This window comes from Anaerolineaceae bacterium oral taxon 439 (assembly GCA_001717545.1).
Lineage (GTDB): Bacteria > Chloroflexota > Anaerolineae > Anaerolineales > Anaerolineaceae > Flexilinea.
The window spans coordinates 2,246,662-2,362,004 of sequence record CP017039.1; the positions used below are offsets into that span (position 1 = coordinate 2,246,662).

The following is a 115,343-nucleotide window of genomic DNA, read 5'->3' on the forward strand; positions in this document are numbered from 1 at the left end:
TGCGTTTCAAATTTCAATGTGAGTTGTCAAGGGTCACATACCCTTGTCATAAAATCCTGCGGCAGAGCGCGAAATCGCCGCCGTCCTACAGTAAAGTTAACACATGGACCAACGCGAAGCCTCAGCGATCAACATTACGAAAACGGCGAACGGCATGACTCGCCGCACTTGCGTTTTAACCTCCTGAGGCGTTCGCAAACTTAATCCTGGATCGGAAAAAGTTGAAACTGCCTCTCGGGGCAGTTTTTCTTTGAGCGGTTCGAATCCCGAATACTCTATCGTTGAAAGGAAACATCACACATGCAGTCTCAGTCTATCCACAAAATCCCTGTCGCTGTCCTGGCCGCAACCGGTTCCGTCGGTCAGCGTTTTATCAGCCTGTTAGCGAATCATCCCTGGTTCGAAGTCGCGGAAATTACGGCTTCGGACCGTTCCGTCGGCCAACGCTACGAAGACGCCTGCCATTGGCTGCTGCCTGAACCGATGCCCGAGAGGGTCGGAAAGATGGTCCTGCTCCCAACGGAAGCTTCCGCGCTGACGCGGTCAAAAATCGCGTTTTCCGCGCTTCCCGCCGACGTCGCGAAAACGGTCGAATCCGACGCCGCGAAAGCCGGCCTGTACGTCTGCTCCAATGCGTCCGCGTACCGGAAGGATCCGCTCGTTCCGATCCTCGTTCCGGAAGCGAACCCGGATCATATCGGTATTCTCAACGTTCAGCAGAAAGAATACGGCTGGAGCGGCGGGATCCTGACGAATCCAAACTGCACGACGACCGGGTTCGTCGTCCCGCTGACAGCGATCGATCGAAAATTCGGACTGGAACGCGCGATCGTTTTTTCGATGCAGGCGATTTCAGGCGCGGGCTATCCCGGCATCCCATCCATGGATATCCTCGGCAACGTCATTCCGTATATCGGCGGCGAGGAAGAAAAACTCGAATATGAACCGGCGAAGATTATGGGCACGTTCGACGGAGCGCAGATTCATCAGCATCCCTTTAAAGTCTCGGCGCATACCAACCGGGTCGCCGTCGTCGACGCGCATACAATCTGCATTTCGTTCGAACTGCGCGAAAAAGCGTCGGTACCGGCGCTGATCGAGGCGCTCGAAAGCTTCGAATACAGCCCGCTTCTTCAGGGACTCCCCTCGCTGCCTGAGAAGGCGATCGTCTATCATCGCGAACCCAACCGGCCGCAGCCGCGCCTCGACCGCGGGCTCTACGGCGGGATGGCGTCGCATGCCGGACGGCTGCGCCCCTGTTCCATTTTCGACTATCGCATGGTAACCTTATCTCATAACACAATCAAAGGGGCGGCTGGCGGGTCGATCGTCAACGCCGAACTGTTAGCCCGGACAAAATTTGGAATGTAAAGGAAGAAACGAATGAAAAATGTAAGAATCGGTATGATCGGTTTCGGGAACGTCGGCCAGGGCTTCGTTCAGGTCATTGCGCAGAAACGCGAACTGTTGCGCGGCGAGTATGGGATTAATCCCCTGATTACCGCGATTTCGGATAAAGTCAAAGGATCGCTCCGGAACGACGACGGCCTCGATCTCGGCCTCCTCCAAAAGGTTCCGGTCAGCTTCGCGGATTTCGAAACGAACGAAATCGTCGGCTGGGATGCGCCCGAGATGATCGCCGAATCGCGATCGGACGTCATTCTCGAACTATCGATCGCGAATTATGAAACGGGCGAACCGGCGCTCTCATACATGACGCAGGCGCTCAACGCCGGGAAATCCGTCATCACCAGCAACAAAGGACCGATTGCCTTAAGCTATCGATCGCTGAACGGTCTTGCGCAGAAAAACGGCGTCGGGCTGGGGATCGAAGGAACCGTCATGAGCGGGACGCCGGCGATCCGCGTCGGGAAAGAGCTCCTCTATTCGGCCGGGATAACCGCCGTGCGCGGTATCTTTAACGGAACCTGCAACTATATTCTCAGCGAAATGAAGAGCGGACGCTCCTTCGAAGAAGCCTTATCCCTGGCGCAGAAGCTCGGTTTTGCAGAGGCCGACCCGACGCTCGATATCAGCGGCATGGATACCGCGATGAAAATCGCGATCCTATCCGAAGTTCTTTTCGGCGAACGGATCGTCCCAACGGAGATCCCCGTTACCGGAATTTCCGACCTGACGACCGAAGATATCCGCGAAGCCGCCGACCAGAAATGCGTTCGGAAGCTGATCGGAACGATCCAAACAACGAACGACCGTCCGGAACTTTCGGTTAAACCGGTCTTGCTTCCGTTTAACGATCCGCTGGCGCAAATCAACGGCGCGATGAACGCAATTCAATTTGAAACCGACTTCCTCGGACAGGTCACGTTGATCGGTCCGGGGGCGGGCCGGCTGGAAACCGCCGACGGCCTGATCCAGGATCTGATCAGCCTCTTCCGGGAAAAATAACCGGGGAGCCAGATAAAATCATCATCGAGGACGGATACCCCTCCGTCCTCTTTTTCCATCCTGAAAACTCAAAGTCCCGCTCCGGTCAGCGCCGGAAGCCAGCGGGCGCGATCGAAAACGATCGGACAGGCGGCGAAGACGGACGCTGAAACCGACGCCATCCCGAAACCGAGGGCCAGCCCAAGCGCAAAGCCCGCCAACACGTCAGAAACATAATGCACCCCCGTGACGACCCGCGACAGGGTCATCAGCAGCGCCCAAATCCAGACCAGAACCGCCGCCCACCCGGGTAAGAACCCGCTCGCCAGCGCCGCGATCAAACCGCCGCGAACCGCATGCCCCGAAGGGAAAGCGTAGGGATCGAAACGACGGTAGACCGCGCCCCAGTCCCCCTTCGGCCGGGAACGCCCGATCAGCGCTTTCAGCCCCAGGACGAGAAACGCCGTGATCGCGGTCGACAACCCCAGATAAGCGAAATTGCGCTGCGCCGCGCCCCGGGAAAAGATCCAGCCGATCAGCAACAGCCCGCAAACCGTCCACGAATCGCCGCTCTGCGCCAGGAGCGCGGCGAAACGGAAGCTCATCGGCGCCGAGGCGAAACGGCGAAACCACGCCGCCAGCCGCGTATCGAGCGCCGATAACCTTTCTTTTACCGTCCGCAGCGGCAGCAGCATCAATTATTTACCATTGCAGGTTTAATACGCTCGACGCCAACGTCCATCCCTGACAGCCGGTCTTCGTCGAAACGCGGATCCAGAACGTGTAATCCCGCTCAATCGGTCCTTCGTAAACCGTCAGGATCGAACCATTCGCCGCGATGCATTCAAGCGTCTGATCCACGCCGGGATTTTTCAAAATGAAGATGCCTTCCCGCTGACCGGACTGAACGAAGCCATAAGACTGATCCGGGGACTCGGTCGGGACGAAAAGTCCGTCATACGGCGTCGCCGCCTGAGTGTCCATCGCGCAGCGGAATCCGATCATCGGACTGCTCTCCGTCGGCGAAAGATGTCCCCGGTTGGTAAGATGCTCCTGCGCATAGTTCGAAGCGAACGACGCGCCGCGGACGACTTTCTCGGTCCCATCCGCCGGTCCAACCGGATCCTTCTTCTCGCTGACGGCATAATACCCGGGATCATACCAATCCGATACCCATTCCGCAACGTTGCCCATCATGTCAACCACGCCGGAACTGCTCGCGCCCGAAGGATACCCGCTCCCAATCTCCGTATCGCCGGGAACACCGCTGGTATTCGCCTGATACGGGCGCGGAAGAAAATCGCCCCACGGGAATTTCCGGTATCCGTCGATCCCCATTCCGGCGCGTTCCCATTCCGCTTCGGTCGGAAGCCGCTTGCCGACGAATTCACAATAATTCTTCGCATCCTCCCAGGTCACGTTCACGACAGGATAGGCGCCATACGCATCGGAATAATAATTCTTCCGCGTCTGCGAACTCAACGACGTCGGCTCCGCGCATACCCCTGCCTCGACGCATTTTTTATACGCGCGGATCGTAACCTCATACTTATCAATCGAATATGCACTTAATTCAACCAGGTGAAGCGGCTTCGATTCCTCTCTCGCGTAATAATCAGCGTCCGGCGCGCCGATCGAATACTTCCCGGCCGGCATCTTCGCCATATTTTCCATCAACGCCGGATTGCCGGCCGCCGCGCCCTGCGCCATGACCGCCGTCGTCAGTATTAAAGCGCAGAGAACGCCTATCAAAGCCCATCCGTATCTATTTTCTTTATTCGTCATATTATTTATTTTCCTCCAACAAATGAATCCCAGCCAGCTTCTCGATTACGCGAAAAACCGCCGAATTGTCCAAAGCTCCGTCGCCGCACTGAATCATCGATTCGTACAGCTGCGCATCCAGCGCCGCCGAAGGAATCGGGATTCCATATTCCCGCGCTGTCTCGACAACAATTGTCAAATCCTTCGACATCATCTCGGACTTGAACCCGGGAGCCAATTCGCCGTTAAAAATCCGCTCCGGCTTCGTATCCAGCGTCCAGCACTGCGCAGCGCCGGCGCAAATTGCCTGTGTAACTTTCTCGGGATCAGCGCCGGCCTTCTTCGCGAACAGGAGCAGCTCGCCCATCGCGACCATCTGCGCAGCGACCATGATCTGATTCGCGCATTTGGCAATCTGACCGCAGCCGCTCCCTCCAATATAGGTTACTTTCTTCGCGAACGCGTTCAGCGCCGGAAACGCCGTTTCCAAAGCGTCCGGATCGCCGCCAACCATGACGGTTAACGTCCTGTTAATCGCGCCGAGCTGCCCGCCGCTGACCGGCGCGTCCAACGCCATGACCCCAACTTCAGCCAGTTCCGCGGCGACCTTTCGCGCGGAGCCCGGCTTGATCGTCGAGTTATCGATAAAAATCAACCCCGGATGCGCCCCTGCAAGGATCCCATCCGCGCCGAGGACGACCTCTTCAACCGTATCCGAATTCGGGACGTTGGTAAAAACGATATCAACGCGGCGCGCAACTTCCGCGGGACTGAACGCCTCCCCGGCCCCCTCCCGGACCAACTCACGAACCGCCTCGCGGCTGCGATTATGGACGATAACCGGGAAGCCGGCTTTCAGGAGATTCCGCGCCATCGCCTTCCCCATCAGCCCCAACCCGATATACCCGATTTTCATCGCCGTCATTCCAAATCCCTCAGCTTTCTTCATGTACGATCAGAAACGCAGGACGGTTCCGCCCCGCAAGTTGAACTTTCTCAAGCATTATTATAGGTCAACTTTCGCGATTCGGACCCAATCTTAACCTTAAGTTCCGCAGAATGCGCCGAAACGGACTGCCTCGGACGGAACCGGCTATCACGAATCGCCGATTTTACAGAATGGTTTCAAATTCCTTACACTATAATAGCATCAGCAAACCAGAACCAAAGAAACCGGGAGAACGCCATGGGATTTCATATCGTAACCGACAGCAACGCGGATTTATCCGCCGCGGACCGGGAAAGTTTTTCGGATTTCAGCTATCTTCACGTCCCTTATTTTATCAACGACGTCGAAGGCGACCCAGGAATCACGGGGCATGAATTTTTCGAAGCCATGCGCAACGGCGCGAACACCCGCACCGCGCAAATCAACCCGCCGACCTTCATCGCGCTCTATGAGGAACTGATCGCGGAAGGGAAACGCGAGTTCCTCAGTATAACGCTGTCCTCGAAGCTGTCCGGACTCTACGAATCCGCAGTGAACGCCGCGAATACCGTCATGAAAAAGCATCCTGACACAACGATTCTCGTCACAGATACAATCTCCGCGTCGATCGGCATGGGGCATCTCGTCAAATCAGCCGTCGAGGCGCGCGATCAGGGAAAATCGCTCAGCGAAACCCGCGACCTGATCGAAGCCCGGAAACACCGCATCTGCCACTGGTTTACCGTCGGAGACCTGACTTACCTGAAACGCAGCGGGCGCCTTTCCGCGGGCGCGGCATGGTTCGGAATGGCGCTCAACATCAAACCCGTCCTGCATATCGACTCAAGCGGGAAACTCGTCCCTGTCGAAAAGAAAATCGGCCGCGCCAAAGCCATCCAGCGCCTCATCGATCACTACAGCGAGACCGCTCTCAACCGGGAAAAGGGGATCGTTTACGTCCTGCATGCCGATATCCCCGAAGAAGCGAACAGCGTCAAAACGGCGATCGAAGCTCAAACCGGCACAAAAAACGTCATCCTGACGGAAATGGGGCCCGTTATCGGGTCTCACGTTGGTCCCGGGACGCTCGCGGTCATATTTTCAGGCACGGAACGGTAAGGAATCCTGCCCGGCGGACATGCAGGCAAGAATTATAAAGTACAATTATTGACAATATTAAACGTTTGGCGATTTTATCAGGAAAACGAAGAACCCCGCCAAATGAACCATAGTAGGAAAGGAAACCGACATGTCTTTCTATATCCTCGCTGACAACTGCAGCGATTTACCCGCATCGCGAAACACGACCTGTAAAGATTTTCAAATCCTGAATTTGAGCTTCTTTCTCGATAACGCGCCGGGAGACCCGACGATCCGCAGCGCAGACTTTTATAATAAGTTGCGCGCAGGTTCGATGTCACGGACGAGCCAGATCAACCCGCCTGAATTCGAAGATGTCTTCCGGAGAATCATCGCGCAGGGATATCACGAAATCCTCTACCTCGCGTTCAGCTCCGGACTCAGCGGAACGTATCATTCCAGTACCGTCGCGGCGCAGAATATCATGAAGGAGAATCCGAACGTCCGGATCCTGACCGTCGACACGCTCGCCGCCGCGCTCGGCGAAGGGCTGATCGTCGATAAGGCGGTCGAGGTCCGCGATCAGGGGAAGACAATCGACGAAGTCGCGCAATGGGTCGAAGAGAATAAGCTGAAAACCGCGCATTGGTTCACTGTCGACGATCTGAACTTCCTGAAACGCGGCGGACGGATTTCCGCCAGCGCCGCCTGGTTCGGGAGCGCGCTGAAAATCAAGCCCGTCCTGCATGTCGACAACAACGGCAAGCTCATCCCCATGGAGAAGAAGATCGGGCGGAAGAAATCGCTGGCGCGGATCGCCGAAATCGTCCGTGAAACCGCCGTCAACCCGGAAGATCAGACAATCTACATCGCTCACGGAGACTGCATCGACGATGTTGAGGAGACGAAAGAGATGATCCGAAAAGAAGCTGGAACGACGAAATTCTTCGTGAACGACCTCGGGCCTGTTATCGGGTCGCATTCAGGCCCCGGGACGCTCGCCGTTTTCTTCTTTGCGAAAGGCCGGTAAAGATTAAGATGGAGTCTGGTCCCGAGTGGGGCCAGACTTCGATTTGCTGTGATTTACCCCTATTTACTTCCACTAATGGAAAAATTCGTGTTTCTTCCTTTTAACACCGAAATAAAAGATATAGAAAGACTGGCTAATGTTATTTATTAAGTCTCTTAGATCAGGAAATGGATAAAAGTTGGCTATTTGTATATGAAGTCGTTCCTGTTGACAAACTTAGAGATGAATGGAAAAACATGAAAAAATTCGGTGTCTCTTTTATCAACAAAGAATTATCTGATAGGCTATTCCTCTGAATTCTCTTATCGACAATTTCAAGTTATTTATTTAAAAAAACACCGGCGCCTTCCGCTGAAGACGCCGGGCTCCCCCCTACCCCTCCGCACGCTCGCGTATCATCTCCCGCGCAGCGGCCATCGCAGCGTCCGCCTTCGACACGTCCTTCCCGCCGCCCTGAGCCATCGTCGGCCGGCCGCCGCCCTTCCCGCCGACCAGCGCCGTCATCCTCCGGATCAGCTCGTTCGCGCTCAGCCCGCGCTTCGCCAGCGCCTCGGAAACCGACGCGATAAATTGCACCTGCCCACCGAGTACCGTTCCCAATACCGTCACCGCGTTCTCATGCTCCGACTTGAAGCGGTCCGAAAGCTGCCGCAGGGCATCCATCTCCATCCCCGGAACCAGCATCATCAGCGTCGGGATCCCATGAATCTCCTCCGAACGCCCCTTCAGGTCCCCCAGCTTCTGAATCAGCGCGCTCCGCTTCACTGCGTCCAGCTCCTTCGCCAGCTCCTTCAGGTTCTGACGCGTCTCGACTGCGTGTTTGAGAAGATCCTCGCGGCTGACGTTAAACACGCGCGTCATCTCGTGGACCAACAGGTTCTGGACCCGGATAAACTCGATCGCGGCACGGCGCGTAATCGCCTCGATCCGACGGATCCCGGTCGCGACGCTGCCCTCGCTGAGAAGAATAAACGGCCCGATCTCCGCCGTATTGGAAACGTGCGTCCCGCCGCAGAGCTCCGCCGAAACCGGCGTCTCCCCGTCGAGAATCCGCAGCACGCGGACCCGATCGCCATATTTTTCGTTGAAAATCGCCATGACCCCTTCGTTCATCGCGTCGTCCAGATTCTCGATCGTCGTCATGACCGGATATCCGGCGAGGATATCCTGATTAACGATCCGTTCGATCTCCGAAAGCTCCTCCGCCGTCAGCGCGCGATTCGAATTAAAGTCAAAGCGGAGCCGGTCGGGCGCAACGAGCGAACCCGCCTGACGCGCCTGATCGCCGATAACCCGATGAAGCGCCGCGTGAAGAAGATGCGTCGCGGTATGATTCGCCTGAATATCGCGCCGCCGCTCCAGGTCGATTTCGACGACGGCCGCCTTCCCAGCCTCGACCGTCCCGGAAACGACCGTCCCGGAATGCAGTATCAGCCCGTTCAGCGGCCTTCGGACATCCTTCACCTCAAAGACGAACGACCCGTCCGCCGCCCGGATCGTCCCGGTATCGCTGACCTGCCCGCCCATCTCCAGATACAGATTCGTCGCGCCGACGATCAGCTCCGCATCCTCGCCCTCGCCAATCGCCGCATACGGCGCCCCGTCGGACAGCGCCAACAGCAGCGTCGTTTCCACCGGCTCGCGCTGATACGGATCATAGCGGACCCCCTCCGCCGGAAGCTTCCCGCCGGAAATCAGCTCATTCAGGTATACGCCGTACCGCTCGGCCTCCTCGCCGGTCATCTTCCCAATCGCCTTTCCCGCGCCGGAAGCGATCCGATGCGCCTCGGCGGCGGCCCGATAACCCTCGCGATCGACGTCGAACCCCTGATCGCGGACGAGATCGTAGGTAATCTCAATCGGAAGCCCATGCGTCGAGTACAGGTCAAAGCAGACCGCCCCGTCGATAACCGTCTTCCCCACGGCGCGCATCCCCGCCAGGATCTCGTTCAGCTGATGAATCCCGGCGTCGAGCGTCTTATTAAACCGCTCCTCTTCCGCGATCAGCCCTGAAAGAATCGCGTCACGCGACCGCCGCAGCTCCGGATAAGCGTCCTGATACGTTTCGATCATCGCTTCCGCGACCTTGTGCATGAACGGTTCGGTCAGGCCCAGCTGATGACCGAAGCGGACCGCGCGCCGGATAATCATGCGGCAGATATAATTTCGCCCGATATTCCCCGGAACGACCCCGTCGGCGATCAGGAACGACGCCGCCCGCGCATGGTCGCAGATCACGCGGTAAGGAGTGAAATTCGCCGCCATCTCCGCGTCGTCCGTCCCGGTCAGCCGCTGAATCGTTTCCAGCGCAGCTCTGAACAGGTCGGTCCGATAATTGGAATCGACGCCCTGAAGGATCGAGACGATCCGCTCGAACCCCATCCCCGTGTCGACGAACTTCTGCGTCAATGGGAGAAGCTCGTTCGGACCGACGCGGTTATACTGAATGAAAACCAGGTTCCAGAGCTCCAGAAACCGCGAACAATCGCCATTCACGGAACAGACGTGCCCGGGGATGTCCCGCTTATCGCAGTGATCCGGCCCCAGGTCGATATGAATCTCGGAACAGGGACCGCAGGGCCCCGTATCCGCCATCTCCCAGAAATTTTCCTTGCGCCCGAAATAGCGGACATGATCCGGATTCATCCCCGGCTGACGCTTCCAGATTTCGAACGCCTCCGCGTCGGCCTCGATCTCCCCGCGCTCGTCCTTGAAACAGGTCGCCCAAAGCTTGCTCCTGTCCAGCCCCCAGACCTCGGTCAGCAGCGTCCAGGCCCATTCGATCGCTTCCTTCTTGTAATAATCGCCGAAGGACCAGTTCCCCAGCATCTCGAAAAACGTATGGTGCGTATCGTCCCGGCCGACCTCGTCGAGATCATTATGCTTTCCCGCTACACGCATGCATTTCTGGCTGTCAGCGGCGCGTTTATACTCCCGCTTATCCGTTCCCAGAAAAACGTCCTTGAACTGAACCATGCCGGCGTTGGTAAACAGGATCGTCTGGTCGCCGACCGGAACGAGGGAGGAGGAGCGAACGGCGGTATGGCCCCGTTCGACGAAAAAATCAATGAATTGTTTTCGAATATCGTTGCCGGAAAGAATCGGATGCTTCATGTGTTGTATCGCCTCTTCATAAAGATGAACTATCCGATAAATTATACTTGACCGGCGCGAAAACTGACCCTTCGCCGCGAATAATTAAGAACGGGCCGGGCCTGAAACAAACGAATACGATGGAAAAACCCACGCGGCGGGGACACGTGAAGAGGAAAGAAAAACCGGTAAAACCTGCTACTTGCCGGCGAGTTCCTCGATCGCGAACGTCGGCTTATCGATCCGAATCGGCTTCATATTGTCGATGCCGGCGACATACTGAAACGCGTAAATCGGATCGTCGGGTCCAAAAACGCCGAAATTCATCAGCCCGAAGATCTCGCTGTCCACGACCTCCCCCGTTTCCAGATCATATCGATGCAGCGACTGCCCCTGCAAGGTCCGAACGCCGGCATAAAAATACAGCGCCTCGCCGTCGCTCTGGAACCGGGAATTGTAAACCCGCTCCGCTATCAGCCGCGATTCGCCGCTGGCCCGGTCCAGCTCATACAGGTTTTCATCATCCAAAACGGACGTATAGTAAAGCTTATCGCGCGTCAGGAAAAACCTCGTCGCCCGAACCTCGGAATAGATCGCCTCGCTCCGTCCCGTCGAAAAATCGAACCGATAAAGCCGGTATGCGGCGTCGCTATAATAAATCGATTCGCCGTCATACGAAACCCGGTAGGGGTCAACGTTCGTCAGAAAAACCGTCGGATCGCAGCTCATCGGGTCAATCACATCAATCGTATGCGCCTTCAGCAGGTAAATCTTACGGTCATGAATAAAATACATCAACTCGCTGACAATATCTGAATAGTCGAGTTCCACCCGGCAAATCTCCATGTCGACGTAGTCCCTGAGTCCCTGCCTGCGAAAAACGTTCGCGATCCCGTGCTGCGTATCCTCCTGAAACGCGTAATACAGCCAATCCGGATCAACATAAATTGCAGCCGAATGGAAATCGCCGCTGAGCTGCGTAAAAAACGGATCGCGGACCGCGTCGCGAAATTCGAGCGCCGAAGGATCCGGAATCGTCCGGATACCGTATTCCGCCGAGTAAAAAGCCCCGTCGACGATCGCCATGGAATTTCCCGGCGAACTGTTGAAAATTTCCGGAAGCTCCGACGCGGCAATCCGGTTCGCGGAAGCCAGGATCGCGGCCGCGGCGGCGATCGTCGCGATAAAGACTTTATCCAACCCCGCGCGCTGAACCTTCCGCATGAAATCGCCGTTCAGCCGGTAAATCGCCCGGATCATCCCCGCGAGCAGCAGCCCCGCGATCAGCAGCGAAACCGCCTGCGCCATGGGCGAGATCGTCGAAAACTCCGGAATGGCCTGGACCCCGCCGCCGTCGGCCAACCCGAGGACGAAATCGCCGGGGCGGATATACCCCTGCCCGATCATGAACCCCAACGGCGAAGGGAAGAAATACTTATAAACCGCGTTTCCCGGGAGATAATAAGGCACGGCCAGCAGGCAGACGCTCATGAACGCGCCGTTCAGCGACGAACGGGTCAGAGAGACGAAGAACTGCACGCACGCGCTGAACAGAACCGCGCCGATCAGCCGGTAACCGGAAACGATCCCCCAGGCCGCCCAGAAAGACACGTGAAGCGGCGAAGCCTGAAAATAACGCAAACTTTGAAGCGGGTAATTTCCGTTCAGCAGGCCGAATTTGAAATGAATCAGAAACGTTTCCACCAGAATCGAAATCAGGGTCAGCCCCACCGCGATCCAGACCGACAGCGACAGCTTGACACGCGTCAGGCGGTCGCCGCCGCCCGGAAACGTCAGCAGCAACGGGAACATCCCGCAGTCAAATTCGACGCTGAAAAGCGGGAGCAGGAACGCCAGCATCACAAAAATCATCAACCAGTCCATCCGCTCTTCCGTCAGCAGCGCAGTCCACCCGTTCCCGTCGAGCAGGTACCGTTCATCCGGCTTCTCGCGCGCGTACAGGTATTGATCGTACATGCGCAGGAACAACGTCTCCTCGTCCCGGAACCCCGTCTCCGCGTCGAACGCCGCGAGGACCTCCGCACGGTCGATTTCACCGCTCCGATACCGGACGAGCCATTCTTCAGCCTGGCTGTACGTCCGCGTGTACCGTTCCGCGAGCGCGTCGAGCGTCTCCGCCGTCGCATCGGTAACCCTTCCGCGAAACGGTTCAAGAAGCGCCCGGTACGCGCCGGCGTTCGCGGCCGTGTAGCTGTCGACACGGTAATGTGAAACATTGAGGATGATAATTTTCAACGCGACCCATCCGCAGACGATCAGAAGGTACGCGAAAACCGGGATCCCCTTCCGGATTTCGGTCAGCGAACGATTCATCCTCCCTCCATTCCTGAGCGGGAAACCGCCGTAAAAAAGAAGAAAACGCCTGTCAGCAAAAAGGTTAACGAAACCAGCAGCACAACAGAATAAACGGGAAACCCGAAGACGTTCGCGACGTCAAACCTCGAAAACAACGCGGAAAAATCGAGAAGCGTCGTCGGGATCAGCCAACGCGCGAAAGCAAACGGCGTCGGAACGGACAGGTCCCCCAGCGCATAAATCCCCACCCCCAAAGCGAAGCTGATCAGGAACGACAGGAACGGCTTCCCGACCCGCCGCGACACCAGCAAAACGATACCGCCGACAAAGAGAAGCCAGAGAAGCTCCAGGAGCGTCTTGATCCCGACCGCTTCTCCGATCGTCCCCGAGAAAAACGACAGCGCGAAATCCGCACGGAAATACGACAGATCCACCACGCCGTACAGCGGATAAGCCGCGCCATGCAGCCCGAAAAAGAGCGCGGTCGCGCCGAGCCGGACCAGCGAAAAAACGATCTCCGTCGCGAGAATCCAGCCCACAGCCAGAAGCAGCTTGCTTCGGACCGTCGCCGCCCGCCCCCGCTCAACCGTCTTTAAGATCAGCGCCATCCCCGTCGTCGTTTCAATTGAAAAAAGCGGCGCTAACGAAAAAACGACGAACAGCATCATCAGCAGCGCGCAGCTCCGATCCAGGAGCAGCTCGCGGAACCCGGCCGTATCGTAAAACGCCGTCAGCTCCCGACCGCCGTACGCGCCGGCGATCAGGCGGTTCCGGCGCGATTGATAAACGTCGCCGATCGCCTCGAAAAAAGCGATATTCTCCGCCGCCCGCTCGACAATCGGGTCATTCTTCCGTTTATACGCGAACGCCCAGCGCATTGGATTATAAAAACCTTCCTTAAATAAGTAGTAGTCCGCGCGTTCGTACCCGGTATACATCGCCGGATCGTACACAATCGAATACGATCCGGCCAAGGCAATCTTCGCCAGACGGTTGAACTCCGAAATCACGAAATCCGACTTATCCGGCGTAATCTCGCCTTCGCCGATCTCGCGATAGAGCGCCCGATACGCCGGACGCATGAATCTGTCGGACTGCGGGAAATTCCCATAATTCCGGTCCAGCTGCCAGACGAATCCAACTTCGATCAGGGTCAGCAGCAGCAAAGCGATCCAGACCGATTTCCGGCTCAGAATCTTCTTAAATTCAGCGCTGATCAGTCCCATCGCCGTCCGCTCCGCAGAAATACAGAAACGCGTCTTCGAGCGTCGCCGGGACCGAAACGCAGCCCGGATCCGGCGCCGTATCGCCGACGATCCGCGCGGTCACCCGGTCCCCCTCCCGGTACATATTCCCGACGCGATACGTCTTTAAGACCGAATCGATCATCGTTTCCGGAACCGTCCATTCCCAGACCTTCCCCTCAACCTCGGTCAGGAGCGATTTCGTCGAACCGTCGCGCGCGATCCGCCCGTCTCGAAGCAGGATCACCTCATTCGCAATCAGCTCGATATCGGAAACAATATGCGTCGCGAGAATCACGATCCGCCCGGCCGACAAGCTCGAAATCACGTTCCGAAAGCGCGCCCGCTCGATCGGGTCCAGTCCGGCCGTCGGCTCGTCGAGAATCAGGACCGGCGGATACCCGATCAGCGCCTGCGCAACGCCCAACCGCTGGCGCATCCCGCCCGAATACGCCCCGATCTTTTTATCCGCCGCGTTCGTCAGGTTGACCAGCTCCAGCGTCTCGGCAACCTGACGTTCCCGCTCGTCCCGGGGAACGTCCTTCAATTCGCAGATATATTCCAGAAACGCCCGCGCGCTGAAGTCGCGGTAAAACTGGTTATCCTGCGGAAGGTAGCCGACCGCGGTCCGGAAACCGCTTCCCTTTTCCCCCGTCGGAACCCCGTTCCAGAGCGCGTTCCCCGCCGTCGCGGGGATCAGCGCCAGAATCAGCCGGATCAGCGTCGTCTTCCCCGCTCCGTTCGGGCCCAAAATCCCGTAAATTCCCTCGCGGAAAACGCAGCTGAAATCGTCCAGCGCCGTTTCCGCTCCATACCGCTTCGTCAGTCCAACCGCCCGCAGCTCCAATCCGCCTCCGATCTTCTACTCCTCAGCCAGATCGTTGATCAGCAGCAACCGTTCCGATTGCATAAAAGACGCTTCGCCCATTCGAATCCGGGTCAGATCGCCGACCGGAACCGTTACCGCGTACAGCGTATTTCGCCGCGGGTATGAGGAGACGTCCAGCGTAATCGGAACCGACGTTTCCATTCCATATTCCGCGTCGAAGACGAAATCCGGATGACCGTCGACCGCGATCGGCTCATGGTTCACAAAAACCGTCGTCCGGTAGGAAAAGCTCGTCCCGCCCGTCCGCAGCAGCTGAAATTGAACCGTCCCGTTTTCGGCTTCGATATACGCGATCGGGACCTGCGGCTCTCCGATCGGGCGCAGGTAATTCGTCCACATCCGCAGGCTTTCTTCAGCCCGCTCCTCGAACGTCCCGCCCGGCCGCCATTGATTTTCCGGAATCGGCTGCGTAACCGCCGGAATCCGGTATGCGGCCGCCAGCGCGTCTTCCGCGCTCTCGCCCCTGGAATCCGCTTCCATAATCAGCCGGGTCGGATTGGAGGTGGCAAGTTCGCTGAAATGACCGTAGCCGGGATGCTCCTTATCGGGTGGGACGTACAACGGTCCAATAACGACCGCGAAATACAGCCCGACGGTATCCCCCTTTTTCCCCACAACCGGATCGAACAGGATCGTAATCTCGCGCGTCTCGTTCTTTTTAAGCCGGAAAAAATGGACCGGCGCGTCGATCCCTTCCGCTTCGTCCGCCGGATCGGCCAACCGGTACGGCTGAACGATTCCGTCCGCGAACAGGATATACGCCGCGTTCGCGTCGCCGTCCGGCGCAACCAGCTCATAAGCCAATTCCACCGGTTCGCCGACGTACCGGATCCGCGTATCCAGCGGATCGTCGTCGTCCCAGGTCTTCGTTTTCGGATACATCCAGATTTGCGGAATCGTCTGCGCCAGAATGTCCTCGGCCTGCGCGTCGTTCTCGGCAAACGGATCCGTTTCCGCGAAACAGATCCCAAACGTTCCCAGCAATGCTGCGATCACTATTGTAAATACTGTTAGCCCACGCATTAATTGTTCATTTTTCATCGCCATATTCATCCATACAAAGTGCGATGGACTCGCCTTCACGAAGCTGTGAGGGCAAGTCCATCATATTGTTAATTCGGACAAATCAAATTTAACTGAAGTGTAATCGGTATCGTGGCAGCACTTGCATCGTGTGTTGTATAAACCATTGCTGATTCAGCAATAAATGCAGCCGAAATAGAGGCAGAACTACCTCCAGGCGCTGATTCAGCTTTTTTTCTCCCCCGAGAAGGCCTTGACCCGTTTTCCGATCCTTAACATCCAACTTAGCAGTCAAAATAATACCGCAACAGCCACCGTCCTCGATACGCGTTGTTGAGGAAGCTGACCCAGATTGGGTGGTATTACTGGTAGAAAGGATCCCATGTATTTGCTTATGAACAGATGGGATATCCGCATATCCGTCTTTATACCCCCTTTCATCCGCAGCAACCGCATAAAACGAGCTCAGCGACAAGTCCTGATCAACAATACGGCAATCATTAACTTTCTCATTTTACTCTCCTTCGATAGCGCTTCTCTTCTGATGAACCTCCATGCCATCTATTATGCCATCACTCAACTTATATTAGTTCAAATTCTTTTTGAGTGTCAAGGATTAAAGTCATAAAAAAAGCCTGAGCTTTTTCCTGTCCAATTTTTATATATGCGAAAGACGCCCTTGCTCCCCGCCAGATATGACAAAAAATACGCGCTGGAACCACGATTCTTTCCAGGTGTCAGGGGTTAAAAAAACGCCGGTTCATCGTCATCTCCACGCGATATTCCCAGCTATACTTAACTGCATGGAAAAAACCCTCCGCCTCTTTATCGCCGTCCCGCTCCCCGACAGCGTCAAAGCGCAGATTTGCGCCGGGCCGCTTTCAAGCGCGGCGCTGAACCGGCCCGGAATCCGGCCCGTCCCCGCGAACAACCTGCATCTTACGCTGCGCTTCCTCGGGGACACCGCCGAATCGGAGCTGCCCGCGATCCGCGAAGCGATCGAGACCGCCGCGGCCGGTCTCCGCCCCTTCCGCGCGGAAATCCAGAGCTGCGGCGTCTTCCCGAACCCGGCGGCGGCGCGCGTCTTCTGGCTCGGCTTCGATCCGCGAGGCGCGGCGCGGCTCCGCGATGTCGCGAAATCGGTCGCCGGTCAACTCGCCCGGGCCGGGATCGACGGCGACCGGAAGCCCTTCCGGCCGCACATGACTCTCGCCCGCGTCAACGCCGGAACGCTCAGCGAACGCGAAACCGCCGCGATCGTGACGACGCTGCGCGAGGTTTGCTTCGACCCTGTCCCGGTCCGCGAAATCTGCTGTTTCAGCTCTGACCTGAGCGGGCACGTTCCCGTTTATAAAAAACGCTTTTCGGCTGCGTTTGAGCGTTAACACCGGTTATAATTTCAAATATATTTTTTATGTGAAGGATACAGGATGAATCAAGACACCCCCACCGCAGCCATTGCCCGACGCATCGTCGAAATTCTCGAAGAACATAAAGGCGAAGATATCCTTTTCCTCGACGTCTCCGAACAGGTCGACTTTACCGACTATTTCATCATCGTCAGCGCCACCTCCGACCGCATGATCCAGGCGCTCGCCGACGCCGTTCAGGATAAAATCCGCGACGAATTCAAGCTTCACAGCAAGCTTCAGGGCGTCAGCGGCGGCGGATGGACGCTGATCGATCTGGGCGATATCGTCGTGCATATCTTTTCGCCGGAACGGCGCGAGTTCTACGATCTCGAATCGCTTTGGAAGGAAGCGAAAACGCTCCTGCGAATTCAGTAAGCCGGACGATTTTTTCGCGGTTTCAAACTAAACGAATCGCTTTGTTCAGCATTGTTTAGTTCTGAAATTGTCGGACAAATTCCAAGGAGATCGCTGAATCTTTCAAATTCCGTTTCAAAATTACTCCGTACAATTCGTCCGTCTTAATCAAACCTTAATTCAACACAACGGTTTTATATTGCTATTTTTTTTATTTTACTGTAAAATTGGAAAGTAACATATTGGAGATTGGGCCAACCACCAAATCCCCCGGGCTCAATCAGAAAGAATCGGAGAAATTGTCTATGTTAAAGGTAAGCAGAAAGTTGAATTATGGTTTGCAGTTAATGGTTGCGCTGGCGTTCAATAAGGACAATCAATCGATTGCCACGTCGAAGTACGCGGAACAGCTCGAAATTCCGCTCCCGTTCCTGCATCAGATCGCGCACGCTTTGCAGTTGAACGGCCTGATCAAGGCGACGCCAGGACCCAAAGGCGGGTTGCGCCTCGGAAATAAGGGATTGGAAACTTCCCTGTTCGATATTATCCATGCCCTCGAGGGTCGGTTCTCCGTCCCCGTCGTCGAAGGCGATTCAACGATTGCCGAAAACGAAATCGCGCTGGGCGTCTGGAAGGAAGTCGGTTCGCGAATGAACGAAATCATGAAAGATTATACGTTAGCCGAACTGATCAATAATCCTGAAGGTTCCGAAAAGTAAATTCGTTCTTTTGAAGCGAATTTCAGGTTTTTTTCCAGAAAAAAGATCCGGCGAATTTTGCAAACCGGATCTTTTTTGTACGTTCAATTCTGAAAGCGCCGTCTTTACATCCTGAAACCGCTGAAGAAGAATCCGCGTCGGTTCCGGAATGAATCGCGGCCTTCCGCCCTGTCCGAACTAAACAAAGCGGATTCAACACCTGATTTGTTTAGTTTCTACGGCGCGGGCGGCGTCGCTGCCTGCTGTGCGTCGAACGCTTCTTTTGTCTGCGTATACTCGATCGGATCGCGCGTCGGCGACGGGAGCGACCAGGTCATCGTGTCTTCGGAAACGCTCCCCTCCTGCCAGGGGAGAAGCTGGAAAAAGTCGCCGTAAGAAACGCCCTTATTAATCTCGTACCGCCCCAGCATGAACAGGATATTCTTCGTCTGGTGAATCGTCTGCTGCTTCGTGAACGCGATTTTATACAACGCGCTGCTCACGCGGGAAACCATCTCCCCGTTCGCGTCCATAATCCCGCCGGAATAAGCGAACGCCTCGATCGGCAGCCCGAACATCTCTTCCAAATCCACCTTGGACATCCCGATTTCACGGCCGTAATGCGCCGGATCCGGAGAACCGTCGTAGCCGCAGGAACCGATTTCCCATCCCGCCGCCATCATCTCGCGCACCTCGTCCGCCGAGATACTGTTCTTCTGGTCGACCTGCTGCGAATAGAGGAAAAGATTCCCAACCATGCCGTACTTCTGCAAAATCGGATAAGCGTTAACGTATTGGCCGCGCTTCGAAGAATCGAACGTGAACATCACCGGACGCGGCGGAAGTTCCCCGCCTTCATATAATATCCGGATCAGCTGCGAAAGCGTGATACTCGTATACCCCAGTTCGTAAAGCGTCCGGACCTGCTGTTCAAATTCAAGCGTCGTCACGTTATACGGACTTTCCCATTGATAATACGGATCCTCGTCCGCGTTATTGGCGATATCATGATAATAAAGGACGAAGACGTCCGCCTCTCCGGCGGGATACATGATCCACGTCGGCGTTGGAACCAACGTCGCCGTTCCCGTCGCTGTAGGCGTCGGCGTGACGGTCGGAGTCGGGGTCTCGGTAAACGTCGGCGTCGGGGGCGTCAGCGACGCCAGGCGATTCTGTTCCGCGGTAAACGTCTCGGCCTCAACGGTATATAAAAAACCTTTCGGCGTGTTCTGATCCGGAATATTGCATGCCGCAAGGAGCAGGACCGCCAGACCGGCAAAGATACGCTCGATGAATTTCCTCATATGCCTCCAAATAATCCTATTTTATCATGACCGCTTCGCAGCGCGCCACGATAAAACGTCTACGCGAAAATCCATCCCGTAATCGTTTCAACGTACAGGATAAACAACAGCGCGCCCATCCCAAGCCCGCCGATCAGTTTACGATGGTAGCGTTCGCCGCGCCTGACCCGCTCGACCAGGAGAATCCCCGCCGTAAACAGCGGCAACCCGAAAATCATCGGAGAAACCAGCCGCCAGGGAACGCCGGATAAATTCAACGCAACGATCGACACGTATCCCAACGCCGCCGTCAGCGCGTATCCGCGAAAGAACCCGCGCCGAATCATCGTCGGAAACAACCCCGGCTGAAACGTCGTCCCGAGATCAGCATCCGCCATCGCTTTTAAAAAGCGATAACCGAAATAGAAAAAAAGATTCGGCACCAGGAAAGCTAAAATCGAAAGCCGGGCCTGAGCCACGTCCTGAAGCGCGACGGTCAGCAGCGCCGGCAGCGCGAAAATTTCCAATCCTTCGAAAAGCTCCGCCGTCCAATCCCGTGACACGCTCGCGATCCGGTTCAAATCGACAACCGCAAAAAGAACCGTCAGCCCAAGCCAAAGCAGGAGCGGCCCGCGGTCAACCGCGGCGATAAAGAGCGGGAAAAAACCCGATAGCCCCGCGCAGCAGAAAACCAGCGCCAGAACCGACGCGTTCGTCAGCAACGTCTCAGCCGTATCCTCCCGGACCGCCCCGACCGCCGTCGTCAGCCGCCGGACCGTCCGGCGCGAAGCGAAATTTCCGCCTCGGATCAGCGCCGCCGTCCTGAAAATCAGCGCTGCGCCCGAGAAACCGACCGATGCCAGCGCAATCCCAATCAGTTCGATCCAACCAAACGTCGCGCCCCAGAAGAAAAGAACGCCGAGCGTCGCCGCCAGTCCCAGCAGGATCAGCAGGATTTCCCAAAACGGAACCAGCGCTACCGCCGCCGCAGGATTAAATTCGCGCAATTTCATTCCCCATTCGCCTTTCCTGCCGCCGGTTCGTCCGCTCCACGCCGGAACCGGTAGCCGCCGTCGACGATCAGCTCCGTCCCGGTCACGTATGCCGCGCCGATCAGGTACCGGACCGCCTGAAGAAGGTCGTCGATCTCTCCCGGACGTTCGAGAAGCGTCCGCCGCGACAGCGCGCTCCAACGGTCGCCGTCAGCGCTATCCTTCAGGATCAGGCCCGGAGAAATCGCGTTGACGCGAACACGCGGCGCGAACGTCTTCGCCATCAAGCGCGTCAATCCCAAAATCGCCTGCTTCGTCAGGACATACCCGCCGAACGATGTCCAGTCCTGACGCGCCCCGGAATCGGAAAACAGGATGATCCACCCGCCGTGCGCGTCCTCGGAAATCACGGCGCCCGCCGTTCGGGCCGTCAGCCACGCGCCGCGCAAATTAACCGAAAACAGCTCGTCCCAATCCGCCGTCGTCAGCGTATCCAGCCTGGACGGGAAGAAAACCGCGGCGCAATGGATCAATCCAATCAGACGGCCTGAAGCGCGGATCCGCGTGAACATGCGCTCGATCCCGGCCCCGTCGCGTAAATCGGCGCAAACGGCTTCAGCCGCGCCGCCCCGCCGGCGAATCTCGTCGCAGGTCCGTTCCGCGCCCTCCGCGTTCGAATAATAATGAACCCAGATTCGCAATCCCGGACGCGCCAGACCGAGCGCAAGCGCGGCGCCGATCCGCGATCCCGCGCCGGTTATCAACAGGTTTTCATTCGCCGCATGTTCGTTGATAGGACGATAACTCCGCTTCGCGCTGCCTCAGCCCGGTCTATAACGACGCCCGCAGCATCGCCGCCAGATCGTCGCGGCCGATCGGATATCGATCGCGGACCAGCGCGCCGCCGCCGATTATCAGCGTACTTTCAATCAGCCCCGGAATATCCGCCTCGTTGAAGCCATGATCCGACAGGCGCAGCCGATCCACGCCGCAGGCAATCTTCAACTCCTCCAACGCGTCAAGGAACCGGGCCGCGTTCCGTTCATCGCTCTCGCCCGGGACCGCGACGCCGATCGCGTCCGCGATCAGCGCGTAACGCTCCGGAATCCGACGCGCCCCGAACGCATGAAACGCCCGCGAAATCAGGATCAGCCCTTCGCCATGCGGAAGGGAAGGAACTTTACCGGAAAGACTGTGCTCGATCGTATGCGCCCCGGTGCAGCTCGAAATACAGATGACCATCCCGGCCAGCATCGACGCGAAAGAAACGGCGGTCCGCGCTTCTAAGTTCCGTCCGTCCTGAACCGCCGCGGGAAGGTACGAAAAGATATTGCGGATCCCTTCGATCGCCCAGACGTCGGACACCGGCGTCGACCGGACCGAAAGATATCCTTCTAAACTATGGAATAACGCGTCGAAACCCTGAAACGCGGTATACGACGGAACGATCCCGAGCGTCAGTTCCGGATCGACGATCGACTTGACCGGGAATTCGCAAACCATGCCAACCTTTTCGCCGCTCTCCGTCTTTGTCAGGACCCCGACCGGATTACCCTCCGTCCCGGTCCCCGCCGTCGTCGGAATCGCAACGAGCGGAAGCCCCCTGACCGGGAAAGCCTTCCTTCCGCCGCTGCCGACCTGAACGTAGTCCCAGATATCGCCGGGATTCGTCGTCATCATCGCAATCGCTTTCGCGGCGTCGATCGCCGAACCGCCGCCCAGCCCGATCACGAAATCGCAGCGCTCCGCTTTGGCGATTTCCGCCCCCGACATGACCGTTTCCCTGACCGGGTTCGGGGTCACGCGATCGAAAAGAACCGTCCGGATCGATCGGCCGGCTAAAATCGTCAGCACGCGGTCGAGGATCCCATGCTTCCGGATCGAATTCCCGCCGGTAACGACGAGCGCTTTTTCGCCCGGAAGCGGTTCGGTCTTCAGCTTCTCCAGCGCGCCGATCCCATAAAATAATTCCGTCGGAATTGAAAATCGATAAGTCTGCATGACATCCTCCTTTGTCGTCATCGTCAAAACATAGGGCAAAGCCCAATCTTCAGTCTATCCCTGCGCCCGGAGCTCCCGCGCGGCGCGTTGAATCCGACGCAGCGTCAGCTCTTTTCCCAGAATTTCCATCGATTCGAAAAGCGGCGGACTGACCCGCTGACCCGTAACGGCGACACGAAGGACGCCGAAAACCTGCGCCGGCTTGAGCCCCATCTCCGCGACCAGCTCGCGCATCTCCGGCTCGCCGATCCTCGGACTGATCTCCGGGAGCGCCGTTAAGACGTCGTAGCTTCTCTCCGCGATCTCGGCGCACTGCGCGGCGGTCAGTCCTTTCTGGATCAGGTCCGCCGTCGCCGGCACAACCTCGGCGCGGAAGAAAAAACCGGCTAACGCGACCGATTCGTCGAGCGTGACCATGCGCTCCCGGATAATCGGCGCAATTTTCAGCAGCGTCGCGTCGTCGGCATCGATCCCTTCTTTAAGGAAGAAAGGCTTGATCCGGGCCGCTAAATCCTCGATCGTCAACATACGGATATGGGTTCCATTAAAATGGTCCAGCTTGGTAAAATTGATCGCCGCCGGGGACGGAGTCAGGTGCTCCAGCGAAAAATCGCGAACAAGCGCGTCCATCGTGAAAATCTCGGTATGATCGTCGAAGCTCCAGCCCATCAACGCGATCCAGTTCACGACCGCCTCCGGAAGGTACCCCAAATCGATCAGGTCGGTCAGGAAGAGCGAATATCCGTCCTTTATAAAATCGGCGGAGTCCCGTTTCGAAACCTTTCCCTTCCCATCCGGCTTCAGGAAAAGCGAAAGATGAATCCATTCCGGCTCGTCCCACCCAAACGCACGGATAATCAGGTGATGCAGCGGGAGCGTCGGGATCCATTCCGACCCGCGGATCACGTGCGAAATTTTCATGAGATGATCGTCGACCATCGCCGCCAGGTGATACAGCGCCCAACCGTCCGACTTGACGATAATATAATCGTCGATCGTCCGGTTCTCGACCGTAATCTCCCCGCGGATCAGGTCCCGAACCGTCGTTACGCCTTCCTTCGGCGTCTTAAAGCGGATCACGTGCGGCTCGCCGGCCGCGACGCGCTTCCGCGCTTCATCCAACGGAATCTCACGGCAGCAGCCGTCGTAATGCGGAAATTCTTTGCGCTGCTGCTGCTCCTGCTTCATGCGCGACAGCCGCTCCGAAGAGCAGAAGCAATAATACGCATCGCCCTGCTCGACGAGCCGCTCGGCGTATTGACGGTAGAGCGCTTTCTTATCCGCCTGCCGATACGGTCCGTACTCGCCGCCGACGTCAGGTCCCTCCTGCCAGTCGATTCCGAGCCAACGCAGCCCGTCGATAATCTCTCTTTCCGCGCCTTCGACGTAACGCTTCTTATCGGTATCCTCGATCCTCAGGATAAAAGTACCGCCCGTTTTTTTCGCTAAAAGATAATTGTAAAGCGCCGTTCGCCCGCCGCCGAGATGAAGCCGCCCGGTCGGAGAGGGCGCGAATCGAACGCGTACCGGCTTTTGATCTGTCATTTTATTTTTACCCGCCTCTTCTTCGTTTATGATACGTTTAGATTCTAACGCTTTTCTCTTCGGAAAAGCGCAGTTCGCAGCAAAGCTGAGATTCTCCGGCGCTATCGGAGCTCTTCCTGTTTGACCTGCCGCGCGGCGACGCTCTCGACCAGCCCGATCATGACCGCCAGCGCCAATGTCGACGATCCACCGTAACTTACGAACGGAAGCGTCAGCCCAGTCACCGGCAGGACCTGCAGATTAACGCCGATATTAACCGATGTCTGGAAAAAAAGAAGCGCCCCAACCCCATAGCAGATCAACGCGCCGAACAGGTCGGGCGCCTGCATCGCGTTTCGGAAACAGCGCCAGATCATGAACATAATCAGGATAATAATCGACATCGTTCCAACAAAGCCAAACTCCTGCCCCAGCGCCGAAAAAATAAAGTCGGTATGCCGGACTTTCAGGAACCGGAGCTGAACCTGCGTTCCATTGCCGTACCCCTGTCCGGTCAGCTGACCCGAACCAAGCGAAATAACCGCCTGGTCAACGTTATAGTTATCGCCATATCGCGCGTTCGGATCCGGAGCGATAAACGTCCGAACCCGGTTCAGCTGGTATTCCTGAACGAAGGGAACCGTATCCGGCGAAAGCAGGATCCAGATCAGCATCCCGGTAATAAAGAAAAAGCCAAAAAGCCCCAGAATAACCAGATATTTCGTCGGCACCTTACTCACCCAAAGCATTGAAAACCAGATCACCATCATAACGATCGACGTACTCATGTTCGGCTGAAGCAGAATAAATAAAACGATTCCAAACGTAAGCCCGAAGCTGGTCAGGATCCAGCGCATATCATGCGGATCGTACCAGCGATCGGAAAAATACTTCGCCAGCCGGATAATCAGGACCGCCTTCGCGAATTCCGACGGCTGAAGCTGGAACGGACCGATCCGAAGCCAGCGCGCCGCGCCGAACTGCGCCTGGCCGAAGATATTGAGCGCAAAGAGCAGCACGATGATCCCGAAATATAAAAGCCCGGACATCGCGTCCAGATAATGATAATCGAAGATCGTCAGCCCGATAATCATGAACAAGCCGATCACCACGTACTGAACCTGACTGTTGACGCTGACTTCAAGATTTCCCGCCAGCGCCGACGTAATCATGACGATTCCGAAAACGCAAAGCACCAGCACAACCGCGAACAGCCAATAATCAAAACTGCGCCAGATTTCCCGTTTCATGGATTCCCTTACTCCGACTCGTCATACGTCGTTTCCTCCAGCGCGTCGGGCGGCGCCGCGAACCGGACAATCTCGCCGTTCTTCTCCGCGTCCATCTCTTTCATCAGGAAGAAATTATCGATAATCCGCCGGACGGTATATCCCGCCGTCGACGAACCTTCCTTTCCGTTATAAATAAAGACGACGACGACGATTTCCGGCTTTTCGTAAGGAGCGTAACCGGCGGTCCAGCCATGCGCCGGCCATTTTCCGAAGTCGCAAAGCCCTTTCTCACGCGCAATATCGTCGCAGTATTCCGCCGTTCCGGTTTTCGCCGACGATTCGTAAATATCGCCCTCGAACGGAGCTTCCCCTGTTCCGCCCGGCTGCGGAACGCGACGGAGCCCTTCGCGCGTGACCTCGACGACCCAGGGCTCAACCGCCTTATATGTCCCCAGTTCGACCCCGTCCTTGTCATACTCCATAATCTTCGGGTCCTTCGTAATATCCCAAAGCATCCGCGGCGTAAACGGCAGCACGGTATTCCCGCGCTCGTCCAGGACCTCGCGGATCAGCGTCGGACGCGGCATCACCCCGTAAGCCGCAACCGTCGCAAACGACATCATGACCTGAAGCGGGGATGCGGTAATATACCCCTGCCCCATTGACGCCAGGTACGTGTCGCCGGTCGCCCAGGATTCGCCCATGTTAACTCGTTTCCAGGTCCGCGTCGGGATCATCCCGGTTTCTTCACCGGTCAGCTCGATCCCCGTCCGCTCGCCGTACCCTAACGCGTGCGCGTATTGCCCGAGCCGGTCAATCCCCAACCCGACCGGGACCTCGTCCTCATACCCGCCGCCCACCTTGTTAAAATAAATGTTGCAGCTCCATGCCAGCGCCGAACGGTAATCGACGTATCCATGTCCCGTTTTAAGATGGCAGACGTACTCCTGAACTGAACCAGGATCGTTCGGCGAATACGAATTCTGCATTCGAATCGAACCCGGATCGAAAATCTGGTCTTCCGGATCGAGAACATGCTCGTTCATGACGCCGATCCCGGTCACAATCTTAAACACGGACCCCGGCGGCTGCGCCACCTGCGTAATATGGTTCAGGAGCGGTTTCGACTGGCTGAGGCTGAGCTGCTCATAGTAGTAAGCCGGAATATAGCGCGTCATGCGGTTGTTCTCAAACGTCGGCTCGGAAACCAGGCCCAGAATTTCGCCCGTATACGGATCCATCGCTACCGCCGCCCCGTCATGCGTCAACGTACCGGACAGCGAAACCCGATTATAGAAGTCCATTGTATCCAGAAGCGCCGCGCGCATGACGTTTTGAAGCCGGACGTCGATCGTCAGCTTCACGTTATATCCCGGGACCGCCGCCTTGGGCGGCTCTAAATCGCGCATCTCCAATCCCGCGACGTCGACCTCGACCACCCTGCGGCCGTTCTTCCCGGAAAGCAGGTCCTGAAGCGAGGACTCAACGCCGCCGTATCCGAACCGATCTTTATTTAATAGGAAACCGCGTTCTTCCATCTCGTCCGCAACATATTCCGGGATCGGCCCCAGAAAGCCGACGATCTCCGACGTACTATAACCCGTCGGATATTCGCGAATCGAATTCACGCGGACCCCCACCCCGGGCATCGTCGCCGAAAGCTCCTTGATCCGCCGGGCCAGCTCCTCCGGCACGTCGCAGAGAATCCCCGTTTCTGAATACGGCGACAGCGACGAAGCGATGTAGACGATTTGCGTCAGTCCGAAATCGGACGTGCATTCGCCATACAGCCGGACCGTATCGTCGTTTAACTCGCCGTTATTGACGGGAATATCGACAAGGCCGGAAAGCGTCCGGAAAATCCGCTGCCGGTCGCCTTCGTCTTCGGGAAGCTCCGCTGGAACGATAACGATATCGTACGTCGGGATATTCTTCGCCAGAACGACCCCGTTCCGATCGTAAATAACGCCGCGTTTCGTCTGGTCGCGGACGACGGTAATCCGATTTTCGTCCGCGCTCGCTAAATAAGCTTCTCCGTCAAGGATCTGAATTTCAAATAAGCGCGTCACGTAAAAAATAATAATGACCGCCATGACGACGTACGCAATCAAAAGGCGTCGATTTTTTAAATCCAGTTTTTCATTTTTAAAGTTATCCTGCATCATTTTGCTGCATCCACTCGATAAATCCAATTCGCGTAATCGTTCAGGAAACTATACGTCGGAAAGGCCAGTAATAAGTTTAACGTCATCGACGGCAGGAAGATCTGCGTAATAACGAACGACAGCTCGTAGCGGACATCTTCGAGAAAAAGAAGGCCAAACGAAACCGCGACCGAAATCAGCGTCGCCGCGATCGTTACGAAAACCAATAAAATCAACGGCATCTGCCAGACCCAGCGCTTCAGGATCTGGATCATCAGCCAGACCGCCAGATAAATTATAAAATACCCGTACATCGGCAGCGCGGAATAAAAGGACATCATGAACCCCGCCAGCAACGCCATCACAATCGTGAACCGTGTCTCCGAATTCAGCGTCCAGACGATCAGCGCGACCATGACCAGATCGGCCGTTCCGTAAAGAATCTGAAGCCGGCTGAAAACGCCGACTTCGAGCGTTCCGGCGAGAAACAGGATCACAAGAATCGAAACAACTTCGACCATCAGGCTGGCTTACTCCGCTTTTTTTTCAAGCGGGCTGATATTCGACGGACGGAAGTTCGCGACGACGAGGACCGCCTGAAGCGAGGAAAAGTCTTCCGCCGGCTGAATCGACGCCGACTGGAAAAGCTCGTTTTCGAGCCGGTTGACGTTCAGGATTTCCCCGATCATGATCTCCGACGGGAATTTTCCGCCCAGACCTGACGTTTGAATCGTCTGACCGAATTCGAGCGTGATATCCTGCGAAACGAGTTCGATCGTCAGGTCGGACGTTACCGACCCGCGAACGACGCCGTCGCTGTCAGCTTCGACAATATACGCGTTAACCAGCGACGCCGGATCGGTAATCAGCTGGACCCGGGCGGCCGACGCCGTAACCGCGTCGACCCGGCCGACGAGCCCCTTCTCCGTCACGACCGGCATGTCGAAGGTAATCCCGTCGTCCGAGCCCTTGTCGATCAGGACATACTGTAAAAACGGCGACGGATCTTTACCGATAACTTTCGCCGCGATATACGTTTCCTGCGGCCTGCCGCGGGCAAAGCCCAGAAGCGAATACAGGATCGCCGCCTCGCGAAGATCCTGTTCCAGCTGAATAATCTCCGTCCTGAGGAGCGCGACTTCGGCTTTAAGCGACTGATTTTCCGCCTGAAGCTCGGTAACCTCGCGCGGGATGGTAAAAAACTGCATTGCGTTCGAAAATCGTTCCGAAACCATCGACTGAACCTGAACGAACGGATCCATGACGCCGCGAAGCAGCGTCGTTAAATAACCGCTGAACGCCAAAAGAATAAACCCGAGCGTCAACAATACGCCGACAACCTGACGCCAATTTTTTCTAAATCGATTCATGCTGTTAAAATTATAAGGTCATTTTACGCGCAGCTTCCCGCCGCAAAAAACTTAACTCCGATTTAATCAGCGCCGTGCGAAACGATCGAGGCTGACCGCGAACTGATCGATCGTCGCGCTGTTTTCAAGAACGTACCCCGCCCCGCGCGCGACGCAGGTCAACGGATCCTCCGCCACCCAGACCCGGATATTCAGCTCTTCGTTGAGCCGATCCGCCAAGCCTAAAATCTGCGACCCGCCCCCGGATAAGCAGATTCCAGTCTCAATCAGGTCGGCGACAATTTCCGGCGGCGCTTCGTCGATCGCGTCCTTGACCGTATCGACGATCACCTGAATCGAACCGGAAATCGCGTCGCGAATCTCGACCGAAGAAACTTCGATCGCCTCCGGAAGTCCGGTTACCAGGTTCCGTCCGCGCGTGACCATCGTCCTCTCCATCGGAAGCGGATGCGCCGAGGCGATCGAAATCTTGATCTGCTCCGCCATACGCTCGCCGATATACAGGTTGTAGCGGTTGCGGACGTAATTTAAAATATCCTGATCCAGTTCATCTCCGGCTACGCGAAGCGAACGGGAGACCACGATTTCGTTCATCGAGAGAATCGCGACCTCGGTCGTTCCGCCGCCAATATCGACGACCATCGTCCCGCGAATTTCATTAATCGGGAGCCCAATCCCGATCGCCGTCGCGACCGGCTCCTCGATCAGGTATATTTCGCGCGCGCCTGCCGCCATCCCGGCGTCGTAAACCGCGCGCCGCTCGACGTCGGTCGAACCGCAGGGGATCCCGATCACGATCCGGGGCCGCGGGAACGGCGCGATCGTTTGCTGATGCGCCCTGCCGATAAAATAACTCAGCATCGCCTGCGTAATTTCAAACTCGGATATGACCCCGTCGCGCATCGGTCGAATCACGCTCAGGTTCGCCGGCGTCCGCCCCACCATTTCTTTCGCCTGCGCGCCGATCGCGACCGGCTGCCGGGTGCGCTTTTCGACCGCAACCCAAGACGGCTCGTTAATAACGATCCCCTTGCCGCGGACGTAAACAAGCGTGTTGGCGGTTCCAAGGTCGATCCCAATATCTAACGAGAACAACCCCATGAACCAGTTAAGCGGATTAAATGCCAATCGGTCTCTCCAATGAAAGATAAGATATCACAAAAAACGTTTCGAAAACGAAACGATTTAATTCCGCTTTAGATTATACCAAAGTTATAGAACCTTTCCGATCTTTCGTCGTTCAGCGCGGCGCGGCAGGATGAATCGGAATACGTGTTGTCAAAGTAAATGCAGCCAGACCCAGAGCCGGTTCCTGAATCTTTTAGGCTGATATCACAATCTGGAAGGCTTTTAAATTAGTATAGAGACTATATCTTTTGTAAAAGCATGGTGATAGTATTAGAAAATAACGACAGTGTTTTCACAAGGAGGAATTTTGATTATAAACGGTTCTGCTTCTTGGGATAGTCATGTCGTAGAAAATTTGGAAAAAAGTTTTCTTGATGGTCAAAAAGTTGACTTTTTTATTGGTTCTCCAAAATCCTTATATGATTGCGCCCATGAAAGCGCTGAAAATAACCCCGACAAGATATTTCTTATCGACGAAACTGACGCCAGCTATACGTTTCTGCAAACATTCTCCGATGCTACCCGTTACGCATACTTTTTGAAGAAAACATATGGGATTCGGAAAGGCGATCGGATTGGATTACTGCTGGATACAAGTTATACAAGCCTTGCCATGATCTTAGCTATAAATGCGCTGGGGGCAATTTCTGTCATGCTCCCAACAAAATACAAAATAAATGAAATTGCATTGCTTGTCGAAAAAACCACGCCGAAATTAATAATATATGGGGATAAGTTCAGCTTATTACCAGATTTCGAGGTCCCGAATTTAAAATTATTCAAAATCTCAAAAGGCGCGCTTGATCTAACGGAAGAAGCTTATAAGGAAAATCTTTCCTGCCTGGAAACAAATCTTGAAGACCCTGCGATCATTATTTTTACATCGGGGACCACATCGCAAGCAAAAGGAGTTATCTTAAAAAACTATAACGTTATTCATGCCATTGTTTCTTATGCGCGAATATTAGGTTTTTCTGGAGACGACAGTTCTGTCCTTTGTACACCTATGTACTATGTTACGGGATTAATTGCGATTTTTGGGCTGTTGTTGTTTTTAGGCGGAACAATTTATATTCATTCAAAATTCAACGCAGTTCGAGTTCTTGAGACGGTTCGTCGTCACAAAATTACTTTTCTTCACGGGTCTCCTACGGTATTCTATTTGCTTTTAAATGAGCAGGGAAGTTTTCCCGTTTTACCTTCGCTAAAAAAAATAATTTGCGGCAGCAGCAATCTTCCGAAAGATCGAATTTCGGATATTTATAGATGGCTGCCGGAAGTTGATATCCGTACCGTATATGGATTGACAGAAACATCCTCTCCCGGCACAATCATGCCGCATAACACAGCAACAAGTTCCGCAATAGGATCTTCCGGGAAACCAATTCCGGGATTTTCAGTTAAGATCGTCGATAATACAGGAAATACATTAGGGCAAAATCAACACGGCGAAATCTTAGTCAAAGGTACAAACGTATTCAATCATTACTATGGAATTGACGACAGCCCGCTTATTAATGGATGGTTCCCAACCGGAGATATCGGTTATATAAACTCTCTCAACTATTTATTTATCGTTGATCGCAAGAAAAATATGATAAACCGTGGCGGAGAAAAGATCTGGAGTTATGACATCGAAAATGAGCTTTGTAATATTCCGGGAATTATTGACGCAGCAGTAGTGGCAATTCCCGACGAGAAATATGGTGAAATCCCTGCCGCTGCTGTCGTCCAAAACCATGAAAATAAGCGGACGAAATCTGAAATTATCAATCACTTAAAAACCAGATTGGCGAATTTTCAAATTCCTGAACGTATTTTATTTTTACGAGAAATTCCACAAACTGCAAATTTAAAACAAGACAAAAAAAAGATTGTCAATTTATTCTTATCAAGGGAGAAAGAAGAATGAGAAAACCGGTTTTCATGTCGGGAAAAGACGCCGCAGAATTGATCCAAGACGGCTCGACCGTCTGCACTATTGGAATGACACTCGTATCGGCAGCAGAGACAGTTCTTAAAGCGATCGAAGAGCGGTTTCTAACAACGGGACATCCAAATCATCTAACATTATTGCATTCCTGCGGACAAAGTAACAAGGATCGGGGAATTCAACACTTTGCACACGAAGGATTATTATCGCGGATTATTGGCGGTCATTGGGGTCTGCAACCCAAAATGATGCAGCTCATTTCGGACAATAAGATACTTGCATACAATTTACCTCAAGGGCAATTAGCTCAGCTATTTCGTTCAATGGCAGGCGGAGAACCGGGCAAAATAACAAAGGTTGGTCTCGGAACATACATTGATCCTCGTCTCGGCGGCGGAAAAATGAATGAGAAAACTCAATCGATGCCCGATATCGTTGAAGTGATCAACATTGACAATGACGAATTTATGCGATATTTGCCGGTTCCAATCGATATTTGTATCATTCGTGGCACATATATTGACGAAAACGGAAATCTAAGCACAGACGAAGAAGCAATGATGCTTGAAGTTTTTCCTGCTGTTTTAGCATGCAAAAAATTTGGTGGAAAAGTCATCGCACAGGCCAAATATAAGGTAAAAAGCGGGAGTTTACATTGCAAGCGTGTCACAATCCCAGGCGTCTTTATCGATGCCGCCGTAATTTGCCCGAATATTGACGAGGACCACCGTCAAACACATAGTTTCGTTATGAATCCCGCTTATTGCGGTGATATAAAAACTCCGGATGAAAAGACCGATATTTTGCCCATGTCAGTCCGAAAAGTTATCGGAAGACGCGCTCTGATGGAACTGAAAGCGGATGATATCTTAAATGTCGGGACCGGTATTCCAAGTGATGTAATCGGGCCAATTATGGCGGAAGAAGGAATTGAAAATCTCTGTACTGTAACGGTTGAATCCGGAATTTACGGAGGAACCCCCATGGGAGGGATTGATTTTGGTATTGCAAAAAACAACTTCGCTTTAGTTCGGCATGATGATCAGTTTGATTTTTATAACGGTGCAGGTGTCGACGTTACGTTTATGGGCGCCGGCGAAATGGATCAGTTTGGAAACGTTAATGCAACAAAATTAGGATCCAAACCAACCGGAGCAGGCGGATTTATTGATATTACAACAAACGCCAAGCATGTAGTATTCTGTTCAACGTTTACAGGGAAAGGGTTGGAATGCAACTTTGAAAACGATCAGCTCAATATTACACAAGAAGGGAAAATTATCAAGTTCGTTAAATCCGTTCAGCAGATTTCATATAACGGTGATATTTCGAGAAATAAAGGACAAAAAATGCATTATGTAACTGAACGTGCAGTTTTTGAACTCCGTCCTGAAGGCCTGGTTCTTATCGAAATCGCACCTGGGATAGATTTAAAAACGCAGATTTTAGACCTGATGGAATTTAGCCCCGTAATTGCCAACGACATTAAATTAATGCCAAAAGCGATATTTTATGGAAACAGGCCCTATGGTCTCTGCGAATATTTACTTAGCAAATCGTAAAAGGAGAAGATATGAGATTAAAAGATAAAGTTTCAATTGTCACAGGCGCAAGTCGCGGCTTAGGAAAAGGCATCGCGATCAAGTTAGCCGAAGAAGGTTCGAAAGTTATTTTGGTAGACATAACGGCTGCAACAGATACCTTCGAAGAAATCAAAGCTAAGGATGGAACTGCCTTTATTTACACAATGGACATCACAGATGAAGGCGAGGTCGAAAAAATGATTGAATTCACAATCGAGAAGTGCGGAACATTAGATATCTTGGTGAACAATGCCGGCATCAATCGAGATGGAATTCTCCATAAGATGACGAAAAATAATTGGAATGATGTTATCAACGTCAACCTGACCGGTACTTTTCTCTGCACCAGAGAAGCGTTGAAATATATGCGTTCTAAAAATTATGGGCGTGTTATCAATATTTCTTCCGGCAGCTGGTTGGGGAATATAGGACAAGCCAATTATGCAGCTTCAAAAGCTGGGGTTGTCGGATTGACAAAAACAGCTGCAAGAGAAAATGCTAAAAAAGGTATTACATGTAATGTCATCTGTCCCGGTTTCATTGAAACAGATATGACGCTTCGCCTTAAAGATGTTAATGATGGGGCAGCGTGGGATAGCATGATGTCGAGAATTCCAATGGGATATGCAGGGAAACCAACTGATGTAGCTAACCTGGTTGCATTTCTTGCATCGGACGAGGCTTCATATATCACTGCCGAAGTTATTAATGTCGGCGGGGGAATGATTGTATAAAGGAAAAAAATATGAATCTAAAGGAATGTGTAATCGTCAGCGCCGCCAGAACTCCCGTAGGAAATTTTGGTGGAAGCTTAAAAGATATCAGTGCAATAGAATTAGGTGCGATGGTCGTTAAGGAAGCTGTTCGCCGCGCAGGCATACCAACAAACCTTATCGACGAAGTCATCGTCGGTCAAGTCGGACAAATCGCTGAGTGCGGTTTTATTGCAAGAGCAATTAGTTTAAAAGCCAATTTTCCAGAAACAACGACCGCGTTTTCCGTGAACCGTCAATGTGGATCCGGACTTCAAGCAATTGCGAACGCAGTCATGGAAATTCAAACAGGATTTGCAAATATCGTCGTTGCGGCCGGAACCGAAAACCTTTCTCAGCTTCCATATTATGTTCGCGATGCCCGCTGGGGCGCCAGAATGGGGCATAAAGTTTTCGAAGATGGCGTCATTGATATTCTTACTTGGCCCCTTTCAAACAGCCATAATGGAATTTCCGCAGAAAATGTTGCAAGACAATACAACGTATCTCGGGAGGAACAAGACAATTTTGCATTAGAAAGCCATCGCAAAGCTGTCGCTGCAATCAAGGATGGAAAGTTTAAAGACGAGATACTGCCGGTTGAATTAGTAGACAGAAAAGGACGAGTCACTATTTTCGACAAAGACGAAGGTCCGCGAGAAAATCAGACAATTGAACAGCTCGCGAAATTAAAACCATGTTTTGTAAATGATGGGAAAGGAACGGTCACAGCCGGAAATTCTTCGAGTCTGAATGATGGAGCGGCAGCTATCGTGATTATGTCACGAGAAATGGCTCAAAAACTCAAGATAAAGCCCCTAATGACGATACGCGGATTTTCTGTCGCGGGGAATAGTCCCGATCTAATGGGTTATGCCCCGAAATTTTCCAGCGAGAAGCTTGCCCAAAAGCTTGGTATTGATTTGAAAAAAATTGATATGTTTGAAATTAATGAAGCTTTCGCAAGTCAAGCGTTCGCCGTTAGGCGGGATTTAGGTTTAGATATGGATAGAGTCAATATCTATGGCGGCGGGATCTCAATCGGGCACCCGATCGGTGCGACCGGTTGTATTCTTGTAACGAAAGTTTTATACGAGCTTCAAAGATCCGATAAAAAAGACGCTATGGTAAGCATGTGTATTGGCGGCGGGCAGGGAATCAGTATGTACTTTGCAAAAGATTAGCATTCAAAAAAACACAAAATTCCAGAGGGTGCTTATTAGTTTTACGACTCTAATAAACACCCTCTTTTGATTACTTCATCTGCAAGAGAAAGAATTTTCCTTCGAAATCATTATTGATTTATTCATATGCCGCGGGATAAATAACTTCAGCTTGGGCAGCATCTTCAGGATATACAGCGACAAGATTACCGCCTTGGAACTGCCCAATGGTTAATTTCCCAGCTAAATTCGTATGCAGATATTCGTAACTGCCAATCGTCGTACCGTCACAAAACTCGATTACGTTGTAAGGCATAATTATTTCAGTGCCGTCATAGAATTTATCCTTGATCGAAATCTTAATTAGTTCATCTCTGATATTGTCATGGGTCAATTCACCGCCGGCATCTAGAATATTCTTTGCTGCTTCAGCAATTACGTAAACAACTGTGAACGCTTCGGCAGAATGACCATTCATAGCTTCTTTCGAAAATTCCTTGAAAGCATCAGAAATCTTAACACCCTTCGCTCCTTCGATAAATTCTGTTGCAACGGATATACCGTTGGCGCCATTCCCAATCGCTTTAGCATAAGAGGCCTCAGTATAACCATTACCTTTACAAATCATTATCGCAGGTTTGTACCCTTGTTCAGCCATGGTGTTTGTCAGCAGAATCGCGTCGGACACGTACTGATCCGCAATCAGGACATCAGCATTGGCATCCTTTAATTGCAAAACTTCAGATGTCAAGTCAGCAGCGCCAGAAGAATAAGTCACGATACTTACAACAGTAAAATCGTTTTCGTCCGCAAAATGCTTAGCCCATTCAATCGTCTGTTGTCCGACCTCTGAGTTGTCGGCACAAATCGCCATTGTCTTCAGATCGAGGCTGTTCGCGTCGCTATAAGATCGACCGAATGCGACCATGTCCCGCATAAACATCATATTTGTCGGTGCAAGCCGGAAAAAGTACTGATACCCATTCGCAGTCAAAGCATCAGATGTCGCATTTGCAGTAATAAAAGGAACGCCGTATTGTTCGCCTATCTGCGATGCGGTCAAAGTTACGCTGGATTGATAAGCGCCCATAATAATGTCAACTTTTTCCTCATTAATCAATCGTTCAGCTTCAACCATTCCGACAGCACTGTCCCCTTGCGAATCGCCCCAAACAACTTTAAGCTGATATCCGTTGATTCCTCCGCTTGCATTAATTCTATCAATCGCGAAATTAATTCCGAACTGCATTGTCTTTCCGGAATCCGCCATTGAACCACTTAAAGGATAAAGACCACCGATCAAAATGGTTTTATCCTCATCTGTCTGCGATCCGGAAGACTTTTTATCGCATCCTGAAAAAGCCATCGTTATAACCAGCAGACATAAAACAACAGCATAAAACGTTTTTCTATTTTTCATTTTTTTCTCCTTTTATAAATTTACGAAAACATATGTTGTTTTCGTTAGAAACCAAGATATGCTTTTTTGATATCAGGATTTAGCAGCAATTCTTCAGCTTTTCCTTCAATCGAAATTCGGCCGTTCTCAATTACATACCCCCTGTCGGCTAATTTCAGAGCTTTTCTTACGTCCTGCTCAACAAGTATGATCGCAATGCCTGATTCGCTCGCTATTTGCCGGGATATATCAAAAATATTATCCACAATATTCGGAGCAAGTCCCAATGATGGCTCGTCAATAAGCAGCAGCTTCGGCAACCCCATCACACCCCTGGAAAAAGCGACCATCTGTTGTTCTCCTCCTGATAAAGAACTGGCTAATTGATTCGCACGTTCTTTTAACTTAGGGAACCAGGAAAATACCTTCTCCAGCGATTCCTTCTTCCTGCGTCTCGATTCAGAGCTGCTGCATCCTAATTCAAGATTTTCATAAACCGACATTTCCGGGAATAGCTGCCGTCCTTCAGGAATAAGGATGATACCGTGATCAATATATTCACGCGCCGTTCGCCCAGCCAAATCGATATCCTTATAACGAATCGATCCACCGCAAGGATTTATCATCCCGCTGCAAGCATTAACTGTCGTACTTTTACCCGCGCCATTACTCCCGACAATCGCAACAATTTCTCCTTCATTAATATATATCGACTCTTTCCAAATCACTTGTATATCGCCATATTTAACTTCAAGGTTTTCTACTTCAAAAAGTCTATCGCCCGACATATTTAATGGTCTCCTTTCCCCAAATAAATTTCAATTACTAATGGGTTATTCATAACCTGTTCGGGTGAACCCTCAGCTACCTTTTCTCCGTGATGCATTACGATCACCTCCTCGCAAAGATTCGTAACCGCATGCATAACATGTTCGATCAATAAGATCGTCGTCCCGTTTTCATTAATCTTGCGAAAAAGGTCAATAGCTTCACCAATTTCAGTCGTGTTTAATCCGGCCATTACCTCATCCAATAGCAGGAGATCAGGATCGGTTGCTAAAGCTCTTGCGACTTCAAGCCTTTTTCTATAAGGCGTTCCCATTTCTCCAGGCAGCCAACTACGACGTTCAAAAAGACCGGTAAATTGAAGAATCTCCTCAGCAAAACTTTTAGCAGCGCTCGCAGACCTGAATTTTTTCCGACCAAATAAGGCGCCAGAAATAACGTTATCCAATACCGACATATGCCGCAGCGGTTTCATAATTTGAAAAGTCCGCGCAATTCCCATATCTGAATAACTATGAGAGGGCATTCCGGTGATATCTTTCCCTTTGTAAAAAATTTTGCCGGAAGTAGGAACGAAAACACCGCTAATCATATTAAAAACCGTCGTTTTTCCTGCGCCATTTGAACCGATAATGCCGGTAATCGAACCTTCTTCAACCGTAAAACTAACGTCTGAAACTGCCCGTAAACCGCGAAAATTCTTAGTCAAGCGCTCAATTTTAAGCATTTCAGAGATATCGCTCATTGTTCAACTCCTTCCGCATCAAGAAGCGGACCTCGTTCAAGCGTGAGTTTCTTTTTTTGCTGCATTGAATTCCACCAGCCAAATAACCCAGATGGTTGGAATAAAACGACCGCTATCAAAATAATAGAATAGACGACTAAGTTTGAACCAGGGAGCTGGCTTCCAAGCGTTGAATTCAGATATTGTGATAGAGGGACAATAATCAACGATCCTAAAAGCGGTCCTTCCACCGTGCTGATTCCGCCGATAACAGCAGGCAATACGAATTCCAATGATTTATTCTGCATCATCAATTCTGGACTAATATACCGGACATAGCAGGCATAGAACACACCCATTATCCCGGTCAGACCACAGCTTATAAAAGCTGCGATCATTTTATATTTTTGTGGCTCAATACCTATCGCGCTCGCCGTTCCTTCATCTTCACGAATTGTTTTAAATGCGTATCCAAGTTTAGATTCACTAATATACCTTACGATAAGATAAAGAATAAAGAGTAGAAATAATCCAACATAGAAGTAGTGGGTTTTGTTCCTGAAAGCCAGCATCCAAAACGATTCTTCTCTCACAATTTTAAGGATCATGCCTTGTCCGGAACCGACAAATTCCCAATTTATAAAAATATTCCGAAACGCCTCGCCAAAGGCAATTGTTGCAAGTGAAAAGTATGCCCCTTTCAATCCGAAACACGGACTCAGCAATAAGGTCATTACAATTCCTACAACAAAGAAAGCAATTATCATCGAAATCCATGGGGAAATATCCAAAAAACTATATAATACTGCGCCAATGTAGGCTCCCAAAGCGGCAAACGCACCATGGCCAAGCGAAATTTGTCCGATCATCCCACCTAAAATACTCCACGCAAGAGAACAACCTGCGATATAGACCGTCATGATAAGAATGGCCAGTATGTATGGCTTCTGAAATACAATAGGAAGTGTAGCCGAAACAAGAAAACAGCAAACAATAACTATGATTGACTTATTTTTAGAAAAGAATTCCCTTGCTTCCATTTGTTAAGCCCTTCTTTTTGCCTGGATTCGATGTTTTATAATCAGGATCACTACAAAGCACAAATAAACTAAGGTTTCTTTATAAGCAGAGCCGACAACAACGGCGCCAACCGTCTCAAGACAACCAAGAACCAGGCCTCCAAAGAACCCACCTACAATATTCCCCAACGTTCCAATTGTCACCACAATAAAAGATCTGGTTCCATACGTAACTCCCACTGTGGGAAAAACATAGTAATAAGACATCAGACAAGCCCCGGCTATGCCCGCAATCGCGGCGCCCAACCCATAAGTACACGCATAAACAATTTTTGAATTTATCCCGCAGACATCGGCGCCAAGTCTATTTTGTGAAGTTGCGCGGATTTGTTTTCCGATAGTTGTTTTTTTAAGGAACAAGAATAATAACACAGTGATAATTATCAATATTCCGAAGCTGATTAATTTATTTGCGCTGATCAGTGCGCCGCCGATCGAAATTGTTGTATTACCAAGATGGCTCGGCACCGTTTTGTAATTCGTACCAAAGATTAGTTGCATGCTGCTGCTAAATAAAATACCAAAACCCGCGGTAAGAAATAACACATTTGTATCATCATCGTCGATCCGAATTGATCTCGTAATTAATGTCGCTTGCAGAAGAACGCCGAAAATGAACATTGCAATCACAACGATCGGAATTGATTCGAACGGGCCCAGACCGATCATCTCATATAAGACATAGGAACAGTACATTCCTAACATCAGTAATTCGCCCTGACAAAAGTTAATCACTTTCATAACGCCGAAAATAATCGTTAAGCTCATCCCAATCAGAGAATAAATCCCTCCAATCATGATCCCATTGAGCAAAGCTTGGAACAGTGTATTTAAATTCATATCTTTTCCTCCTTTTACTTGCCAAGGTAACCGCCATCAACCGGGATAACCGCTCCGGAGATGTATTCTGAAAGATCCGAAGCAAGAAATGCAGCTAAACCCTGAATATCTTCAACCTTTCCCCAACGTCCCATTGGAATCCTCGATGTAATTTCTTGATAAAAAGAGGGGCTGTTGCTCCTTATATCTTCTGTTAACTCGGTTTCGATATATCCGGGAGCAATCGCGTTAACCCTAATTCCTTTCTGAGCCCATTCATTTGACAATGCTTTTGTTAATTGTGCGACACCTCCTTTACTGGCCGAATATGCAGGGATGAAAACACTACCGAAAAAAGAGCACATCGACGCAATATTGATGATGGTGCCTTTTCCTTGTTGGCACATTAATTTAGCCACTTTCTGTGAAACAAAAAAGACAGCATTTAAGTTTATTTCCAATATTTCACGCCATTTTTCTTCGGGATAATCCAATGCCGAACTTCGAAATTGAGCCCCTGCGGAATTCACTAAAATATCAATTTTTCCGCCCAAATAATCTCTGGTAATTTCTATACACTTATCGAAATTATCAGTTTTCATCAGATCAACAGGAACAAAATTTACTTTTGCATCTTCTGTAGACAAACTTTTAGCAACTTCTTTACCCGATTCACTTCTGCCCCAAATGACAACTTCGGCGTTCAATTGATGGTAAGCTTTCGCAATACTCAGGCCTATACCCCTTGTGCCGCCGACAACAAGAGCTTTCTTATTTAGTAAATTAAGTTCGCCAATACCTAACATTCTTTTTCCTTAAGTTGAATTCCAACGTTAATCGCTCTCATTACGCGTTCTGATGCATTCTCCAAATATTTTCCGGCATGAACACAAGCCTCCTCAATTGTCATAGGTTTACAGACAGATGGTTCAAGCGTCGAAATTCCCGATTTATATAATGGCTCAACCCCATCAGAAATTGAACCGCCAAGCGCAATAACGGGCTTGTTATATTTTGTTGATCTCGACCTGATTCCCGCAATCACTTTCCCAAAAACTGATTGTTCATCAATTTTCCCCTCGCCGGTCACAACTAAATCCGCCCATTCGATTAATTTGTCAATTTCCAACATATCCATGACGAATTCAACGCCGCTTAGAAGTTCCGCGTCTAAAAAACCTAATAAAGCAAATCCGACCCCACCAGCAGCCCCGACGCCAGGGATTTGCCTGATTTTTTTATGAATTGATTTCTCAACAATATCTGCGTAGTGACTTAAATTTTCATCGAGGATCAAGACCTGGTCTTCATTTGCGCCTTTTTGCGGTCCATAAATAAATGAAGCTCCATTTTTACCGATCAACGGATTATTAACATCGCATAAAACTTTTAATTTTGATTCGCGTAATCTTCTATCAAGACCTTCAGTATCAATTATAGATACCAAGCCTAATGATCCGCCCCCAAAGGAAATTTCATTGCCAGAATTATCTTTGAACGAAACACCCAAAGCTTGAAGCATACCTACGCCACCGTCATTTGTAGCAGATCCGCCTATACATAGAAAAATCTCTCGGCAACCTAAATCTAATGCGCTCTTTATTAGCTCGCCAAAGCCAAAGGAAGTCGCGTTCATAATATCCAGTTTATCCATATCGATCAATGTCAACCCTGAAGATTCAGCCATTTCGATAATAGCGCTCCCATTTTTTAATTCGCCAAACCTTGCAAAGATAAGATCACCGTTAGGGTTACGAACTTGAACCTCGTGATATTTGCCCCCTAAAGACTGTACCAACGAGTCCATCGTTCCTTCCCCGCCATCTCCTATCGGAGCGCAGACAATATTCGATTCAAGAAAAACCCTACGAATGCCAGATTCAATTCTTGCCGAAGCCTCAAGACTGGAAAGACTTCCTTTAAATGAATCAGGCGCAATAAGAATATTCATACAATAGAACCCTTGTATTTTTATCAAAAGTCTGTTATTAATTGAGCCGTGAATTTTTCGTTCACTGTAAGAACGATGATAAGTTGGCTACCCTTTTTTGGCAATGTTATGAGAAATAATTTTGATACCGTCAAATTTGGTTCGAGGAATAATTCACGAATTGTTAAACCCATTAATTTCAGAGAAATACAGTGCTAATAGCAATGGCCCAATCTCACTGATTTTACGCGGGTTATATCCTGTAACAAGCCTGATTTTTTCTAACCTGTACTGTAACGTATTTTTGTGAATATAGAGTTTCGCAGAAGCTTTTGATAAAGACCCATCGTATGTAACATAATAATGCAAACATTCCATCATTCGTGAAATATCTTCGTCTGAGCACCCTGAAAATATACTCCTGATAAATTTCTTACGAGTATCAGCCTGTATATCATTTAAAATCATGTAGATATTCTTGCTGTTATACATCAATATTTTTTCATGATTAGCTAATGTGCGAGATATTTGACATGCCATTTCAGCTTCTCTGAATGAACGCCTTACATCATCAATGACCTCATTTGCCAAAGTGCCAATACCGGTAACCAAACGGCAGTTGAATGCTTCTTCAACCTCAGTTGAAAGTCTTTCAAGAAAAGAAAAGACACTATTCTGATCCTTAGAAACAAAGAAGCAGACTAACTTCATTCCCATAACGAAAAGAAGTTGTTGTGAATTCCTCTCAATGGAATTCCTGAAAATGTCGGAAATCTGCCGGAATTTTTTCCGGATTTCGGTTTCATCCGGATTTTCCACCTCATCAAAATCGACTTGGGTTACAGAAATAATTCGAGGCAAGTCTAATTGAATACCCAAAATATTCGCGTTTTTTGATAGAGTGCCGCTATCCTGATTATATAACCATTCTAAAGCAAAATTATTCCTGGCGTCAATCATAACTTGCTTTTGATTTTCGCGAATCGCCTCCGATATGAGGATTTCTGTCATTTTTTTGATTACCGACCCTAATGCGCCCACTTCTTCGACAGAACCGGTAATCCCGACAACGCCTACGCATTGTTCATTAATAAATAGAGGCAAATTAATTCCGTTTTTTGCACCGATAAAATTATCCGAAGAATCGACCGTCAATTGTGTAAGTTTCTCTTCAATGATTCTTCTCGCCCCGCCATGGAGCGTTCCAATCCGACTGATATCTGTGCTCGCAATAATTACACCCAATTCATCCATAATATTTATATGTTTGTTGATTACATCGCCAATCTCGTCCGCTATCCGCTGCATTTTTGTTTTCGAAATTATCATAAGATCCTCTTTCCTATCCAAAGACGAACTGAATAATTCATGATAAGCACACCAATTCGTACAATATCTCCCCTTGTAACCAGAAAGTATTTATCAATAATTATCTGACATCAATTTTTGGAGACTCATTTTTTTAATGGATTATATTCGACTCTATAAGAGAAAACGATAGAGCGTATTATTTGACCCATCTTCCATCCCCACGCAATTCCGAAGCCAATTGTATTAAAATTACAGGTATGAAGAAAAACTGCCAGCCAACCCTGATCGAAGCCGTTCCCAATTTCTCCGATGGGCGTAATCCCGAAACGATCGAAGCGCTCCGGAACGCCGTCCGCCTGACCCCGTCCGTCCGTCTCGTCAACGTTCATCAGGACGCCGACCACAACCGCTCCGTGTTCACGCTGATCGGGGAAGGCGAACCGCTGCGCGAATGCGCGCTGAACCTCGTCGGCGTCGCCGCCGAACGGATCGATCTCGAAACCCAGCGCGGCGTTCATCCGCGAATCGGCGCAACCGACGTCGTCCCGTTCGTTCCGCTGCGGAACGCGTCGATGGACGACTGCGTCCGCTTAGCGCGCGAGGCAGCGCGCCAAATTTCCGAACGCTATCCGATCCCGACGTATCTTTACGCGCTGGCGTCGATCCGCCCGGATCGAACGAAACTGTCTGAGCTGCGCCGGGGAAATTATGAGCGACTGAAAACGGCGATCGGGAACGATCCATATTTCGAACCGGATTTCGGCCCGAAACGGCTGGCCTCCGCCGGGGCGACCGCCGTCGGCGCGCGCCCGATCCTGATCGCGTACAACGTTTTTCTCGTTTCGAACCGGGTCGACCATGCGAAAGAAATCGCAAAAAAAATCCGCGAATCGAGCGGCGGACTTCCGGGCGTTCAAGCGCTCGGGCTTCCCGTCGGCGGTCGGGCGCAGGTCTCAACCAACCTCCTCGATTACCGGAAAACGCCGCTGAATACGCTCTTCGCCGCCGTCAGGACCGAAGCTGAGAAACTTGGCGAATCGGTCGAGCGCGCCGAGCTGATCGGCTGCCTTCCCGCCGCCGCGCTCGAAGGCGTGACACCGGAAGAAATCGGCCTGTTCGACTGGGACGAGAGTCGGTTGCTCGACCGCAGCGTCGGATAACTTCAGCGCGGCCCTTTTGACATTATTTTTAAGGAATAAGATCATGCCAGCTTCAAAAAAAAACCGGGACGCGTCCCGCGCGCTCCTTTCCGTTTTGAAAACCGAAAAAACCGCCCGACTGAACGGCGGTATTTATCATAAGGTCCAGATCGAACTGACCTATAATTCAAACCATATCGAGGGCAGCCGTCTGACAGAAGAACAAACCCGATCCATTTTCGATATCCACGCAATCGAATCAGATCAAAGTCCGGTTAACGTCGATGATATTGTCGAAACCGCGAATCATTTCCGCTGTGTCGATCGGATCATCGACCTTGCAAGATATCCGTTAACGGCCGCGCTGATCAAAAAGCTGCACGGAATCTTAAAGAATGGAACGAGCGACAGCCGTCTCGGATGGTTCGCTGTGGGCGATTATAAGCGTCTCCCAAACGAAATCGCCGGAAAAGCGACGACCGCCCCGGAAGACGTTCCCAACGCAATGAAACGGCTGATCGCCGATTACGAAGGGAGCAAAACGAAAACGCTCGACGACCTGCTTGGTTTTCACTATGAATTTGAATCGATCCATCCTTTCCAGGACGGGAACGGACGTATCGGGCGGCTGATCTTGTTTAAGGAGTGCTTACGGTGGAAAATCGTTCCATTTATTATCAGCGACGAACTGAAATTCTTTTATTATCGGGGGCTGCGCGAATGGAAGTCCGAACGAGGATACCTTCGCGATACCTGCCTCACGGCGCAGGACACTTTCAAAAAAAAGCTCGACTACTTCGAGATCGTTTATGACGACTGATTCACGCTTTTTTCCGCGTGAAAATATACTATAATCAATCGCATGGAAAAAGAAACTCTAACTGAACAAAGATTACCCTCTTACGGAGGTCAGGCGCTCATGGAAGGCGTTCTCATGCGCGGCATGCGCCACGCCGTCGCCGCCATGCGGACGCCGAAAGGAACGATCGAAGTCGTTCACGAAGAATTAAAAGGGATTTATAAAACCCGCCTTCGCGATATTCCTTTCCTGCGCGGACTCGTTATCCTCTGGGATTCGCTCGGACTGGGGATGAAATTCCTGATCGTCTCCGCGAACCTGCAAACCGATGAAAACGAAAAAATCGAAGGACCGGAAGTCGTTCTCTCGATACTCTTCGCCTTAGTCGTATCGATCGCGCTCTTCTTCCTTGCGCCCGCCGGGGTTGCGCTGCTGCTGGAACGATTCCTGAGCGTCCCCAACTGGCTTGGAAACGTCGTTGAAGGCATCCTGCGATTGGCGATCGTCCTCGGCTACATGGGCTCCGTTTCGAAAATCGAAGAGATCAAGCGCGTTTTCCGGTACCATGGCGCGGAGCATAAAACGATTAACTGCTTCGACGCCGGCGAAGAGGTCACGCTCGAAAACGTCCGGAAACAGTCGCGCCTGCACCCGCGCTGCGGAACGGCGTTCATGGTTACCGTCGTCGTTATCTCAATCGTCATCTTCCTGATCATCGGTCCGTTCACGCAGTCGATCGCCACCCGTTTACTGAGCAGAGTCCTTCTCGTCCCCGTGATCGCCGGCGTTTCTTACGAATATATCCGCTGGAACGCGAAGCACATGAACAGCCCGATCGTCAGAGCTCTCTATCGTCCGAATCTCGCAGTTCAATATCTCACCACCGCCGACCCGGACGACAGCATGCTCGAAGTAGCGATTCAGTCGTTCCTGACCATGCTCGCGTTCGAAAACGGGGAACAGCCTGTCGGCGTAACCGAAACCGCGGAGCTCAATTCAGCCAAGGCGAAAACGCCGGCAGCCTGACGGGACGCAATGAAATTCTTCCGCGGAATCGTTATCGGGGTCGTCGTCGGATTCGCCATCTCCGGCCTGATCCTGATCCTCGTCACGGGAGAAAAAGAAGAAACGCTGACGCTGGCCCCACGTCCAACGACGCGGCCGCTGACCGTCGAAATCTACGGCGCGGTGAACCGTCCCGGCGTTTATGAATTCAACGCGCCCCTTACGGTGAACGATCTTGCCGATGCTGCCGGCGGACTGACCGGGGAAGCGGACCGGGAACGAAGCCGGCTGGCGACGCGCGTCCGCGACGGCGATCTGATCTGGATCCCGACCCGGGTTTCCGAGACTATAACGCTGACCCCTTTTCTTAATTCGCCGGCTTCGAGTAAAATCAACATTAACACCGCCGGTAGCGAAGAGCTCCAGACGCTGCCCGGAATCGGCGCGAAGAAAGCCGCCGATATTATCGCTTATCGGGAAGCGAACGGCGGGTTCAGCGAAATCAGCGACCTGCTGAACGTCGAAGGGCTCGGCGAAAAAACGATCGAGCGTTTTTATGACCTGGCAACGGTCGAATAGGATAGAAAAGGATCGGGAAAGATGACGGTAAAAGACCAACTCAACGAAGCCTTAAAAAACGCCATGAAGGATCATGACGAAGAGAAAAAACTGACCTATCGGATGGCGCTGGCGGCGATTAAATTCGCGGAAAAAGAGGGACAAAAGGAAGTAAGCGACGAGGAGGCTTTAGAATTGGTTCAGCGCGAAATTAAAATCCGCCGCGAACAGATCGCAGACGCGGAAAAATCGGCGCGATTCGATTCGATTCCCGCGATCCAGAACGAAATCGCCTGGCTCGAAGCCTTCCTCCCCAGGCAGCTCAGCGAAGCCGAGCTCCAGGTTATCATCGAAGCGACAGCCGCCGAAATCGGCGTTTCCGGGCCGAAAGATATGGGCGGACTGATGAAAGCCGTACTCCCGAAAGTCAGGGGCGTCGCCGCCAATAACGTCGTCAGTCAGCAGGTCAGGAAATACTTAGACGCAAAATGATTGAGACGGATCAGAGCGCGCTCCACCCTGCCGAAACCGATACCATTCCCGCACGCCGCAGGAAAGGAATAATTTTTGTCGCTGCTGCGCTGATCTCTTTTTCGATATTGGTTTTTCAGGTCTCAATTCGACAGACCAGCTACACGCTCCGCGAAGGCGACCTCGCAACGCAGGACATCCTCGCGCCGCGGAAAATAACGTACGAAAGTAAAATCCTCACGGAACAGGCGCAGGCCGACGCTGAGCGAATGGTCGGGAAGGTCTATCTTCCGGCCGATCCGACGATCTCCCGGAACCAGGTCCAATTCATGCGCTACTCGTTTCAATTTATATCTGCCGTCCGCGCTGATAAATACGCGAACGAAAGCCAGAAAATCGACGACATCCGCAAATTAGCCTACGCGCAGCTCGAAGAAACCGTTATCAAAGAGCTGCTTGAGCTGAGCGAGGACGATTGGAACTCGGTCCAGACCGAAAGCCAGCGCATCCTGGAGCAGATCATGCAAAATTCGATCCGCGAAGATCAGCTCCAGTCCGAAATCATGAATATTCCGACCATGATCAACTATTATATACGCTCGGACCTGTCGCTCCTGATCGACAACCTGACGCGCCGCTTTATTACGCCCAATTCGCTCTACTCCGAAGAACTGACCGAAAAAAGCAAGGCCGAAGCCCGCGCCGCCGTCCAGCCCCGCGAACGAACGTACGTCACTAATCAGACAATCGTGTCCAGAGGGCAGATTATTACCGACCTGATCTACGAAGCGCTCGAAAAACTCGGCCTCGTCCATACGAAGAATACATCCGAACGACTGATATCCGCGGGACTTATGGTCCTGGGGCTATCGTTATTTGCGCTGACCTATTTCGTCAGCGAAAGCCGATGGAACCGGATCGGGTTGCAGGAGTCGATCCTTATCGCTTCCATTTATATTGTCTTCCTGATTTCGGCCCGGCTCCTGATCCCGAATCGGACGATCGTACCGTTCCTTTTCCCGATGACCGCGGCGGGAATGACGATCGCCTGTCTCTCCGGAAGCATGTATGGAATTATCATCTCGCTGGTCCTTGGCATGCTCGTTCCGTTCGATTTTACAAACGCGTTTGGCTATGCGATGTATTATATTATTTCATCGCTGACTGGGATTATTGTTTTAGGAAAGGGCCGCAAGATTGCCGATCTCGTTATCGGCGGGGCGGTTTCCGGACTGGTTGGGATTCCGATTATCCTTTTCTTCCAGCTGACCAAAGGAAACTACGCCGACGCGACCGGGCTGATAACGTTGTCGGCCTCCTCCCTCCTGAGCGGGATTTTGTCCACCGGAATCGCGCTCATCCTCCAATACTCGCTCGCTGGAATTATCGGCGTCGCGACGCCGATGCAGCTGCTTGAGATTATCCGTCCCGATTCCCCGCTGCTGCAATTCATTTTGACCAACGCGCCGGGAACCTACCAGCATTCGCTCCAGGTCGCGAACCTCGCCGAACAGGCATCAAAAGCGGTCGGCGCCGATTCGCTCCTGATCCGCGCCGGAACAATGTATCACGACGCGGGAAAAGCGCTGAATCCCGAGTTTTTTATCGAAAATCAGGTCGGCGATACGATCAATACGCATGAGGATTTATCGCCCGTCGAAAGCGCTCAACTCATCATCCGCCATGTTCCGGACGGCGTAAAACTGATCCGGCAGTACCGCCTCCCCGCAATTCTGGAAAGCTTTGTCCTGGAACATCACGGAACCAACGTCACCCGCTACCAATATAATCAGGCGCTGAACCAGGCGCCCGAAGGCGTCGAAGTCGACATCCGCGATTTCACTTACCCCGGCCCATCGCCCCGTTCGAAAGAAACCGCGATCCTGATGCTCGCCGATACGACCGAAGCCCGGGCACGCGCCGAAAAACCGAAAAATATCGATGAAATTAACGCGATGATCAAGAGCGTCTTCGATTATTACACGACCAACGGCCAGCTTGACCACGCGCCGCTGACGCTCAGCGATATCACCAAAATCCGGGAGGCCTTCGCAGCCGTGCTAATCAACATCTATCATCCGCGCGTCAAGTATCCGGAAATCAAGCGCCAGCGAGCCAGTCATAACCGCGCTAAAACCGCCGAACCCGCGGAAGCGGACGCCCCAAAGTAAGCCACATCAAAAAAGGAGACGCCCCGATCCGTCGTCGGCAAAACGAAAATTGGAATTTCAAAACCGAACCGAGTCCGAAACGCTCCCGATTGACACCGCGAAAATCAGCGCGCTGACGGAAAATCTTCTCCGGGATTTTTACGAACCCGGAGAGACGTTGCCGCTCTGGACCTTTTCCCTCGTTGAACCCGACGAAATCCGTGAGCTGAACCGCCGGTTCCGCGACGTCGACGAGGTAACCGACGTCCTTTCCTTTCCCGCGGATTTTGAAATTGACCCGGAGAGCGGGCGGGAATATCTCGGCGACCTGATCGTCTGCGTCGAACGCGCGAGGGACCAGGCGGTCGACGGCGGTCATAGCCTTCAGGACGAAATTTCGCTCCTGACGATTCATGGCCTGCTCCACCTGTTAGGCTACGATCATGGGACGCCGACGGAGAAGGCGGAAATGTGGGAGATTCAAGACGAATACATCGCCCGGAACGGGCTGAAATTAGGAAAGATTTCCGGCGATGAACCGTTTGAGGAGGGGTAACAACTCACACAACCACACGACAATATCACAAACTAACCACAATCCTTGACGATTTTTTTCCACTGTGCTAAAATTCTGTTCGTTGAGTTCAGGAAGCGTCCGCTATAGTGTGGATAAAAGGGACCTGAGAGTCAATGGGGGCGTGGTGTAGCGGCTAACATGCGGCCCTGTCAAGGCCGAGATCGCGGGTTCGAACCCCGTCGCTCCCGCAATAAAAAACTTTCGCTTGGAAGTTTTTTATTTTAATATACTATCCTTATACGTTCCCTTCTTCAAGGAAGATTCTCTCGATACATCGACGGCGTTTTACCGGTCTTCTTTTTGAAACACGCGCTGAAATAGTATGGATTCTTAAATCCGACCTTTTCACTGATAACTTTTATCGGCAAAGCCGAATTGATCAGCAGATTTTCCGCTATTTCAATTCGCAAATCAGATATCGCAACCGATAACCCGATCCCATTAATCTTTTTATACAGTGCGCTGAGATACGACGGACTGATATTCACGTGCGCCGCAATACTCGTCAGACCTAAATCGTTGTCTTCAATATGCGATTTGATATATTCCTGAATTCGCTCGTTCAGCTGCGCATGGTAGCTGTTCGCCGACTGCTCCAACAGCCGGCAAACCTTTACGCAGATAAGATAAATCTGTTCGGTTAAATCCTGTATACTCTGATAACCTGAGAGACGTTCCTGAAACGCTCGAATCTCCAGCTGGATTTCATTTACATTGATATTCATATCGGCGAGAAATCGCATTGACTTCGTCATAATATCATAGGCAAACAAATAGATATTGTTTGCATCGGGGAAATTATGGGCTAACTTTTCTGAGAGGCTGGTCAGAAAAACCTTGATACCCGAAAGATCTTTACTCGATAAAAGTCGGAGCAGCTCCGTCTCCTGAAGCGAAGTCAGAAACAAAGGATTCTGCGCCATGCCCTTATAGTCGCGAATATCAAAAATACATTTCTGCGGAAGAAAGAAATGATATTTGAGCGCTTGCTTTGCGTCGCTATACGACAAACTCAAGTTCCATATCGAACTTTGAACGCTCCCAATTCCAATATTAAAACACCAATTGCTGTCGCTCTCCGCATGGAGGAGGCGGTCGAATTTTCGATTTGCGTCGAGAAGCAGTGCCGCCGCCGATTGATTCGTCCCAAGAACGAAAACGAATTGATTCCGATTCCCGATTACGTACAAGAAATCAAACTGGGAAAGCTCCTTTGTAAATTTCTCCTGAATTGAAATAAGTTGCAAATGATAATGATCGATTCCCATTTCTTTTCGCAAACTCACGTCATTCGCAATTTTCACCACGATACATACATAGCTGGAGAGCGAAGCCGGAATCGACAGGTACGCAACCGAATCAAGTAAAAAATAACGACTCTCCTCAGAATTACAGCGCAGCAAATCATGAAAAAAATTCGCCCTCATTGCAGGAACCGATCGCTCAAGAAGCGCTCGCGCGCTTTCGTCCCTCCGAATTGAATCCACAGCCCGGATAATCACGTTCGTCAGATAATCGTAATCGATCGGCTTCTCAACATAATCAAACGCCCCTAATCGGACCGCCTCTTTCGCATACATAAAATTATCATAACCACTGATAAAAATGACCTTTATCAACGGCTTGATTTTTCGGATTTCCCGATAAAGCTCCAGCCCGCTCAACCCCGGCATATTAATATCTGTAATAATCAGGTTGATGTTCCGAACTTCCAGAAAAGCTTTGGCCTCAAAAACGTCTATGAATGTCGCGATCAGATTAACACCTGACGCTCCCCAGTCAACCGCAGCTTTGATCCCCTCCAACGCATGCGGATTATCATCAATCAGAATCGCGTTTATTTCCATACTTCAAACTCGCCTTCTGAATCCGACAAAACCGGCTCGATTCGAATCGTCACGGTCGTTCCAATACCCGATTCGCTTTCGACAGAGACAGGATGAAAATCCGATCCGCCACTATTAATCAGAGAAAGCCTCGCGCTCAGGCTTTTCAATCCAAAATGAGTCGTCGTCACGACCGATCGATCCGCGAGGTCCCGCCTGACCTTCCATAGCTCAGCGTCCGGAATCCCAACGCCGTCATCCGAAATCGCAATACAGATAAAATCCTCATCGTATGAAACTCTGATTATAATATTCAATTCGCATCCAGATCCTCTTAACCCATGCTGAACGCAGTTTTCGACGACCGGCTGCACTGTGAACGGTGGAATCATACAACCGCCTAAGCCGTCCTCCATCTCGATTTTCAAGCGGATACGTCCGGTCCGGCAATGATTCTCAATTTCAAGATATTCCGATACGCTCTCGAGTTCCGACGCGAGAGGGATAAGATCCGTACTGCTGTTGAGCTGTTTCCGATAAAATCGCGCCAATTTCGTAATGATCAAATTTGCAGTTTCAATATTACCGAAAGATTGACAGGTTTTGATCGAATCGAGGATATTATACAAAAAATGAGGATTGATCTTCGCCTGAAGAAGCCGATAATTCAGCTTCTCTTCCTCTATCTTTGCGTTTAATAACTCCTGATAGTTTGCTTCCAGCCGCTCGGCCATTTCGACAAAATCTACGGTGATTTCGTCTAATTCATCCCGCTTCTCCGCCGGTCGCCGAACGAACTTTAAGATTTCCGTTAAAGCGGTATTTTCCTTTGAGATTTTATATGTTCGCATGGCGCTCGCCAGCAAATCTATTTTTCGCGTCAGATTACTGGACAAAATTGCAATCGCAATAACCAATGCCACGAAAATAAACAAAATAGTCAAGATATAAATATTTACCAGGGCCCTTGTTTTGCTTCGAATATACGCATCGTCAATCGTCGTAATCAAACGCCAGTTATTCGCCGAGATCAAATACTCGAATAAAGACCCGCCCGAATATGGAAGCGACGTCTCCTCATGAACCGCAGAGCTCAGCGAAATCGCCTCCCGAATATCAGCCGGAATATCCTCCGCTCCGGAAGACGCAATAACAACGCCTGCGTCATCGATCAAAAAGCGATTGATTCCATCCTCCAGGTTCCCCTGAAGCAGCCGAGTCATCTCGGAGACCTGAAGATTAACGAAATAAACGTAATCTAACCTATCCCGAGTCATATTAAATTTTCCCCAATAGCAGCTGATCAGCGTTTCCCGCTTCCCAGGCTGAATCGGAACCCGAAGAACAGGAACATCATAAAGCACCGTCCAGTTTCTCCGGTTCCCGTCGATCTTCCGCAGCAGATCTGCTTCCGTAAATCCGTAAATCTCTGAATTTTTAATAGGGGAAAACATGATCCCATCCTGCGTCAGAATCCCTTCGCCGTTAACGAACACATTCACACTGTATAAGCGCGAAGCTGTGACCAATGATGAGATATTGTTCCTGATTTCAACATATTTGTCTAAAAAACCGGTAAACGGATGATCCGCCGTAGTATTCAGCTGATACAGAAGATATTGCGTCGCGTCCGCGACCTGCGTCATCTGGCTCATTCGTGCGGAAATCAGCTGCCCAACCTGCCTTGACGTATACATGGCGGAGCGATAAATACTGTCCTTCGCAATCGTCAAAGAGCGATTATACGAAAAGAAACCTAACAACGCTAAAGGAACCAGCGAACAGATAATAAAAGCGAGAAGAATTTTATTGCGAAACGTATTATACGCTTTAGGTTTAGAACTGATCGAACGCTTCATAGTCAAATTATCACATGGATTATAAAAAAAGCCCGATCCAAAAAGGCAGAGACATAAAAAAATATAAGATTTTCGAAAAAAAATGTATTCACATGGCCGAAATCAATTGATAACATCATCATACACTGAACCGATCCTATAAATCGGTGTCATCAAATTAAAGGAGAACATCATGAAAAAAAACCAGTCCCTCACCTTATTGCTTCTTTCCGTCTTTTCTCTGTTGCTATTATCAGCGTGCACGCCGAAAGGCCAGGAACCGGGAACGACGTCCGATAATTCCGCGCCAGGAGTTGTCCAGGCTGCAAAAAAAATTATCCTCATGACGAATGATACAACCTTTCCCGGCTTTGAGGAATATCGAAAAGCCGCGGAAGCCGCAACTGGCCTGACGATTGAGACGATTACCTCTCCAAGCAATTCAACGGATCGTCTCTCTAAAATTACGACGATCCTTTCATCGGGAGACGACAGCGTTGACATTATCGCGATCGACGATGAAATGATGAGCCAGTATAAATCCGCCGGTTTTCTCGAACCGCTTCAGGAAACCGTCATGACGCCAGACATCTTCTCGAATTTCCAGACTGAATACATGAAAGCACGCACAATGGTTGGAGAAAATATCTACTCCGTTCCGATGTACACGGAAATCCTTGCTTACTGGATCGACGAAGCGAAGGTCAAAAGCGCCGGGCTCGAAGCTTCTCCAAAAAATCTCGACGAATTCATGCAGTTCGTCAGCGCCAACAGCGGGGACCAGAAATTTGGATACGGAGGCGCCTGGGAGAAAACCTATGTATTCAACGAGATCGGAACGTTCGTTAATCTATTCGGAGGAGATTACTTGGATTGGACAAATCCGAATTCGCGGAAAGCTGTCGAATTCATGTATGACCTGCTGAAAGACGGATACACGGCCAAAGCGCAGCTGGCAGATCAATATGACCCCATGATGCAGAAAATGTTTGACGGTACATATGCGTCGCTTTTTATGTACACCGGCGCGCTGCAAACGTTTATCGATTCCGGAAAGTATGGTCCGGACGGAATTCATATGGCCCCGATGCCAACCTTTGAGCGCAATACCGCCTACATGGCAAGCTGGCACTACGTCCTGAATAAAGAGTCGAAAAACAAAGAGGCCGCCATCGAGTTCCTGAAGTGGGCCGCGTCCCCGGATGGAGAAAAAGCCTATTTCGCGATGTGCTCGCGCATGCCGGCGAGGAAAGACGTCGTATTAGACCCGACGTTCGAAGCGACCGGCGTCGAAGACTTCCGGCAGTATCTGGAAAATACGACGCTGCTTGCCCGCGACATGGCGCCGCAGGCGATGGAATTTATCAGCGCGATCGGATCGCTTTTCCAGCAGTACGTATCGGACGAAATTACGTTGGACGCTTTCTGTGAACAGGCGCAAAAGGAAGTCGAAACTTATATGCCGAAAGAATAACCTCGCGGCGAATACCATTCTCAGCAGTTCAGGCAAACGCGCGCGCCGCCGGATTTTGCAGCGCGCGCGTTCAACGAAATAACCCAAATCGAAGGCAGGAAGAGCCAATGACACAAAAGAGAAATAAACTTTGGGCCGCCTGGGTCCTTATTCTACCTGCAATCCTGATAAGAGCTTTTACAACCCTATACCCGGTAGCCATAACGCTGTATAACAGCCTGTTCGAAATAAACGGATTTAAAGGCGGAATTCCAATTTTCGTCGGACTCGGAAATTTCTGCCGTGCGTTCTCAGATCCAAAACTGATTACGTCGATCTCGTTTACATTAATCTTCACCTTCTTCTCAATCCTGGGACATCTCATTTTAGGAATGATTCTCGCGCTTGTGCTGAATTATAAATTCCGGGGGCAGCAGTTATTGAGGACCATCGTTCTTATCCCATGGGCTATGCCGATGGTTGTCGCCGGAATCGCCGCGCGTTGGGCGTTTAACGATCAGTTCGGCCTCATCAACGACCTGATTCGAAGATTTTTCCCAAATTTTCATTACGATTGGCTGGTCAATACAGGCTCAGCGCGCGCTGCGGTCATCCTGGTCGACATGTGGAAGGACATACCATTTTTCGCGATCCTGATTTTAGCCGCGCTCCAATTCATCCCGGGAGAAATATACGAAGCGGCGAAAATTGACGGTTCAGGCCCGATCCGAACCTTTTTCAGCGTTACGCTGCCGAATATTGCGAAAACGCTCCTCTCGCAGTGCATCTTCTTCATTCTCTGGCGAATAACGAGTTTCGACCTTGTTTACGCGATGACCTCCGGAGGGCCAGGCGATTCAACCACGCTCCTGAGCTATCGGATCATGCTCGAAGCGTTTAATAACCTGAATCCCGGGTACGCGTCCGCAATCTCGGTCATTCTTTTTATCCTGATGGCGATTGTCGCCGGAATCAACCTGACCGCGCTGAAAAAAATCGGAAACAAATAGAGAATATAATATGAAACCAATGCCATTCCTTAAATTCAGACGTTCTTATATTTGGATTCTCGCGATCCTGATCGCAATCATCATCCTGTTTCCAATTGCCTGGGTTTTTACGTCATCCATAACGCCCGCCGGCGAACTCTTCACAACGCCCATCCATTACATCCCGCTGAACCCGACGCTGGCAAATTATCAGCGGCTCTTCGAAACATTAAAAATAGGCGAAAAGATCAGAAATACCCTGATCATCACCTTCTCCTCGCTCATTCTCTCAACGATCGTCTGCACGTTTGCAGCCTACGCGTTCAACAGGTATACGTCCAAAGGGCTGACCGTCGTATTCGGCTGTCTATTAGCGACATCGCTCATTCCGCCGATCGTAACCGCCAGGCCATTGTACGATTTTATTCGCAGCGCCGGCCTGATCGACACGTTTCCAGGATTAATCCTCCTTTACACGAGTGCACTGATCCCCTTCAGCGTCGTTATCCTGACCGGCTTTTTCAATGAAATCCCTGTAACGATCGAGGAAGCCGCGGAAGTAGACGGCTGCAGCTTCTTCCAGAAGTTTTTCTATATTATTTTACCGGTTCTCAGGCCCGGCCTCGCTACAATCAGCATCATCAATTTCATTTCATGTCTCAACGATCTTTTTACGCCGCTCTTCTTCGCGTCCAAGATCGAGGTCCTCAGCGTCGCGATTACGACGATTCCAAGAAATAACGCGTACAGCGTCCCCTGGGATTTAACAAGCGCGATGGGGTGGATTATCCTGCTGCCGATTATCGGTTTCGTCGCCATCTTCCAGAAGCAGATCATGGAAGGAATTATGGCCGGCGGAATTAAAGGTTAATTCTTTATAAGGAGTTAAAAGATGGACAACCTAAGCAATATCTTTATTTTACAGGACGGAAAGTCCGGCGCAATCACGGCGGAAAACCCGAGAGGGGAAAAAGGACGCGGCGGAACGGCGGCAAGCCCCTTGGGGCCTTCCCGGAAAGGCCGTCCCTGCATCAGATTGAAAAGCGGAACGTCCGAAACAATCGCCGAAATAATCGGACCTGGAATCATCCGGCATATCTGGATAACGGTCCCCGATCGGACCTCCGACGAAGATCGATACGTTTTACGCGATTTAATCCTGAAAATTTATTGGGATGACGAGGAAATTCCGGCGGTTATCGCTCCGTTAGGCGATTTCTTCTGCTGCGGCTTCGCCGCCGAAACGATCGTTAACGCTTTACCAATCGTTGTTTGCCCCACGAGAGGAATGAACTGCTATTTTCCGATGCCCTTCCTCAAAAAAGCGAAAATCGTCATAGAAAATCAGCACCCCGCCGATCTTAACGGGTTTTTCTATCAGGTCGATTACGCGCTCATGAAGGATCTCCCCGGTCCGATCGGCTATTTCCATGCGCAATGGAGAAGGGAAAAGATCACGGAAAAAGCTAAGGACTTTACGGTTCTGGACAACGTCAGCGGAAAAGGGCAATACGTCGGAACATATCTGGCGCTGGCGACACTTGAGCGTTACTGGTGGGGCGAAGGCGAGTTCAAATTTTATATCGACGGAGATCGGGATTATCCGACAATCTGCGGAACGGGAACGGAAGATTATTTCGGCGGATCATGGAGTTTCGCCGCGCAAGTCGACCGGAAAACCGTCGAACAAACTTATTGCACGCCATTCTTAGGCTATCCGTTCTATAGCGCGCATGATACAAAAATTCATAACCCTTATCATAACGACGACGCGCCGCCAATGCGTGGACTTTACAGATTCCACATCCCAGACCCAATCTTATTCTCAGAGAATATCCGCGTCACCGTTCAGCAAATCGGCGTAAACTTCAAAGGCCTATTCGAGCGTCAGGACGACGTCGCTGCGACAGCGTACTGGTATCTCGATAAAGCGGCCGGAACGCTGTCCGTGCTTCCGCCGCGGGAAGATCGCTGGCCAAGGTAACGTCAAATAATGTCAGCTCCGCAGCATGCGTCGCAGGATCCGAATCAGCGCCTCAGCTCATAAGATTTTACGAGGGCGTGGGCTGCATTCCCGGTAAAAATCGAAAACATCCCCCCATTTTCGGATAAAATCATACCTGAAAGGGAAACCCATGACCGCAAGCGCGCAGCTGACCATCCTCATTCCGGCCTTCAACGAAGAAGCCGCACTCCCCCATACGCTCGCCGATACGCTCGCCTGGTGCGAAGCGCACGACGCGAACTGCGTCGTCGTCAACGACGCGTCAACCGATCGGACCGGCGCAATTCTCGCCGATTTCGCCGCAGGGAACCATCGGCTGACCGTCAGGACGCATAAAGTCAATCGCGGATACGGCGGCGCGCTCAAAACCGGAATCGCCGCGGTTCAGACCCCGTTCGTCCTGACGATGGACGCCGACGGGCAGCATCGCCTTGAAGACATTGAACCCATGATTAAAGCCCGTGAAAAAACGGACGCCGACCTCGTCATCGGCGCGCGTTCAGCCAGGAAAACGTCCTTCGCGGACCATTACCGCGCCATCGGGAAAACCCTTCTCCGGGCTGTCGCGAAAATCCTCGTCAACCTCAGCGTCGACGACCTGAACAGCGGCATGAAACTCTACGACGCCGCTCTCGCGAAAAAATACCTTCCGCTCTGCCCTGCGTCGATGGCGTTTTCCGACGTCATGACCCTCGTCTTTATCCAGCAGCGTCACCTCGTCGTTGAACAGCCCATCCAAACCCGGGCCCGGATCGCCGGCGAAAGTACGATCTCGACCATGACTGCGCTCGACACGCTGATTCAAATTTTCAATATCGTGATGGTTTTCAATCCGCTGCGAATTTTCCTGCCGGTCGGCGCGGCCGCGGTCCTGATCGGTATCCTTTGGGCAATTCCGTTCTTCCTCGCCGGAAGCGGACTGAGCGTCGCTGCCCTCCTCTCGATCACGGTCGGACTGATATCGATCCTCCTCGGCCTGATCGCGGAACAGCTTTCACAAATCCGCCGCCGCGATTTCTAAACGCTCCGGAGCTCAGTTCCCGAAAACCGCCGGGCCTACAAGGCGCTCGATCTGCGCCGCGGCGCGCGGATACGCGCTTTTTAAAACGGCCCCGTCTCCATGCTCGTAGCTTTCCGGCGTATACCCCGGGCACATCGTCGTCCCTAAAAGCGCGAAATGACCGCCGGGAAGCAGTCTCGATCCCTGCCAGTGCCCTGCCGGAACTGTATACTGAACGCGATGACCTTCCCGAAGGCGGGGCCCCAGAATCGTCGTCCGAAAACTCCCGTCCGGAAGAAGCTCCAGCAGCGAAACCGGATCGCCAAGGTAAAAATGATAAACCTCATCCCCGCTCAAGCGGTGCAGGTGCGAAAACGCGTCGCCGCTGAGCAGGTAATAAATCGCGGTTCCAGCCGGCTTCCCGTCGATCGTCCATGCGCTTTCGTACGTTCGCAGCGCCATTCCGCCCTCGCCTTCGAGCGGACGCAGCCCCAGCAGCTCGATAATCTCCTGCGCGTTGATTAAATCCTGATTCATGATCGCCCTGCCCCACGAACCGCAACCCATTCCGAACCGCGGCGGTCGCTTTCCAGGATCGCCGCGCAAACCGCGGCGTTCTCCGCCCCGTCGTCAAACGTCGGCAGGCGCGCGCTGCCGTCCCTCCGCTCCGGAGATAGAACCGTCCGATAAAATAATCCAATCGACGAATAAAACGTATCGCCGAAACCCTCACCAAATCCAAACGATTCCGTCTGAATCGGACCGCCCTTCCGCGAAACCGAAAGAACGCCGTTCGCTTCCGAATTCCACCAGAAATTCCCGCGTTCGCAAGTCGCTTCAATCGTGAGCCGGTTCTCGCGGCCCGGAGAAACCTCGGACAAAACGACCGAACCGATCGTCCCTTCCCAGAATTGCAGGTGGATTATCGCCGCGTCTTCCGATTCAACCTGAATCACCTCTCCCTCGCCCGATTCATCCTCCGGCGACATCATCCCATCCGGTCCTATCCGCCGCTTCGGGAAAAAGCGCCCCAGCCGCGCCGAAACCGCCGTAATTTCCAGACCGGTAATAAACCGCGCCAGGTCCAGCCAATGGCTCCCGATCTCGGTCACAGCGCGCATCGGACCGCCGATCGCCGGATCGTACCGCCATTGGTACCGCGCCGGAAGCGCGTGAAAAGACTGAAGGTAATCCCCATGAATCAGCAGCGGGCGTCCAAAATCACCCGAACGGATCCTCGCGCGAAGCGCCAGACAGGCCGGATAAAACCGGACATTGAATCCAACCGCGCAAACGGAACCGCGCTCTCGCGCCGCCTCCGCCAGGACCGCAGCCTCATCCGCGTCCAGGCAAAGCGGTTTTTCGCAGTAAATATGCTTACCCTGATCCAGGCAGAACCGGATCAGGCCGCTATGCGTCGACGGCGGCGTACAGAGATGAACCGCGTCGATCGCCGGATCCGAAATCAGCTCCAGCTCCGTCCCCCACCGCGGAATACCATGCCGCGCCGCGAAAGCCCGCGCTTCGTCCTCCGTCTCCGCGATAACCGCCGCCGGCCTCGCGTCTAACCGCTTCATCGCCGAAACATGCAGTTCCGCAATCCCGCCGGCCCCAACGATCGCCGTCCGAATCATCTCGCCTCCATCCACATTCCTAACGCTTCCCTTTATCGTACGCCTCGCCGATTGCGCGCGGCGGATGGTTCCGCTTCGAGAAGAAAAGCAGGAGCAGGAGCGTCAAAATATACGGAATCGTCATGAACAGGTTCGTATACTGCGACGACAGCCCCATGAATAAACAGAGCTGGTACCCGCCCGCCCGGGCGATCCCGAAAAACAGACAGACAAAAAAAGTCAGGACAATATTCCAATTTCCGAAAATCATCGCCGCAATCGCCAGATACCCGTATCCAAGATAAATACTCGGGGAAAACTGCGACAGGAGCGAATACGCAAAACACATCCCGCCGATCCCCGAAAGCCCGCCGGAAATCATGACCGCGATAAACCGCGTCCGCGCGACGTTCCCGCCCGCCGCGTCGACCGCCTGCGGATTATCGCCGCAGGCGCGCAGCCGCATCCCGAAACGCGTTTTATACATCAGGTACCACGCGAACAGGCTGATAACAAGCAGGATAACCTCGAATGGATACACGTTCGTAAAAACAGCGCCGAGAACCGGAACCGAACTCAGCCCGGGGACCGTAAACCGGTCCGAAACCCCCAGCGTAAATTTATTCGAAGCGCTCCCGAATAAGACCCCGCTGATCTGAGACGTGAGAAACGTCGTCAGCGAAATTCCTAAAATATTGATAACGACACCGCTGATGACCTGCTCCGCTTTAAACTGGATGCAAAGCAGCGCATGCAGAATCGCGTACAGCGCCCCGCCGACCAACGCCATCGCCAGCGCAATATACAGAATCGTCTGGGTCGAAAGCCCGGCGTACAGCGCTAAAATCGTCGCCAGCACCGCGCCGCAGAAGGCGCCGAAGCCCTGAAAGCCTTCGACCGCTAAATTCGTGACGCCGCTCTTTTCCGAGTAAATCGCGCCGACGGCCATGATAAAAAGCGGGATCCCGAAAGCTAAACCGTCAGTGATCATGTTATGAAGATAATTCATGCTTCGCCGTCCGTCCTGTTTTCCCGTTCCGCGACCGGAACCAGTCCAGCCCCGTCCGCTTCGTCGAACCGCTCTGAATACGCAGCCGCTTTCGCGCGGAAATACTCGCCGCAGGCGGTAAACAGCAGCAGAATTCCGGTAATCACCGACGAAATTTCCTTCGCCACCCCGACCATCGAGCTCATCGTGCTGCTCCCGTTTTGGAAAATCGTAATCAGGACCGAAGACAGGATCGCGCCGATCGGACTGTTATTCCCTAAGAGCGCGGTCGCGATCGCGTCGTAGCCCATCCCCGGAAGCGTTTTCGGAATAATCGAATTCGTATACCCGAGATAATACGTCACGCCCGCCAGCCCCGCCAGCGCGCCGGAGAAAGCCATCGCCAGAACGATCTGCCGCCCGACGTGAATCCCGGCGTACAGCGCGCAATTCCGGTTCGAGCCGACCGCTTTCAGCTCAAAACCGAAAATCGTCTTATCAAAAATGAAGCGGACTACGAACGCCGTCAGGATCGCCAGCGCAATCCCCAACGGAACGTTGCAGGCGGTACCGAAAATCATCGTCTTCGTAAACGTCAGCCGTGCCGACGCGGAAATCACCTTGGACGCGCGGCTGATCTGGTCGACGTAGAACGAATTAATAAGAAAACCGGTAACGTAGCTGATAATATAGTTAATCATGATCGTCGAAACAACCTCATGAATATTAAACTTATATTTCAGATACCCGACGAACATCCCGACCAGTCCGCCGACAATCAATCCAATCAGGATCACCAGCGGCCGCGCGATCGCGCCCGAAAGCGCCCGGTTATACCCGACCCAAATCGTCGCCAGGAATCCGGACAGGACCATCTGGCCCGCGATTCCGATATTAAACAAGCCGCAGCGGTAAGCGAAAATAAACGACAACGCCGCCAACAGCATCGGCGCCATGATATTCAGGAACTGGAAAAAATCCGACAGCACGCCCGTCCCCGCTCCATAGCTCGCCTTCACCGCGAACCCGTTCCCCGCTAAAAAGCCATAGAACGCCGTAATCGGGTTCTTCCCCAAAATCAGCAGCAGCACGGACGAAGCGATCAGCGTCAGAACAATACAAAACAGCGGAACCGTCAGCCGCGTCCAGCGCTCGTTAACAAGAAGGCGGGCGAACGCCTGACGAAAACCTGCGCGATGAATCCTCATGTCGTTTTTCAATTCTCCGTAACCCCCATCATGTAACGCCCAACCTCCTGCGAAGTCAACGTCGAAGCGTCGGCAATCTTCAGCAGCCGTCCGTTATAAATAACGCCGATCGTGTCCGCCAATTCCATGATTTCATCTAACTCCAACGAAATCAGCAGGATCGCCGCGCCCCGTTCGCGCTCCGCTAAAATCTGCTTATGAATATTTTCGATCGCCCCCATATCCAGCCCGCGCGTCGGCTGAACAAAAATAATCAGCGAACTATGTTCCTCGATTTCCCTGGCGACGATCGCTTTCTGCTGATTCCCCCCGCTCATGGATCGAACCGTCGTCCGCGTTCCCTGACCCGTTCGGATATCGTACGCGTCGATCAGCTTCCGCGCGTACTCGTCCGCCGCATTTTCGTTCAGGATCCCCCCCTCCGACAGCGGCGATTTATAATACCGGCGCAGGCATAAATTCGAACGCAGATCGAAATCCAGGAAAACGCCGAACTTCTGCCGATCTTCCGGAATATAGCCGATCCCCGCCTCGATCCGGTTCCGGACCGGCTCGCCGGTGATCTCGCGGCCGTTCAGGGAAATCCGACCCTTCTCGACGTCGATCAGCCCCGCGATTGCGTCCGCGACCTCGGTCTGGCCGTTGCCCGAAACTCCGGCGATCGCGAAAATCTCCCCGGCGCGGATCGAAAACGAAACGTCTTTAACGAGCTGGACCCGATCCGAATTCCGAACGCAGAGTCCTTCCACGCTGAGAACCGTCTCGCCAAACCCAGCCGCCGGCTTTTCGGCCTGAAGCTCGACGTTCCGCCCAACCATCATGTTCGCCATCGCCTGCTTCGACGTCGTCCGAACGTCCAGCACGTCAATCAGCTTCCCGCGCCGAAGAATCGCGCAGCGATCGGCGACCTTCTTGATTTCTTCGATTTTATGCGTGATCAGGATAATCGTCTTCCCGCCGTTCCGGAGCTCCTCCATGATTTTCAGCAGGTACTCAACCTCCTGCGGCGTCAGAATCGCGGTCGGCTCGTCGAAAATCAGGATTTCAGCCTCACGATAGAGCATCTTCAGAATTTCGACCCGCTGGCAGGTCGAAACGTCAATATCCGAAATCACGTCGGTCGGATTAACCTCCAGGCAGTAATTCTTCGAAAGCGTCCGGATCTTCTCGTTCGCCTCGCGCAGATCGACATACGGAAAAATTCCGAGCGCTTTTTTAATCGGTTCAACGCCCAAAACGATATTTTCGCAGACCGTATAATTCTCGACCAATTTAAAATGCTGATGGACCATGCCAATATTCCGATCCGCCGCTTCGGAAGGCGATTTAAACTGAACCTTTTCGCCGCGAATATAGATTTCGCCGTGATCCGGCTCGTACAGTCCATACAGCATACTCATCAGCGTTGATTTTCCAGCCCCGTTTTCCCCCAGCAACGCAAAAATTTCCCCGCGGCGAACCTGAATCGTTACATTATCGTTCGCCAAAATACCGGGGAACCGCTTCGAAATATTCCGCATCTCGACAATATATTCCGCATCCGCCATAAATTTCCGATTTCCTCCGCTTCCCGCGAAACCACGCGCTTTACCTAGGAAGAAGGCTTAAAGCCTTCTTCCCGACAACCAATCCCTGACCTTCCGCCTTATTCAAGACCCGTGAATTTATCCGGCAGCATTCCGTTAAAATTCGACGGCGGAACGATCGTCCCATCTTTCAGCAGCGGATAAACCTCGGCCAGCTTCTCCAGCGTCTCGTCCGACAGCTGCTGCCGCCCCGCTTCAGAGACGTACCCGACCGAATCGGTATCGACGCCCAGCGTCGCGTCCATCCCGACAAACTTACCGTCATAAATCGCTTCGAGCTGACGCGTGACGTTAACATCCATGATCTTCAAAGCCGACGTCAGGATAATATTCTTATCGCCGTTGACGCCGTCGTCATACTGATCCACGTCGCAGCCAATCACGAAAACGTTCCCGGCTTCCTTCGCCGCAGTAAAAACGCCGTTTCCCGACGATCCGGCCGCGACCAGAATAACGTCCGCGCCCGCGTCGATCAGCGCCTTCCCGACTTCCTTCCCGGTCGCCTCGTCCGCGAAGCTCCCGACATAGTTCCCGCCGACGTTCTCGCCCATGCCTTCTACCGGGACCGCCGCCGTTCCGGCAAACGACGGAAGCTCGACAAGCTCAGCCTTCGTCCCGAATTTCGCGTTCGCGTAATTCACGCCGGCCATAAAGCCGAACTGATAATTGACGTTCGAGGGGAACGCGATCCCGTTAACAACCGCGACCTTATTCGTCTTCGTCGTCAAAGCCGCCGCAACGCCGGCAAAGAAACCGCCCTGTTCCTCCTGGAACGTCATCGTATAAACGTTCGGCAGGTTGGACAGCATGTTTCCCTCCGAGTCGGTAACCGTCGAGTCGACGACGAGGAAATATTTATCCGGGTTCGCCGTCGCGATATCGCCAATCCCGGCGAAGTTATAGCCCGGGAGGACGAAAGCGTCGTAATCGCCGACCAGCGTCGCGACCGTATCGATCAGTTTCGAAAGATCCGGTTCCTTGACATCACGGAGCGTACTGTCCGGATGACTGTCGACGAACGCCTTCGCCCCGTCATAGCAGTTTTCATTAAACGAACCGTCGTCGATCCCGGAGGAGGTCACGATACTGATCGAGAGACCTTTGCCTTCAGGAACAGCTTCCACCTCAGCCGCGCCTTCAACAGCAATTTCCCCAGCCGCAGCTTCCACCTCAGCAGCGCCTTCAACGGCAGTTTCCTCAACCGCGGCTTCCACCTCGGCAGCGCCTTCAACGGCAGCTTCCTCAACCGCGGCTTCAGTCGCCGCGGGGGCTTCTTCCGCCGTCTTCGTACAGGCCGAAAGCGCAAACGCCATCAAAATGGCCAACAATACATAAACAACCGCATACTTTTTCATTATATTTCTCCTGAAAAATCCTGATCCGTTTTCCAGCGCGGCGCAATCCGGATTCACCGGAAGGACCGCGCCGGGATTCGCGTCGTTCGTCTTCGAACGATCCTCTCCGAAATAACTTATAAACCACTTCTCAGCCGTCCAAGCCGGAAACGAACCCCGCCGCGGTTATCAGCGCAGTCCGCATCATTTCGTCAAAGCTGTTCTGCCTCTCCTCAACGCTGAGCGCTTCGCCCGTGACGAGCGAATCGGATATCGTCAGGATCGACAGCCCCTTCTTCCCGGAGCCCATCGCCGTCAGGTACAGCCCAGCCGTCTCCATCTCAACGCAGAGATGCCCATAGTTCATTATCTTGCGATCGATTTCCGGGTCGGGATTATAAAAGAAATCCGACGTATAAACCGGACCAACGCAATAACGCGCCCCAATCTCCCGCGCCGCCGCTACCGACCGCTCCAGCAGCCCGAAATCGGCCGTCGGCGCGAGCTGGCCCTGAAACGGGTACAGCGCCGGCATCGACGAATTCGTCGACGCCGAGACGGCGATCACGAGATCGCGGACCCGGACGTCCGCCCGGATCGATCCCGCCGAGCCGACGCGGATAATCGCTTCCACGCCGAAAAAGTTGAAAAGCTCGTACGCGTAAAGCGTGAACGAAGGCATCCCCATCCCGGAGCCCATCACGGAAACCTCGCGGCCCTCGTACAATCCGGTATAGCCATACATATTGCGCACGTCGTTGAACAGAACCGCGTCGGTTAAATACCGCTCCGCGATCGTTCGCGCGCGCAGCGGATCACCAGGCATCAGCACCACTTTCGCGACATGCGTCCCATCCTTAAGTTTAATACAGGCCGAAACCGATTCACGACATTCCATCTGACGCACCCTTTCTCAGCCGGCGGACGTCAGGTTCAGCCCCGCCGGCCGGTAAATCTCAAAAAATCGTTCCGGCTTTTCAGCCGAACAGCTTTTTCAAGTTGACATCGAACGGCGGATAAACGATCCCCCGATCCGTAACGATCGCGGTCAGCAGCGAATGATCCGTTACGTCGAACGCAGGATTGTAGCATTTCGTTTCCGCCAGCGCCATCGGCTCCCGGTACCAGAGATTCTTGATCTCCTCCGGATCGCGAAGCTCGATTTCGATATCCGCGCCGCTCGCGCAGCTCATATCGATCGTCGACGAGGGCCCCAGCGTATAGAACGGAACGCCGTAATATTTACAAAGAATCGCCAGCCCCGACGTTCCAATCTTATTCGCGAAATCGCCGTTCGCCGCGACACGGTCGCAGCCAACAAACGCCGCCTGGACCTGCCCCGATTTCAAAACGATCGACGCCATATTGTCGCAGATCAGCGTCACGTCGACGCCCGCCCGTTCCAGCTCGTACGACGTCAGCCGCGCGCCCTGAAGAAGCGGCCGCGTTTCATCGGCAAAGACGCGGAACGCATACCCGCGTTCCTTCCCGAGCAGGAGCGGACCGATCGCCGTTCCATACTTCGACGTCGCCAGCGGTCCCGCGTTGCAGTGCGTTATCACCCCGTCGCCATCCTTCAGGAGCGAAAGCCCGAACTCGGAAATCCTCGTGCACATCGCGATATCTTCGTCATGAATCGCGATCGCTTCCTTCCCCATCACCGCGGCGATCTCCGCCGGCGAACCTCCGTCCGAAGCTTCCATGACGCTGAGCATGCGTTTTACCGCCCAGCTCAGGTTAACCGCCGTCGGGCGGGAGGAAATCAGCTTTTCACCGTCCGCCCGAAGTCCGCGTTCGAACGACGCCCTGTCCAGCCCCGTCTTTGCCAGCGCCAGGACGTACATCCCATACCCGGCGCAGATCCCAATCGCGGGCGCGCCGCGGACCGAAAGCCGTTTAATCGCGTCGTAAATCTCGTCAACCGTCCGCAGCGTCAAATAAACCTGCCGATTCGGAAGCTGCGTCTGGTCCAGGATGACGACGCTCCTTCCGTCCTCCCCCAGATGTACCCCGCATGCCTTCCGATCTTCCTCCGTAATCATCATCTTATTCGTTTTCTCTCCTCAAAATAATGTATGCTACGCGATTGCGTTGACAAGCGAGAGGACGCTTTCACGAATCTTCCGGTTCGCCGCCAGCGCCGCCTCGCGGCTGTCCTGTTTAGTGTAAAAATAGAATTTAATCTTCGGTTCCGTTCCGGACGGCCGAATCGCGAACCAGCCGCCGTCTTCGAGGAAAAACCGGAGGACGTTCGACGCCGGGATATCCTGATAGCCCTGCTGGTAATCGATAACCCTCGCGACCTTAACACCCGCGATCTCGGACGGGAGGTCCTTCCGAAGCTGGATCATCATCCGCTGGATCCGTTCCGCCCCGGCTAAACCCTCTAAAACAAGACTGACGCCTTCCTCGGCGAACCAGCCGTACCGCTTGTACAGGCCTTCTAAAACCTGCCAGAGCGTTTTTCCCTGCTTCCGATAATAGGCGGCCGCTTCCGCGATCAGCATGCCCGCGCTGATCCCGTCTTTATCGCGAACGTTCGGCGATGCGGCGTAGCCGATCGACTCCTCGTACCCCAGAAGGTACCGGTACCCCCGCGCGGTCAGCTCCGGAATCCGACCGCAGATATTCTTAAACCCGGTCAACGCCTCGAACATCTCAACCCCGTACGCGCGCGCGATCTCCGTCGTCATCGTCGACGTCACGATCGACTTGACCATCGCGCCCTTCGCAGGCAGCGTTCCCGCGTCCTTCCGCCCCTCCAGGATGTAATTCGCCAGCAGGACGCCCGTCTGGTTCCCGTTCAGCGGGATATAACGACCGTCGTCGCCCAGAATCTCGATCGCGAACCGGTCGCCGTCCGGATCGGTCGCCATGAGCAATTCCGCGCCGACGCGCCTGCCCAGCTCTTCGGCAAGCCTGAACGCCTTCGGATCCTCCGGGTTCGGATACCCGACCGTCGTAAAATCGGGATCCGGGTTTTCCTGCTCCGCGACAATATGCCAGCTGCTGAAACCGCGGTCGCGGAGCATCTCGCGGAACGGGATCGAGGCGGCCCCATTTAACGGCGTGTACACGAGCGGAATCGACAAATCCAGTTCTTCGCCGCTATGAATCGCTAACGATTCGACCTCGTCGAGGTAGCGCCGATCCTCCGCGGCCCCCAGCATCGTAATTCGTCCGTCCGCCAGGGCTGCCGCGAAATCGGCGGATCGAGTCCCGTCGAAGTAATCTGTACGTTCAATGCAAGCTAAAATCCCGTCCGCGACTTCCGCGCTGACCTGGCAGCCGTCTTCCCAATAGACCTTATAACCGTTAAAATCGCGTGGATTATGCGACGCGGTAAGATTGACGCCCGAAATCGCGCCCAGAACGGGGATCAGGTACGAAAGCTCCGGCGTCGGGCGGAGCTCCGGAAAAACGTACGCCCGGATTCCGTTCGCGGCGAAAATACCGGCGGCGAACCGAGAAAATTCCTTCGAAAAATGACGCGGATCATGCGCAATGACGACGCCGCGCCGCTTCGCTTCCTCCCCGAACGAGCTGATATAATCGGCTAACCCCTGCGTCGCGCGTCCGACCGTAATATAATTCATCCGCATCGTTCCAACGCCGATTTTCCCGCGAAGTCCCGCCGTCCCGAACGTCATGTCGGCAATAAACCGCTCCTGAAGCTCGGCATCGTTCCCGCTCAATCCAACCAATTCCACACGCAGCGGGTCGTCCGCCGCAAGCTTCTCTGACCATAGCTGAACCCGCTCCCGATAATCCATTCTCTCATCCTCACTTTCGATATATAAACAGACTCTTCTATATAGTCTGCCGCCTAAGAGTATACCTAAACATGAGAAAAAAGGCTATCCTTTAACCGACCCGGCCGTCATTCCGCTCACAAGAGATTTCTGCGCGACGAAGATAAAGAGAATCGTCGGAATTGACGAAACCATGATCGCCGCCGCCATATTCCCCCATTCGACCTGATACGACGTGATAAAAAAGGACGTTCCGACCGTCGCCGTAACCGCCTTCTTAAAGCTCAGAATACCGCTGAATAAATATTCGTTCCAGCTGGTAATAAACCCTAAAATCGCTGTCGACGCGATCCCGGGCCGAAGAACCGGGACCAGGATCCGCGCCAGGATTTGCAGCGTGCTCGCCCCGTCGATCATCGCCGCCTCTTCGATCTCCTTCGGAAGATCCTGAATATACCCGATAAACAGCAGCAGCGACGTCGGCGTAATAAAAAGCGTATGCATGAAGATAATCGACGTCTTCGTATCCAGCATCTTGAGCCTGTTGAAAATCAGGAAGACCGGAATCGCGAACGCCAGCGCGGGCATCAGCCGCAGCAGCATCGTCGCGCTCAGGATCGTATCGCCGAAGCCATGGTAGCGGACAATACTGTAAGCGGCGGGAATCGTCACCGCGACCGCCAGGAACGACGAAACCAGCGCGATGATAAACGAATTCGAAATAAATCTCCCGAAGTCGTAGCCGCCCTTTCCAAGGACGTTCAGGTAGTTATCCAGAACCGGACGGAAGATCCATTTCGGCGGATACGCCGAAATATCCGCGCTCGACTTAAAAGACGTCAGGAAGTTCGTAAAAACGCCGATATCGAACAGAACGATAATCACCGCAATCAGCGCGACGACCAGCGCCATGGACAGCATCGAACGAATCTTTTTCGAGATCATCATTTATATCCTTTCATCGTCCGCCTGACCAGGTACAGCGACGGGATCAACAGCATGATCGCCAGCGCGAACGAAGCCGCGCTCGCCATCCCGTAATCGCTGCGCTGGAACGCGCGCCGGTAAATAAAAATACTGACGCTCTGCGTAAACGTTCCCGGCCCGCCCGCGGTCATCGCGAAAACCAGCTCGAAAATCAGGAACGACGCCAGTAATTTTTCCAGGAACGTCACCCAGAGAATCGACGAAATCAGCGGCAGCGTCACATGAACCAGCCGCTGGAACGCGTTCGCGCCGTCGACCGTCGCCGCCTCGATCAGCTCCTTCGACACCCCCTGCATCGACGAATACGTATTGATAAAAACGAACGGCATCCGGTTCACCGTATCGGCGCCGATAATCGTCTGGTTCACGAAGCCGACCCCAAGCATCGCGGTCGTGCCGGTAATCCCGGCCAGCAGGTAAGCGATCGGGCCGACGAATTCGTTAAAAAGCAGCCGGAACATCGTCCCCATCAGGAACGGCGATACCACCATCGGAAGCAGCAGCAGCGTTATCGCGACGCTTTTTCCCGGAAAGGCACGGTTGAAAAGCTGTGCGATCAGGACGCCCAGCAGCATCTGAATCGTCGTCGAAATAACCGCGAAGCGCAGACTCCAAAGCAGCGATTTTCCAAAATCCGCGTTGGTAAACAGGTTAATATAGTTTTTCAGCCCGATGAAGTTCGGATTTCCAATATTATTGATCCGCGCGTTGAAGAAACTCAGTCTCAGTCCGTACAGCATCGGGTACAGCGCGAAACATACCAGCCAGATCGTCAGCGGCGCGAGCAGGAGCAGGCTGATCATCTTCTTCTTATTGACTTTAAAAAAGCTCATGACTTCGGTTCCTCCGATAGCGTTAAACCCCGCCGCTCAGGGACAGGCTATAAATTTATCGGAGATGACGGCTGTCATCTCCGATAAAGGTCCATCAGCCCGGGAAACGGTTACCAGTTTTCCATTTCCGCCGAGCAGTCCGCCTGAACCGCCGCAAGACCTTCGTCGATTGTAACGACGTCCGTCCAGGCGTTCGACAGCCCGCCGCAGGCGATATCTTCAATAATCCCGGCGGTCGGGGGCAGGTTGCGGCCATACTCATTAACAACGTCGGCCATGTACCCAAAGTCCGGGCGCGCTTCCGCCATGTCGGCAAGAACCTTAATAGACGGCGGAATCCCGCCGGCGTCAGCGTATAGCTTCGCGGCTTCGTCGCCGTACAGCCAGGCAACCCAGCGGGCCGCGTCTTCTTTATGCTCGCTGTACTTGCTGATCCCGACGCCGAGCGTATGATTATAAGCAAAGCGGCCTTCCGGTCCGGCGGGCGGCGCCGTTACGGCGATCTTCCCGTGAATCAGGGAATCCTCGGCGTCGAGCGTCTGATAAGCCGCGTTCCAGTGGACCGAAAGCGCGACCTGACCCGCCAGGAACGCCTCGTTATCTTCCGCGTATTCGCCGTTAACCGATCCCGGCGGCGTCAGCCCTTTCCCGAAGCTCGTTTTCCAGATTTCAAGCGCCTTTCGCGCGGCCTCGTTATCGAACGCGACCTTTCCGTCCGCGTCGAACCAGTCGCCGCCGAAGCTCCAATACGCGTTCGTCCATAGGAAAGCCGTCGGCCCCATGACCTTCCCGTGGGTGAAGTTCCCGTATTCAACCGGCGAATCCGGATTGTACTGCTTCGTGAAGAAGAACGAGGTCGCGAGATAATCGTCCCAGGTCCATTCGTCCGGATGCTTCGGGGTCATTTCAACGCCCATCTGCTCCAGGCTGATCTTCTTGTAGGTTTCCTTCCAATCCGCGTCAGCCAGCAGCTTCTCAATCAGGTCGGAACGATAATACAGGAAATGCGCCGAAAGGTCCATCGGGACGCCGTAGAGCGTTCCGTCCGTCCAACGCATCCCGTCGACGGTCGCAGGGATCCGCGCGGTCAGGTCGGTTCCGTAAATATTGATTTCCGGATCGGTAATCAGCGGTTCCAACGGTTCAAAATGCATCCAGTATTTACCGAGCCAGCGCGACGCCGTAAAGAAAAGATCGACGTCCGACGACCCCGCCGCCATGAGCGCTTCCTCTTTGAGCATGATGTTATCGCGCCCGAAGAGCTCCTGTTCAACGTAGAAACCGGCCTCTTCCGCCATGTTCTCGTTCCAGTATTTCAGGACAACGTCCATCGCGTCCGACTCCGGACCCGGCCAATACACCATTCGGACCGTGTACAGATCGTCGGCGGCGACGGCAAGCACGGAACTCAGCGCCATCGCCAGAACAACCATTAAAATGACTAACTTCTTCATACAGCCTCCTTCAAAATTTCCGACGTTTTTCAACCTCGGTTTAATTCCGGCAATCCGCCTGCCAGAGCGCGGACGCCAAATTCAACTCATTATACAGGCACTGTCCACTATTTCAAGCTGTATTTCGTCCCGTTTTTCGAATGACGATTGGGCCAAATCAGCGGGAAAGAAGCGTCCGGAGCTTCGCGTAATCCCCGACCAGCGGACGGAAAATCGGTTCATCCTCGTCAATCTTCGGGAAACGCGGCGAATCGTCCAGGAAACGGTTATCCGTATGGTCGTCGTTGACCTTCGAGACCTCCCCGATCAGGACGCGCCCCGTCCCCCAGAAGCTATGATAATTCCGCTGCGGAAGCGTGACGCTCTCTCCGGGCGCAAGCGACAGCACGGCCCCGGGATCAAGAACCCGGCGGATTCCGTCAACGTAGACGACGACCGGGCGCACCGTGTCAAGCGATTCGTCAGCGTTCGCGTTATTCAGCCGCAGGTTCAGCGTCCCCCCGCCGCGATTGATAATATCCTCGACCTTATCCCAATGGAAATGCGTCAGGCAGAGCTGTCCGTCGTTCACGATCATCAGCTTCTCGCAGTACGGTTTGTCGTACCCGGCCGCCTGCGTCGAACCGTTGCGTACCGTGAACAGGACCATCCCTTTCCGTTCAAAATCGCCCAATGCGAAGTCGGTAATATCCCAGCCCATCTCCTGCGTCAGGATCTCGTCCAGCTCCGCCGCGCTCCTGGTAAGCCATTCGTCCCAGGACCAGTACCCCCAGACCGGCAGCCGCCAGTTCTGCGACATAAAAAATTCTTCCGACGACTTCAGGATCCGGTTGATCTCCGATCGTTTCATGCGATATCTCCTCTATAAATTTAGGCCGCGCCCCTTCTAAAGCTTTGAATCCGCCATGTTCAGCTCGAGCTTATCGTTCTCAGACCGATTCAGGGTCTCCTGATTAATCAGGCAGCTCAACAGCGCGTCTCCAACCGCCATTTCGTTCAAGTGCGAATAGCTTTTAAAATAATACTGATGATCGTCTCCGGACGACGCCAAAAGCAGGTAATCGCAAAGATTACTGACCGGCGAATACCGGTGCGCCGTGATCGCGACGATCGGGAGTCCCCGCTCTTTTCCGAGCGTCAGCGCGTTCACGACCTGCCTGGAACAGCCGGACTGCGAAATGGCCAGAATGACGTCGCCCGGCTGGGACAGGTGAATCTGCATCAGGGAATATTCCGGCGAGAAACCGGCGAAGCTCCGTACGTTCAGCCGATTCAGCCGGTAGCTCATGTACTGCGCGACCGGATTCGTATTTCCTACAGCGACGACATGAACCAGCGCCGCCCCACGGATCACTTCCGCCGCGTCCTGAAGCGCCTGCCTGTCGATCGTATCCCCGATTTTCAGCATGTTCGCTGCGATAACCTTGAAAAAATTCTGGAATTCACTGTCCGCGCTCGCCGACGTCGGATCGACCGCGAAATAGTAGCGCCGCCCTAAATCCCGCGACAGGCTGATCCGCATGTGGTTATAGCCGCGGAACCCGACGTGCTTGCAGAAGCGGATCACAGTCGCCTCGCTGACCTCGCTGGCCCGGGCGATTTCAGACACATTAAGCTGGACGGCATCCTCAGGATTGGCCAGGATAAAATCGGCGACTTTCTGTTCAGCTTTGAAAATATCCGCTTTCCGCTCGCTGATCCGCTCGATAACCGTTTTTTCCTGATCCAACGTCACGTTTCGCTCCTGTATCAGAGATCCGACAGGAAACCCCCAACGAACGAATCGCCTAATCCGATCGTTGTCGCCTTTCCCGCCTCTAATTCTATACGATACCCTGGAACGCAGACAATCTCCGAAAGGCTTAGCCCGTCTATCTTTTCCCGGAAAGCCAGTCCCTCCGGCGATTTTATTTCATCCGCGGTCGCGGCGAAATCGGCGGCGGTAAAATCGTCGCCCTTCGCGTACCGCGTCGCCGCCATGCGGATTCCGGCGGAAAGCGCCCCGGCGTATTTTCCAGCGTTCTTCCCGCGGACGAGTCCCCAGTCCTTCGTATGCAGCACGATCGTGTCAACGCCGAACCTTTTCCGGAGCGCGTCCAGCCCGCCGACGACCGACGCCGGATCGTTTAAATCCGGTTCCGGCGAAACGAGCTCCCGAAACTCGTCTTCGTTAAGACTGTAAATATCGACCAGCCCGTCCAAGATCGAGAAAATCCGATCGCGGAATTCCGGACGGTAAAATCCGGCCTCTTCGTAAAAAACAATTCCAGCCGCAGGAAGCTCCAGGATCGCTTTTTTCAGGCGTTCCACGCGGTCGATCAGCTGCGCTTCGTCGCTGATAACGTTGAAGCCGGAAACCTGAAAAACGCGCGCCGATTTCAAAACCTCGCCCAGCGCCCCTGAAATCGGAAGGTCGATATTATCCTGATCGTTACTCATGATAACGCGGTTGGACCGCTGCGAACGGACGGTCCGACCGTCGGCGAGACGGAAAGCCGCGCCCTCCGGATACTGGAAAATCAGGTGCGGATAGAGATTTTCCTTCGTCCCGGCCCAGATAACGCGGCAGCCCCGCGGCGTCAATCGACGGACGTCATCGTTCATCGTCACGAAATGCGCCGTTGAAGCGATCCCGATCCGATCGAGCGCAATCGCGGCGCGGATCCCCGTCCCGCCCATCGTAATTTTCTTTGGCGCGCCGGGAGCGAATTCGCTCGCCAGCGACGGCGATTCGAGGAAAAACTCCCCCCCGCCGTCCGCGTAGATCCGATTCAGCACGGCGATAACGAGCTCGCGTTCCGACCTGACGACGTGAGGAACGGATTGGATTTCGCGGAACTCGATCCCGAAAGAATCGATCCGCGACTGAAAATCCAACCCTGACCACTCGAACTCGTAATCGATATTGTTGCCCAGCCCTAAAACCAGCCCGTTATCGCGCATGCCGTAATTTCTCCGATTTTTATATATTATTTATAAAGTTCGGCTTTACCGATCGTCTGGAAAAGTTCGAGCTTATGTGCCGCGACCTCTTTCATTGCCGCAATGCAGGCCGGTTCGATCGTATTCGGTTCGCGCAGCCCGGCGTCCTTCAGGACCTCGCGCATCTTATTGAAATACGCAACCTTGATATCGCTGGAAATATTGATCTTATTAATTCCCAGCGTAACCGACTCGGCGATTTCCGAATCCGGATTATTCGAACCGCCATGGAGAACGAGCGGAATCGGGACCTCACGGTCGATCTCTTTCAGCAGGTTCAGCCGCAGCTCCGGCTTGAAGCCTTTCGGATAAATACCATGCGACGTTCCGATCGCGACCGCCAGCGTATCGATTCCGGTCCGTTCTGCGAAAATCCGCGCGTCGTTCGGATCGGTGAAAGTAATATGATCCGCGCCGGCTTCCGCTTCGGAATCGGTCGAACCGATCGTCCCCAGCTCACCCTCAACCGAGACGTTGACCGGATGCGCGATTGCGCAGGCGCGCTGACAAATTGCGATATTTTCTTCAAAGGGCAAATGCGACGCGTCGATCATGACTGAGGTAAAGCCGGCCTGGATTGCCGTGAGAATCTGCTCAAGCGAAGCGCCGTGGTCGAGATGAATAACGACCGGGACCGGCGATTTATACGCGCGCTCGATCAGCGCTTTCAGGATATCCGTTCCGGTAAAGCTGAGCTCGTCAGGATGAATCGCGAGGATAACCGGCGCTTTCTTCTTTTCGCAGATTTCCATAATCCCCTTGAACATCGAATAATCGCTGATATTAAACGCAGGAACGGCGAAACGATGCTCCTGGGCGACCGACAATAAATCCTTCATATTCATCAACATAATAAAAATCCTCTTATTTCTTTAATGTATCGAACCTAACTCTTTACAGATCCGGCCGTCATCCCGCCAATAAAATGGCGCTGGAAGAAAAGGAAAAGGATAACAACCGGCAGACTGCCTAAAATACTCATCGCCATCATCTCGTTCCATTCGTATGAATGCTGGCCCATGAGAAGCTGAATCCCGATCGGGACCGTGCGCATGTCGATCGTCTTCGTCAGCGTCAGCGCGAACAGGTATTCGTTCCAGGCCTGCATGAAGGTATACAAGCCGACGGAAATCAGACCCGGGACCGAAATCGGGACAAGAACGCGGCGAAGCGCCAATAGACGGCTCCCGCCGTCAATCATAACAGCTTCGTCCAAATCCTTCGGAAGCGTATTGAAATACCCTGTCATCATGATAATCGCGTAAGGAAGCGTAAAAACCATGTACGTCAGGATCAACGCCCAATACGTATTAAACAGCTTCAGCGTTACGATCAGCCCGAAATATGGGATCAGCAGCGTAATCGGCGGGACCGCCTGAACGCTGATAATCAGCATATTCAGAATCTTCTTGAACCTGAAATCGAAGCGGCTGAAACTGTAGGCCGCCAGGATCGAAACGACGAGTGTCAAAATCATGACCGCGCCGGCGATAAAGTAGCTGTTGATAAAAAAGCGGACCTTCGCGGGATCCTGAAAAATCCGTAAATAAGCGTCGAACGAAAACGATTCGGAAAAGACTCGCGGCGGATACGCGAAAATTTCCGTATTCGGCTTAAACGACGAAACGAACATCCAGAAAATCGGAAACCCCGCGTAAATCGCGCCGACGCAAAGGAAGAACAACAGGACAGCTCTGACCCAGACGGGCGTCTTTTTTTTCTGCGCTTTCATCATTCAATCCCTCGAAACCTGCGTCCTGACGTAGAAGAACGACAGGATCATCGAAATAATCAGGATGAAAACCGCGCTCGCGGACGCCATCGAAAACTCATACTTGCTGAACGCGAGTTTATAGGTAAACGTACTGATCATCTCGGTCGCCCGGATCGGACCGCCTCCGGTCGTCATCCAGACCAGCGAGAACTGCTGCGTCGTCCAGATACAATCCAGCATCGCCATACTGACGATAATCGGTTTCAGCTGCGGAACGGTGATATAGAAAAACTGCTGAACGCCGGTCGCGCCGTCCACCTCCGACGCCTCGTATAAATCGGCGGAAATTCCCTGCAGCCCCGCTAAAAGGCTGACCATGTAAAACGGGTACCCCGACCAGATATTAATAAAGGTCAGCGCGCCGAGCGCCGTCTTCCGCGATCCAAGCCATTCAACCTTTTCTGAAATGAGCCCGAGCGTTTCGAGAAAATAATTGATGACGCCGTTCGGGTTCAGGAGCAGCCGCCAGAGAATCGCGATAATCGCGGCGGTAAAAACCCAGGGCAGGATATAAATTACCCTGAAAAAGGATTTCGTATGGCTCCCGAGGATCGGGGAGTTCAGCATCAAAGCAAACCCCAGCCCGATCGCCATATGCGCGACGACGCTGACGAGCGTAAAGATTAACGTATTTGAAACCGCGGTATGGAAATTCTTATCCGTAAGGATTCTGAAATAATTCCCTGCTCCGATCAGCCGCGGCGATTTGTTCATGATGACGTTGTCCATCACGGAATACTGAATGACCATGACGATCGGAATGACCATCAAAACAAACATCAGTAAAAGCGTCGGCGTTAAATAGAAATACGGGGTTATCTTTTTTTTGAATTTTATCAGGGTCGCTGATTCACGTTTAACCATGCTGGTTCGCTCCGATCGCTTCCGGATCGGGGGAAGCCCCGATCCGGAAGCTGTAATTTCCCTGAACCGCGCCTTTTTCTCCGCCTGCCCGCAACGATTCGCTCAGCGGCAGGCCTTTTTTACAGCGGCGAACGGTTCGTCTAAAGCGGGGCCCGATTTACTTCGAAAACTCGGGAAGCCAGGCTTCCTGCGCCGCGGCCAGCATCTCGTCGACCGTAATCTCGCCTTCCAGGTAAAGCTGGAACTGCTCGTCGAACATGCGCATCAGTTCTTCAGCGACTGGAAGGCCAACGAATTCGTTCGCCGGATACCCGTCCTGATAAATCTTGAAAGCTTCGGCGAACGTCGGATCGGAATTGACGTAGTCCGGGACCGACCTGGTGTTCCCCGGGAACGCGTGCGCGATCGTCGAAAGCTTGCTGTTAACTTCCTCGCTCATCAGGAAAGAAACCAGCTTCCAGGCTTCTTCCTTATGTTCCGAGTTTTCGGCGATCCCGATCCCCCAGGAGGCGTACGGGATCCCGCGTTCGCCTTCGTAACCGTCGATCGCGGGGATTGCCGCGATGCTGAACGCGAGATCGGCGTTGCGTTCGCGGATCAGGTTGATATGCGCCAGGGAGGTAATCGTCATTCCGACGCGGCCGTTGGTGAACTCCTCGACCTTATCCTGTTCCTTGAGCGTGAACGCGCCGGGAGCGATAACCCCCTCGTCGTACATCGTCTTAATAAATTCAGCGGCCGCCTTGACGTCTTCGTTCGTCAGGTCCGGCGCCCCGTCTTTCATCATCGATTTGCCCGAAGCCCAGACCCACGCCATAACGTCGTTCTGGATTCCGTTCGGCGTATCGAGCGACAGCGGCAAAATCCAGCCGGAAACGTTTCCGTCTTTACTCGTAACCGCTTTGGCCGCGGCTAAAAATTCGCTTCGGTTCGTCGGAATCTCGCTGACGCCCGCGGCTTCGAGAATCGCGTTATTGACGAATAACGGATATACGAAATTGACGACCGGAATCATGAAGGTCGATCCGTTCAGCTGGATTTGCGACGCCAGCTGCGAATCGTCATATTCCGCGCCGGTCATGATCGCGGTCAGATCGGCGATCGCGCCCTGTTTGACGAAATCGCTGACCCAGGCGCCGTCCAGCCCGACAACGTCCGACATCGTACCCGTGGCGGCGCCGGCAACGACCTGCTCCTTCGTCGAGGAATACGGGCCGCTTAATAATTCAACTTTGATGCCGGGGTTCTGCGCCTCGAACGCGTCCATCAGCGCGCGGAATTCGCCCGCTGGCAATTCGGGTTCCCACCACTGTGCGAATTCGAGCGTGACGTCTTCAGCGGCGACGGGCGCGAAAACGAACGCAAGCAACAGGAAAGCGACTGACAATAAACTACCCTTCGATAACATCTTCATCTTCTTTCTCCTTTTTGAGAACTGTTTAATCTATTTTAACCGGTCTGAATGCGCTTGTCAATGAAATAAAATTTTATTTCCGCGGCCTATGCCCGGAGTTCCGCCGATTTCCACCTTTTAACGACGTTCCCATGAAATAAAATTTGATGAAACGGTTTCCGAACCGACCGCGCGCGGTCGGTTCCGCCTTCTCCGCGAATTCAGCTATAATTCAGCTATGCAGCTGATTTTTCTTTCACACGGTCAGACGATCCTTCTTGACGTCGTCATCTGGGTCGTTCTCCATCTCGGAATCGGCTTCCTCGCCTCGCGGATCCCGATCCAGCGATTCAACCCGGACAGCGTCATTTTCCGATGCAAGCCCTGGGAACAGGACGGCGAAATCTACCAGAAATTTTTCCACGTCCGGTCCTGGAAGAAATACCTGTTTTCCGGCGCGGCGTTCTACCGCGACGCTTATGAAATAAAACACCTGAAATCGTTCGATCTGGAAAACCTTAAGCTCTGGCGGCGGGAAAGCTGCCGGGCGGAATTCTGCCATCTCACGATGATCCCGCCCGGATTTCTCTTTTTTTTCTGGAACCCGCCCGACCTCGGTTGGATGATGGTCGCTTATGCGTTCCTGAATAACTTCGTTTCGATTATCACGCAGCGATACAACCGCCCGCGCATTAACAAGCTCATCAAAGCCAAGGAACGGATCCTTGCCGCGGCCTCCGCTGCTACGCTTCCGCGACCTCCAGCGCCAGCCGCATCATGTCGGTAAACGCGTTCTGCCGTTCTTCGGGGCTGACCTCCGCCTGACTCGTCAGGACGTCGGAAATCGTGCAAATCGCCAGCGCCTTCTTCTTCGCCCGCGCCGCGTTCATGTACAGCGCGGCCGCTTCCATCTCGACCGCTAAAACGCCCATTTTCGACCAGGCTAACGATCCGTCGAGCCCGGCTTCGCCGTAGAATACGTCGGACGACAGCAGGTTCCCAACGCGATAACGGAACCCCATCCGTTCGCAGCCATCCGCCGCGGCCCGCAGCAGTCCGAAATCGGCAATCGGTGAAAACGACCCCGGCAGGTTGAAGTTCCGGAAGAAATTTGAATCGGTCGACGCGCCCTGGCCCAAAACAATATCGAAAAGCTTCAGCTCCGGATCGATCGCCCCGGCCGAACCAACGCGGATAATCGACGACACGCCGAAAAAGTTAAACAACTCATACGAGTAAATCCCGATCGACGGCATGCCCATCCCACTCGCCATGACCGAAACGCGTTTTCCCTGATAAAAGCCGGTATAACCTTGGACGCCGCGAACGTTATTGACCAGAACGGCGTTCTCCAGAAACGTTTCGGCGATCTTTTTCGCGCGAAGCGGGTCCCCTGGCATGAGGACCGTTTTCGCGAAGTCGCCGGGCTTGCAATTAATATGCGGTGTGCTCATGAAATGTCCCTCCTGATAAAATCGGGCCGTAAAGGATTACGCCGCGCGTTCGCCGATATACGCTTTAACCAGCTCGAACGTCTGGTTCATGCCGTCGACATGCGAACGTTCGTAGCCATGCGACGCGTAAACGCCCGGCCCGATCAGGCCGTGCCGGATATCGTAACCGGCTTTCAGCGCGACGTCCGCGTCCGACCCATAGCGCGGATACACATCGACGACGTAATCCAACCCCGCCCGCTTCGCCGCGGCGACGAGCCCGTCGACCATGCGCCTGCTGTACGGGCCATGCTTATCCTTGGCGCAGATCGATACGTTCCGCTCCGTGCAGCGCAGCCCTTCGCCCACGCAGCCCATATCCAGCGCGAGGAACTCCGTGACATCCGCCGGAACCGAACCCGCGCCGCCATGCCCGACTTCTTCGTAAACCGTAAAATGCAGATAGGTCCGCCGGGCCGGAACGGCCCCCCGGTCGCGGAGATCCTTCGCATACGCGAGCAGGATCGCCACGCAGAGCTTGTCGTCCAGGAAACGGCTCTTCAGGTAGCCGCGTTCCGTAACCGTCGGGCGCGGATCGAAGCAGACAAACTCGCCGTTTTCGAGCCCCAGCGCGGCGGTTTCCTCCCGCGAGCTCGTGAACTCGTCTAAAACGACTTCCATGTTATCAAAGGTATGCTGCTCTGTATCGTACGACAGGTTGACATGAATCGACGGGTTGTAAAGCTGGTACGTTCCGGTATAGACCCGACCGTCGCGCGTATACACGCGCACATTCTCCGCCTCGGTATTTTCAACGCGGAGCCCGCCCAGCGGAAGGACGCGAAGCCGCCCATTGGGCTTGATCTCGGCGACCATCGCGCCCAGCGTATCGAGATGAGCCGAGAGCATGATCGCGTCGCCCGATCCGCCTAAGTCGACGACCAGCCCGCCTTTTTCGGTCCGGACCGGATCGTATCCGATTTCTCGAATCATCTCCGCGGCAGTATCGCCCGCGGCGTCGGTCATCCCGGTAGGGCTGTCGACCGCCAAAAGCTTCATCATCGTATCGATCATAAAATCCTGATAAACCGGTTTCATTCTTCTTTTAAGCCTCTTTTCTGAATCTTTTTTTACCTGCGATTTACAGAATCGTTGAATCAGGGCCGCCGGCCCGGGACGCGGCGGAAATCCAGAAAACCCGCTTCCGCGTCCACGGAAACCAGCGCGACCCTGACAAAATCCCCAACGTCGATCCCACGCCCCCCTTGAACGATCTTTCCTTCAACCGGAACGCTCAGGAGCCGTACCCAGTACCCCTTTTCCGCGGCGCCGGTCACGACGCCGTCGAACGTTTCGCCGATTCGGTCCTGAAGAAGGAGCGCCGCGGCAGCTTTATATACCTTGCGCTCGACCTTCGCGGCGTCGTCCTCCATTTTCGTCACACGCTCCGCCATGCGCGTCAGCTGCGCGAACGTGTACGGCGATTTCCCGCCCGCGATAAACGCCTTAAGGAGCCGCTGCGTAATCAGGTCGGGATAGCGGCGGTTCGGCGCGGTTGAATGCGCGTAATCCTTGACCGCGAGGCCGAAATGACCTTCGCCGCTCTCTCCCGCTTTCTCGGCGACGTACTCGCCCGAGCCGAGAAGCTTGATGATCGTCAGCGATAAATCCGGAAAGCGCCGCGGGTCCTTTTGCCGCTGTTCTTCGAGAAACGCGTTCAGCGCTTTCGAATCCGGCTTTTTCGGGAGCCGCGTTTGATACGATTCAGCGACGGAGACGATCCGTTCCCAGCGTTTCGGCGTCTTAACGACCCGCCGCAGCGTCGGGAAGGCGTTACTCTTCAACGTTCGCGCGGCCACGCCGTTCGCGGCAATCATTAAATCCTCGATCAGGTCCTTCGCGTCGTTCCGCTCCTCGACGCGGAGCTCGACGATCCGCCCCTCCTTAAAAATCGCGTTTCCTTGAACGGTCTCGAAATTCAGCGCGCCGTTCTCCTCGCGGAGCCGTCGAAGCCGTTTTGCGGCCCGATTCTGAAGCTTCAGGTTTTCCGCCAATCCGGGGACCGACGCAACCGACGCCGGAACCGGCGCCTTCTCTTCCAGCCAGGGGCCGACCGTGTTATACGCCAGCTTGGCATGGTTCCGAACATAGGCGCGGTATATCTCCTCCGAAACCAGCCTCCCTTCCCCGTCGACCTCCATCTCCGTCACGATCGCGACCCGGTCTTCGCCCGGATCGAGCGACGTCAGATCCGTCGACAAGCGCTCGGGGAGCATCGGGAAAACATGTCCCGGCGGATAAACCGACGTCGTGTTAATATACGCATGCCGATCGATCACGGAGCCCAACGGGACCAGCCCGTCGACATCGGCGATCGCGACCAGGACGCGGATCGCCCCCTCCCCGCCCGGAAGCGCGACCGAAAGCTGGTCCAGGTCCTCCGAATCGTCGTTATCGATCGAGGACCAGGGCAAAGCGCGTAAGTCCCGGTCCGCCGGCTCCGGACGTTCCGGGCCATCGATCCGTCGAACCGCGTCGATCACGGTCGAAGTGAACGCTGGCGCCAGCCCGCGCTCGCGCATCGCTTCGTAAGCAATGCGGATCAGCTGCTCAAGATGCGTTTCAGATTGCGGCGTTTCTTTTCGGGTTCCTTTTCGATTCATGCGGCTGCGCCTTTCTATCATAATCCTGTATTATACCGTCCCCGGGCGAATCGGACCGTGCGCCTTCGAATCAGTCCCAGCTTCCGCATCCATATCACTATTTTAGTTTTTTGATATATATTTTATTCATTAAATTCCATTAGATTCTTTCTGCTCTGTATCATACTCTACTACCCAGTGCCCATTTTTTCCTTTCCCAACAAACCGAATATTTGTAATTTCTTTGATATATATTGAGATGGTCTTTTCGCTGACATTTAATGATTTAGCCATAATTTTCCGGCTTATATGACTATCTTTTTCTATTATATCAATTATTTCAGCTTCCATCTCTTCGAGGGACATTCGAGGGACATTTCGAGGGACATTTCGAGGGACATTTTCCCTGCCAACCTTTTGTGTCGCAATCTTCTTCATGAGGAATAATCGTTCTGAATATATCGCCTTCTTCAAAATCTGACACATTATAGAATTTCATGACCGCCATACCTTGCATTCTCCCCGCTTGCGCCCCAAAAAGCAGGTACAATGAAAAGAAAAGCTGGGAGCCGCCTGCACATGATTACGCATCTTGTCGCCTGGAAATTCAAGCCGGAATCCGAAATCGGCGCGGCGCATAGCGCCGTCGGCCAACTCGTCAAAGAAAAACTCGAAAGTCTGCCCGCGCTGATCCCGGAAATCCGCGCGATCGCCGCCGGAACCGACGTGCTGCATACGGGCGCGTCCTACGATTTTGCGCTCGTCGCCAGGTTCGATTCACTCGCCGATCTCGAAACATACCGGACGCATCCCGACCACGTCAAGGTCGGGGAATATATAACTTCGATCGCCGCGGCGCGCGTCGCCGTCGACTTCGAAAGCGATTAACGCCGCCTCAGCGGTCGCGCCAGACGGCTTCGTCCTCGTCCGCTTCGAACGGCAGCGCATACCCCGCGAACAGCTCGTAGATCTCCGGACGCTCTTTCGTCAGCCGGACCGGTTTCCAGTCCGCCGAAAGCAGCGCGTGACGCGTTTCGCCCAGCGCGCATAACGCATGATCCGACTTCCGGAAAACGCGGTACCGGATTGTCATTTTATAACCGTTAAAAAAGATGATCCGCTGTTCGACGATCGCTTCGTCGCCGTAACGGACCGGCGCCTTGTAGGAGCAGGCGGAATCCATCACAGCGATCCTCAGCCCCATTTCTTCCATCTTCGCATACGGGAGCCCGACCCGCTCCATGAAATCGGTTCGGGCTTCCTCGAACCAGCGGAAATAATTCGAATTATGAATAACGCCCATCTGGTCAGTTTCGTAATACTGCGTCTTATGCGTATACGGATAATAACTGCTTTGCATGCCTGATCTCGTTCCTTTCCTGATTCGCCCCGGCGCTTCCTGCGCGCTAAGCGATTGAGTTTTCCGCAATTCCGGGGAGCAGCATATATAAATTCCCACCGATCTCCCGATCGAATTCTTCCTTCAACTCGAAAACGCGGTTCCAGCGCGCGATCGACCCTGCGTCGACGCCATGCCGCCGGCCTACGTCGACCATACGCTTTTCGATAATACAGAACCCGGTCGGCAGCGCCAGATAATCGACGAGCTGCGCCAGGCGGTCGTACGCGGTATAGTCGGCGCCAAGAATAAAATCGGCTAAAAATCGCTTCTCGTTTTCGTCGATATCCCAGTACTCGTTATAACGCCGGATATCCTGAAGCGGATACGTATGCGTCAGGCAGATTCGCGCGGCTTCGTCCCACCCGCGTTCCATACAGAAGCGATAACCTTCGATTTGATGCCTGGCGCGGACGACCCCGACGTATCGCCCGATATCATGCAGCAGGCAGCAAATCGACGCCCGCTCAGGATCCATCCCCGGAACCGCCGACGCAATCCGAAACGCCGCGTCGCCCGCGACGCGACTGTGCCGGATCCAGTTGCCCGGATTCCGCGTTTCCGCCCAGGCCAACGTCGCCAGCGCCTCCTCCCGACTCGGATACCCTCTTTCGTTCACTGCATTTTTCCTCCTCCATCCGCCCTTTGGCGCCGTTCCAATCCGTCCGAACTGGGCTATAATCGTTAAGTATAGTCAGCTTTCGCGAACGGACCAAATATTCCGCCTGAGCGATTGCTTCATGCGTTTCAACTCATCCTACCGGAGGAACTATGATCTTAGATTCAATCGAAAACCTGTCGGCATACGCGAAGCTCAGCGCGGGGTTCGCCGACGCGGTCCGCTTTCTCGCCGAAAATCGGCCCGAATCGCTCGCGGACGGCCGGATCGAAGTATCCGAAAACCTCTTCGTCCTGATCCAGACATACGAAACCGCGCCGGCCGAAACGGGAAAATTCGAATCGCACCATCGTTACATCGATCTCCAATACCTCGTTGACGGCGAGGAAACCGTCGTCTGGCAGCATACCGCCAGACTGACAAAAACCGACGAGAACCCGGAACGGGATTATGTCTTTTATCAGGGCGAAGGCACGCAGGTCCCGCTGAGTGCCGGAAATTTCATGGTTTTCTTCCCGCCCGACGGTCATCTTCCAGGCAGGACGCTCCATGCGCCGCGGACCAATAAGAAACTTGTTTTCAAAATCCTCTGTCCGGAGACGCTGAAGCTCGGTTAACTCATCGATTTTTTTCTTTCGTTTCCGAAACGGGAACGGACGGCGTCCGCAGCACGCGAATCGCCCCGATCATCTCCCGGTTTCCAGCGGCGGAACTGTACTTCTCGACCAGGCGACGCTTTTTGCCGAAATGCGAAAGCGTCGCCGGTCCCCCGACGCATCCCCCGGTGCAGAACATTCCCTCGATAAAGTTATTCGTTTTTTTATCGCGCGCCGCTTTCAGCAGCTCGCGCCGGACTTCGTCAAACCCGTTCGCCATGACCCCGCGCAGCTCGAAACCGTCGTCGGCGAGGTGCTGTTCCTTGATCGCCTGCGCGACGGCGTCGGACAGCCCGCCGCAGCGCGCAAACCCGCGTCCGAATCCGGACGCGTCTCGGACGTCAAAATCGCGCATCTCCAGTAAATTGATATTCTTCGCAAGGAACATCCCCTGCATTTCCTCAAACGTCAGGACGCAGTCGACATATGGCGCGACCGAACTCCAGGTAATCTCGTTCTTCTTCGCGATACAGGGACCGATAAAAATAATCTTGCAGTCGGGATCCTGATCCTTCAGGACGGACGAAATCTGCGCCATGGGAGAAAGGTTATGCGAAATATCGTTTTTCAAGCCCGGGACGTACGAACGGATATAATTCACGAAAGCGGGACAGCAGGACGACGTCAAAAAGCCCTTTTCAACCAGCTCCTTCGCTTCGTTCAGCGCAGTCAGGTCCGCGCCCAGCGCCGCTTCAACGCTCCGATAGAACCCAAGCTTCAGCAGTCCGGAAAAAATCATGCCGATGGTAATCTGCGGATAGGCTTCGTACTGTGAAACGACGGACGGAGCGACAACCGCGTAAACTTTATACGCCGTATTCTTCTCCGACTCGCGCAAAATCCGGATCGCGTCCGTGATAAACGATTTATCCGAAATCGCGCCGAAGGGACATTGATACACGCACTGGCCGCAGGAGATGCATTTCGAACCGTCGATGATCGCTTTCTGATGGTTCAGCGGATCAATCGAAATCGCTTTCACCGGGCAGGATTTAACGCAGGGCCGGACGTTACGGATAATCGCGCTGTATTGGCAGACCTCCATGCACAGCCCGCACTCAGTGCATTTCGATTTATCGATCCGCGCTTTCGTATCGACAATCTCGATCGCGTCGCGGGGGCAGACGCTCTGGCAGCGATGCGCAATACAGCCGCGGCAGGAATCCGTCACTTTAATCCCGTCCACGGGGCATTCGTCGCAGGCAATATCGATCACCTCAACGAGCGTCGGATCGCTCTTATTTCCGCCCAGTCCGAGCTTGACCCGTTCGGAAACGATCGCGCGTTCTTTGTAAACGCAGCAGCGCACGCGCGGTGAATCGTCCTGAATAACTTTTTCCGGGATACCCGATATCCTGAAATAATCGAAATCGTTATCGAACGCGAGCCTCGCGACCTCGGCGAGCACGTTGCATTTAATAATTTGCAAATTCGTATCGAATATTTTCTTCAGGTCAAATTCAGCCATCTCCTGTTTTTTACCCCCTCAAAGCTGTTCTTTCCGTATCGAGCCGAAACGATTCGCGCGGCTTTTCGTCTTCGCCGTCGGCTTCCTTACTTGTCCGATTTCAAAATGGGACTGAACCCAACCGGTATCGCCTTATAATTATAAGCCGGAAATAAAAAACCCTCTCGATCGAGAGGTCCCCAGAACGGATCGATTGTGCGCTGGGGGGGAATCGAACCCCCACGTCTTGCGACACATGGCCCTCAACCATGCCTGTCTGCCAGTTCCAGCACCAGCGCAAATCACGAACGTTATTATAACGGTTCATGCTCGATTGTCAAGCCCGACGATTTTCCGGGACGGAAATTTGTGGTTAGTTTGTGATATTGTCTTAGAGAAATTTTTTGGAAACTGACCTGTCGTCTATCATGATGAACCGCAGGTTGCAGGATTACCAAAGACGGGTGTTTCGCGGAAGTCACGAAATCGCAGTAATTGCACCGGGTCCGGCAGAATGGGACATGCAGATACAGCGACCATCGTTCCTTCATGCGCCAATCATAACATGATATAATCGGCTAAGAATTCACTGTGCGGACGGAATGATCCGATCCGCGCAGATGAGTTTCTTTTCAGGGAAGGAAGCCGTGAGGAACCGCGAATCAGCGATTAACGAGCGAGAAAAACGATAGGGCGCATGACAGAACAAAGCCAACAGACGAAAACGAAGATTTGTCCGACCTGTGGAACGAGAATGAACGCGTCCGCGACAAGATGTTTAGTTTGCGGACGGGTCTTTACAGGCGCGCAGCAGGAAGCGGGGCCAGCGGCGAGAAATACGGCCGCGGCGAGCGAGACAGAGGCGCTGCGAAAAAAACCGCGGATTCCAGAAATCCGTCTGAGCCTGCCGATCGCGATCGGGTTGCTGATTCTGATTTTCGGGATTGGAGCCGGTCTGGTTTTTATCTTCATGCAGAGTACCGGGATGGTCGTGGAACCGACGCCGCGTCCGACCCAGTCCGGAACGCCCACCATCTCTCCGACGCCGACGATGACGTACACGCCGACGCTGGAGATGAGCGCGACGCCGCTGGCGCCAATCGATTATGAGGTCAAGGAGGGCGATCTCTGCTCGACGATCGCGGCGCTGTTCAACGTGTCAATTCAGACAATCGTCATGGAAAATAATCTTTCTTCGAACTGCTACCTGTCCCCGGGAATGACGCTCAAAATTCCGCAGCCAACTATCACGCCGACGCCGATGGCGACCGGAACGTTGACAGATCGGCAGGCAACGCTGGCAGCCTGCGGGTCATACGAGTACGTCGTAACCGCAAGCGATACGCTGCTGGGAATTGCGCTGAATTACGGCGTTTCGACGGATATTATCCGTCAATATAACGCACTGATGAACGATATTGTGGTTGCCGGAACGACGCTGAGCATACCGCTCTGCGAGCAGGTTACGCCCGGGCCAACGTCCACGCCGACATATCCGCCGCCATACGACGCGCCGAATTTGCTGCTTCCCGCGGACGGAGCTTCCTATAACACCTCCGGCGACCCGATTACACTGCAATGGGCTGGCGTCGGAACGTTGCTGGAAAACGAGGCGTATGAGGTGAATATCGAAGATATTACGCAGGGTACGGGCCGGAGACTCGTTGAATACGTTCGCGATACGAAGTATATTGTCCCGATCACGTTCCGCCCGAGCGATCCCGCGCCACATGCGATCAAGTGGTATGTGCTGCCGGTGCGTCAGACGGGTTCGCAGGAGGATGGCTCGCCGATTTATTCCTCCGCCGGTTCGCGCTCTGATTCGCGGACGTTTATCTGGTCGGGTATCGCGATTCAGTAGGAGAATGCGATAGAAGTAAATCGGAGCTGAGAATAAATTTCGCATGGAAAGCCATAGAAAGTCTAAAGTCTCAGCTCCGATTTTATTTTATTTAATCAAAATCTGGAGGGCTTTTTATATATACCCGAGTTGATTTATCGAGAAAATTACGTAGCCTCTCTGAAAATCCACTTTTTTTCAACTGATCCCCGCTTCATATTTTTAAATATTTTCGCACGGCTTGATTAAAGACGACCGCCGCCAAGAGGACGATCCCCAAGACAGCTAATTGCCAGACAGAATTCACATTGGCAATTTGCAGCCCTGAATTCAGAATCGTCAGTACTAATACGCCTGCAATTACAGCGCCCAAACTCCCCTTTCCACCTTCCACCGCGATACCACCTAAACAAGCCACTGTGATAGCCTGAAGCTCAAGTCCGGTTCCAGCGTCGGCTCGCGCAGTCATGATCCAGGAATTATTAATGATGGCGCCAAACGATGCCAAAAGGCCAGCGACCATATAAATCGCTATTTTTATTTTCCTTTCATCAATAACAGCGAATTTTGCAGCTTCCGGGTTCGTTCCCAAAAGGTATACCTGCCGTCCGAATTTCGTCATATACATCAGTATTAGAATCGCAGCAGAGACTGGAAACGCAACAAATAAAATCTGATTGGGAATTCCGAAAGTACTTTTTAAAGAGAGAAATTTAAACGATTCGGGGAAACCGCTAATCGGAATCCCTCCTGTCAGAAACAGAGCAAGAGAGCTAAAAATATATTGTGTTCCCAGCGTTGCGATCAAAGAAGGGATCTTAACAACTGAAATCAAAAGTCCGTTTACGAATCCAAAAAAAAATCCAACAACGACGGTCAAACCTAACGCTATCATTAAACCCGCTCCCGCCCGAATCAGTAGACCAAATATAACCCCGGATAAACTCAGGATCGCACCGATTGAAAGATCAATTCCCTCTCGCCCCGATAGCATAACAATCGACTCGCCAAGCGCAAGAAGCAGCAAAACTGCGCCAAACTGGGTAAGTTCGATAAGGTTTTGAATACTCAAAAAATACCGGCTTGAAAATGACAACAACAAAATTTCAACAGCTAACAGAAAAAATAACATCCTCGTTCTGCTGGACACAAAAAAAACAGCTATTTTTCTCATTTCCAACTCACTTTATTTCGAAGATCTCTTATTGGCCACAGCACCATATCAAAAAAAACGGAGATAATAATCAGAAGTCCAATAAAACAATTCTCGAGCAAAGACGGTATTCCCAGAATAACGATTCCATTTCTGAGGAACGCGATAAATAATACACCAGCTAACGTCCCAATGACGCTTCCCCGTTTTCCACCGCCTCTCATCCCAATTCCGCCAATCGTCGCAGCCGCAATCGCTGAAATAGCCGTATCGCTTCCGATTGTCATTTCGACACTACCCATCCGGGCAATATACAACATCGCCGCCATTGCAGCCAGCGCACCGGCAAGGCCATAAGACTTTACTTTGACATTCGTAATCTTAATACCGCTTAGATGAGCCGCGACAGGATTGCTTCCGATCGCGTAGATCGAACGCCCAAATCTCCGATACATCATAATGTAATAAGAAATGGCATATATAGTTAATACAATCACCAATAAAATCGGAACGCCGAATATTCGCGCCCGAGTTACCGAACCATACACTGGGTTTAGCCCGGTCAACCATTTCCCTCCTAACAGCATAAAAATCAACGCGCGCCAGATATTCATTGTCGCCAACGTGACGATCATATCCGGAATATCAAAAAACGTAATGATCAGTCCGTTTACCGTCCCAAGCGCAACCCCGATAAAAATCGCAATCAATAAAATAAGGAAGCTATTAGCTTCCGCCTGGATCATGTAGCCCGCGACAATAGCGACAACACCCATCACAGAGCCAACCGAAAGATCGATACCACCTAACAACATGACGATCGTCATACCAATACTGATAATAGATATTTCAGCCGAATTCTGTATGACACGAAAAAGGTTCCGACTCGATAAAAAATTAGGCGCAATAAAACCAAAGACAATTATTTCTACAAATAGCAGGAAAAAGGTGAAATATTCTCTTCTCCCAGGTTTCGGTATACATCTCGCGAACATTGGATTCCCTTTTCTGCAGTCAATCCTGCCGCTGAATAGCTGGTTCGCACCATTCCAAAATAAGCGACGATATGATCTTTGTACATTGAATCAATTCCGAAATCTCGACAAATTCATTCGCTTGATGTGCTAGGCGAGGATCGCCAGGGCCCAAATTTATCGTTGGTATTCCAACGTTACAAAACCAACCCATATCTGTATGGCAACAAATTCCTTCCACAAGTGACTTGGGATTCGTTTTCTTTGCAGACTCCCAAACAACATGAAAAAAGGGTTGATCGTCTAAGGTCTCGCCACAATCAGCGTCAACAATCCACGTTACTATAGGCGGATTCTCTTTTAGCCAGTCGTCAGCTTGAGCAAATTCCTTGATAAAGTTCTCAATCTCGATCTTGACCTTACCGCCCAACCCATTATCATCTTTTTCTTCAGGTAAATATTGTGCGTTAAAGATGACTTCGGCTGAGCTGGCAAATGTCGTCGGAAATTCCCCTGCGTTTATCTGCGCAATATTAATTTGACAAGGTATCGGTAAATACTTATGCTGTTTTGACTGCGCCCATTTTCGATTCAACCCCTTCAGCTTGTCAAGAAAGACCGCCAATTTGTCAATCGCGTCAACCGCTCCGCCCGTTCGCCAATCCCCCTGCGGCAATTCGATATGCCCATTCCGTCCAGGAATCGTAATCTTCCCCCATAAAATCCCTCTGCATAACGGCGCGACATTCAAATGGGTCGGCTCTGTTATCAGGCATCCATCCGCACGATACCCATGATCCACAAAAGCTAACGTTCCCATTCCGCCAGCTTCTTCGCCCACAACCGTACCGATCTGAACGTCGCCTTTCAACCGGATATGACATTCCTGAATCGCTTTGAACGCGACTGTCATACAAGCGATCCCGCCTTTCATATCGACAGCGCCCCGTCCATATACTCTCCCGTCCTTCCTGCACCCGCCAAACGGATCAACCGTCCATCCAACGCCTCGTGCAACAACGTCAATATGCCCGGAAAGCAGAAGGGATCGGCCATCTCCATCGCCTTTATAAACTCCATACAAATTAGGCCGATCTTCGAAAGTGTAATTCGGATAGTAGCCCGCTTTTCCTTTATACTTCGCGAGCCCAATCGGATCAGGATAACTAAATTCAGTTTTCATTCCCATCTGGGTCAAATACTTTTGAAGAACCCGCTGCGCGTCTCCTTCGCGCATATACATTTTTTCTTCATTAAAATATGGCGTCACGCTCGGAACACGAATCAGATCCGTTAACAAATTAACAACTTCATCAGAATGTTCTTCAATCCATCGATGTACAAGTTCAACGTGCGATTCCATTATTCGTCCTTTTCATAAAGCAAAATAACCATCATAAAATCAATATAATTACGCTAAACCAAGCGCAGCCGCCAGAATTTCTCTTTCTGTAAAAGCAACGTGCATAAAGCTTCCAGTAATTCTTCCTTTGCGAAACGTGATAACTCGATCCGATAATTCCAGAATCTCCTTTAGATCGGAGGATATCAGAATAATTGCAACCTCCTGCACCGCTAAATCCATAATAAATTTATGAATCTCAGTTTTCGTCATCACATCAATACCGCGGGTTGGCTCATCTAAAATCAAGACGTCCGGCCTGTCCAGCAACCATCGACAGAAGAGGACCTTTTGTTGACTTCCACCGCTCAAATTATCGATCAGCGCATCCGAAGAATCCGTCTTAATCGAATATTTTTCAATATTTTCATGAACAATCTTTCGTTCCTCTTTTTTTAAAATAAAGCCTAATCGATCAGATAGCTTATCTAAAAATGGAACGCTCATGTTTTCCAAGACGGAATGACCATGAAATAAACCCTGAACGCCTCGATCCTCAGGAACATAATAAATATGCCGCCGAACAATTTCAGCGATCCGCATTCCCGTTATATTCTCATCCTTCAAAAGAACCTGCCCTTTTTCAGGTTTCTTGTACCCAAAAACTGCACGGGCGATTTCACTCCTGCCAGACCCAACAAGACCGTAAAATCCTAAAATTTCTCCCGGACGCAGCTCAAAACAAATATCCTGATACTCGACACCGCAGCATAAATCTTTAACACTGAGAATTGGGGGCTTTTCCTCGTATGAACGAGGAACAAAAACGTCTGTATTAATCAGTCTGCCAGACATGGCAGTCACAATTTTCGTTTCATCAACTTGTTCGGGACTTACGCTTCCAGTAACCTGGCCGTCTCTCATCACGATAATATTGTCAGAAATTCTTAAAACTTCCGGGATACGGTGACTGATATATAGAATGCTGACACCTCTGGATTTAAGCTTCGCAATAATCTCAAACAACTTTTCGGACTCGTTATGACTCAAGATAGAAGTCGGTTCATCTAATATAAGAATGCTGCAATCCTTATAAATTCCTCGGGCTATAAGAACTAACTGCTGATTTCCTATGGATAACTCGCTCATTGAAAGACTTAGCACATCCTCAGATAAACCAACCAATCTTAATGCGCTGACTCCCGAATCATACATTCTCTTCCAATTAACCGATCCGCTTCGATTCACGAACTCATTTCCAGAAAAAATATTTTCAAGAACGGATAGGTCAGAGAATATATTAGGTTCCTGGAAAACGATCGAAATACCTTTTTTCATGGCATCAAGCGGCGATTGAAAAAAAACTTTTTCGCCGTCCATCCAGATTTCACCTGAGTCCTGCTGAATTGCTCCTGCAACAATCTTCATTAAGGTCGACTTACCAGCGCCATTCTCGCCTACGATAGATAAAACCTTACCTCGATCCAAGTCAAGGCTGACATTTCTCAAGGCCTTTATTCCGCCAAAAGATTTTTCAATAGAAACCAGTTTCAGTAATGGAACATTCATAATAACCTTTTTATCCCAAACGCCGATCACATCGGGCCGGCGTTTGGAATCGAAAGACGAAACGGTGCCGCTAAAAAGTAAAATTATTAACGTTGTCCGGAGTAATAACGAGCGGATCGCCAAGCAAAAGGATCTTCTCATCCTCAAAGTATTTCACTGGATGATCAAAGCCTTCAACATGATTCTCTTCCTCAAACGGTTTCCCTTCAACAGCCATTTTTCCAGCCCAAACGGTAAGATATCCAAGCTCATAGGCATTCCAAAGGATTGACCTTGCCATCACTCCAGAATCCATATAAGGCTTTACAGTCGCGGGAGAACCATAACCAATAACCGCGATTTCGCCTGCGCGACCTTCTTGCTGAACGGCCTGCGCAACGCCAGGAATGGTTGAAGACGCAACGGCAATGAGACCCTTCAAATCAGGATATCTTGTCATTAGCTCCTGCGCTTGTTTTAGAGCCTGCTCGCTGCTTCCGCCTTGGGTGTATCGAATGTCGACGATTTCAATTTCAGGATATTTTTCCGCAATTCGCTCCTTCATATAGTCAATCCATGTGTTCAAATTTGTTGCAGTAGATTCACCGGAAACAATTCCAACCTGTCCTTGATTTTCAATTTGAGCAGCAAGTTCATCAACTAAGATGTATCCTAAATCTTTATCAAGCGCCTGCGCGACATAAAATTCCCTACGGCTGTCTGGCGCGTCGGAGTCCGAAGTAAAAACGTGAATACCGGCCTCTTGCGCCTTCTCGATATACGGATTGGTTGACGAGCTATCGAGTGTTGAAATAGCAATCGCGTCGACCCCCTGTCGAATCAGACTATCCAAAATTTTTACCTGCTCAGCCGCACTTGCCTGCGTCGCCCCAGTATAAAGAAACTCAACATCAAGATCCTCAGCGGCTTTCATTCCACCATCCTCCATCGCCGTAAAATATGGAATCCCAATAAGCTGAGGGATAAAGGCTATGCGCAATTTCGATGAATCTGATTGAGCAATTACGCGCCCACCGATTTCACAAAAACAAGCAACACAAATAACTACGAAAAATAGAAAGAATTTCAAAATCTTCTTCATACTGCCTCCCTTTTATCGAATTGAAAAAAATTTTAGCCTGTTTAGTAAAACGTTTTACCTAAGCTAAATATATAATATCAAACCAACCTCAACTGTCAAGCCTGATATATGTAATGGAATACTTATTACAAAACGCCAAATAAAATTGGTATTTAAAAGGACCTCGCCCGTTGCTAAAATTCACCTACTCTCGCACGTACGCGCCAACAACCGCAGCCCCATCCACAAAATACGTCTTCACCAGTCGAAAGCCAGGACGCTGATAATCGTTTCCCGGATAATTCTTATAAGAATAGCAGAACGCATCCGCATTCTCCGTCTTCCACACCACCCTGAACCGGGAAGACACGCTCTCCGGAAGCGCCCAGAGCGTAAACTCAGACGCCCCATATGTCAGGTCCTCGTTAACGCCAAACTGAAGCTGCTCTTTCGAGGTCGCATGCGCCAGATACTCGATACAGGGACGCGACCCGACGCCCCATGAATCGCGGGAAAATCCAGAGGCAATCGGCCGTCCGATCGCGTTAAAATACGCGAAATCCAGTGGATGGTTCGAGGCGATCCAGAACGCAGTAAACCCAAAAGATAAAACGCATCCGGCTATGACGATTCCTCTCCCCACCTTCGCCCAGGCTGGTTTCCTCCCAATCGCGGTACTCAGTCGGTCGAATCCGCTCGCGATCAGCACGAGCATCGGAGCGTAGAGAAAATACGCGTGCCGCCACCCATGATAAATCGTCGCCTTCGACAGCACGATCAACGCGTAATAAACAAGTATCAGCCCGAGCGAAAACAGGTCGAAAAGGACGCCCCCTGAAACTTTTACCAGCCCATTTTGCCGAACCACAGACGAAATCGCGCCGCCCACGCCAATCAGAAATAACAGGAGATAAAAAACCGGCGTCGTAATCCCGATCCAAACCGCCAGGTACAGCGGAACGTCCCGCGGAGCGACCAGCGTCCCCAAAAAAAGCTCAGCGTCGCCGATCCCCGGCAGGTTCGTAACAAACGTCAGCCCGCTCAGGATCGACCCGAGATTCATCTCCCAAAGATACGGCGAAACCAGATAAAAACACGCGGCCGACCCAACCAGCGTCAGGAATTCCAGCCGCAGAATCTCTTTCAGCGGCCGTCCCGTCCGAGCCTCCGACAGCGCGATCAGCGCCAGAAACGCGGGAAGCAAGCCAAAACCAAAATAGCGCGCGTTCGCGGTCAGCGCGAACGCCGGCAGGAAAAATCCGATCGCCTGCCGCGACCGATCAACCATGTACGCGCCGCAGCAGCTCAGCGCGATCAGGAACCAGGCAAAAAAGACGATATCCTTGGAATTATAGAAGCTTTCCGCGAAAAAACGCGGCGAGAGAATCAGGACGGCCAGCCCGAAAACCGGCGTCCAGCCGCACTGCCAGCGCCTTCGAAGATACACGAAAAAACAACCCGCCGCAAACACAACCGTCAGAAAAATATAAAGCCGCCTGAATTTCAGGAACTGCGCGAGGTTCAGCGACACCCCCGGCAGCAGGTTGATAAAAACCGTCGGCAGCAGCGCCGTAACGCCGTAAACCCGATCCTTGTATGTCAGCAGGTCGGGCAGCTCGTCAAGCTCCCCATACATCGGCAGCTTCAACGAACGCACGTCCGCCAACATCGGAAGCTTTGAAAAAATATACTTAACGTTGACCGACGCCGTCTGAACCTCGACGAGCTCATCGGTAAACCCACCGTAATCATCAAAAAAGTTCAGCCCAATCGCCAGCCAGACACAAAAAATCAGGATCCCCGTCCAAAGGACAAAATCCGGCCGCTTCCAATCCTTCAAAATCGCCAAATTCCAGAAAATAGGGTTCCGCCTGCTGGACGCGTTCATTCGCCTCGTACCCATGACCTTCATTCTCCTCAGATTCAGAACGAAAATCGGAGTCAGCGCGACGGCCAACCCCGATTTCTTCCTATTCTACTCCGCCCCGCTTATGCTTACGCGGGGGAACCGAACGACGCTACGATCCGCAGGATATCGAACCCCTCGGCAAACCGCCGCTCGCCGATCGCGCCGTTCCGAATCAGCGTCGACCGTGTCAGCTCCTGATTAAAATAATACTTCGAACGATACGTCTGATACTGGCTTAACGCCAGAATTTTCTTCTCAACGTCCTCCTCGCCGACCGTAACGAGGAAATCCGGAAAGAACCCATAAGACGAACGGATAACGTCGAAACCGAGAACCGTTCGCCCGCGAAACGCGCGAAGCGCCTCCGCCGTCATCGTATTATGATCCTGATGAACGTCGGCTTTCGTATGTACGAAGACGATATCCGGTTCAAATTCACGCTGAATTTTCAGCATCGCCTCTAAAATTTCCTGACGCGCGTCAGGGAACCGCCGCGTCTCGAAATCCAGAAGCGTGACCTTCTCTCTCGGAACGCCCAAAACTGCCATCGATGCGTAATGCTCCTCGATCAGGTTCGTCAGAAGCGGGTTTTTCTGATTATCCGAAAACGTCACGCAGCGAACTTCCGTCGCCGGCGCGATCCGCGCCAGCAGCGCGCCACACCCCAATTCAATATCATCCGGATGCGCGCCTAAAAAAACGACGCGCTTCCCGAAAAAAGTCATATTTTCCATCGCCCCTCGGCGGTCCGTTATTTCGTCGCGACGAATCCGCCAACGACCTTGGTCATCACAATTTCGCCGTCGCGTTCAATATATTTATCGGCAACGCGATGAATCTTCGACATCACATCTTCGAACTCAGCATGCGTCGCGAACAGCGATTTCCATAAGCGCCGATCCTCGGACATCGACGCCCGCGCGTAAGCCATGAACGGAGCGGCCGTCTTAAACGTCAGCGGATTTTCAAAAATATGTGTGTCGACCTTCGCGAACACCGCCGCGATTTCATCGTATATCTCTGAGCTGTAACGCGAACTCCCGGGCATCGGCGGAATCTCCTTCCCCGTCGCCTCCCGAATAATATCGTAAAAAACGCGCTTATTCTCAGGCATCGGGCCGGTCGTGAACAGTCGCCCACCCGATTTCAGGACGCGATGCATTTCCGGAACCGTGAAATGAATATCGCTCGTGTAATAAATCGCGAAACAGCATGAAACCAGATCAAACGCATGATCCGGAAATTCAAAGCGCTGGTCAAAGTCGAGCGGAACGATCCGAAAAGGATTCCCCAGCTTGGCGTTTTCGACTTCCGCCTGATCGAGGAGCTCGCGGCTGATATCGCCGCCGACAATTTCACATTTCCCATTCAGGTACTGATGAAACGAAACGCACTGCTTCCCCCCGCCGCAGGCTACGTCCAAAATCCTGATACCCGGCTTTAAATCGAGCGTATCCAGCATCCAGCGGTCGATATCCCTGCTGCCGAATTTATTATGAATATCGATCCGCGTCAGCAAATCGTTGGTTGTTTCCTGGAAATCAATCTTTTTGCCCATCCTGTCCTCGTTTCCATTTAATAGCTATCGCTATTGTACCAAAAAACGCCTCTGCTGACGCGTGGTTGATCGCTCGCATATCCATTTCCCGACGCATCGTTCCTCGCTCGGCAAAACGTCCCGCCAGATACGAAAAAAACCCCGCGGGCGCGAGGTCTTCGATTCTTCATTCAGATCCAAAAAACGGAATATGCCCGTTCCAACCGGAACCGCTTACCTGCGAATCTCCGCTAAGCTCGCCGCGGCGACCGACTGGCCCACGCGACGCGTTTTCTCCGTCGGCAGCGATAAATTTATCTTCAGATCCGGATATTCCGCCGCGAGAACCTGCTTCGCCGTCTCCAGCAGGATATCGCCGCCCTTCCCTGAAACGACGCGCCCCAGCAGCAGAACCTCTTTTAAATCATAGAAAAGCGAATAAAGTTTCAGCGCGTAACCCAGATACGCCCCGATCGTCTCATAAATCTTCGCAGCGTTTCCGTCCCCATCAGCCATCAGCCCCTGCACGATTTTCAGCTTTTCCGCCGGCGTTTCAGCCGCCGACAAATCGATCCCGGCAGCGGGCGCCAATTTAATCACGCCGTCCTGACTGAAATACTTAACACCGCAGCCAATATCCCCGGACCATTCATCAACCATCGCGTTTTCCGCCAGATCGACCGGCGCGAACGCCAGCTCGTTCAACCAGCCGGTAATATTGCCTTCGCGGTCGACGAAACCCGCCGCCTCGCTCGTCCCCATCGCGATTCCCAGAACCGAATCCGCGTTCAGGCTCATCGCCCCAGCCAGCGCCGTAACGTCGCCGTCGTTCGCAACCACGAGCGGAATATCCGCGCCGATCTCCTTCGCCGCGTCGATATAAATCCGCTTCACCGTTTTTTCAAAAGCAGCCTTCGGAACCTGAAGAAAGAGCGACGCCGCCTTCGTTTCATTATTGATATAAATACCCGCCGAAGAAACGCCGATCGCGTCGACCCGCGGCAGGTGCGCGGCGGCGCGACGGAACGAGTCTAAAATCCCTTCGTAGTGATAAGCCGGATCGGCCGTCACCTTCGGAAGCCAGACAATCTCTTCAGAGAAAACCGGCTCGCCGTCAATAACCGCCGAAACCTTCCGATCGGAACCGCCGGCGTCAAACCCAATCCGACAGCCGTCTAAATGCCTTCCGATCGAGACGGATTTCTGGTACGGGCTCGGCCGCGACGCGTAATCCGTCAAGACAACCTCAAACGGCTTTTCATACACATTCGTCATGAAATGGAAATCGAACGACCGTTTCCCGTCCGCCGAATACGCCGCCGCGATCGCTTCGCCAATCTTCCGATCGCCGCTGATCGTCAGTCGGAAACCGCCGCGCGCCCAGATCATGAATTTCACAATCCGTTCGACGACGAGATAATCGACGTCGAATTTCCCAGGGACGCCATGAATCTTCGTTTCAAAAACCTGAACCTGAGCGTCTTCGCGTTCAATCGAAACCGCGATCGGCTCGGTCGCCGTTTTCAGGAATGCTTCGTAAAACTTCGTGAACGGGATATAATCCGGGTCTAAAACCGGCGTACAGCGAATATCTAATTTCACAGACTTAAAAACCTTTTCCATTCTCAATTTCCTTCCTTCGTTTCGTTACCCCGCTTCCGACCGGACGGACGGAAAAACCCGCCGCTGATCCGTTTGAATCCTGATCCAACTTAAAATAAGTATAGTCCATCTCAGCGAAGTCATCGAGAATTTTCGCGTCAGATAATCGTAAAATCCGCGCCGATCTGCCGTCATGCATCCGACGACCCCGCGCCGATAAATACCGCGTCATATCGATCCTGCATAAGCTTTTCTCCGCTCTCTCTGCTCTATCCGTTCGCGCCCCTGTCTCTGATCGTGCGGCAGAACGATTGGAAATGATACAGTTTTCGTTAAAAAATGGCTCTGTGAATCTGAATCCAGTTCATGGAAAGCGCGATTGTGAGTTGACAAAGTAAACGCAACTTATGAGCTTGCCTGTCAAATGCAACTGACCTTCAGCGTTTCTGCCTGATTGCGCTGCATCTATTTCGCTGACCACAAAAATTTTTCGTCCCGCAAGCGGGATTTCCTCCCCGGCCCCTCCCTTCCGGTCGGGCATGTCCCGCCTTCGCGGGACGGATGTGAAGAGGCCGGAGGACAGATGCGCCCGCAATGTAAATAGATCTGATTTTCTATTGCAAGGCGCAAAGCGAGGCGCTCTCCCGCGCCCCGGATCCATTACGGCGTTATTTTAAGCCGGAGAGCGGGACGGACTGCGCTCCTGCGGGGAACATAGAAACCATAGTGGAGGAGCGAGCCACCCGCGTGGACTTCCGCGGCTTTATCACTATTGTGGTCCGGCGACGAAGCCACCACCACACCGTTCCCAGGTCGCTGTTCACATACACATCCTGCGCGATCACGTACTCCGTCGGAAAAGTCCTCCGGTCCTCGTCGTCTTCAAAATGCCGCTCCGCTTCCCAAAGGCTCAGCAGGAATACCCGGTCCTCCGTATCCCTCCCGCCGCTCTTCCCGTACCTCGGATTGTCCGCGTTCTCCACCTTCGTCAGCGCACCCTTGTGTCAAGTACTGGATACATTTTTTTAATTTTCATCCAATAATACTTGCACGTTATGTTACTATGACTTCATTGATTCATCCTAAAACAAGCTATTCATTCTATACTGCTAAATAATTTAGTATATAAATGCTATAAATTTAGCTAAGATTAAAGCCGCTGCCAACAAAACAGGAATAAAGATAATTCTCTTTTTAATTACATTTACAACACCAGGTATATATTCACTATCCTTTATACCTTTTATTTTTAGATTCTTGCTATTACTGGTCCATAAAATATCCATAACTAGTCCATCAAAGATATTCCAGGATTGAAGAAAAATATTTAATTGAATAAACGCTTGTTTAAAATCATTGATTTCATTCCATGACCCGACAATTAATATCAAACTTCCAAACATTAAAATAATAAATAAAGAATAAAATATGATTTTATTTCTCTTGATTGTTTTATAATCTGTATAACCAAATTCAACAACCTTATCTATAACAGATTTGGGATAAAAATATACAATATTAATCGCATTGCCTCTAAATGATAAAGCTACTAATAATGTGAATAATAAGCAATATAAAACCACTTGTAGAAATAAGATATCCATTTTAAATATATTCACCTTTAATTATTATATTTTTTTAAATGCAAACAATTATTTAGGATTCTGAACTTTATCTCCAACAATCCAAAAATCACACATATCATCACCTTTAGCTAATGTTTTATCCCTAAATAATTTTGCTTTTCTAACTTTAATCGTAAGATGATCTAATTCGCAAAATATAGGAGTTATTTCTTCTAAGTTATTATCTTTAAAGAATTTAGCGATTGGACATTTAGTAAAATAATAATAAAATCCATCCTGATGACTATCATCAAAATTAAATTTCCAAGTTTCTGGATACTCTTTGCGATGAAGCTCTGCCCAATCAGAATTCTTATGCATAAGCTCTTTAAATTTTTTTAAATCTTTTGGGTTATTATAATCTTTCTTGCCCATTAGTTTTAACAATGTGGGATCTGATAAAGTAATTCTCATTATTTCTTTCAAATCTTCAGAAGTTATTTTGCCTTCGCTTCCCTGCATAAAAGAAAAAAACAACAGACAAAAATATAAATTGGAAGCCATGGGATTTTCAGCGCCAATATCATCAGCTTTATTCAGTAATTCTCTATATTCAGCTTTAGCATTTCTAACAATCATCTTAACATCTTCATCGCTATATTTTATTTTTAATGCTCTTTTTACAAAAGGATTCATCACAAACCAATATATGGGTTTATACTTTAACATTTCCGCCTCTAAATAACACTAAATTAATACATAAGATATGGTTAATTCTATTATAGAGCCAATAAATTATGTCTTATAACTCTCTCATTTTAGACCACCTCGATTTCCTTGAGACTCTGTATATATATCCATGCTGGCATCTTCTTTCGCCATTTTCAAATTTTCCAAAACAGCTTTATTAAAAAGGAAATTCTCTTGCGATACATAAGCGACGAGTTCCATGTTTTGCTTTAACAGCATATCATTCAAATTGTTTTTTCCGATTAAAATTTCTCCGTCACAGGTATTCCAAAATCCGGCAATTAGTTTTGCGATAGTGGATTTGCCACCACCTGAATCCCCGACTATTGCAATCCGCCCCTTCTCTTCCTCATTAAACGCCGTAGCGTAAAATTCTCCGTTCAGCCATCCCCGCAGCGTGCATTCCGCCCACGTTACGCTCACCCATCCCTTGTTGTACGCTCTCGCGTCCAGCGCGTATTGGCTGACGATCAGCGCGCTCCCGTCGCTCACCTCCAGCACACGCCACTCGATCGGCTCCGGTCCGTTCGAAGGATTGTTGTCCTGCTCGTACGACCCGAACTCGATAATGTCCCCCACCTGTACGTCCACGTACGGGTTCTGCGCCTTAGCCTGCGCCTGCGCTGTCTCAGCGGCGGCTGTCTGTGCGGTCGCTGTTGCGGTGGCCGCCGTTTGCTGCATCGCCGATATCGCCGCTAATTCTTCCTCCCGCCGTTGTACCGCGATTTCGGTTTGCATTCCTACCGCCTCCGTCAGTTTGTTGATTTTTTTAAAAGAAAACCCGCCCGCCGTTCGGACTGGCTAAAATAATCTTATCAAAGTTTTTCAACTTTTTTTCTGTCAATCCAATGTGTATTTATAAAGAACGCCGCGGCCAAGCCCGCCCGTGGAAATCTAAACGCGGACCAGATGCGGGTGAAAAACTTGTCATTTTCTTATTTCAACGTAAAATATGGACAAGCGATCTCGACAGAAGCAGCGCCGTACCGAACCCCACCCTCAGAAAAGTTCATCAGCCCAGCCGCGGTTGGATTCAAACATAAAATCGGAGCTGCTCCCCGTCCTTCGCGTTCCAGTCCGCAACCGCGTAGAAAATTCGTCCGCCGCTTTTCCAGCCGCGGCACCGTTCGACGAACGGGACCAGGTCCGGGAGCGCGGGAAGCCGTCCGAGCTCCGAAACCGGGACCCATTCAAGCTCGCCTTCGTCAGATGCAATCGGCGCGATCTCCCGGTCAATCTCGCCGCGAAAAATATGGACCTCGACTCCAACGTCCGGATGCGTTGAATCGATCGACAGTCCGCAAAGCTCCAACTCGACGCCCTGAATCCCGCTCTCCTCGAAAAGCTCGCGTTCCGCTCCGGCAAGGACCGACTCCCCATGCTCGACATGCCCGCCCAAACCGTTATACAGCCCGGGAAAATTCTTTTTCGTCTCCGCCCCGCGAAGGAGCAGCACACGATCGCGATGAAAAACGAAGATCAGCGTCCTCGGAATCACCTGATAACGCGGAATCATCCTAAAACCCGAAATCCAGAAAATCCGTTCCGAAGAATAGCTTCAGGAAAATCATACCGCAGACGACCAGAATAATCAGCCCGCAGCCGCAACCGCAGCAATTCCCCGATTTGTAACCGAACGTCTCCTGAAGCCAATTATAAATTTTCGACAAAAGAAAAGTTTTAAGTAAAAACCCAAGACATCCCTGACGATCGTCGTTCATACGGTCCCTCCATTCCTTATCCTTATATACGCGTCAGCTCGAAAAAAGACTCGTTCTTATTATATTCAGAAAAAAAGAGAGCGTTTCAAAACTTTTTTTCCTGAATGGTCTTGAGACGCCCTCTGCGCAATATCCAACTCAGAACCTTTAATAGATTTGAATCGATAATGAATAATTCGTCGCCTGTTGGAACGAAACCACCTCGATCAGGTAGTCCTGCCTCCGCGGCAGCACGCCGCTCCAATTCGTCAGCTTCGCCGTATGATCCTGATAAACGACCCCGTCGTCAATACCGCTGATCCGCAGGAACGCGTTCGGCTGGGTCGTTCCGCTCTGAAGCCTGACCGTCATCGTCTGTCCAGCCGACGCGTAGGCCGTGTACGAAACGACGCCGTTAGCCCTGACCGCCCCTGCCAGCTGCGCGCTGTTTGTATTCGGCGCAAAGCGAACCCGCACCGGGATAACGAACGTCAGGCGAAACCCGGTCGCCGCCGCATCCGGGTTACAGACGTCGAGATTATACTTCGTCGCCTTCGACAGGATTTGCCGGATCGTCCCAAATTGATTCGCATTGCTGACGTAGAGCGTCCCGGTATTATCCGACAGCCCCAGATTCACTCGGTTGTTATCCGACGAAACGGTCGCCAAGAGCAGGTAGTCGTTCCCGGCATAAAAATCGTACCGGGTACAAGTCCCCCCCGCTGACGTGCCGGCGATCTCCGTCATCGTCTCGCCCTTTGCGAATTGAATCGTTCCACCCAACCGGTACTGCCAGGAGCCCGGAACAGGGTAATATGGATTCGCCGGGATCGCGGTTTGGCCCGGTTTCGTCGAAATCGGCGGAATAGAAAGCAGGAACGAAAAATTCGTCGCCATCTGGCCCGGATTATACACGAGCAATTCGTATCCACCCGAAACCGGCAGCGGCATCCCGAACGTCGCGCTGCGTGCGTCCAGGCTCAACAGGACCTGCCCCTTCAGCGTTTTCACGCCCAGAACCGCGGCGTTCGTATCCGAATTCAGCGTAATCGTCGCCGACTGATTCGCGGCAGCGTAAAACTCATAGCGAACCGCAACCCCGCCGTCGAGCCGCCCGCTGATCACCTGACTCGTCGCGCCGGGCGCGAATCGGATCGACCCGCCGATCATCGTCGTAGACTGCGCCGCCGCGGACAGCGCTATCATCAGAATCAACCCCAAAACGCCGATCAGAACCATTATTTTTTTCATTAAACACCTCTTTCAAAGCATGATATCGCGTTTCATCGTTATACCGCTAATACGTTTAAATCCGCCGCTTAGTTCCCGAAAATTCCGGGGATCAGCTCCGCGCTGAACATCGCAGCGCCGGAACCGGACCGAAGAACGACGAAATAAATCTCGGTCAATCCGCAGCACGATTTCCAATCGACCTGGCGGATTGGGCCGAACGTCTCCGGCGAACCGCCCCAGGGAAAGATATCGACCGTTCCGGCGGAACGCTGATCAAAGCGCACAGAAAACCGCACCCCCGCGCCGACAGGAATCCGAACCGGGATCATAACAGGCCCCGGCTCTGTACGGAACGTCGCTTCCGGGCGCGTTTCATCGACCATTATTTCCGCTGACTTCACGAGCTCAACCGTCGCCGGGACAGCAAAAATCAGCTCTAATTCCTGATCGTTATCCGAAATCAGGACGCCCATGTCCCGGGCGATCAGCCTGAACGAATTCGTCGCGCCCGGGTCCCGTACTGTCAGCTTTAACTCGGAGCCATCAACCGTATAAATCAGGACAGATTCATGCCGGTGGACGCTGACCGGATAGGATTCCCCCGGCGCAGCGTGAATTACAGAAACCCGATCACTGGCATCGTCCGTTTCAGGCATGATCGTCGGCGCCAACACGATCTCCCGATCCGGTCTGACAAAAGCTGATTCGCCGGAATCCGTCGGCTGGACCGGAAGCCCCAAATCGATCGGAGCTGGTGTTGGAACCGTAACCGCTGCAGGGTCCGAAGTTCCTGTCGGCGCGATCGTCTGGCTCGGTCTCGACGGCGCTTTAAACTCCCGGGTACAGAAAAGACAAGCCCCATCGTCGGCCGTCGAGGTCGGGGCCGGAATGAAGGTTGAGGTCGGGATCGGCGTGAAGGTCAAGGTCGGGACCGGCGTGAAGGTCAAGGTCGGGACCGGCGTGAAGGTCGAGGTCGGGACCAGCGTGAAGGTCGAGGTCGGGACCGGCGTGAAGGTCAAGGTCGGGACCGGCGTGAAGGTCGAGGTCGGGACCGGCGTGAAGGTCGAAGTCGGGACCGGCGTGAAGGTCGAGGTCGGGACCGGCGTGAAGGTCAAGGTCGAAGTAGAAGTCAGTGTGGCCGTCGGCGTTAACGTAAACGTAGCCGTCGGCGTTTCGGTCGAAGTCGGAACGAGCGTCGCCGTAGCCGTCGGGGTCAACGTAGGCGTCGTCGACGCCGTCGCCGTTTCAGACAGCTTCCGGATCAGCGCTTCCAGCGCCTCCCGCGTCACCGTCCGATAAACGCGATCCGCGATCTCGGTTTCAACCTGCGCCGTTGCCGCCGCCTGATCCGTCCGCTCGATCGGCGCCGGAACGAACGTTGAGCAGGCGCTGGACCCCAGCGCCAATAACAGCCCTAAACAGATCAACTCGATACCTTTTCGCATTTCAAAACCCACTTTCATGTCCTCAACTGACTTATTTCCAAGATCGTCTGCAAGACCTGTTCCCAGATGACCGGCGCGGAATCGATTGTCGCGCCAGGCGCGAACGCGAACGCAAACCCATCCGCTAAAACCGGCCTGATCGTGATCCAATTTGCCGGAAATTCGTAAGCCGTCGGCTCGGCTCCGTCGTAAAGCGCCGCCGCCAGCTTCCGGTCCAGCTTCTTCCGCGCGTCCGAAGGAAGCCCCGTCTCGTCGCCGATCGGGATCCCCATCGCCGCGCCTGCCCAATCGGACAGCCGCGCTTCGTCTAAAACGTATGACAGGAACAGCCATGATGCGAACTGCTCCACAGCCGACTGGACAACAATGCCGACTGAAAACGTCTCCGCGAACACCTCATTCCGCACTCCGTATATCCCCGGATAGGGGATCAGCCGCCAATCGTCGGCGCCGTTCGTCTCGGATTCAGCGAACGCGATCCGCTGAAACGGAAGATCGGCCGCCGTCCCAGAGTAAAAAAGCGCTTCATGATCAGCGAAGTAAGCGTAAGGCTCCGAAAGCCGACTCTGCCAGACACAGCCATCGTCAAACAGCTTCCGCAGCGCGCTGACCGCTTTCAGGAACGCTTCTCCCGGCGCCGCCGCGGAAAGGTCCGAAAAATCGATTTTTCCAGCCTCAAACGCGCTGAGCCAGCTGACCGCCGTTCCGGGCGCACCGGATATGATCCATCCGCCGGTTCCGTTATTTTCGCGATCCTCGTCGTCCATGCGCGCCTGATACGCGGCGCAGCTCTGCTCCGCGAACGCCTCGAACGTTTCCGGAGGCCCGGAAAAGCCTAACTGCTGACCCCAGGTATCGTTATAAAAAAGGAAGTACGGCGTATACCATAGCGGAAAAACCGTTCGCTTCCCCGGTACCGGGATCCGCGCGTCGATCGCCCGGATACGTTCCGGGGATAAACCGTACTGCGGATGCGCGAAGTAATCGTCCAACGGCGCGAAAAGAACCCCTTCCCCGCTCCAGAAGCGGAAATAATCCGCCGTGGAAAAAATCAGGTTCGGATGCCCCCCGTCTTCTCCGCCGCCCAGGACACGATCGCTGAGATTGACATCCGAAATCATGCTGTCCGCCGAAACGACAATCCCAAACGCGTTTTCATCGTTAAACGCGTCGACGAACGCGTCGAACGCCGCCTGAACCTGATCGCGGAACCCATGCCAGACATGGATCTTCAACCCATCCAGGTCCTCCGGCCTAACGCTCAGGTAAGCCGGAACCGGCGTTGCCGTCGGCAACGGCGTGACGCTCGCGGTCCGCGTCGGGAGAATCGCCTGCACCGCCACTTCGGGATCCGTCGCTCCCCCCCCCGCCGCGGCTTCCGTGAAAACTGCCGGCATGGGTGTGTTGCAGCCCGCCGTCAGCAGCGCCAGCCAGGCAAAACCAAACCAGACGATCGCAGCCCGTCCCATTTTCCGTCCGTTCCGCCGCCTTGATTGATCCATAATCAGAAATACTGCCCGAAGAAGGGGCGCTCCGCGCCGACCGACGTAAACGCCTCATGTCCGGGAAAAATCAACGTCTCGTCAGGAAGCGTCAGCACCCTGGTATTAATGCTGGCTTCGATTTGCCGCTGCGAACCGCCGAAAAGATCGGTCCGTCCGTGATCATGGTAAAAAACCGTGTCGCCGCTGAAAAGCCAACCCGCCGCCGCGCAATAATAACAGACCGATCCGGGGGAATGGCCGGGCGTATGCAGCACGGTAAAGCCGTACTTCCCAACCGTCAGGCGCGTCCCATCAGCGATCGGGATCCGCGGCGCAGGGCAGTTACCCCCACGGGCCTGGCCCGCGCGCGCCGAGCCGCCGCCCGTCCGGATCGCTTCGTCGTCCGGATGAAGCGCGATCGGAACGTCGCGGCCCTCGGTCTCCGTCAGCTTCGCCCCATAAATATGGTCAAAATGCGCGTGCGTCAGCCAAAGCGCCGTCCATCGCCAGCCTTCTTCTTCAATTTTTCGGAGAACCTGCTGAAAATCGAACGACGCGTCGATTACGACGCACTCCTTCCGTTCCGTATCGGCAACAATATAGCAGTTATTCGCCATGGACCCCGTCTGAATCGGGACCATGCGCAAGCTTTCATACGTGTAATTCGTCAGTTCCATCCGTCCTCCGTCCCTCCGCACGAACTGCTGATCAACTTGCGTTCAGAATCCGCAGCTCGCGCGGAAACGAAGTCAGCGCTTCGCAGCCCGAATCGGTCACAACCAGATCGTCCTCAATTCGAACGCCGAAACGGCCGGGAAGATAGATTCCCGGCTCGTCCGTGAAAACCGTTCCCGGTTCCAACGTTAAATCATTTTCCGCGAACATGTACGGATCCTCATGGCATTCCATTCCCAGTCCGTGGCCCAGCCGATGGGTAAAGAAATCGCCGTAACCGGCGGCACGAATAACCGACCGCGCCGCGCCGTCGACGTCCCCCGCTCGGACGCCGGGTCGGGCGAAAGCCGCCGCCGTCCGGTTCGCGGCCAAGACCGTCTCGTGAACCGTCCGCATTTCCTCCGACGCTTCGCCAACCGCGAACGTCCGCGTCAGGTCAGAGCAATATCCGTCATAGCGCGCTCCCCAATCGATCAGGACGAACTCGCCCGGCCGGACCTCGCGCTTGCTGACGGCCGCGTGCGGATCGGCGCTGTTTGGGCCGCTCCCGATAATCGGATCGAACGGCAATTCAACCTGGCTCCCATTTCGGATCAGGTTCCCGATCAACGTATCCGCGATCTCGATCTCGCGGACGCCCGGCTTGATAATCGGAAGCGTATCTTCGAGCGCCCGCTCGGCGATCCGCGCCGCTTTTTTCATCTTCGCCAGCTCATCCGCCGTCTTTCGCAGCCGCAGCCCGGCGAAGAGCTCCGCCGCGCCGACCGGACGGATACCCGCGATGTTTTCCGTCAGGAAAGAAAATTCATGGAAACGGAAATGCCGCGGTTCAATGCCGATCGTTTTCCCGTTCAGCCCTATTCGCTTCCCCGCCTCGGCGAATGCCTCGCCCCAACGAGCCGGCGTATCCTGAAACGGGAACGGAAGGATCGCCGGTAAGACCTCCTGGATCGAGGGGATCTCGAACCCGGCGGCGATGACGCCGAATACGCCGTCCGAACGGATGATTAAGACGCAGGGACGTTCCGATAAATGCTTCCGGAGCCCGGTCGCCCAGATAAAATTCGGCGATGGCGTCAACGCGACCGCGTCCAGCCCGGCGGCTTTCGCCTGCGCCGCGATCCGTTGTATTCGCTCGCTATGAATATTTTCCAATTCTTCCTCCTTCTATTCCGAAGCCCCGTCGTCTTCGCAGAGCTCCGTCATTAAAAAGGTATTTCCCGCCCGTTCCGTCTCGTTCAGGTCCAGCAGCTCGCCAGCGCGGCGAAAATATGCGCAGCTCTCGTACCGCAGGTACGGAACCGTCTTCAAAATCGCCAGATAACCGCGCGTTTCTTCGTCCAGCCGGCCCTGATAAGCGAACGCCTGAACAACCGGGATCCATTCAACCGGATCTTCGCTGTGGTACCCGGCCGCGATCGCCGCGTCCGCGATCCTCGCGGCTCCCGCCCAATCCTGCTTCTGCTGCGCAACACTCATTTGCGCATAACTGTAACACCACTCCCGCGCCGGCTCCGCGCCGAAAAGCGCCGGGTCCGGGTACCGCGCCGCCCCGTCGAGAAGGATCCGATCCGGCTCCGAGGCGAAACCGACGGCGGCGATCCGCGACGAATCGAACGGCGAATAGATCGGGTTACGGCCATCGATAACCTGAACGCAGCTTTTCGCCGTCGGCTTCGTGACCGCAAGAACCTTCGAATAATCCTGCAGCAAGTATATCTTCCGCACCATGCGTTCATCAACGGTTCCCATCTGAACCTTGCGAACCGATTCCAGATTTAACAAATCGGAAGCGATCAGAATATTTCCCTGCCTTCGCCGATAGATCAGGTGAAGCGGGCCAAAATTTTCGTAGTCCTCCTCCGGCGCGAATCCGGCGTTATGCAGCAGGACCATCGTTCCATCCTGAATATCCGGCGCGCGCCAGGACAGCTGCCACCAGAAGTCGTTTTCGATTTCCGTCTGCGCAGCGTAGCGGAGCTGTGTGACCCGCTGCGTCAGGACCGACATCAGGACCACCCCGGTCAGCAGTACGAATTTCACCATACGTCCTTCGATCAACGCAGCAAACCCGATCAGCGTCATGACCGCGCTGAACGCTCCCGGATAGGTAAAACGATCCAGGCTCGACGAAAACGTAATTTCGCGCGTTGCGACGACGAGCAGGAAAACCTCCGCCGCCGCCGACAGGATCCCGGTCAGGATCCATTGCTGCTGCCAGCGGAGCTTCCCGTTCGCGGCCGGCTCCGCCCCCGCTTCGGAACGCGCCGGAAGAGCGCCCGTCTTTCTCTCGCGGGTTAGCCCAAGAAACGCGGCGCAGAAGACGCCCAGCGGGATCAGCGCCTGCGCAAGCGCGTGGAAAAAGAGCCGCAGCTCGACTCCGTTGAGAACGTGATACGGCGGGACGGCCCATGATCCGACCAGCAGTTTAAACAAGTTCATCCCGCTTTTTTGAATCCAGGCGGCGCCTACATATTTCGGCGCTTTACGGAACGTTAACAAAATCGGCATCACATCCGTTCCCGATCGCGTCGCCTCAAAAATAAACGAACGCCAATAGAAAAAGAAAATCGCGCTCAGGATATACGGAACGAAAAGCAGGAGCGCGCGCCCGAACCCGGCGAAAAACGTCCGCTCGCGCCGATTCGCGTCATACGCCCAAAGCAGGCAGAAACGCAGCGCTTCCATCCCGATATAGTACTCCATCAGGAACATGGACGCGACCGCCAGCGCGGCCGCCGAAACGGCGAATCCGACCCGGGCGACCGCCCGCTTCGCGTCCAGCGCCGCGATCGACAGGTAAATCGAACCGGCCATCGCCGCCATCGCGACCTGATGCGGCAGGTAGGTAATCCCGTCGACCTGTCGGAGATATCCGGGAAAAACGAGAAACAGCGCCCCCGCCGCGAACGCCGCGAACGGCGGACGCCGCCAGATCGCGGCGCAGCTCAGCGAAAAAAAGATCGCCGCCAGGACCCGGGAAGCCAGATTGACCAGCCGGTAAGGAAACGGATCGGCTCCGAACGCGCGGTAGGCGGCGGAAAGAAGATATCCGTCCGCCGGGCGATCGCTGGCGTAATGCTCGATCAGCATTTCCGTTCCGCGCGAATCGGCGTTAAATAAATTGTTCCAATCGTCGCGGTAATACCCCAATTCACTCATATTCGGCAGGTACAGCGAACCGCCGATCAGGATCAGCAGCAGAATCGAAAACCACTTTTTATATATACAGCTGCGCAGACGCGTCGTCATTCCGTTCCCAACCTTTTATACGATAAATGAACGTCGCATTTATTATAGTTCAGGGCAAAAGAAACGAAGCGAATTTCGGAAAGTTCAGGGAAACTCCACCGTCCGACGCGGCCATCCCGATCACCCCGGCTCAGCCGATCCGGAAAACCGCACGGTTCCCTAAAACGCCCCAGGACGCAAGGAACGTTTGAATGCTGCGCGTGTAACGCATCCCGCCATCCTGAAGCGTGACCGTTCCCGCCGCTTCGTCGTAACCGAGGACGACGACCGTATGCTGATACGGGACGACGGTCGTCGGGATACCGCTCGCGGGCGTATACGAAAGCGGCGTTCCCGTCGTCGTATTGCCGACGACCCATGCCATCACCGGATTCCCCCTTGCGACCTGTTCCTTGATCCCTTCCCAATTAAAATTCGAAACGCCGAACGACGGAAGCCCGAACGATGTCAGGAGCTCCGCGACCGGCCGTTCGTAAACGCCGTATCCGTTCGGCGGAAGCCCGCCGCGCGCGTCCCAATAATTTCCGACAAAGCCTTCGTTCGGGTCGTCCGATTTCGGAAGGCCGGTTAGAAAGCTCATATAATCGATTCGCACGCCGAAATACGACGCTAAATCGACCGCCGATCGCGTTTCGCAGTCCAGATTATACGATTGCGCGTACCCGACAAACCCGTCGATCGCCGCCGCGCCCGGAAGAGCGCCAGGCGCCGCCTGCGAATCGAGATCGAGCCAGGGATTCGCCGGGATGGAATAAGCGGAGCCTGAGTTGTACGCCGGCGCTCCCGCGACCGAGAACCAGGTTTCATATCCGTCCAGCGTCAGCGCCGGGTTATCTTCGAAAACCGGCTGAACCTCCTGAAGCTCGCCGAATAGCTCGAACGGTTCGTCGAGCCATGGCGACGCGCCAGTCGTCTCTAACGCTTTTTTGGACGCCTGCGAGGCGTCATCCTCGCCCACGTTCCACCATGCCCCTGACGGGGAAGGAGCGACCGCGGTCAAGCCGCCGCCCGTGAATGGGTCGTCGTCTTCGTCCGCCGCGATTAACGGGATCGCCGTTCCGGCCGGTTTCGAGACTGGCGCCGCGTCGATCCGAAGCGTCATATATCCCAGGACTTTCCAGGACGTTTCGAAATCGACGAACGTCCGAAAATAGTTTTCCCCATTGTCCCAGACGGAAAAGCCGAGATCGTTGAACCCGTCGACCGTAACCGTATTCATCTTATCGACGACGACGATCTCGTTTCCGGATTCGCTTCGATAGGGAACGCCTTTTCCGGGAGCCGTATTCCCAACCACCCAGCAGATCACGGGATGACCCGCGCCGACCGCGGCTTTCAGGTCCTCAATCGACCAATCCGCGGCGGCGACCGCCGGAATCCCCGCCAGCGACAACGTTTCAGCGATCGGGCCAGGATAAACGCCGTACGAACCCGGCGGAAGCGCCGGCTTCTCGCGCGGGTCTCCGACGAAGCCAACCGTCGGATCGTCGCTCGTCGGGAGCAGGCTCAGGATTTCCAGCGCGCTCAGGTCGTACCCATAAAAACGCGCTAAATCTGAAGCTGCCTGCGCCTCGCTATTCGACGCTAATTCCATCGGACGCGACGCGTATGCGGATATACGGTTCGCAATCGTCTCCTCAAGCGCAGCGAACGCTCTTCCTGCGGACAGTCCGAATAAAAGCGCCGCAATAAAAACGGATAAAAATCGTCTCATGTCCCCTCTCAGATCAATAAGAAAGCTGCGGATTTACGTAAATTTCCAAATAAAAATCGTTGCCGAACGGCTCATTTTTCGCATTATACGCCTGCCAGCCGCTGTAATAGCCGCCGACATATTCAGGCGCGGTAAACGTAATTTCGATCGTGCCTTCCTCGCCCGGCTGAAGCTGGATTAATTTATAGCGCTCCTTCGCGCCCATCAGGTCGCCGGCGATATAACGGAGCGAATAACGCGAATTCCAGTCGCAGTCGCCGCTGTTCCGGACTTTCCAGCGCTTCACGATCTCCTCCCCTGGCTGAACGACGGTCCCGTCCGGAACCGTCAGGTCTTCGAGAAACAGCAAGTCGTTGACACAGTTCCCACGCGGATCGGGCGTTGCCTGAAACA

General features: G+C 52.8%; 107 protein-coding genes and 2 tRNA genes (1 of these 109 running past the window's edge). 30 read left to right on the forward strand and 79 right to left on the reverse strand.

The annotated features are described in order from the left end of the window. Window positions 1-300 precede the first annotated feature (300 nt). The gene (locus tag BEQ56_09975) at window positions 301-1,371 is read left to right on the forward strand and encodes an aspartate-semialdehyde dehydrogenase (protein ID AOH43772.1); all 1,071 of its coding nucleotides are present in this window, start codon (window positions 301-303) and stop codon (window positions 1,369-1,371) included. A 12-nt stretch (window positions 1,372-1,383) separates the two neighbouring features. Next, on the forward strand, window positions 1,384-2,409 hold the full coding sequence (locus BEQ56_09980; GenBank protein AOH43773.1) for a hypothetical protein: 1,026 nt from the start codon (window positions 1,384-1,386) through the stop codon (window positions 2,407-2,409). A 68-nt stretch (window positions 2,410-2,477) separates the two neighbouring features. Here the strand turns inward: BEQ56_09980 and BEQ56_09985 are convergent, their stop codons facing one another. Genes BEQ56_09985 through BEQ56_09995 form a run of 3 tightly spaced genes read right to left on the reverse strand, consistent with a single transcriptional unit; the run spans window position 2,478 to window position 5,068 of the window. Then, window positions 2,478-3,083: a hypothetical protein gene (locus BEQ56_09985; protein AOH43774.1), complete on the reverse strand. Its 606-nt coding sequence runs from the start codon at window positions 3,081-3,083 to the stop codon at window positions 2,478-2,480. Window positions 3,084-3,090: 7 nt separating this feature from the next. Continuing rightward, window positions 3,091-4,173, reverse strand: coding sequence for a hypothetical protein (locus tag BEQ56_09990; protein AOH43775.1), 1,083 nt, complete (start codon window positions 4,171-4,173; stop codon window positions 3,091-3,093). A gap of 1 nt (window position 4,174) precedes the next feature. Further along, a complete protein-coding gene (locus tag BEQ56_09995) occupies window positions 4,175-5,068 on the reverse strand; it encodes a hypothetical protein (GenBank protein AOH44502.1) in 894 nt (297 codons plus the stop codon). A gap of 270 nt (window positions 5,069-5,338) precedes the next feature. Here BEQ56_09995 and BEQ56_10000 point away from each other — a divergent pair, with 270 nt between their 5' ends. Next, complete coding sequence (locus BEQ56_10000; protein AOH43776.1) at window positions 5,339-6,199, forward strand: hypothetical protein; 861 nt, start codon at window positions 5,339-5,341, stop codon at window positions 6,197-6,199. A gap of 130 nt (window positions 6,200-6,329) precedes the next feature. Further along, entirely contained in the window at window positions 6,330-7,190 is an 861-nt protein-coding gene (locus BEQ56_10005) for a hypothetical protein (protein ID AOH43777.1), read from the forward strand. Window positions 7,191-7,562: 372 nt separating this feature from the next. Here the strand turns inward: BEQ56_10005 and BEQ56_10010 are convergent, their stop codons facing one another. The 5 genes from BEQ56_10010 to BEQ56_10030 form a co-directional block, all read right to left on the reverse strand. Continuing rightward, window positions 7,563-10,304, reverse strand: a complete 2,742-nt coding sequence (locus BEQ56_10010) for an alanine--tRNA ligase (GenBank protein AOH43778.1) — start codon at window positions 10,302-10,304, stop codon at window positions 7,563-7,565. Window positions 10,305-10,481: 177 nt separating this feature from the next. After that, window positions 10,482-12,617 (reverse strand): hypothetical protein, encoded by a 2,136-nt coding sequence (locus tag BEQ56_10015; GenBank protein AOH43779.1) that lies wholly within the window; start codon window positions 12,615-12,617, stop codon window positions 10,482-10,484. Next, window positions 12,614-13,825, reverse strand: a complete 1,212-nt coding sequence (locus BEQ56_10020; protein ID AOH43780.1) for a hypothetical protein — start codon at window positions 13,823-13,825, stop codon at window positions 12,614-12,616. The genes BEQ56_10015 and BEQ56_10020 overlap by 4 nt, the downstream gene beginning before the upstream one ends. Beyond that, the gene (locus BEQ56_10025) at window positions 13,806-14,690 is read right to left on the reverse strand and encodes a hypothetical protein (protein AOH43781.1); all 885 of its coding nucleotides are present in this window, start codon (window positions 14,688-14,690) and stop codon (window positions 13,806-13,808) included. The genes BEQ56_10020 and BEQ56_10025 overlap by 20 nt, the downstream gene beginning before the upstream one ends. A 15-nt stretch (window positions 14,691-14,705) precedes the next feature. Further along, window positions 14,706-15,716 carry a hypothetical protein gene (locus BEQ56_10030; protein ID AOH43782.1) on the reverse strand — a complete coding sequence of 337 codons (1,011 nt, stop codon included), beginning with the start codon at window positions 15,714-15,716 and terminating at the stop codon, window positions 14,706-14,708. Between the two features lie 421 nt (window positions 15,717-16,137). Here BEQ56_10030 and BEQ56_10035 point away from each other — a divergent pair, with 421 nt between their 5' ends. The 4 genes from BEQ56_10035 (at window position 16,138) to BEQ56_10050 (ending at window position 18,240) form a co-directional block, all read left to right on the forward strand. Then, window positions 16,138-16,383 (forward strand): hypothetical protein, encoded by a 246-nt coding sequence (locus tag BEQ56_10035; GenBank protein ID AOH43783.1) that lies wholly within the window; start codon window positions 16,138-16,140, stop codon window positions 16,381-16,383. Between the two features lie 175 nt (window positions 16,384-16,558). Beyond that, window positions 16,559-17,140: a 2'-5' RNA ligase gene (locus BEQ56_10040; protein ID AOH43784.1), complete on the forward strand. Its 582-nt coding sequence runs from the start codon at window positions 16,559-16,561 to the stop codon at window positions 17,138-17,140. A gap of 45 nt (window positions 17,141-17,185) precedes the next feature. Beyond that, entirely contained in the window at window positions 17,186-17,542 is a 357-nt protein-coding gene (locus BEQ56_10045; protein ID AOH43785.1) for a ribosome silencing factor, read from the forward strand. 326 nt (window positions 17,543-17,868) lie between these two features. Next, on the forward strand, window positions 17,869-18,240 hold the full coding sequence (locus tag BEQ56_10050; GenBank protein AOH43786.1) for a hypothetical protein: 372 nt from the start codon (window positions 17,869-17,871) through the stop codon (window positions 18,238-18,240). Between the two features lie 215 nt (window positions 18,241-18,455). On the opposite strand, the gene BEQ56_10055 is transcribed toward BEQ56_10050, so the two are convergent. From BEQ56_10055 to BEQ56_10100, 10 genes are all read right to left on the reverse strand, one after another. After that, entirely contained in the window at window positions 18,456-19,523 is a 1,068-nt protein-coding gene (locus tag BEQ56_10055) for a hypothetical protein (protein AOH43787.1), read from the reverse strand. 59 nt (window positions 19,524-19,582) lie between these two features. Continuing rightward, entirely contained in the window at window positions 19,583-20,515 is a 933-nt protein-coding gene (locus BEQ56_10060) for a hypothetical protein (protein AOH43788.1), read from the reverse strand. Beyond that, window positions 20,512-21,258, reverse strand: a complete 747-nt coding sequence (locus tag BEQ56_10065; protein AOH43789.1) for a hypothetical protein — start codon at window positions 21,256-21,258, stop codon at window positions 20,512-20,514. Before BEQ56_10065 ends, BEQ56_10060 begins: the two co-directional genes overlap by 4 nt. A gap of 67 nt (window positions 21,259-21,325) precedes the next feature. Continuing rightward, the gene (locus tag BEQ56_10070) at window positions 21,326-22,495 is read right to left on the reverse strand and encodes a hypothetical protein (GenBank protein AOH43790.1); all 1,170 of its coding nucleotides are present in this window, start codon (window positions 22,493-22,495) and stop codon (window positions 21,326-21,328) included. Between the two features lie 54 nt (window positions 22,496-22,549). Beyond that, window positions 22,550-24,040, reverse strand: a complete 1,491-nt coding sequence (locus BEQ56_10075; protein AOH43791.1) for a glutamate--tRNA ligase — start codon at window positions 24,038-24,040, stop codon at window positions 22,550-22,552. A 101-nt stretch (window positions 24,041-24,141) separates the two neighbouring features. Next, window positions 24,142-25,269 (reverse strand): hypothetical protein, encoded by a 1,128-nt coding sequence (locus tag BEQ56_10080; GenBank protein AOH43792.1) that lies wholly within the window; start codon window positions 25,267-25,269, stop codon window positions 24,142-24,144. An 8-nt stretch (window positions 25,270-25,277) separates the two neighbouring features. After that, complete coding sequence (locus BEQ56_10085; GenBank protein ID AOH43793.1) at window positions 25,278-27,416, reverse strand: penicillin-binding protein 2; 2,139 nt, start codon at window positions 27,414-27,416, stop codon at window positions 25,278-25,280. Then, entirely contained in the window at window positions 27,413-27,916 is a 504-nt protein-coding gene (locus tag BEQ56_10090; protein ID AOH43794.1) for a hypothetical protein, read from the reverse strand. The genes BEQ56_10085 and BEQ56_10090 overlap by 4 nt, the downstream gene beginning before the upstream one ends. Before the next feature lie 9 nt (window positions 27,917-27,925). Then, window positions 27,926-28,765, reverse strand: a complete 840-nt coding sequence (locus BEQ56_10095) for a rod shape-determining protein MreC (GenBank protein AOH43795.1) — start codon at window positions 28,763-28,765, stop codon at window positions 27,926-27,928. Between the two features lie 66 nt (window positions 28,766-28,831). Then, the gene (locus BEQ56_10100; protein AOH43796.1) at window positions 28,832-29,866 is read right to left on the reverse strand and encodes a rod shape-determining protein; all 1,035 of its coding nucleotides are present in this window, start codon (window positions 29,864-29,866) and stop codon (window positions 28,832-28,834) included. Between the two features lie 337 nt (window positions 29,867-30,203). On the opposite strand from BEQ56_10100, the gene BEQ56_10105 reads away from it, so the two are divergent. The 4 genes from BEQ56_10105 to BEQ56_10120 are packed head-to-tail and all read left to right on the forward strand — an operon-like array spanning window position 30,204 to window position 35,345. Further along, window positions 30,204-31,805, forward strand: coding sequence for a hypothetical protein (locus BEQ56_10105; protein ID AOH44503.1), 1,602 nt, complete (start codon window positions 30,204-30,206; stop codon window positions 31,803-31,805). Further along, window positions 31,802-33,388: an acyl CoA:acetate/3-ketoacid CoA transferase gene (locus BEQ56_10110; protein ID AOH43797.1), complete on the forward strand. Its 1,587-nt coding sequence runs from the start codon at window positions 31,802-31,804 to the stop codon at window positions 33,386-33,388. The genes BEQ56_10105 and BEQ56_10110 overlap by 4 nt, the downstream gene beginning before the upstream one ends. Before the next feature lie 11 nt (window positions 33,389-33,399). Further along, a complete protein-coding gene (locus tag BEQ56_10115; protein AOH43798.1) occupies window positions 33,400-34,143 on the forward strand; it encodes a 3-oxoacyl-[acyl-carrier-protein] reductase in 744 nt (247 codons plus the stop codon). Between the two features lie 11 nt (window positions 34,144-34,154). Beyond that, window positions 34,155-35,345, forward strand: coding sequence for an acetyl-CoA acetyltransferase (locus BEQ56_10120; protein ID AOH43799.1), 1,191 nt, complete (start codon window positions 34,155-34,157; stop codon window positions 35,343-35,345). Between the two features lie 118 nt (window positions 35,346-35,463). On the opposite strand, the gene BEQ56_10125 is transcribed toward BEQ56_10120, so the two are convergent. From BEQ56_10125 to BEQ56_10160, 8 genes are all read right to left on the reverse strand, one after another. Beyond that, a complete protein-coding gene (locus tag BEQ56_10125; GenBank protein ID AOH43800.1) occupies window positions 35,464-36,744 on the reverse strand; it encodes a hypothetical protein in 1,281 nt (426 codons plus the stop codon). A 44-nt stretch (window positions 36,745-36,788) separates the two neighbouring features. Then, the gene (livF, locus tag BEQ56_10130; protein AOH43801.1) at window positions 36,789-37,511 is read right to left on the reverse strand and encodes a branched-chain amino acid ABC transporter ATP-binding protein; all 723 of its coding nucleotides are present in this window, start codon (window positions 37,509-37,511) and stop codon (window positions 36,789-36,791) included. A gap of 2 nt (window positions 37,512-37,513) precedes the next feature. Beyond that, window positions 37,514-38,254, reverse strand: a complete 741-nt coding sequence (locus BEQ56_10135) for an ABC transporter ATP-binding protein (GenBank protein AOH43802.1) — start codon at window positions 38,252-38,254, stop codon at window positions 37,514-37,516. Next, a complete protein-coding gene (locus tag BEQ56_10140; protein ID AOH43803.1) occupies window positions 38,251-39,273 on the reverse strand; it encodes an amidophosphoribosyltransferase in 1,023 nt (340 codons plus the stop codon). Before BEQ56_10140 ends, BEQ56_10135 begins: the two co-directional genes overlap by 4 nt. A 3-nt stretch (window positions 39,274-39,276) precedes the next feature. Beyond that, window positions 39,277-40,152, reverse strand: a complete 876-nt coding sequence (locus BEQ56_10145; protein ID AOH43804.1) for an amidophosphoribosyltransferase — start codon at window positions 40,150-40,152, stop codon at window positions 39,277-39,279. Between the two features lie 14 nt (window positions 40,153-40,166). Next, window positions 40,167-40,937, reverse strand: a complete 771-nt coding sequence (locus BEQ56_10150) for a 2-deoxy-D-gluconate 3-dehydrogenase (protein ID AOH43805.1) — start codon at window positions 40,935-40,937, stop codon at window positions 40,167-40,169. Beyond that, the gene (locus tag BEQ56_10155; protein AOH43806.1) at window positions 40,931-42,082 is read right to left on the reverse strand and encodes a hypothetical protein; all 1,152 of its coding nucleotides are present in this window, start codon (window positions 42,080-42,082) and stop codon (window positions 40,931-40,933) included. Before BEQ56_10155 ends, BEQ56_10150 begins: the two co-directional genes overlap by 7 nt. Before the next feature lie 153 nt (window positions 42,083-42,235). Further along, window positions 42,236-43,390 (reverse strand): hypothetical protein, encoded by a 1,155-nt coding sequence (locus tag BEQ56_10160; protein AOH43807.1) that lies wholly within the window; start codon window positions 43,388-43,390, stop codon window positions 42,236-42,238. Window positions 43,391-43,629: 239 nt separating this feature from the next. Between BEQ56_10160 and BEQ56_10165 the strand changes: the two genes are divergently transcribed. The 8 genes from BEQ56_10165 to BEQ56_10200 all read left to right on the forward strand — a co-directional run bounded on the left by BEQ56_10165 (window position 43,630) and on the right by BEQ56_10200 (window position 50,262). Then, on the forward strand, window positions 43,630-44,532 hold the full coding sequence (locus BEQ56_10165) for a glutamate formimidoyltransferase (protein AOH43808.1): 903 nt from the start codon (window positions 43,630-43,632) through the stop codon (window positions 44,530-44,532). Window positions 44,533-44,575: 43 nt separating this feature from the next. Then, window positions 44,576-45,331: a cell filamentation protein Fic gene (locus BEQ56_10170; GenBank protein AOH43809.1), complete on the forward strand. Its 756-nt coding sequence runs from the start codon at window positions 44,576-44,578 to the stop codon at window positions 45,329-45,331. Between the two features lie 99 nt (window positions 45,332-45,430). Further along, window positions 45,431-46,336 carry a hypothetical protein gene (locus BEQ56_10175; protein AOH43810.1) on the forward strand — a complete coding sequence of 302 codons (906 nt, stop codon included), beginning with the start codon at window positions 45,431-45,433 and terminating at the stop codon, window positions 46,334-46,336. A gap of 9 nt (window positions 46,337-46,345) precedes the next feature. Continuing rightward, window positions 46,346-46,894, forward strand: a complete 549-nt coding sequence (locus BEQ56_10180; protein AOH43811.1) for a hypothetical protein — start codon at window positions 46,346-46,348, stop codon at window positions 46,892-46,894. A gap of 21 nt (window positions 46,895-46,915) precedes the next feature. Continuing rightward, window positions 46,916-47,365 (forward strand): hypothetical protein, encoded by a 450-nt coding sequence (locus BEQ56_10185; protein ID AOH43812.1) that lies wholly within the window; start codon window positions 46,916-46,918, stop codon window positions 47,363-47,365. After that, a complete protein-coding gene (locus tag BEQ56_10190; GenBank protein ID AOH43813.1) occupies window positions 47,362-49,515 on the forward strand; it encodes a hypothetical protein in 2,154 nt (717 codons plus the stop codon). The genes BEQ56_10185 and BEQ56_10190 overlap by 4 nt, the downstream gene beginning before the upstream one ends. Window positions 49,516-49,564: 49 nt before the next feature. Then, complete coding sequence (locus BEQ56_10195) at window positions 49,565-50,050, forward strand: rRNA maturation RNase YbeY (protein AOH43814.1); 486 nt, start codon at window positions 49,565-49,567, stop codon at window positions 50,048-50,050. A gap of 136 nt (window positions 50,051-50,186) precedes the next feature. Next, window positions 50,187-50,262: transfer RNA gene (locus BEQ56_10200), tRNA-Asp, on the forward strand. Between the two features lie 60 nt (window positions 50,263-50,322). Here BEQ56_10200 and BEQ56_10205 read toward each other — a convergent pair. Together BEQ56_10205 and BEQ56_10210 are read right to left on the reverse strand one after the other, a co-directional pair. Beyond that, window positions 50,323-51,918 (reverse strand): hypothetical protein, encoded by a 1,596-nt coding sequence (locus BEQ56_10205; GenBank protein AOH43815.1) that lies wholly within the window; start codon window positions 51,916-51,918, stop codon window positions 50,323-50,325. Continuing rightward, entirely contained in the window at window positions 51,909-53,756 is a 1,848-nt protein-coding gene (locus BEQ56_10210) for a hypothetical protein (GenBank protein ID AOH43816.1), read from the reverse strand. The genes BEQ56_10205 and BEQ56_10210 overlap by 10 nt, the downstream gene beginning before the upstream one ends. 172 nt (window positions 53,757-53,928) lie before the next feature. On the opposite strand from BEQ56_10210, the gene BEQ56_10215 reads away from it, so the two are divergent. The 5 genes from BEQ56_10215 (at window position 53,929) to BEQ56_10235 (ending at window position 59,203) form a co-directional block, all read left to right on the forward strand. Further along, window positions 53,929-55,209: an ABC transporter substrate-binding protein gene (locus BEQ56_10215; GenBank protein ID AOH43817.1), complete on the forward strand. Its 1,281-nt coding sequence runs from the start codon at window positions 53,929-53,931 to the stop codon at window positions 55,207-55,209. A gap of 107 nt (window positions 55,210-55,316) precedes the next feature. Beyond that, complete coding sequence (locus BEQ56_10220) at window positions 55,317-56,198, forward strand: hypothetical protein (protein AOH43818.1); 882 nt, start codon at window positions 55,317-55,319, stop codon at window positions 56,196-56,198. 10 nt (window positions 56,199-56,208) lie between these two features. Beyond that, complete coding sequence (locus BEQ56_10225) at window positions 56,209-57,048, forward strand: ABC transporter permease (protein ID AOH43819.1); 840 nt, start codon at window positions 56,209-56,211, stop codon at window positions 57,046-57,048. Window positions 57,049-57,069: 21 nt separating this feature from the next. Next, window positions 57,070-58,161, forward strand: a complete 1,092-nt coding sequence (locus tag BEQ56_10230) for a hypothetical protein (protein ID AOH43820.1) — start codon at window positions 57,070-57,072, stop codon at window positions 58,159-58,161. A gap of 151 nt (window positions 58,162-58,312) precedes the next feature. Continuing rightward, window positions 58,313-59,203 carry a hypothetical protein gene (locus BEQ56_10235; GenBank protein ID AOH43821.1) on the forward strand — a complete coding sequence of 297 codons (891 nt, stop codon included), beginning with the start codon at window positions 58,313-58,315 and terminating at the stop codon, window positions 59,201-59,203. A 12-nt stretch (window positions 59,204-59,215) separates the two neighbouring features. On the opposite strand, the gene BEQ56_10240 is transcribed toward BEQ56_10235, so the two are convergent. The 19 genes from BEQ56_10240 to BEQ56_10330 all read right to left on the reverse strand — a co-directional run bounded on the left by BEQ56_10240 (window position 59,216) and on the right by BEQ56_10330 (window position 79,971). Beyond that, window positions 59,216-59,719, reverse strand: coding sequence for a hypothetical protein (locus BEQ56_10240; GenBank protein AOH43822.1), 504 nt, complete (start codon window positions 59,717-59,719; stop codon window positions 59,216-59,218). Further along, entirely contained in the window at window positions 59,716-60,813 is a 1,098-nt protein-coding gene (locus BEQ56_10245) for a hypothetical protein (GenBank protein AOH44504.1), read from the reverse strand. Before BEQ56_10245 ends, BEQ56_10240 begins: the two co-directional genes overlap by 4 nt. 22 nt (window positions 60,814-60,835) lie before the next feature. Next, a complete protein-coding gene (locus BEQ56_10250) occupies window positions 60,836-61,804 on the reverse strand; it encodes an ABC transporter permease (protein AOH43823.1) in 969 nt (322 codons plus the stop codon). Further along, window positions 61,801-63,003 carry a hypothetical protein gene (locus BEQ56_10255; protein ID AOH43824.1) on the reverse strand — a complete coding sequence of 401 codons (1,203 nt, stop codon included), beginning with the start codon at window positions 63,001-63,003 and terminating at the stop codon, window positions 61,801-61,803. Before BEQ56_10255 ends, BEQ56_10250 begins: the two co-directional genes overlap by 4 nt. Further along, complete coding sequence (locus tag BEQ56_10260) at window positions 63,000-64,538, reverse strand: heme ABC transporter ATP-binding protein (GenBank protein AOH43825.1); 1,539 nt, start codon at window positions 64,536-64,538, stop codon at window positions 63,000-63,002. The genes BEQ56_10255 and BEQ56_10260 overlap by 4 nt, the downstream gene beginning before the upstream one ends. A gap of 98 nt (window positions 64,539-64,636) precedes the next feature. After that, window positions 64,637-65,932, reverse strand: a complete 1,296-nt coding sequence (locus BEQ56_10265; GenBank protein ID AOH43826.1) for a BMP family ABC transporter substrate-binding protein — start codon at window positions 65,930-65,932, stop codon at window positions 64,637-64,639. A 130-nt stretch (window positions 65,933-66,062) separates the two neighbouring features. Next, complete coding sequence (locus BEQ56_10270; protein AOH43827.1) at window positions 66,063-66,809, reverse strand: purine-nucleoside phosphorylase; 747 nt, start codon at window positions 66,807-66,809, stop codon at window positions 66,063-66,065. A gap of 79 nt (window positions 66,810-66,888) precedes the next feature. Continuing rightward, window positions 66,889-67,956, reverse strand: a complete 1,068-nt coding sequence (locus tag BEQ56_10275; GenBank protein AOH43828.1) for an S-methyl-5-thioribose-1-phosphate isomerase — start codon at window positions 67,954-67,956, stop codon at window positions 66,889-66,891. A 33-nt stretch (window positions 67,957-67,989) separates the two neighbouring features. Then, window positions 67,990-69,684, reverse strand: a complete 1,695-nt coding sequence (locus BEQ56_10280; GenBank protein ID AOH43829.1) for a phosphoglucomutase — start codon at window positions 69,682-69,684, stop codon at window positions 67,990-67,992. Between the two features lie 84 nt (window positions 69,685-69,768). Beyond that, window positions 69,769-70,611 (reverse strand): hypothetical protein, encoded by an 843-nt coding sequence (locus BEQ56_10285; GenBank protein ID AOH43830.1) that lies wholly within the window; start codon window positions 70,609-70,611, stop codon window positions 69,769-69,771. Next, window positions 70,608-71,483: a hypothetical protein gene (locus BEQ56_10290; protein ID AOH43831.1), complete on the reverse strand. Its 876-nt coding sequence runs from the start codon at window positions 71,481-71,483 to the stop codon at window positions 70,608-70,610. The genes BEQ56_10285 and BEQ56_10290 overlap by 4 nt, the downstream gene beginning before the upstream one ends. Window positions 71,484-71,593: 110 nt before the next feature. Beyond that, window positions 71,594-72,970, reverse strand: a complete 1,377-nt coding sequence (locus BEQ56_10295; protein AOH43832.1) for a hypothetical protein — start codon at window positions 72,968-72,970, stop codon at window positions 71,594-71,596. 124 nt (window positions 72,971-73,094) lie between these two features. Beyond that, window positions 73,095-73,787, reverse strand: a complete 693-nt coding sequence (locus tag BEQ56_10300; GenBank protein AOH43833.1) for a hypothetical protein — start codon at window positions 73,785-73,787, stop codon at window positions 73,095-73,097. A gap of 36 nt (window positions 73,788-73,823) precedes the next feature. After that, complete coding sequence (locus BEQ56_10305; GenBank protein ID AOH43834.1) at window positions 73,824-74,687, reverse strand: hypothetical protein; 864 nt, start codon at window positions 74,685-74,687, stop codon at window positions 73,824-73,826. Continuing rightward, on the reverse strand, window positions 74,687-75,880 hold the full coding sequence (locus tag BEQ56_10310) for a hypothetical protein (GenBank protein AOH43835.1): 1,194 nt from the start codon (window positions 75,878-75,880) through the stop codon (window positions 74,687-74,689). Before BEQ56_10310 ends, BEQ56_10305 begins: the two co-directional genes overlap by 1 nt. Before the next feature lie 26 nt (window positions 75,881-75,906). Then, a complete protein-coding gene (locus BEQ56_10315; protein ID AOH43836.1) occupies window positions 75,907-76,770 on the reverse strand; it encodes a hypothetical protein in 864 nt (287 codons plus the stop codon). A 35-nt stretch (window positions 76,771-76,805) separates the two neighbouring features. Continuing rightward, window positions 76,806-77,654, reverse strand: a complete 849-nt coding sequence (locus tag BEQ56_10320) for a sugar ABC transporter permease (protein AOH43837.1) — start codon at window positions 77,652-77,654, stop codon at window positions 76,806-76,808. Then, window positions 77,655-78,557, reverse strand: coding sequence for a sugar ABC transporter permease (locus tag BEQ56_10325; GenBank protein ID AOH43838.1), 903 nt, complete (start codon window positions 78,555-78,557; stop codon window positions 77,655-77,657). Window positions 78,558-78,714: 157 nt separating this feature from the next. Beyond that, window positions 78,715-79,971, reverse strand: a complete 1,257-nt coding sequence (locus BEQ56_10330; protein AOH43839.1) for a sugar ABC transporter substrate-binding protein — start codon at window positions 79,969-79,971, stop codon at window positions 78,715-78,717. A 217-nt stretch (window positions 79,972-80,188) separates the two neighbouring features. Here BEQ56_10330 and BEQ56_10335 point away from each other — a divergent pair, with 217 nt between their 5' ends. Next, a complete protein-coding gene (locus tag BEQ56_10335) occupies window positions 80,189-80,737 on the forward strand; it encodes a hypothetical protein (protein AOH43840.1) in 549 nt (182 codons plus the stop codon). Here BEQ56_10335 and BEQ56_10340 read toward each other — a convergent pair. The 4 genes from BEQ56_10340 to BEQ56_10355 form a co-directional block, all read right to left on the reverse strand. Next, the gene (locus tag BEQ56_10340; GenBank protein AOH43841.1) at window positions 80,694-81,404 is read right to left on the reverse strand and encodes a purine-nucleoside phosphorylase; all 711 of its coding nucleotides are present in this window, start codon (window positions 81,402-81,404) and stop codon (window positions 80,694-80,696) included. The genes BEQ56_10335 and BEQ56_10340 overlap by 44 nt on opposite strands. A gap of 36 nt (window positions 81,405-81,440) precedes the next feature. Then, window positions 81,441-82,481 carry a peptidase M42 gene (locus BEQ56_10345; protein AOH43842.1) on the reverse strand — a complete coding sequence of 347 codons (1,041 nt, stop codon included), beginning with the start codon at window positions 82,479-82,481 and terminating at the stop codon, window positions 81,441-81,443. 59 nt (window positions 82,482-82,540) lie between these two features. Further along, window positions 82,541-84,046: a ribonuclease II gene (locus BEQ56_10350; GenBank protein ID AOH43843.1), complete on the reverse strand. Its 1,506-nt coding sequence runs from the start codon at window positions 84,044-84,046 to the stop codon at window positions 82,541-82,543. A gap of 129 nt (window positions 84,047-84,175) precedes the next feature. Then, window positions 84,176-84,511, reverse strand: a complete 336-nt coding sequence (locus BEQ56_10355; GenBank protein AOH43844.1) for a hypothetical protein — start codon at window positions 84,509-84,511, stop codon at window positions 84,176-84,178. Between the two features lie 93 nt (window positions 84,512-84,604). Here BEQ56_10355 and BEQ56_10360 point away from each other — a divergent pair, with 93 nt between their 5' ends. Continuing rightward, window positions 84,605-84,913: a hypothetical protein gene (locus BEQ56_10360; protein ID AOH43845.1), complete on the forward strand. Its 309-nt coding sequence runs from the start codon at window positions 84,605-84,607 to the stop codon at window positions 84,911-84,913. Between the two features lie 7 nt (window positions 84,914-84,920). Here BEQ56_10360 and BEQ56_10365 read toward each other — a convergent pair whose 3' ends face one another. Further along, window positions 84,921-85,385 (reverse strand): hypothetical protein, encoded by a 465-nt coding sequence (locus tag BEQ56_10365; protein AOH43846.1) that lies wholly within the window; start codon window positions 85,383-85,385, stop codon window positions 84,921-84,923. A gap of 46 nt (window positions 85,386-85,431) precedes the next feature. Then, on the reverse strand, window positions 85,432-86,007 hold the full coding sequence (locus BEQ56_10370; protein ID AOH44505.1) for a hypothetical protein: 576 nt from the start codon (window positions 86,005-86,007) through the stop codon (window positions 85,432-85,434). A gap of 188 nt (window positions 86,008-86,195) precedes the next feature. On the opposite strand from BEQ56_10370, the gene BEQ56_10375 reads away from it, so the two are divergent. Further along, complete coding sequence (locus BEQ56_10375; GenBank protein ID AOH43847.1) at window positions 86,196-86,660, forward strand: hypothetical protein; 465 nt, start codon at window positions 86,196-86,198, stop codon at window positions 86,658-86,660. 1 nt (window position 86,661) lies between these two features. Here BEQ56_10375 and BEQ56_10380 read toward each other — a convergent pair whose 3' ends face one another. Together BEQ56_10380 and BEQ56_10385 are read right to left on the reverse strand one after the other, a co-directional pair. After that, window positions 86,662-88,167 carry a hypothetical protein gene (locus tag BEQ56_10380; protein AOH43848.1) on the reverse strand — a complete coding sequence of 502 codons (1,506 nt, stop codon included), beginning with the start codon at window positions 88,165-88,167 and terminating at the stop codon, window positions 86,662-86,664. A gap of 193 nt (window positions 88,168-88,360) precedes the next feature. Then, window positions 88,361-88,445 (reverse strand) — tRNA-Leu (locus BEQ56_10385). A 455-nt stretch (window positions 88,446-88,900) separates the two neighbouring features. Here BEQ56_10385 and BEQ56_10390 point away from each other — a divergent pair. After that, a complete protein-coding gene (locus tag BEQ56_10390; protein AOH43849.1) occupies window positions 88,901-90,007 on the forward strand; it encodes a hypothetical protein in 1,107 nt (368 codons plus the stop codon). Between the two features lie 193 nt (window positions 90,008-90,200). Here the strand turns inward: BEQ56_10390 and BEQ56_10395 are convergent, their stop codons facing one another. The 18 genes from BEQ56_10395 to BEQ56_10480 form a co-directional block, all read right to left on the reverse strand. Next, window positions 90,201-91,160, reverse strand: a complete 960-nt coding sequence (locus tag BEQ56_10395; protein AOH43850.1) for a hypothetical protein — start codon at window positions 91,158-91,160, stop codon at window positions 90,201-90,203. Then, window positions 91,157-92,134 (reverse strand): hypothetical protein, encoded by a 978-nt coding sequence (locus tag BEQ56_10400; protein ID AOH43851.1) that lies wholly within the window; start codon window positions 92,132-92,134, stop codon window positions 91,157-91,159. Before BEQ56_10400 ends, BEQ56_10395 begins: the two co-directional genes overlap by 4 nt. A gap of 19 nt (window positions 92,135-92,153) precedes the next feature. Next, window positions 92,154-93,476 (reverse strand): peptidase, encoded by a 1,323-nt coding sequence (locus BEQ56_10405; protein AOH43852.1) that lies wholly within the window; start codon window positions 93,474-93,476, stop codon window positions 92,154-92,156. Window positions 93,477-93,524: 48 nt separating this feature from the next. Continuing rightward, window positions 93,525-95,024 carry a ribose ABC transporter ATP-binding protein gene (locus BEQ56_10410; GenBank protein AOH43853.1) on the reverse strand — a complete coding sequence of 500 codons (1,500 nt, stop codon included), beginning with the start codon at window positions 95,022-95,024 and terminating at the stop codon, window positions 93,525-93,527. A gap of 70 nt (window positions 95,025-95,094) precedes the next feature. Continuing rightward, entirely contained in the window at window positions 95,095-96,042 is a 948-nt protein-coding gene (locus BEQ56_10415) for a sugar ABC transporter substrate-binding protein (GenBank protein AOH44506.1), read from the reverse strand. Window positions 96,043-96,289: 247 nt separating this feature from the next. After that, complete coding sequence (locus BEQ56_10420; protein ID AOH43854.1) at window positions 96,290-98,041, reverse strand: hypothetical protein; 1,752 nt, start codon at window positions 98,039-98,041, stop codon at window positions 96,290-96,292. Between the two features lie 38 nt (window positions 98,042-98,079). Beyond that, the gene (locus tag BEQ56_10425; GenBank protein AOH43855.1) at window positions 98,080-98,727 is read right to left on the reverse strand and encodes a hypothetical protein; all 648 of its coding nucleotides are present in this window, start codon (window positions 98,725-98,727) and stop codon (window positions 98,080-98,082) included. Between the two features lie 17 nt (window positions 98,728-98,744). Then, window positions 98,745-99,551: a hypothetical protein gene (locus tag BEQ56_10430; protein AOH43856.1), complete on the reverse strand. Its 807-nt coding sequence runs from the start codon at window positions 99,549-99,551 to the stop codon at window positions 98,745-98,747. A gap of 213 nt (window positions 99,552-99,764) precedes the next feature. After that, window positions 99,765-101,153, reverse strand: a complete 1,389-nt coding sequence (locus BEQ56_10435) for a transcriptional regulator (GenBank protein ID AOH43857.1) — start codon at window positions 101,151-101,153, stop codon at window positions 99,765-99,767. Continuing rightward, entirely contained in the window at window positions 101,137-101,364 is a 228-nt protein-coding gene (locus tag BEQ56_10440) for a hypothetical protein (protein ID AOH43858.1), read from the reverse strand. Before BEQ56_10440 ends, BEQ56_10435 begins: the two co-directional genes overlap by 17 nt. A gap of 436 nt (window positions 101,365-101,800) precedes the next feature. After that, complete coding sequence (locus BEQ56_10445; protein ID AOH43859.1) at window positions 101,801-102,115, reverse strand: hypothetical protein; 315 nt, start codon at window positions 102,113-102,115, stop codon at window positions 101,801-101,803. Between the two features lie 135 nt (window positions 102,116-102,250). Further along, on the reverse strand, window positions 102,251-102,736 hold the full coding sequence (locus BEQ56_10450; GenBank protein AOH43860.1) for a hypothetical protein: 486 nt from the start codon (window positions 102,734-102,736) through the stop codon (window positions 102,251-102,253). A 48-nt stretch (window positions 102,737-102,784) separates the two neighbouring features. After that, entirely contained in the window at window positions 102,785-103,426 is a 642-nt protein-coding gene (locus tag BEQ56_10455) for a hypothetical protein (GenBank protein ID AOH43861.1), read from the reverse strand. A gap of 84 nt (window positions 103,427-103,510) precedes the next feature. Further along, entirely contained in the window at window positions 103,511-104,185 is a 675-nt protein-coding gene (locus BEQ56_10460) for a hypothetical protein (GenBank protein ID AOH43862.1), read from the reverse strand. Between the two features lie 295 nt (window positions 104,186-104,480). Then, window positions 104,481-104,963, reverse strand: coding sequence for a hypothetical protein (locus BEQ56_10465; GenBank protein ID AOH43863.1), 483 nt, complete (start codon window positions 104,961-104,963; stop codon window positions 104,481-104,483). Between the two features lies 1 nt (window position 104,964). Next, a complete protein-coding gene (locus BEQ56_10470) occupies window positions 104,965-105,168 on the reverse strand; it encodes a hypothetical protein (protein ID AOH43864.1) in 204 nt (67 codons plus the stop codon). A gap of 147 nt (window positions 105,169-105,315) precedes the next feature. After that, window positions 105,316-106,398: a hypothetical protein gene (locus BEQ56_10475; GenBank protein ID AOH43865.1), complete on the reverse strand. Its 1,083-nt coding sequence runs from the start codon at window positions 106,396-106,398 to the stop codon at window positions 105,316-105,318. 68 nt (window positions 106,399-106,466) lie between these two features. Next, the gene (locus tag BEQ56_10480; GenBank protein AOH43866.1) at window positions 106,467-107,036 is read right to left on the reverse strand and encodes a hypothetical protein; all 570 of its coding nucleotides are present in this window, start codon (window positions 107,034-107,036) and stop codon (window positions 106,467-106,469) included. Between BEQ56_10480 and BEQ56_10485 the strand changes: the two genes are divergently transcribed. Continuing rightward, window positions 107,035-107,679 (forward strand): hypothetical protein, encoded by a 645-nt coding sequence (locus BEQ56_10485; protein AOH43867.1) that lies wholly within the window; start codon window positions 107,035-107,037, stop codon window positions 107,677-107,679. The two genes, BEQ56_10480 and BEQ56_10485, sit on opposite strands and share 2 nt — an antisense overlap. A 160-nt stretch (window positions 107,680-107,839) precedes the next feature. Here BEQ56_10485 and BEQ56_10490 read toward each other — a convergent pair whose 3' ends face one another. The 6 genes from BEQ56_10490 to BEQ56_10515 form a co-directional block, all read right to left on the reverse strand. Further along, the gene (locus BEQ56_10490; protein AOH43868.1) at window positions 107,840-109,327 is read right to left on the reverse strand and encodes a hypothetical protein; all 1,488 of its coding nucleotides are present in this window, start codon (window positions 109,325-109,327) and stop codon (window positions 107,840-107,842) included. 2 nt (window positions 109,328-109,329) lie between these two features. After that, window positions 109,330-109,950, reverse strand: a complete 621-nt coding sequence (locus BEQ56_10495) for a hypothetical protein (GenBank protein AOH44507.1) — start codon at window positions 109,948-109,950, stop codon at window positions 109,330-109,332. A gap of 67 nt (window positions 109,951-110,017) precedes the next feature. Continuing rightward, window positions 110,018-111,130 (reverse strand): hypothetical protein, encoded by a 1,113-nt coding sequence (locus BEQ56_10500; protein ID AOH44508.1) that lies wholly within the window; start codon window positions 111,128-111,130, stop codon window positions 110,018-110,020. A gap of 21 nt (window positions 111,131-111,151) precedes the next feature. Further along, entirely contained in the window at window positions 111,152-113,236 is a 2,085-nt protein-coding gene (locus BEQ56_10505; protein ID AOH43869.1) for a hypothetical protein, read from the reverse strand. A gap of 130 nt (window positions 113,237-113,366) precedes the next feature. Further along, complete coding sequence (locus BEQ56_10510) at window positions 113,367-114,950, reverse strand: hypothetical protein (protein ID AOH43870.1); 1,584 nt, start codon at window positions 114,948-114,950, stop codon at window positions 113,367-113,369. Window positions 114,951-114,963: 13 nt separating this feature from the next. Then, window positions 114,964-115,343, reverse strand: the 3' portion of a protein-coding gene (locus tag BEQ56_10515; GenBank protein AOH43871.1) for a hypothetical protein. It continues 163 nt past the right edge of the window; only the last 380 of its 543 coding nucleotides appear in the window; its start codon lies off the right edge, out of view — the gene reads right to left on this strand; the stop codon is at window positions 114,964-114,966.

Bases quoted from the DNA above. Each gene is read 5' to 3' on its own strand.
- BEQ56_09975 (AOH43772.1), top strand. From the start codon at position 301: ATGCAGTCTCAGTCTATCCACAAAATCCCTGTCGCTGTCCTGGCCGCA.
- BEQ56_09980 (AOH43773.1), top strand. From the start codon at position 1,384: ATGAAAAATGTAAGAATCGGTATGATCGGTTTCGGGAACGTCGGCCAG.
- BEQ56_09985 (AOH43774.1), bottom strand. From the start codon at position 3,083: ATGCTGCTGCCGCTGCGGACGGTAAAAGAAAGGTTATCGGCGCTCGAT.
- BEQ56_09990 (AOH43775.1), bottom strand. From the start codon at position 4,173: ATGACGAATAAAGAAAATAGATACGGATGGGCTTTGATAGGCGTTCTC.
- BEQ56_09995 (AOH44502.1), bottom strand. From the start codon at position 5,068: ATGAAAATCGGGTATATCGGGTTGGGGCTGATGGGGAAGGCGATGGCG.
- BEQ56_10000 (AOH43776.1), top strand. From the start codon at position 5,339: ATGGGATTTCATATCGTAACCGACAGCAACGCGGATTTATCCGCCGCG.
- BEQ56_10005 (AOH43777.1), top strand. From the start codon at position 6,330: ATGTCTTTCTATATCCTCGCTGACAACTGCAGCGATTTACCCGCATCG.
- BEQ56_10010 (AOH43778.1), bottom strand. From the start codon at position 10,304: ATGAAGCATCCGATTCTTTCCGGCAACGATATTCGAAAACAATTCATT.
- BEQ56_10015 (AOH43779.1), bottom strand. From the start codon at position 12,617: ATGAATCGTTCGCTGACCGAAATCCGGAAGGGGATCCCGGTTTTCGCG.
- BEQ56_10020 (AOH43780.1), bottom strand. From the start codon at position 13,825: ATGGGACTGATCAGCGCTGAATTTAAGAAGATTCTGAGCCGGAAATCG.
- BEQ56_10035 (AOH43783.1), top strand. From the start codon at position 16,138: ATGTATTTGCTTATGAACAGATGGGATATCCGCATATCCGTCTTTATA.
- BEQ56_10040 (AOH43784.1), top strand. From the start codon at position 16,559: ATGGAAAAAACCCTCCGCCTCTTTATCGCCGTCCCGCTCCCCGACAGC.
- BEQ56_10045 (AOH43785.1), top strand. From the start codon at position 17,186: ATGAATCAAGACACCCCCACCGCAGCCATTGCCCGACGCATCGTCGAA.
- BEQ56_10050 (AOH43786.1), top strand. From the start codon at position 17,869: ATGGTTGCGCTGGCGTTCAATAAGGACAATCAATCGATTGCCACGTCG.
- BEQ56_10055 (AOH43787.1), bottom strand. From the start codon at position 19,523: ATGAGGAAATTCATCGAGCGTATCTTTGCCGGTCTGGCGGTCCTGCTC.
- BEQ56_10060 (AOH43788.1), bottom strand. From the start codon at position 20,515: ATGAAATTGCGCGAATTTAATCCTGCGGCGGCGGTAGCGCTGGTTCCG.
- BEQ56_10070 (AOH43790.1), bottom strand. From the start codon at position 22,495: ATGCAGACTTATCGATTTTCAATTCCGACGGAATTATTTTATGGGATC.
- BEQ56_10075 (AOH43791.1), bottom strand. From the start codon at position 24,040: ATGACAGATCAAAAGCCGGTACGCGTTCGATTCGCGCCCTCTCCGACC.
- BEQ56_10080 (AOH43792.1), bottom strand. From the start codon at position 25,269: ATGAAACGGGAAATCTGGCGCAGTTTTGATTATTGGCTGTTCGCGGTT.
- BEQ56_10085 (AOH43793.1), bottom strand. From the start codon at position 27,416: ATGATGCAGGATAACTTTAAAAATGAAAAACTGGATTTAAAAAATCGA.
- BEQ56_10090 (AOH43794.1), bottom strand. From the start codon at position 27,916: ATGGTCGAAGTTGTTTCGATTCTTGTGATCCTGTTTCTCGCCGGAACG.
- BEQ56_10095 (AOH43795.1), bottom strand. From the start codon at position 28,765: ATGAATCGATTTAGAAAAAATTGGCGTCAGGTTGTCGGCGTATTGTTG.
- BEQ56_10100 (AOH43796.1), bottom strand. From the start codon at position 29,866: ATGGGGTTGTTCTCGTTAGATATTGGGATCGACCTTGGAACCGCCAAC.
- BEQ56_10110 (AOH43797.1), top strand. From the start codon at position 31,802: ATGAGAAAACCGGTTTTCATGTCGGGAAAAGACGCCGCAGAATTGATC.
- BEQ56_10115 (AOH43798.1), top strand. From the start codon at position 33,400: ATGAGATTAAAAGATAAAGTTTCAATTGTCACAGGCGCAAGTCGCGGC.
- BEQ56_10120 (AOH43799.1), top strand. From the start codon at position 34,155: ATGAATCTAAAGGAATGTGTAATCGTCAGCGCCGCCAGAACTCCCGTA.
- BEQ56_10125 (AOH43800.1), bottom strand. From the start codon at position 36,744: ATGAAAAATAGAAAAACGTTTTATGCTGTTGTTTTATGTCTGCTGGTT.
- livF (AOH43801.1), bottom strand. From the start codon at position 37,511: ATGTCGGGCGATAGACTTTTTGAAGTAGAAAACCTTGAAGTTAAATAT.
- BEQ56_10135 (AOH43802.1), bottom strand. From the start codon at position 38,254: ATGAGCGATATCTCTGAAATGCTTAAAATTGAGCGCTTGACTAAGAAT.
- BEQ56_10140 (AOH43803.1), bottom strand. From the start codon at position 39,273: ATGGAAGCAAGGGAATTCTTTTCTAAAAATAAGTCAATCATAGTTATT.
- BEQ56_10145 (AOH43804.1), bottom strand. From the start codon at position 40,152: ATGAATTTAAATACACTGTTCCAAGCTTTGCTCAATGGGATCATGATT.
- BEQ56_10150 (AOH43805.1), bottom strand. From the start codon at position 40,937: ATGTTAGGTATTGGCGAACTTAATTTACTAAATAAGAAAGCTCTTGTT.
- BEQ56_10155 (AOH43806.1), bottom strand. From the start codon at position 42,082: ATGAATATTCTTATTGCGCCTGATTCATTTAAAGGAAGTCTTTCCAGT.
- BEQ56_10160 (AOH43807.1), bottom strand. From the start codon at position 43,390: ATGATAATTTCGAAAACAAAAATGCAGCGGATAGCGGACGAGATTGGC.
- BEQ56_10165 (AOH43808.1), top strand. From the start codon at position 43,630: ATGAAGAAAAACTGCCAGCCAACCCTGATCGAAGCCGTTCCCAATTTC.
- BEQ56_10170 (AOH43809.1), top strand. From the start codon at position 44,576: ATGCCAGCTTCAAAAAAAAACCGGGACGCGTCCCGCGCGCTCCTTTCC.
- BEQ56_10175 (AOH43810.1), top strand. From the start codon at position 45,431: ATGGAAGGCGTTCTCATGCGCGGCATGCGCCACGCCGTCGCCGCCATG.
- BEQ56_10180 (AOH43811.1), top strand. From the start codon at position 46,346: ATGAAATTCTTCCGCGGAATCGTTATCGGGGTCGTCGTCGGATTCGCC.
- BEQ56_10185 (AOH43812.1), top strand. From the start codon at position 46,916: ATGACGGTAAAAGACCAACTCAACGAAGCCTTAAAAAACGCCATGAAG.
- BEQ56_10190 (AOH43813.1), top strand. From the start codon at position 47,362: ATGATTGAGACGGATCAGAGCGCGCTCCACCCTGCCGAAACCGATACC.
- BEQ56_10205 (AOH43815.1), bottom strand. From the start codon at position 51,918: ATGGAAATAAACGCGATTCTGATTGATGATAATCCGCATGCGTTGGAG.
- BEQ56_10210 (AOH43816.1), bottom strand. From the start codon at position 53,756: ATGAAGCGTTCGATCAGTTCTAAACCTAAAGCGTATAATACGTTTCGC.
- BEQ56_10215 (AOH43817.1), top strand. From the start codon at position 53,929: ATGAAAAAAAACCAGTCCCTCACCTTATTGCTTCTTTCCGTCTTTTCT.
- BEQ56_10220 (AOH43818.1), top strand. From the start codon at position 55,317: ATGACACAAAAGAGAAATAAACTTTGGGCCGCCTGGGTCCTTATTCTA.
- BEQ56_10225 (AOH43819.1), top strand. From the start codon at position 56,209: ATGAAACCAATGCCATTCCTTAAATTCAGACGTTCTTATATTTGGATT.
- BEQ56_10230 (AOH43820.1), top strand. From the start codon at position 57,070: ATGGACAACCTAAGCAATATCTTTATTTTACAGGACGGAAAGTCCGGC.
- BEQ56_10235 (AOH43821.1), top strand. From the start codon at position 58,313: ATGACCGCAAGCGCGCAGCTGACCATCCTCATTCCGGCCTTCAACGAA.
- BEQ56_10240 (AOH43822.1), bottom strand. From the start codon at position 59,719: ATGAATCAGGATTTAATCAACGCGCAGGAGATTATCGAGCTGCTGGGG.
- BEQ56_10250 (AOH43823.1), bottom strand. From the start codon at position 61,804: ATGAATTATCTTCATAACATGATCACTGACGGTTTAGCTTTCGGGATC.
- BEQ56_10260 (AOH43825.1), bottom strand. From the start codon at position 64,538: ATGGCGGATGCGGAATATATTGTCGAGATGCGGAATATTTCGAAGCGG.
- BEQ56_10265 (AOH43826.1), bottom strand. From the start codon at position 65,932: ATGAAAAAGTATGCGGTTGTTTATGTATTGTTGGCCATTTTGATGGCG.
- BEQ56_10270 (AOH43827.1), bottom strand. From the start codon at position 66,809: ATGGAATGTCGTGAATCGGTTTCGGCCTGTATTAAACTTAAGGATGGG.
- BEQ56_10275 (AOH43828.1), bottom strand. From the start codon at position 67,956: ATGATGATTACGGAGGAAGATCGGAAGGCATGCGGGGTACATCTGGGG.
- BEQ56_10280 (AOH43829.1), bottom strand. From the start codon at position 69,684: ATGGATTATCGGGAGCGGGTTCAGCTATGGTCAGAGAAGCTTGCGGCG.
- BEQ56_10285 (AOH43830.1), bottom strand. From the start codon at position 70,611: ATGATGATCTCGAAAAAGATTCGTTCGATGCTGTCCATGGCGCTGGTC.
- BEQ56_10290 (AOH43831.1), bottom strand. From the start codon at position 71,483: ATGAGCTTTTTTAAAGTCAATAAGAAGAAGATGATCAGCCTGCTCCTG.
- BEQ56_10300 (AOH43833.1), bottom strand. From the start codon at position 73,787: ATGAAACGATCGGAGATCAACCGGATCCTGAAGTCGTCGGAAGAATTT.
- BEQ56_10310 (AOH43835.1), bottom strand. From the start codon at position 75,880: ATGCGCGATAACGGGCTGGTTTTAGGGCTGGGCAACAATATCGATTAC.
- BEQ56_10315 (AOH43836.1), bottom strand. From the start codon at position 76,770: ATGTTGATGAATATGAAGGATTTATTGTCGGTCGCCCAGGAGCATCGT.
- BEQ56_10320 (AOH43837.1), bottom strand. From the start codon at position 77,654: ATGATGAAAGCGCAGAAAAAAAAGACGCCCGTCTGGGTCAGAGCTGTC.
- BEQ56_10325 (AOH43838.1), bottom strand. From the start codon at position 78,557: ATGGTTAAACGTGAATCAGCGACCCTGATAAAATTCAAAAAAAAGATA.
- BEQ56_10330 (AOH43839.1), bottom strand. From the start codon at position 79,971: ATGAAGATGTTATCGAAGGGTAGTTTATTGTCAGTCGCTTTCCTGTTG.
- BEQ56_10335 (AOH43840.1), top strand. From the start codon at position 80,189: ATGCAGCTGATTTTTCTTTCACACGGTCAGACGATCCTTCTTGACGTC.
- BEQ56_10340 (AOH43841.1), bottom strand. From the start codon at position 81,404: ATGAGCACACCGCATATTAATTGCAAGCCCGGCGACTTCGCGAAAACG.
- BEQ56_10345 (AOH43842.1), bottom strand. From the start codon at position 82,481: ATGAAACCGGTTTATCAGGATTTTATGATCGATACGATGATGAAGCTT.
- BEQ56_10350 (AOH43843.1), bottom strand. From the start codon at position 84,046: ATGAATCGAAAAGGAACCCGAAAAGAAACGCCGCAATCTGAAACGCAT.
- BEQ56_10355 (AOH43844.1), bottom strand. From the start codon at position 84,511: ATGTGTCAGATTTTGAAGAAGGCGATATATTCAGAACGATTATTCCTC.
- BEQ56_10360 (AOH43845.1), top strand. From the start codon at position 84,605: ATGATTACGCATCTTGTCGCCTGGAAATTCAAGCCGGAATCCGAAATC.
- BEQ56_10365 (AOH43846.1), bottom strand. From the start codon at position 85,385: ATGCAAAGCAGTTATTATCCGTATACGCATAAGACGCAGTATTACGAA.
- BEQ56_10375 (AOH43847.1), top strand. From the start codon at position 86,196: ATGATCTTAGATTCAATCGAAAACCTGTCGGCATACGCGAAGCTCAGC.
- BEQ56_10380 (AOH43848.1), bottom strand. From the start codon at position 88,167: ATGGCTGAATTTGACCTGAAGAAAATATTCGATACGAATTTGCAAATT.
- BEQ56_10390 (AOH43849.1), top strand. From the start codon at position 88,901: ATGAACGCGTCCGCGACAAGATGTTTAGTTTGCGGACGGGTCTTTACA.
- BEQ56_10395 (AOH43850.1), bottom strand. From the start codon at position 91,160: ATGAGAAAAATAGCTGTTTTTTTTGTGTCCAGCAGAACGAGGATGTTA.
- BEQ56_10400 (AOH43851.1), bottom strand. From the start codon at position 92,134: ATGTTCGCGAGATGTATACCGAAACCTGGGAGAAGAGAATATTTCACC.
- BEQ56_10405 (AOH43852.1), bottom strand. From the start codon at position 93,476: ATGGAATCGCACGTTGAACTTGTACATCGATGGATTGAAGAACATTCT.
- BEQ56_10410 (AOH43853.1), bottom strand. From the start codon at position 95,024: ATGAATGTTCCATTACTGAAACTGGTTTCTATTGAAAAATCTTTTGGC.
- BEQ56_10425 (AOH43855.1), bottom strand. From the start codon at position 98,727: ATGGAAAATATGACTTTTTTCGGGAAGCGCGTCGTTTTTTTAGGCGCG.
- BEQ56_10430 (AOH43856.1), bottom strand. From the start codon at position 99,551: ATGGGCAAAAAGATTGATTTCCAGGAAACAACCAACGATTTGCTGACG.
- BEQ56_10435 (AOH43857.1), bottom strand. From the start codon at position 101,153: ATGGAAAAGGTTTTTAAGTCTGTGAAATTAGATATTCGCTGTACGCCG.
- BEQ56_10440 (AOH43858.1), bottom strand. From the start codon at position 101,364: ATGACGCGGTATTTATCGGCGCGGGGTCGTCGGATGCATGACGGCAGA.
- BEQ56_10450 (AOH43860.1), bottom strand. From the start codon at position 102,736: ATGGATATCTTATTTCTACAAGTGGTTTTATATTGCTTATTATTCACA.
- BEQ56_10455 (AOH43861.1), bottom strand. From the start codon at position 103,426: ATGTTAAAGTATAAACCCATATATTGGTTTGTGATGAATCCTTTTGTA.
- BEQ56_10460 (AOH43862.1), bottom strand. From the start codon at position 104,185: ATGCAAACCGAAATCGCGGTACAACGGCGGGAGGAAGAATTAGCGGCG.
- BEQ56_10465 (AOH43863.1), bottom strand. From the start codon at position 104,963: ATGATTCCGCGTTATCAGGTGATTCCGAGGACGCTGATCTTCGTTTTT.
- BEQ56_10470 (AOH43864.1), bottom strand. From the start codon at position 105,168: ATGAACGACGATCGTCAGGGATGTCTTGGGTTTTTACTTAAAACTTTT.
- BEQ56_10475 (AOH43865.1), bottom strand. From the start codon at position 106,398: ATGAAAAAAATAATGGTTCTGATCGGCGTTTTGGGGTTGATTCTGATG.
- BEQ56_10485 (AOH43867.1), top strand. From the start codon at position 107,035: ATGATCGTCGGCGCCAACACGATCTCCCGATCCGGTCTGACAAAAGCT.
- BEQ56_10480 (AOH43866.1), bottom strand. From the start codon at position 107,036: ATGCCTGAAACGGACGATGCCAGTGATCGGGTTTCTGTAATTCACGCT.
- BEQ56_10490 (AOH43868.1), bottom strand. From the start codon at position 109,327: ATGGATCAATCAAGGCGGCGGAACGGACGGAAAATGGGACGGGCTGCG.
- BEQ56_10495 (AOH44507.1), bottom strand. From the start codon at position 109,950: ATGGTCCCGATTCAGACGGGGTCCATGGCGAATAACTGCTATATTGTT.
- BEQ56_10505 (AOH43869.1), bottom strand. From the start codon at position 113,236: ATGACGACGCGTCTGCGCAGCTGTATATATAAAAAGTGGTTTTCGATT.
- BEQ56_10510 (AOH43870.1), bottom strand. From the start codon at position 114,950: ATGAGACGATTTTTATCCGTTTTTATTGCGGCGCTTTTATTCGGACTG.